We start from the raw sequence: 115,343 nt of genomic DNA, 5'->3' as shown, positions 1-115,343 counted from the left end.
CCGATCCAGGTGGCTCTGCGCCCAGAAAAAATCATGCTGTGCGAAGATCTGCCGGAAGATGGCTGTAACTTTGCCGTCGGTGAGGTGGTGAATATTGCTTACCTGGGCGACTTGTCGATCTACCATGTGAAATTGCTTAGCGGGCAGATGATCAGCGCTCAGTTGCAGAATGGTCATCGCTTCCGTAAAGGGATGCCAACCTGGGGTGACGAAGTGCGCCTATGCTGGGAAACCGACAGTTGTGTGGTCTTGACGGTGTAGTTGAGAAGGTAAGGAGTAAACTATTATGACATTGCTTTCTGAACGTACGCCGGAGCCCCCGGCACGCACGCCCGGTGCGCTAAAAGCCTTTATCCAGCGTTTGCAGATGGTTCATGGTCGCAAACTGGTGATCGCGTTACCGTACCTGTGGCTGGTGCTGCTGTTTATGCTGCCATTCCTGATCGTGTTCAAGATCAGCCTCTCGGAACTGGCGCTGGCAGTCCCGCCTTATACCGATCTGATGAGTTGGGCGGATAGTAAGCTTGATATCGCGCTGAACTTTGCCAACTATCTGCTGCTGGCCGAGGATCCGCTGTATATCGATGCTTATCTGCAATCCTTGCAGATTGCAGCTATTTCCACGCTATGCTGCCTGGCGATCGGCTACCCGCTGGCGTGGGCGGTGGCACACAGTAAGTCATCGACCCGTAATATTCTGCTGTTGCTGGTGATTTTACCGTCCTGGACGTCGTTTCTGATCCGCGTGTATGCCTGGATGGGGATCCTGAAAAATAACGGCGTGCTGAATAATTTCCTGATGTGGTTAGGGGTGATCGATCAGCCGTTGGTGATCCTCCATACCAATCTGGCGGTGTATATCGGCGTGGTTTATTCCTATCTGCCATTTATGGTGTTGCCGATTTATACCGCATTAACGCGTCTCGATTATTCGCTGGTGGAAGCTTCGTTGGATCTCGGTGCCAAGCCGCTGAAAACCTTTTTCAGCGTGATTGTGCCATTGACGCGCGGCGGCATTATTGCCGGTTCGATGCTGGTATTTATCCCGGCGGTGGGGGAGTTTGTGATCCCGGAACTGCTCGGTGGGCCGGATAGCATCATGATCGGCCGCGTGCTGTGGCAGGAGTTCTTCAACAACCGTGACTGGCCGGTAGCCTCGGCGGTTGCCACTATCATGCTGTTGCTGTTGATTGTACCGATTATCTGGTTCCACAAGCACCAGAACAAGGAAATGGGAGGGCAGGGATGAATAACTTGCCGGTCGTGCGTTCACCATGGCGTATCGCCATTCTGGTGATAGGTTTCACCTTCCTCTACGCACCGATGCTGATGCTGGTGATTTACTCGTTTAACAGCTCGAAGTTGGTCACCGTTTGGGCTGGGTGGTCAATCCGTTGGTATATCGAGTTGTTCAATGATTCGGCGATGATCAGCGCCGTTGGCCTGAGCCTGACCATCGCGGCGGCGTCGGCCACGGCGGCGGTGATCCTCGGTACCATTGCTGCAATGGTGATGGTGCGCTTTGGCCGTTTCCGTGGTTCAACCGGTTTTGCCTTTATGCTGACGGCACCGCTGGTAATGCCGGACGTGATTACCGGTCTTTCGTTGCTGCTGCTGTTTGTTGCCATGGGGCATGCGTTTGGCTGGCCATCAGAGCGCGGTATGTTCACTATCTGGCTGGCACACGTCACTTTCTGTACTGCCTATGTCTCGGTAGTGATCAGTTCGCGCTTGCGTGAGCTTGATCGTTCGATCGAAGAAGCCGCGATGGATCTGGGGGCAACGCCGCTGAAAGTGTTCTTTGTGATCACCTTGCCAATGATTGCTCCAGCCCTGATCTCTGGTTGGATGTTGGCGTTTACCCTGTCGCTGGATGATTTAGTGATTGCCAGCTTCGTTGCCGGGCCAGGCGCCACTACGCTGCCGATGCTGGTGTTCTCCAGCGTGCGTATGGGGGTCAACCCGGAAATTAACGCCTTGGCGACGCTGATCCTGCTGGTGGTTGGTGTGCTCGGTTTTATTGCCTGGTGGTTTATGGCGCGCGCAGAGAAACAGCGTGCGCGTGAGCTGCAAAGGGCCGCCCGTGGCTGATCGCCGTATTTAGCGATTAACCTGACTCAACGCGCCGCCTGACCAGGCGGCGCTTTTTCATCACCCACAAGTAAGTTTTTGTGGGTATACAGTGCTACAATCTGCGCCCTCATTAGTCATCCTGATTTCACGGTTAATATTCATGCATTGCGCTTTGTACTCGGCGGGCACCTGCCGTTCCTGTCAGTGGCTGGAAAAACCTTACCCGCAGCAACTGGCTGAAAAACAGTATCACCTGCAATCGCTGCTTGCTGGGCACCCGGTTGCGGAGTGGCTGGAGCCGATTGCCGGTGAGCAAAGTGCATTCCGCAACAAGGCGAAAATGGTGGTCAGCGGCAGCGTTGAACGCCCGCTGTTGGGGATGTTGCACCGTGATGGCTCACCGGTTGACTTATGCGCCTGCCCGCTCTATCCCGCCAGTTTTGCACCGGTATTTAGCCTATTAAAAAGCTTTATTGCCCGTGCTGGGTTAACGCCCTACAACGTGGCGCGTAAGCGCGGTGAGCTGAAATTCTTATTGTTGACTGAAAGCACCTGCAATGGCGGCATGATGCTGCGCTTTGTGCTGCGCTCAGAGAGCAAGCTGGCGCAGCTGCGTGCTGCTTTGCCTTGGTTACAGCAGCAGTTACCGCAGTTGCAGGTTATCTCCGCCAATATTCAGCCAGTGCATATGGCGATCATGGAGGGGGAATGCGAAATCCCGTTGACCGAACAGCAAACGTTGGAAGAGCAGTTCAATCAGATACCGCTATATATTCGCCCGCAGAGTTTTTTCCAGACTAACCCGCAGGTTGCCAGCCGCCTGTACGCGACCGCGCGCGATTGGGTGCATGCTTTGGGTATCAACAGCCTATGGGATCTGTTTTGCGGCGTGGGCGGCTTTGGTTTGCACTGCGCGCAGCCGCAAACTCGCCTGACCGGTATCGAGATCAGCGCCGAGGCCATCGCCTGTGCCAGATTGTCGGCACAAACGCTGGGTTTGCAGCAGGTTGATTTTCAGGCGCTGGATTCAACCCGTTTTGCTACCGCAGAAGGCAGCGTTCCTGAACTGGTGGTGGTTAACCCACCGCGCCGGGGGATCGGCAAAGACCTGTGCGATTATCTCAACCGCATGGCTCCGGGGTATATTCTCTATTCGAGCTGTAACGCAGAGACTATGGCGAAGGATATTGTGATGTTAGTGGATTACCGTATTGAGCGTGTGCAACTGTTCGATATGTTCCCACATACCGCACACTATGAAGTGTTGACGCTGCTGGTGCGCAAGTAACAAGGGCCCGACAAGCAGGCCCGTAAGACGTAAATGGTCAGCTTACTGTGGGAACCACTTATCGTTGATCGCTTTGTAGGTGCCGTCTGCTTTGATGGCTTCCAGAGCGGTATTCAGTTTGGCCAACAGCGCCTGATTATCTGGGCGTACGGCAATACCTAACCCGGTGCCAAAGTAAGCCGCGTCGGTGACATGCTCACCCACCGGTGCCAGAGTCGGGCTCGTCTTCAGCCATTGGTTGACCACCGCCGTATCACCGAATACGCCATCGATACGGCCGTTTTTCAGCTCCAGAACGGCATTCTGGTAGCTGTCATAAGAGACGGTATTGATATCAGGATGTCTATCCTGCATGTATTTCTGATGAGTAGTGCCGTTCTCCATCCCGACCTTTTTGCCTTTCAAATCCGCCAGCGAGTTGAACTTCCCTTTTTCGGCGATCACGATTGCTGAGTTGGCATAGTACGGCTGAGTGAAAGAAACCTGCTTGCTGCGCTCTGGCGTGATGTCCATTCCAGAAATTACCGCATCGTATTTTTTGAATTTCAGCGCGGCGATCAGGCTATCAAATGCATGATTGGTAAAGGTGCATTCAGCTTGCATCTGTTTACACAGCGCCTTGGCCAGATCGATATCAAAACCGACGATCTGGTTACTGGCATCGAGAGACTCGAACGGCGGATAGGTGGCCGAAGAGGCAAAACGGATGGTATCCGCAGCGCTGGCGTTAAAGGCGATCCCGGCCAGCATGGTGGCGGCAAGCAATAGCTTTTTCATGGGTAAAACTCCTGTCAGAAATGGTTTTTATCGCGCCATCATTGGTTTTTACCTAACGGTATTTTGGATGGCTATGCGGATTAATATGCCATTTAATGAATTTATATGCAATTTAAATGACTTAAAATTTAATTATGCGTATAAAAAAGCCCTGCATTGAGCAGGGCCGAATGGAGCAGGGTGCAATCAGTTGCGACGTTCAAATGCCAGCGCGCGGCGTTCAATCAGGCGCATCAGCAACGTCAGCAAGCCGTTGACGCACAGGTAAACGATACCGGCGGCACCGAACACCATCACATCATAAGTGCGGCCATACATCAGTTGGCTGTAGCCCATTACCTCCATCAGCGTAATGGTATAAGCCAGCGAGGTACTTTTGAATACCAGTACCACCTCGTTGGAATAGGACGACAGCGCACGCTTGAAGGCAAACGGCAGCAGAATCCGCAGCGTTTGCTTGCGCGACATGCCCAGCGCTTCGCAAGACTGCCATTGGCCTGCCGGGATAGCGCGCACCGCACCGTGGAACAGCAGGGTGGTATAGGCCGCACTGTTTAGCGCCAACGCGATCATCGCACACAGCCAGGGCTGCGAAAGCAGGCTCCACAGCCATGGATATTCGCGGATCGCCGGGAACTGGCCTGGGCCGTAGTAGATCAGGAAGATCTGCACCAGCAACGGAGTACCGGTGAACAACGTAATGTAGATCTTCACCAATGGGGTGAGCACTGGCGTTTTCAGCGTCAGGATCACCGTCAGCAGCAGCGACAACAGCAGCGAAACAAACAGCGCCACAATGGTCAGCGTCAGGCTGGTGTGCAGCCCTTTGAGGATCTCGGGTAAGAACTCAAGCATCAGGATGGCCCCCGTTCAAAACGCGTCGTACGGAGTTCGATCCGTTTGAGGATGTACTGGCTGAGCAGGGTGACGACCAAATAGATCGCCGCTGCGATCACATACCAGGTAAACGGCTCCTGAGTACGGGTGGCGATACTCTTGGTTTGCAGCATCAAATCGTTGACGCTGATCAGCGATACCAGCGCGGTATCCTTCAACAGCACTAACCATTGGTTGCCTAATCCAGGCAACGCGTGACGCCACATCTGCGGCATGATCAGGCGGAAGAAGATCGCCGCTTTCCCCAAGCCCAGCGCCTGGCCGGATTCCCATTGGCCCTGTGGTACGGCTTTCAGCGCGCCACGCAGCGTTTGTGAGGCATAGGCCGAATAGAGCAGGGCCAGGGCAATCACGCCGCACAGGAACGGGCTGACGTCGAAGTTATCGATAGCCAACTGTACCGGCAACTGGAACAGGCCAAAATTCAGGGTAAAGCCGTCCGACAGCATCAGTAACAGCTGCGATGAACCGAAATAGATGAACAGCACCACCAGAATTTCCGGCAGGCCGCGCAGCAGGGTCACCCAGGCGGTGCCGAGCCAACTGACCACTTTCCAGCGCGATGACTCCCAGACGGCAAACAGCATCGCCAGGATCAGCCCGAGGACCAGGGCACAAACGGCAAGGCCGACGGTCATCCCGGCGGCGCTTGCTAAAGGTTGGATTTCATTCATGGATGATGATTACTGCTGGAACCATTTTTTGTAGATGGTTTCGTAAGTCCCATCCTGTTTGATTTTATCCAGGGCGGCGTTGAACTTGCCCTGTAGTTCGGTATTTTGCAGGCGTACGGCGATGCCCAGCCCGGTACCGAAGTAACCTTTGTCCGTCACCTTGTCACCCAGGGTAGCCAACTCCGCGTTCTGCTTCAGCCAATCGTTGACCACGGCGCTATCACCGAATACGGCATCAACACGGCCATTTTTCAGATCCAGAATGGCGTTCTGATAGCTGTCGTAAGGCACGGTGGTGATTTCCGGGTGCTTGTCGGTCAGGTATTTCTGGTGAGTGGTGCCGTTCTGCACGCCAACGCGTTTACCTTTCAGCGCAGCCACGTCGGCCACTTTGCCTTTCTGGACGATGAACAACGCCGAGTTGGCATAGTAAGGTTGGGTGAACAGCACCTGTTTTTCACGCTCAGGAGTGATATCCATCCCAGATATTACCGCATCGAAACGCTTGAACTTCAGGCTGGGGATCAGGCTGTCAAAGGCCTGGTTGGTGAAGCTACAGTCGGCCTGGATCTCTTTACACAAGGCATTAGCCAGATCGATGTCAAAGCCCTGGATTTTATTGTCCGCACCGATAGATTCGAACGGAGGATAGGAGGCCTCCATAGCAAAACGGACGGTTTCAGCCGCAGAGGCGGAAACACTGATGCCAGCCAGAACGGCGGCAATGATGAATTTTTTCATCGCAAACTCCCCTAAAAACAGCAAATCAATTTATTAGTGTGATAAATAGTTGGCAAATTCAGCGGTTTGCGGCTGCGCAAAGTGGCTGGCATCGCCCTGTTCCACGATATGACCGTTTTCCATATACACCACACGGCTGGCGGTTTTACGCGCGACTTCAACTTCGTGGGTGACGATCACCTGAGTGATACCGGTACCGGCCAGTTCGCGAATGATGCTGACAATCTGGGCGGTGATTTCCGGATCCAGCGCGGCGGTTGGCTCATCGAACAGCAACACCTGGGGTTCCATCATCAGCGCACGGGCAATGGCCACGCGCTGTTGCTGACCACCGGAAAGATGCAGCGGGAAACGATCGGCAAAGTCGGTCAGGCGCAGGCGCTTGAGCAGCTTATCGGCACGCTCCATCGCCTGTGCCTTGGTCAAGCCAAGCACGCGGCAAGGAGCTTCGATCAGATTCTGCACCACGGTCAGGTGGGGCCAGAGATTATATTGCTGGAATACCATGCCGACGTTCTGGCGTAGCTCACGGATGGCTTTTTCACCCGGCGCGTGCTTGAAGTCGAACTGATTGCCCGCGATCTGCAGGTGGCCTGAACGTGGCATTTCGAGCAGGTTCAGTACCCGCAACAATGAACTTTTCCCCGCGCCGCTTGGACCAAGCAGCACTAAGGTTTCCCCTGCTGGGCAATCCAGGGTGATGTTAAACAGCGCCTGGTGTGCGCCGTAAAAGCAATTGATATCTTTTAGTTGAATACTCATGCGCCGGAATTGAATAGACATTGATGCCGCGAATGTTAACTTCCACAGAATACTTATGCAATCTTTGTGAGTTAAAATTTATTACTGTGCGTCATAACGATGAAACAATAGCACAAGATACCGCGACTTACGCACGAATGGCGGATTTGTCGCGCACTGTGTGATATTGGTAGCGAATTTTCTTAAATCGCTGGAAATTTGTGCGTAATCAAGGCGTGCTGCCGGTAATCGGCGTATAGCGTGCACCGGCTGAGGTGATATCCTTAATCAGGAAATCCGTGAAGAACACAGGAAGAAACAGGTGAACATCAGGTTAGGGATCGTTGCCATAGCGCTAATGCTGCTGGTGGGCTGCCAAAGTTCAGGGCACGACACGCTGGTGGATCGCGGCAGTTATCGGTTGGAAACCCAGCATCAGGCGCAGGGAGCCGATCAGCGTATCCGTTTCCTGGTGATGCACTACACCGCCGAGGATTTCCATTCTTCGCTGAAAACCCTGACCGATGAACACGTCAGCGCCCATTATCTGTTGCCTGAGCATCCGCCATTGCGCGAGGGCAAACCCGTCGCCTTTCAACTGGTTCCTGAAGAGATGCGCGCCTGGCATGCCGGAGCCAGCAGTTGGCGCGGGCGTAGCAGCCTGAATGACACCTCGATCGGGATTGAGATCGTCAATCCAGGTTTCAGTCGTACTTTGCTGGGCAAACAGTGGCAACCCTATACCGCCGAGCAAATCGATCTGCTGATTCGCCTCAGTAGCGATATTGTACAGCGTTATGCCATGCAACCGACGGATGTGGTGGGCCACAGCGATATTGCTCCGCAGCGTAAACAGGATCCGGGGCCGTTATTCCCTTGGCAGCAGCTGGCGCAGGCGGGCATCGGTGCCTGGCCGGATAAGCCGGTGGTAGAACGTTATCTGGCGGGGCGCGATAAACAGCTACCAGTGCCGATGGCTACGCTGTTGGAGAAGCTGGCACGCTATGGTTACGGCATCGATCCACTGTGGGATGCAAAGCAGCAGCGGAATGTGGTGGCGGCATTTCAGATGCATTTCCGGCCCAGCGATTATCGCGGTGAGCCGGATGCAGAAAGTGAGGCGATTATTGATGCGCTATTGGCAAAGTACGGCGCAGTTCGCTGATCATAAACCGTGCAGTTTGCCGTGATCCTTCAGCCAGCGGGCCGTGTGGCTGATGCCTTCTTCCAGCGAAATCAGCGGCTGATAGCCTAATTCCTGTTGTGCTCTAGAGGTATCCAGCGTCAAATCGAAGTTGAGTTTGGCTACGCCATAATGGGTCAGTACCGGCTCTTTCTCGCTTTTGTTGCTCAGCTTTTCCATGCCGCGCGCCAGCATATCCAGCATCGGATAAGGCACTGAGCGGATGCGGCACTTCATGCCCAGTTCGTCGATCAGTTGCTGCACCACCACACGCAATGGGCATACCTGCTGATTGGTGATGTTGTAAGCCCGGCCTGACGGGGTATTTTCTTTCTGGGTCGCCAGCCACATGGCGTGGACCGCGTTTTCCAGATAAGTCATATCCACCAACGCATTACCGCCGCGCGGCAGCAGCAGGCTGCCATAGTGCTTAATCATTTGCAGCAGGCGCGGCAGCATCACTTTGTCGTGCGGGCCAAACAGCCCTTGAGGGCGCAGAATGGTAAAGTGGGTTTGCGGGTTGGACAACGCCAGTTGCTGGATCACCTGTTCACCGGCGGCTTTGCTGCGGGCAAATTCATTAGCAAAACGCAGTGGGCGGAAATCCTCACCCACGTTGCGATGATGCCGGTAATCGAAGTAAATCGCCGGTGAAGAGATATGGATAAACTGCGAAACGCCGTAAGCCGCCGCCCATTCACCTAAGCGACGAGTGGCACGCACGTTGGCCAGTTCAAAGGCTTTTTCCGTGCCCCACGGGGAAGTAAAGCTGGAGCAATGCCATAACACGTCTACATCCGCTAGCATGGCCTTGGCCTGCGAGGAGATCAGATTAGTGAGATCGGCATGAATGAATTCGGCGCCTAATTTTTCCAGCAGGCTGCCCATTGCCTGGTTACGGCCGGTGGCACGCACTTTTATGCCCTGGCGGCGGAGATATTCAACGGCGTTACGGCCTAAACCACTGGTTGCACCGGTGACCAATACCTTCATAGCGAACTCGAGTTCTCACCAAAAAATCAGGATGCTGAGCGGGGAGTTGCTACTCCCCGGCAAATAGGGCGCCATTCTTTCGTGAATCTGTGCGCTATGCAATCGGAAAGCACCCAACCGCTGCGGCAAACTGTGCGGTTGATCGGTAAATAGGCACTCCGCCATGTTCAAGGGCGCCGGTGGTCGTATTCTTCGGCCAGTTTGGCGATGCGCTTAGCCATACCGCGGAAAATAAACAGGTGCGCAGGCATCATTACAAACCAGTACAACAGCCCGCTGAAACCCGCAGGGTGCCACCAGGCACGTACATCAAGCTGGCGGTGGTCGCCAAAATCTTTGATGCTGAATGTCAGCCTGCCAAGGCCCGGTGCTTTCATGCCGAACATCAGCGCCAACTGGCGCAGCGGCTTCATGGTGATCACCTTCCAGCCGTCCACCAGATCGCCAACCTCTAGCGTATCCCGCGCTGGTCGGCCATAAACGATGCCATTACCCGCCATATCATCCATGCGTGCGCGAATTTGCCACAGGATGTTGGCATAGAAGTAGCCTTCCTTGCCGCCCAGTTGCTGAACCACATGCCACAAGGCGGCACTAGAGGCTTGCGTATCCAGCGTGCAACCTGCGTGCTTCGGGTAAAATCCGTAGCCAGGCCGCCAGCGGGCGCGAGCTTCGGGATCGTAACCCCAGTCGGCGGAGTCGATCACTTCATCCTCGCGGCGCAGCGTTTCCTTTACCGCTTCATCAAAGGTTTGCAACCGTTGTGGGATCAAGGCTTGCAGCGGCTTGCCGTCGGCAGGGAGATCGTGATTCAGCCCCTGGATCAGCGCGCTGGCAATCGAGGTGGGAACCGAGGTAATCATGCTGATAAACCACACCGAAATAAAACGTGTTGGCAGCGGGATCGGGATCAGCCAGCGTTTTTTGCCACTGATGACGATAAAGCGCTCGAACAGGGTTTGATAGCTGATGTATTCCGGCCCGGCGACGTCAAAAATACGGTTTTCCTGTGCCGGGTGTTGCAGTAACTCGGTCATATAGACCAGCAGATTTTCCAGTGCAACCGGAGAAGACTTGGAACGCACCCAGCGCGGCGGGGTGAGGATCGGCAGGTTATAGACCATGTCGCGCATCACTTCGAATGCTGCGGAACCGGGGCCAACGACGATGCTGGCACGCAATTCGGTTACCGGGATACCGCTCTGGCGCAGGATCTCACCGGTCAACTTACGGGCGATCAGGTGCGGCGAGCTTTCGCCCTCCGGTTGCAACGCCCCGAGAAAAATCACCTGTTTGACTTTAGAACCACGCAGGGCGATGCGCAGGTTTTCTGCCGCCTGGCGTTCTTTTTCAATAAAACCATCGCCATCACCCATGCCATGAATCAGGTAGTAGACAGCATCAATCTGCCACAGGGCTGCGGTCAGCGTCTCTGGGCGATAGATATCCACGTAGCGGCAATTCACGCGTGGCCAGTTTTGCTCTTCCAGCCATTCTATGCGACGCGCTGCGGCGGTGATCTCATGGCCCTGTTCCACCAGGCGGGGGATTAGATGCTGGCCGATATAGCCGCTGGCTCCGAGAACCAGAATACGTTGGGGTATCATCAATGCTGCCTTGTGTCATTAACGTTGGTATAAGCGGAGTGACAGGATGCCAAATTTACTGATTAAATGCATTTTTTGTGTGGGTATTCAGCATTGCATTTGAACTGACGTCAGTCCACTATACGCAGCGTATCTTGCTATGAGTTCGTGAACTTCCATGAAAATCAATCATTTCTGTTATCTTTCCCTGGTGCTGGTATCCGTTGGCTGCCTGTACTTTTCAAACCCTCTGTGGGTCTGGTTGTTGCTGGTTAACCTGTTGACGCTGCTGGTTTATGGTGGCGATAAACTTGCTGCCTGCAAAGGATGGCGGCGCGTGCCGGAAATCACGCTACTACTGTTCGGGCTGATAGGGGGTTGGTTAGGTGCTATTTTAGGCCAACAGCTGTTCCGGCATAAAACGCAAAAACAACCCTTTAAGACTTATTTTATGCTCAGCGTGGTGCTGAATCTGCTGGTTATCCTGGGAGCCGGTTACTGGTTCTATGGCCGCATGGTGGTTTGAGATCTTGCATCGACAATCCCCTGAAAAGCGTCAGGGGATTGCGGTTAAACGGCTTCAGGCATGCTGATGCAGAAATGCCTGCCACAAATCGACCACTTTCTGCAGATCCTGACGGCTGACGTTGAGATGAGTCAGGATGCGCGTCAGCGGCCCTGAGCTGATCAACACGCCGTTTTCACGCATCCATGGGCCGAGTTTAGCCGCCATCTCTGGGGATTGACGCAGATACAGGACGTTGGTCTGTGCGCCCGGCTCGGCGATATCTACGCCGATGTTGCGCAACTGCTGTTCCAGCCATTTGGCGTTGTCATGATCGTCCTGCAAACGTTCCACGTTATGCTCGAGCGCATACAGGCCCGCTGCCGCCAGAATACCGGCCTGACGCATACCGCCGCCGGTCATTTTGCGCCAGCGGATGGCACGCTGGATAAACTCTTCACTGCCGCACAGCAGCGATCCTACCGGCGCACCCAAGCCTTTCGACAGGCAAATGGTGAAGGTATCGCAATATTGCACGATGGTTTGCAACGGAACGTTGAGCGCCACGGCGGCGTTGAAGATGCGTGCGCCGTCGATGTGCAGTGCCAGATGGTGCTCGCGGGTGAATTGCCAGGCCTGTTGCAGATAATCAAGCGGTAACACGCGGCCGCTGATGGTATTTTCCAGGCTCAGCAGACGGGTTTTGGCAAAATGGATATCGTCGGGTTTGATCGCTGCCGCTACTTTGTCCAATGGCAGAGTGCCGTCTGGGTTACCCTCGATCGGCTGCGGCTGAATGCTGCCCAGCACCGCGGCACCACCGGCTTCATATTTGTAGTTGTGCGCCTGCTGGCCAACGATGTATTCCTCACCGCGTTGACAGTGGCTTAACAGGGCTACCAGGTTCGCCTGGGTACCGGTGGGCAGGAACAGCGCCGCTTCTTTACCGGACAGCCTGACGGCCTCTGCTTGCAGTGCGTTCACCGTTGGGTCGTCACCATACACGTCGTCACCGACCTCGGCATTAGCCATGACGCTGCGCATGGCTGCGCTAGGTTGTGTAACGGTATCACTGCGTAAATCTATGAGCATACGAATCCTTATCGCCAATCAGAGAAATGGCTTCCATCATAACCGGATTACAGCGCTGAAAAAGCAGAAAATGCAGCGCGCGCTGGATACCCGATCAGGCGAGAGTCACATCGCCCTGTAACTGGCAACTGCAGGCCAAGACATAGCCTTGCTCGATTTCTGCTGGCGTCAGCGTCATGGTACTGCTGGTGGTGTAGTGCCCCTCCACAATGCGGGTTTTGCAGGAACCGCATACGCCAGCGCGACAGGCGGCAAGGACCGGCAGTTTATGGGCCTCTAGCGCCGCGAGCAGCGTACTGCCGACCGGCACGCGGAATTCGCGTAGCGGTTGGCCGATGCGCAGCGTCAGTTGCTCGCCTTGCTCGTTGTGCTGTTCCGCTGAGGTATGGAACTGCTCTTTGTGGAAGCGTGAAGCCGGGACGCCAAGCTGCTCACAGAGTTGCTCCACCTGCTGCATATAAAGCTCGGAACCACAGGCCATCACGATACGCTCAGTGATGTCTGGCGCTACCTGTTGTAAAAATTGTGCGCTGATACGGCCGTTCAGCAAACCAGAGTGCGCGCTTTGTTTGGCGATCAGCGTCAGTCGCAGCTGTGGGTGAGCGGTACACAGATCTTGCCATTCATCGGCAAAAATCACATCTGCCAGAGTACGCACGTTGTAGATCACCCGGATATCGCACTGCGGGCGGTTGGCCACCAGCCAGCGGCACATCGACATCACCGGCGTGATGCCACAACCGGCCGCCAGCATCAGATAGCGGTCGCCAGGGTGCTGGGCACAGCTGAAATCCCCTTGTGCGTCTGACAGCCACAGTACATCGCCGGGTTTAACTTCCTGCGTCAGCCAGCGCGAACCGGTGCCTTCGGGCAGGCGACGCACGCTGAGGCTGATAAAACGGCTTAGGCCGGGTGAAGAGGAAAGGGTATAGGCGCGCAGCGTATCTTCGCTGTTGCGAATGCTGACTAGCGCAAACTGACCAGGTTGGTAGAGGTAAATATCAGGGTTAATCAGGTTCAGCGTCCAGACGTCGGCGGTTTCCTGTTGGATGGAATGCACCTGCATTGGATTAGGGCAAAGTGGGCTGGGTGGGGTCATCGGGCACCTCAAAAATAAAAAACGGGGCTGCTATTGCAGCCCCGGAAAATGGCATTAGCCAAGAAGTGTTTGCATATCTTGCTCTACGGTAGTGATCGGGCGCAGGCCGAATTTATCATTCAGTACTGCCAGCAGGTTATCGGTCAGGAAGGCCGGTGCGCTTGGGCCGGTAACGATATTTTTCACCCCCAGTGACAGCAGCGTCAGCAGGATGACGATCGCTTTCTGTTCGAACCAGGACAGCACCAGGCTGAGTGGCAGATCGTTCACCGTGCAGCCGAGTTTCTCGGAGAGTTTTACCGCCAGCATCACGGCTGAGTAAGCATCGTTGCATTGGCCGACGTCCAGCAGGCGTGGCAGGCCTTCCAGAGTGCCGAAGTCCAGCTTGTTGAAACGGTACTTGCCGCATCCCAGCGTCATGATCAGGCAATCCTGCGGCACGCTGCGGGCAAAGTCGGTGAAGTAGCTGCGATCGTCACGGCTACCGTCACAGCCGCCAACCAAAAAGACGTGGCGCAGTTTTTTCTGTGTGACTAGGTCGATTACCGTATCGGCTGCGTTCAACAGCACCTGGCGGCCAAAGCCGATGGTGATCAGGTGCTCAAGCTCATTGTACGGGAAGCCGTTGAGCTGCTGCGCTTGGTTGATTACCGCACTGAAATCGTCCCCTTCCAAATGTTTGACGCCCGGCCAGCCAACCATGCTGCGCGTCCAGATGCGATCGCCATAATTGCCGACGTTCGGATCGATAATGCAGTTGGAGGTCATCACAATCGGGCCAGGGAATTTGGCGAATTCGGTCTGCTGGTTTTGCCAACCGCCGCCGTAGTTGCCCACCAGATGGGTGAACTTTCTCAGTTCTGGGTAAGCATGGGCTGGCAGCATTTCGCCGTGGGTATAAACGTTGATGCCGCTACCTTCGGTCTGTTCCAGCAACAGGCGCAGATCTTGCAGATCGTGGCCGGAAATCAGGATGGCCTTGCCCGCCACCGGGCGCACGTTGACCGAAGAGGGCTGAGGATCGCCATACGCCAAGGTTTCGCCATGATCAAGCATAGCCATGACGTTGAAGTTCATTTTGCCGATGCCCATAGCGTTATTCAGCAGGGTATCAACATCGCGCGGCGCAGTGCCAAGCCAGGCCATAAAGGCGTGGTAATCGGCGTAGATCTGGTTGTCGAACTGCCCCAGTACATGGGCGTGTTCCATATAGGCAGCGGCCCCTTTCAGGCCATACAGGCACAGCATGCGCAGGCCGTGAATATCGTCGCCTACGTCGGCTTTATCGGTATTGAGTGCAAACTGCGCAGACTGCTGCAACAGCGTTGGCATATCGTTGCCAGCCAGTTGCAAGGCCGCCAGCGGATGATCGACGCGTACGCTGGCGTCCAGCAGGCGGCAGCGTGCGGCCAGTGATTCGCGCAGGGCAATGGTTTCACGCGCGTAGCTGATAATGCGGTCGGAATCGAAATTCACGTTGGTCAGCGTTGAGAAGAAAGCGCGTGGAGAGAAACTGTCGATATCGTGATCGACAATGCCTAACGCCCGAGCCTGTAACGCCCAGGCGGAGAGGCCTTGCAGCGCAGCGACCAGAAGATCTTGCAGGTCGGAGGTTTCTGCCGTTTTGCCACACATCCCTTGAGCGTAAGAGCAGCCGTTACCTGCCGGTGTCCGGATAGTTTGTTCACATTGCACACAGAACATAATCGCTTCCTTTTCAAAGTTGCATTTGTAATGCCTGTTTTTGAGCATAGAACGGCAGGGTGAGCTTAAAAAGACTTTTTTATTAAAACCTTACCTAAACTTGATGTAGGACAAATTAGCACGCGGATGGGAATTATTACGCTTTGCGCCCCGTCATGTTTCAAGCCGCAGGTACGTGGTCTTTCCTGCAGTTCGAGTTATTCAGGGGCGGTGGGAACGCAAGGTGAAAAGGTCAGGAGAACAACGCCATCAGCACCGGCCCCAGCAGGCTCAGCAGGAAACCATGTACGATCGCTGGAGGCACCATTTCCAACCCGCCGCTGCGTTGCAGAACCGGCAGGGTGAAGTCCATCGAGGTGGCGCCGCACAAACCCAACGCCGAGGAGCGGCTGCGGCGCACCAGCGTTGGGATCAGCATAATGGCCACCAGTTCGCGCGCCAGATCGTTGAAGAAGGCTGCGCTGCCCAATACCGGGCCGTAAGCGTCGGTAATCAGGATGCCGGAAAGGGAATACCAGCCGAAGCCGGAAGCCATCGCTAACCCGGTTTTCAGAGGTAGGCCCAGCAACTGCGCCGCCAGCGCGCCGCCAGCCAGTGCGCTGACCGCAACCACCACCGCCACGATCATGCCACGGCGGTTGAGTACGATCTGGCGCAATGTCATACCGCTATTGCGCAACTGAATACCGACCAATAACAGCAGGAAGAGCAGAGCATACTCGCTGCCTTTGCTGGCGAATTGCAGCCACGACCACTGCGTCAGGCCCAGCACAAATCCCCCCAATACCACGAAGCACAGCTTCAGGGATTCCAGCGCCATATGCAGGCGCGAAGGCAGTTTTTCCTGCTTGTGGGTGTTTTTCCACGGCCTGCGGCGCTCCAGCACAAACAACATCAGCAGGTTAGCGCAGAAAATGCACAGGAAAAACACCCCGGTATACTGGAATATCAGCACCAGATTGCTGCTGAGGTTCTCCAGAAATGCCAGGCTGATGCCCATAAAGAACAAAATGACGTACACCATCCAACTCAGCAGACGGTTAATAGTCTGAATCAGGGGTTTGCTGCGCAAGGGAATAAGATAACCGGCGACCAGCGGTAACAGAATAATCAGCAGTCCTGAATACATGATGAAACGAGTGTCCTTTAATCAGGGAGAGGCCGGGAACCCGGCAAGCTCAACACGCTAACTAAAATGAACGCTGGAGTAAAGCAACAGATATGATGATGTCTGCTTGACCTGAAAAGGTTTTTTTGACCATCCTCAAGGGGGATGGTCTTCATATTGGTAGAGTGATTTACCCTTGGTACTTGAAGTTGCAAGGGGATTAGCGACGCTCACTCACTCTTGGGTAGAGTGCGCATGCGAGGTGGATGATGTTCTTAGAACGCGTTGAGATTGTAGGATTTCGTGGTATCAACCGGCTTTCATTGATGCTTGATGACAACACCGTATTGCTTGGTGAGAACGCCTGGGGTAAGTCCAGCCTGCTGGATGCGATGACCTTTCTTCTGGCACCGGAGCAAACGCTGTACCGCTTTGAAGCTCGGGACTTTCACTTTCCTCCGGGTGATGAAGCCGCCAAAGAGCGCCATCTGCAAATTATTTTCACGTTTTGCGAAAAAGATATCGGCCACGCACACCTGCCGCGCTATCGCCATCTGTCACCGCTTTGGTCGAAGGGCGAGGATAATCTGGGGCGTATTCACTATTGCTGTGAAGGTGAATTGGAAGATGATGGAACGGTGTGTACCTGGCGCCGTTTTCTTGATGCCGACGGCAATGCGCTGCACCTGCATCATATCGATCAACTGGTGCATGCGCTGATCCGCATTCATCCGGTGCTGCGCCTGCGGGATGCGCGTTTTATCCGCCGCTTGCGCTCCCGTTCGCTTAACGATCACCTTCCCGCCGACAACGAAGCCTTGGCACTGCAGTTGAATCAACTGACGCGTGAACTGGTGCATAACCCGCAAAAGTTGACCAACTCCGAACTGCGCCAAGGGCTGGCGGCGATGCAGCAACTGCTGGAACACTATTTTGCCGAACTGGGCTCGCAAGTGGCAGGGCCACGCCACCATCGCCAGACCGAAGAGCAGCAGGCGTGGCGTTCGCTAGACAGTCTCAACCGTATGATCGCCGAACCCAACAGCCGCAGTATGCGCCTGATCCTGCTGGGCATGTTTTCTACGCTGTTGCAGGCCAAGGGCAACGTTAAGCTCGATCCTCATGCTCGGCCCTTGTTGCTGGTGGAAGACCCGGAAACGCGCTTGCACCCCATTATGCTGTCGGTTGCCTGGAGTCTGTTTAACCTGATGCCGTTGCAACGGATCACCACCACCAATTCCAGCGCACTGGTTTCGCTGGTGCCAGTGGAGCATATTTGCCGTCTGGTGCGGGAATCCGCCCGCGTTGCAACCTATCGCCTTGGGCCGCGTGGCTTGAGCCCGGAAGATGGGCGGCGTATTGCGTTCCATATTCGCTTTAACCGTCCCTCTTCACTGTTTGCTCGTTGTTGGCTGTTGGTGGAAGGGGAAACCGAAGTCTGGCTGCTGAACGAACTGGCGCGTCAATGCGGTTACCATTTTGAGGCCGAAGGCGTACGGGTGATCGAGTTTGCTCAATGTGGCTTGAAGCCGCTGCTGAAGTTTGCCCGCCGGATGGGAATTGAATGGCATGCTTTGGTTGACGGGGACGAAGCCGGGAAAAAATACGCCAATGCCGTGCGCAGCCTGCTGGATAACCATGAGGACAATGAACGCGATCGCCTGACGGTGCTGCCAGCGCCGGACATGGAGCACTTTATGTACAAAGAGGGCTTCAGCTCGGTTTATCACCGGGTTGCGTCGGTGCCGCTCAAGGTGCAGATGCCAGTGCGGAAAGTGATCCTCAAGGCGGTGCATCACTCTTCCAAGCCCGATCTGGCGATTGAAGTTGCGGAGCAGGCGGGAACATGGGGCATCGATTCTGTGCCGCCGCTGCTGAAAAAAATGTTCTCGCGGGTGATTTGGCTGGCGCGCGGCCGGGCTGATTAGTGTTAAGGAAGACCGTGTTAAACGTGATAATTTATCTGCGTTACCACTTTTGGTAGCCAAAGACTGATAGGAATAGACATTGACGTGGTTGAAAGGACGTAAAAAACGCTGGGCGCTCATCCTGGCTGTTCTGGCGGTGATAGCTGCGCTGGTTTATTGGCGCTCCAGCCATCCTGTGGCGGCGGATTTTAAAACGGTCAAGGTTGCCCAGCGCGATCTGCAACAGAACGTATTGGCGACTGGTCAGTTGGATGCGGTACGTAAGGTTGACGTCGGCGCTCAGGTCAGCGGTCAACTGGAGAGCCTGAAGGTCGAGATTGGCGATAAGGTGAAAAAGGGCCAACTGCTGGCCATTATCGATCCGCAGCAGGCGCAAAACAGCATCCGTGAAGGCGAAGCGACCCTGCAACAACTGCATGCCCAATTGCAGCAGGCACAGGCGGAACAGCAGTTGGCGTCGGTGACTTTGCAGCGCAACCGCGAACTGGCCAAGGTGCTGGCGGTATCGCGTCAGGATCTGGATCAATATGCGACCGAACTGGCGGTGAAAAAAGCGCAGGTGGATACCATCAAAGCGCAGATCATGAAAAATCAGGCCAGCCTGGATACGGCAAAAATCAACCTGGCTTATACCCGCATCGAAGCGCCGATGGACGGCGATGTGGTGCAGATCACCACCTTGCAGGGCCAGACGGTGATTGCCGCGCAACAGGCACCCAACATTCTGACGCTGGCCGATCTGAGCACCATGCTGGTGAAAGCGCAGGTGTCTGAGGCTGATGTGATTAACCTGAAGCCGGGCCAGAAAGCCTGGTTTACCGTGCTGGGCGATCCGAACAAACGCTTCAACGGCGTGCTGAAAGATATTCAGCCGACGCCGGAAAAGGTCAACAACGCCATTTTCTACTATGCGCGCTTTGAAGTGCCGAACCCGGAAGGGGTATTACGCCTGCAAATGACGGCTCAGGTGCATATTCAGCTTTCTGGCGTCAGCGATGCGCTGGTGATCCCCTTGGCGGCATTGGGCGATCAGATTGCCGACAATCGTTATCACGTTGCGCTACTGAAACAGGGGAAAGAAGAACAGCGTGAAGTCACCATCGGCATACGCAATAACGTTGATGTACAGATCGTCAGTGGGCTGAAGTTGGGTGACGAAGTGATTATCAGCCGCGGCGGCTTAGGGGCCCAATGATGGCGGTGTTGTTGGAACTGAGCGGTATCCGGCGTAGCTATCTCTCTGGCGATCAGACGGTGGATGTGCTGAAGAACATCAGCCTGAGCATTGAGGCGGGTGAAATGGTGGCGATTATGGGGGCTTCCGGCTCCGGTAAATCGACGCTGATGAACCTTCTCGGCTGCCTGGATCAGCCCAGCGCCGGTACCTATCGGGTGGCCGGGCGGGATGTGGCCACTCTCAACGGTGATGCGCTGGCGCAACTGCGGCGTGAGCACTTTGGTTTTATCTTCCAGCGTTATCATCTGTTACCCCATCTGAGTGCAGCGCATAACGTCGAAGTGCCTGCGGTTTATGCCGGTTTAGGCAAAGCCGCCCGGCGGGAAAGGGCCGCCGCGTTGCTGCAACGCCTGGGACTGGGCGATCGTATCGCTTATCGGCCAAGCCAACTTTCTGGCGGCCAACAGCAGCGCGTCAGTATTGCGCGGGCGTTGATGAACGGCGGGCAGGTGATCCTGGCGGATGAACCGACCGGCGCACTCGACAGCCACTCCGGCGAAGAGGTCATGACCATCCTCAAGCAACTGCGCGAGCAGGGGCACACGGTAATTATTGTGACGCACGATCCGGCTGTGGCACGCCAAGCCGAACGGATTATTGAAATCCGCGATGGGGAAATCATTGCCGACTCTGGCTCGGCCGTGCGCGGCAATGTGCAGGCCAAAACCTTGGAATTGGCAACCCCAGCGCCTTCCTGGCAGCAGATGTTTGGCCGTTTCCGTGAAGCGCTGGTGATGGCGTGGCGGGCGATGGCGGCCAACAAAATGCGTACCGCGCTCACTATGCTGGGGATCATCATCGGTATTGCTTCCGTGGTCTCGATCCTGGTGATCGGCGATGCTGCTAAACAAATGGTGCTGGCAGATATCAAATCGATCGGTACCAATACCGTGGATGTCTATCCGGGCAAAGATTTTGGTGATGACGATCCGGCATACCGCCAGGCATTGAAATATGACGATTTGGAGGCGTTGCGTGAACAGCCCTACGTCAACGCGCTGTCACCCAAGATCGGCAGCAGTATGCGGCTGCGTTTTGGCAATATTGATGTAGCGGCTAACGTCACCGGCGTTAGCGAGCAGTTTTTCCGGGTTTACGGCATGGCATTTACTCAGGGTACCGGCATTGATCCTATGCAGGTGCAATCTCAGGCGCAGATTGTGGTGATCGACGCCAATACCCAGCGCCGCCTGTTCCCGTACCAGAAAAATGTGGTGGGTGAAGTGATTTTGGTCGGCAATATGCCCGCAACGGTGGTCGGGGTAGCAAAAGAGAAACCGTCGATGTTTGGCAGCAGCCAGGCGCTGAGCGTGTGGGTGCCTTACACCACCATGGCGAATCGATTGGTGGGAAAAGACAGTTTTGATTCAATCACGGTGCGCATTCGTGAGGATTACAACAGCCAGGAGGCGGAACAACAACTGACGCGCCTGCTGACGTTGCGCCACGGTAAGAAGGATTTCTTTACCTATAATATGGACAGCCTGGTACAAACTGCTGAAAAAACCACCCGCACGTTGCAGTTATTCTTGACGCTGGTGGCGGTGATCTCGCTGGTGGTTGGCGGCATCGGGGTGATGAATATCATGCTGGTCTCGGTCACGGAAAGGACGCGTGAAATCGGTATCCGTATGGCGGTGGGTGCGCGCTCTGGCGATGTATTGCAGCAGTTTCTGATCGAAGCGGTGCTGGTTTGCCTGGTGGGCGGCGCGCTGGGGATTACCTTGTCATTCGCCATCGGCCTGCTGGTTCAAGTGGTGTTGCCGGGCTGGCAGATCAGTTTCCCACCTGCTGCGTTGCTGAGTGCGTTTCTGTGTTCTACGGGGATCGGCGTGGTATTCGGTTATTTACCGGCACGCAGTGCGGCCAGGCTGAACCCGATCGATGCATTGGCGCGTGAGTAGCCTGAGTAGTAGACTAATAAAAAATGCCAGTCATAGGTTGGCTGGCATTTTTATGTGGCAGTGCAGAAGAGCTTTGAAGGGCGTCTAGGCCAGTGCCTCGCTTTCCAGCGGCATAATAAGGCTCGCATGATTCCCTTTCGGCCCTTGATGAACGTCAAATCTGACCTGCTGGCCAGCTTTTAGCGTTCGGTAGCCATCCATCTTGATTGTTGAATAATGAGCGAAAATATCTTCGCCGCCGCCTTCAGGGCAAATAAAACCAAAGCCTTTGGCGTTATTGAACCATTTAACAGTACCCGTCTCCATGCTTCTACATCCCTCGCAACGCAATATTTTAGGTGAGATGAATAACTGATTTTGGTGAGTGTAGGGTGGTCAAAAGACCAGCAGCTCACGAAATTACACTCTAGAGCAAATGATCATCACGTCAAGGGATCGGCTTTTGACAGCACCGGGCAGTTCACCAAAGTTTGAAGCAGTTAACGCTATTGACATTGTTTGGTAACAAATTGTGCAGGAAATCGGGTCTGTTTTATCTGGTTTAAGCTGCGGCGCGCTGGCCACGAAGATGGTAAAATAGTAGAGATATTCCCTTTGAATAACCCGAACGTGCCCCCATATCTGGGGTCATGGTTAGAGAAGATGAACCGCGATGGGTAAGAGCAATGATTGGCTAAATTTTGAACACTTGGCTGAAGAAAAACAAATCGATGCGGTAAAACCGCCATCTATGTATAAAGTTATACTTAACAACGATGATTACACACCGATGGAATTTGTGATTGACGTGCTGCAAAAGTTCTTTTCTTATGATATTGAACGTGCAACACAACTGATGCTTACGGTTCACTATCGAGGTAAGGCGATCTGCGGTGTGTTCACCGCCGAGGTGGCGGAAACCAAGGTCGTTCATGTGAACCGTTACGCGAGGGAGAATGAGCATCCGTTGCTTTGTACGTTGGAAAAGGCCTGAATGGAGTCCGATTCAATAGGCGCTATCAGCGTAGCCAGTTTGGGCGTAGGCAGCGCATCGTAGCCCGGAGCGTACATGCAGTACGTTACGTAAGGAGGCGAACACTGCCCTGGCGCAAAGTGGCAAGTAAAATAGTCTGGTAAACAGACTAAAAGGTAATCTATTTGGGAGGTGCCTATGCTCAATCAAGAACTGGAACTCAGTCTAAACATGGCTTTCGCCAGAGCGCGTGAGCACAGACACGAGTTTATGACCGTGGAGCACCTGTTGCTGGCACTGCTCAGCAACCCTGCCGCGCGAGAAGCGCTTGAGGCATGTACGGTGGATCTGGCGGCATTACGTCAGGAACTGGAAGCCTTTATCGAACAAACAACGCCTACGTTGCCCGTCAGCGAAGAAGAGCGCGACACTCAACCGACGCTCAGCTTCCAACGTGTGCTGCAACGTGCGGTATTCCACGTGCAATCTTCTGGTCGTAGCGAAGTCAGCGGCGCCAACGTGCTGGTGGCGATCTTCAGCGAGCAGGAGTCGCAGGCGGCTTACCTGCTGCGCAAACACGACGTCAGCCGTTTGGACGTGGTGAACTTCATTTCACATGGTACGCGTAAAGATGAGCCGGGCCAGGCCCCGAATGCGGAAAACCCGGTAAACGAAGAGCAGTCCGGAGGGGAAGACCGTATGGAAAACTTCACCACCAACCTGAATCAACTGGCCCGTGTGGGCGGCATCGATCCATTGATTGGCCGTGACCGTGAGCTAGAGCGTGCTATTCAAGTGCTGTGCCGCCGCCGTAAAAATAACCCGCTGCTGGTGGGTGAGTCCGGCGTGGGTAAAACCGCGATTGCCGAAGGGCTGGCCTGGCGTATCGTGCAAGGGGATGTGCCAGAAGTGATGGCAGACTGCACGCTGTACTCGCTGGATATCGGTTCGCTGCTGGCAGGGACCAAATATCGTGGTGACTTTGAGAAACGCTTCAAAGCGCTGCTGAAACAGCTGGAGCAGGATCAGAACAGTATCCTGTTTATTGACGAAATTCACACCATCATCGGTGCCGGTGCGGCTTCCGGTGGGCAGGTGGATGCCGCTAACCTGATTAAACCGCTGCTGTCGAGCGGCAAAATCCGGGTGATCGGTTCTACCACCTATCAGGAATTCAGCAATATTTTCGAAAAAGACCGTGCTTTGGCACGTCGCTTCCAGAAAATAGACATTACCGAACCGACGCCGGAAGAGACCATTCAGATCATCAATGGTCTGAAAACCAAGTACGAAGCGCACCATGACGTGCGTTATACCGCCAAGGCGATCCGCGCTGCGGTTGAGCTTTCGGTGAAATATATCAACGACCGTCATCTGCCGGATAAAGCGATTGACGTGATTGACGAAGCGGGCGCGCGTAGCCGGTTAATGCCGATCAGCAAACGCAAGAAAACCGTTAACGTGGCGGATATTGAATCTGTGGTGGCGCGTATTGCACGCATCCCGGAAAAAACCGTCTCTGCCAGCGATCGCGACGTGCTGAAGAGCCTGAGCGATCGTCTGAAAATGCTGGTGTTTGGCCAGGATCCGGCGATCGAAGCCTTGACCGAGGCGATCAAGATGAGCCGTGCTGGCTTGGGCCAGGATCGCAAACCGGTAGGTTCCTTCTTGTTTGCCGGGCCGACCGGCGTCGGGAAAACCGAAGTCACGGTGCAACTGGCAAAAGCGCTGGATATTGAGCTGCTGCGGTTTGATATGTCCGAGTATATGGAACGTCACACCGTCAGCCGCCTGATTGGCGCACCTCCAGGCTACGTGGGTTACGATCAGGGCGGTCTGCTGACCGATGCGGTCATCAAGCATCCGCATGCGGTGGTGCTGCTAGATGAGATCGAGAAGGCGCATCCGGACGTGTTCAACCTGCTGTTGCAGGTCATGGACAACGGTACCCTGACCGATAACAACGGCCGCAAGGCAGATTTCCGTAACGTTATCCTGGTGATGACCACCAACGCCGGTGTGCGTGAAACAGAGCGTAAATCGATTGGCCTGATCGAGCAGGACAACAGCATTGATGCGATGGAAGAGATCAAGAAAGTGTTCACGCCGGAATTCCGTAACCGTCTGGACAACGTTATCTGGTTCAACCATCTGTCTCCGGCGGTGATCCAGCAGGTTGTCGACAAGTTTATTGTCGAACTACAGGCGCAACTGGATGCAAAAGGCGTGTCGCTGGAAGTGAGTGACGAAGCGCGTGATTGGCTGTCAGTGAAAGGCTATGACCGTGCGATGGGGGCTCGCCCAATGGCGCGTGTGATGCAGGAAAGCCTGAAGAAACCACTGGCTAATGAACTGCTGTTCGGTTCGTTGGTGGACGGGGGTTCGGTGAAAGTTGAGTTGGATAAGGACAAAAAACAGCTGACTTATCACTTCCTCAGTGCTGCAATGCGTAAAGCCGACGAAGGTGCGGTGCACTAAGCGGTAAGCAGACAAAGAAAAGCGATGCTTCGGCATCGCTTTTTTTATACGTGAATTTCACGTGGAACAGAAATGAGTGAGCCCTCTCAGTTTACTCGCGCCGGTACAACTCGGTGGTGAACGTTGCTGCGGGGGTAAACGGAAAGGGCTCCTGAGGGATCACATCCTCAATGTTGCCAAATGCTGGCAACGGGTGAGCCGATTAACGGCTACGGAAGACAATGCGGCCTTTGCTCAGGTCGTACGGGGTCAGCTCTACAGTGACTTTGTCACCCGTCAGGATGCGGATATAGTTTTTACGCATTTTACCGGAGATATGAGCGGTTACCACGTGCCCGTTTTCCAACTCAACGCGGAACATGGTGTTCGGCAGCGTATCAAGAACGGTGCCCTGCATTTCAATATTGTCTTCTTTGGCCATCGAATCCTCTAGGTGTAACTACCTTAGTTTTTAACCGGCAAGATAATGCCGAAAAACCCACATTATGTAAAGATGTGTCGGTGAACAATGCACCGTTTCCGCAAAATTAGTCAGTTGGGGAGGGTGGTTCAACCTGCTGTGGGGGTATCACTTGTGGTTGCCAGCATTCCGGCGCTAAAACCCTGCGTTGAAGGTTGCTCAGCAACTGCAAAAATTGGCGGCGGGAAATCTCTTTTGCTCCCAGCGAGGCAGTGTGAGCGTTAAGCACCTGACAGTCAACCAATTCTCCGCCATAAGCAGCAAAATGACGGCAAAACGCCATCAGGGCATATTTTGACGCATTGGTTGTACGGCTGAACATCGACTCTCCGCAAAACAGCGCCCCTTGCGCGACACCATACAGGCCACCAACCAGTTCATCCCCTTGCCATACCTCAATGGAATGGGCTTTACCCTGCCGATGCAGTTGCCAATAGGCCTGCTGTACTTCTGGGCCGATCCAGGTCCCTTCGTCCGGGCGATAGGCACAGGCGGCAATCACCGCAGCGAAATCGTGATTAAGGGTGATATGGAACGGGTTGCTGCGTAGGAAGCGCTTAAGGCTGCGGCTGGCGTGGTATTCTGCCGGGAACAGCACGGCACGGGGATCGGGTGACCACCATAAAATCGCTTCCCCCGGTGAGTACCAGGGGAAAATACCGCGTTCATAGGCGGCCAGCAGGCGCGAAGGTGTCAGATCGCCGCCAATCGCCAACAGGCCGTTAGGATCGCGCAGGGCGCTCTCTGGTGAGGGAAACGCCAGTGACTGCGGTGACAGCTTAACAATACGCATAAATCCTCTTAGCGTTGCCTACAGGCCGTTTTACAGCGATATATTACTGATCCGCTGATGGAATTGGGCATAACGACCTTGTTGCTGCATTAGGGCAGCATGATGACCTTGTTCCACGATCTTGCCGCCATCCATCACACAGATACGATCGAAATGTTCCAGCCCATACAGACGATGGGTCACCAGAATTAGCGTTTTGCCACGGCAGTGCTGGCGTAACAGAGCCAAAATCTGCTGCTCGGTTTCGGCATCCAGCCCTTCGGTAGGTTCATCAAGCAGCAGCAGCGGGGCTTGATGCAGCAGCGCACGGGCGATCCCCAGGCGGCGCTGTTCGCCACCGGAAAGCTGACGGCCACCTTCACCCAACCAGGCATTCAGCCCTTCGTTTTCCAGTAGTTTGCCCAGCCCAACCTGTTGCAGGGCGTTGTTCAGTACCTCATCACTTGCCAGCGGAGCGGCGATGCGCAGGTTTTCACGCAGCGTGCTGCTGAAGATATGCACTCGCTGGCTGACGACCGCAGTCATGGCGCGCAGCGTAGCTTCATCATAGCTGTTCAAGGGTTGGCCATTGAGCTGAATCTCACCGCTGTCAGCATTCCAGGCACGCGTCAGCAGTTGCAGCAGGGTGGATTTGCCACAGCCGGTTCGCCCCAGCAGCGCGATGTGTTCACCGGCGGCAAGATTCAACGCGATGCTATGCAACACCGGGAGCGGTTGCCCTGGATAGGTGAAAGAGACGTCATGCAGGTTTAGCGTTGCGCCCGGCTGTGCCACAGGCCCACTCTCAGAGAAAATAACTTCCGGTTGCTGATCGATAATCTGTTTGACGCGCGTTGCGGAGGCGATGACCTGGCCTAGATGTTGGAAAGCGCCAGCAACCGGCATCATGGCCTCAAAGGAAGCCAGTGCGGCAAAGGCAAACAGTGCAATCAGCGCTCCTGGCTGAGTATCACCGCCGATACCGGCTGCCGCCAGCCACAGCATCAGCGTAACGGTGAGGCCGCTGGCAAGAATCGTTAATGCCTGAGCGATTCCGCCCAGCGAAGCCTGCTGCCATTGACGCTGTTGCCAGCGCTGTTCGGTGGCATTCAGTTTGGTACGGAAACTCTCTAGCGCGCCGAAAATCACCAGTTCTGCCTGCCCTTGCAGCCAAGCTGCCAACTCGGTGCGGTATTGGCTACGCAGTGCGGTTAATTCGCCCCCTATCGGCTTACCGGCGTGATAGAACACTGGGGGAAGCAACAGCAGCAACAGCAGTAAGATGCCACCCAAGGTGAAGGCTAGCGGGCCATCCAGCCAGCTAAGGCCGAAAGTCACCACCATAATCACCACAGCGGCGCTGACCAACGGGGAGATCACCCGCAGATACAGGTGATCGAGCGTATCGACATCGGCCACCAATCGGTTCAGCAATTCAGCCTGACGGAAGCGGGCAATACCACCGGGGGACAGCGGCAAGATCTTCTTGAAGGTAAACACTCGCAGATGCGACAGCACGCGGAAGGTTGCATCATGGCTGACCACGCGCTCTGCATAACGCCCTGCGGTGCGGAAGATCGCGGCTCCGCGTACGCCTGCCGCTGGCAACATGTAGTTGAAGGTCAATAAACCGGCCAACCCGGCCAGTGAAGAAGCCGCCAGAAACCAGCCGGAAAGCGCCAGCAAGCCGATACTGGCCAGCAGGGTGACGATCGCCAGAATAATTCCCAGGCAAATCAGAAAGCTGTGTCTGCGGTACAGCGCCAGAAATGGCAATAAAACGCGCATGATTATAGTTCCCCGCTGCGGTGGGCAATCAGATTGGCAAACAGGCCGGGTTGGGTACTGAGCGTGGCATAATCGCCCTGTTGAACGATTTTCCCGCTGTCCATCACCCAAATCTGGTCGTAATCTTCGATATCTTCCAACTGATGTGTCACCAGCAAGGTGGTCTGCTGATGTGAGGCGTTATTCAATGCCTGCATCACCCAGCGTTCACTGTGTGCATCCAGGCTGGCGGCCGGTTCATCCAGCAACAGCAAGCGGCGTGGGCTGATCAGCGCGCGTGCGACGGCTACCCGCTGCGCTTGGCCAACGGAAAGGCGTGCTGCGCCATCGCCCAGATCGGTTTCCAGCCCGTTGGGCAGATGCGGCAGGAATTCGCTGACGTAAGCCTGCTCAATCGCCTGCTGTAGTTGTTCTTCGCTGGCTTCGGGCGCGCCAAGCAGAATATTTTCTCTTAGCGTTGGTGCTGGCAGCTGCGGGTTTTGCCCCACCCAGCCGAGCTGTTGGCGCCAGCTTGCCGCCGCCAGTTCACGTAGTTCTGTACCGTTAACCTGCAATGACCCTCGATACGGCAGGAAGCCGAGCAGTAGATTTAGCAGTGAGCTTTTCCCAGCGCCGCTTAGCCCGACCAGCGCAATACGTTGGTTGGCCGGGAGCGTAAAGTTGAGTGGCCCGGCCAGCAATACGCCGTTAGGGGAGAGAATCTCCAGATCTTGTGCCTGCAACGTTAGCGCTGCTGCGGTATCGATAATTTGAGTCCCATTCCCCACCTGCTCACCTTCTGCGGCCAAGAAGGTTTCCAGCGCTTCGGCTGCGCCAACGGCCTGCGCCTTGGCATGGTAGAAAGCACCGAGATCGCGCAGCGGCTGGAAGAATTCCGGCGCGAGGATCAGCATCAGGAAGCCGGCAAACAGCGTAACGCCGGTGCCGTAGCTGCCGAAATTCAGTTCACCGAGATAGGAGAAACCAAAATAGACCGCTACCACGGCGATGGAAATAGAAGCAAAAAACTCCAACACCGCAGAGGAGAGGAAAGCCATACGCAGCACTTCCATGGTGCGTTGGCGGAAATCCTCCGAGGACTTGGCAATCTGTTCTGTTTCTGCCCGCCCACGGTTAAACAACCGCAGCGTATCCAACCCGCGTAGCCGATCGAGGAAATTGCCACTCAGGCGTGCCAGCGCCACAAAATTCCGGCGGTTGGCATCTGCGGCGCCCATACCGACCAGCGCCATAAACAGTGGGATCAGCGGAGCGGTGGCCAGCAGGATAAATCCGGCGGCCCAGTTAACTGGGAAAACGGTAACCAGGATCAGCAGCGGGATAAAGACCGCCAGATACATCTGTGGCAGGTAACGCGCATAGTAATCCTGCATATCTTCGATCTGTTCGACAATGATGCTGGCCCAGCTACCGGCGGGTTTCCCCTGGATCCAGGCAGGACCAAGCTGTTGCAGTTTATTCAGTACCTGCGCCCGCATGCGCTTGCGGATCACTTGCCCGCAGATAAAGCCGACGCGCTCGCGCAGCCAGCTTAACAGCGCTCGCAGCGCAAAGGCGGCAATCAACCCGATAAACGAGGAGACAAGTTCAGCGCGGGGTTGATGTTCGATAATCAGGGCATGAAGCAGGGAGGCTAACAGCCAGGACTGGGCGACGATCAAAATGCCGCTGAGCAGGCCTAACAGCATGGAAAGACGCAGCCAACGCTGCGCCAATGCACTCTGGGTTTTGAGCCAACGGGTTAATTGGTACTGTCTGGTTTTTTTCATCAGGTAGTCTGCGTCGCCGATGCCTGCCGTAACAGGTCAGGTTAACGTACTGTTAAAAAAGTGTTTGCCTCGACCTGAAGCGAAACAAGTGAACGCTAATGTTACCTCGTCACCATGCAGACTGAAAATAAATATCCCTATCCCCGTAATACTTCGAGCAGCAGGTGTGTTGGCTTTCCTGCAACTCGAATTATTTAGGGGATATGCTGCGGCCAGGTTTTCGGCAATTCAGGGGGATCTTTGAAATACGCTGGGGATAAATAAGGCGGAGGTTGATGACAAAGTGGTTTTTAAGCCAGAGATACTCGGGCCTAGCGCACCGAGGGGCGCTCCGGCGGCTTACGCCGCTACGACCCCTTCGGCACGCTCTCCCTAATATCTGGCTTTGTCAGCAGTCTGAGGCGGCTAAGAAGCCGCCTTGGAGTGAACGAAGGAAAGATTTACCGCACTTCAGCCTGGGCGATACCGTCGAGGTAACGCTCGGCATCCAGTGCCGCCATGCAACCGGTACCGGCAGAGGTAATTGCCTGACGATAGATATGGTCCATGACGTCGCCGGCTGCAAACACGCCAGGGATACTCGTCTGGGTCGCGTTGCCATGAATGCCGGACTGCACTTTGATGTAGCCATTTTCCAATGCAAGCTGCTCACCGAAGATAGCGGTATTCGGGCTGTGACCGATTGCGATAAACACGCCGGCAACGGCCAACTCTTCGGTTTCATTTTCAGCTTTGGTGCTGCGGATACGCACACCGGTGACACCCATTTGATCGCCCAGCACTTCATCCAGAGTACGGTCAGTGTGTAGGACGATGTTGCCGTTCTTCACTTTATCCATCAAACGGTTGATCAGGATTTTTTCCGAGCGAAAGCTGTCGCGGCGATGAATCAGATGCACTTCAGATGCAATGTTGGAGAGATACAGCGCTTCTTCTACAGCGGTGTTACCCCCACCCACTACCGCAACTTTCTGATTACGGTAGAAGAAACCGTCACAGGTCGCACAGGCGGAAACCCCTTTGCCCTTGAAGGCTTCTTCCGTTGGCAGCCCTAAGTAGCGGGCAGAAGCACCGGTAGCGATGATCAGCGCATCGCAGGTGTATTCGCCGCTGTCGCCAAACAGGCGGAAAGGACGGTTCTGCAAATCGGCACTGTTGATATGGTCAAAGACGATTTCAGTCTCGAATTTTTCAGCATGCTCGCGCATACGCTCCATCAACGCCGGGCCAGTCAGCCCTTCGGCGTCACCAGGCCAGTTTTCGACTTCGGTGGTGGTGGTCAACTGACCCCCTTGCTCCATACCGGTGATCAGCACCGGGTTCAGGTTTGCCCGCGCTGCATAAACAGCGGCGGTGTAGCCAGCCGGGCCTGAACCCAGAATCAGTAATTTGCTATGTTTAGCCGTGCCCATGAATAACCTCTTTTTCCACGATGGCGGACAGTGGTAGCGATTGTAGGGAAAATACTTCAGTAAAAAAAGCATCAGGGAATGTTGTTAACGATTTGTTTGATAGCAGGTGTCGATTAATGGCACTCCCTGAGCGCCAGACGTTGTAATTTAATTAATCCCAATGCAAGGATTATATCTGTTCATAAATGCGTGAAAAATGATATCTTTGTGGGTTTTATGTGGCTAATTTCCTGGCTTTTTAATGCGGAGATTCCTAACTGAAAATGAGGCGCTCCGTTTTCCTCACGGCACGTTCTTCTGATTTTACTTCTTTTACTTTGACAATCCGCTGCGCATTTGCGAAAACATCATAGGAAGAAGAAATTATCCCCGGACCAGCAGTAAACCGTTTGTATCTATGCCGATAAAGCAGCGTATTACATCGTTGCGGCAGGTGAGGGCGGATTTGGCTCTAGGGGAGTGAGTTCTCTTCTGCATGTGAGCATCATTTGAATTCGTTGTATGGGGTGGACAGACAGGCTGTACAACGGCGGAAGATGGTAGTGAAAAGGAGCAATACGGCGGTAAGTGTTACAGAAATATTCCCTGTCTCAGGGGAATGAGCCGCTTATCAAAGACATCGGGTCTTCGCTTGGAACAAGCCCTTGCACATTGACGTTGGCTAGGGTGTGGCAAGTGCAGGGAAGAACATAAGAGAGACAATAATAATGGCAGACAATAAAAAACGCCCGGGTAAAGATCTTGACCGTATCGACCGCAACATCCTGAATGAATTGCAAAAGGATGGGCGAATTTCGAACGTCGAGCTTTCGAAGCGCGTGGGGTTATCCCCAACGCCATGTTTAGAACGCGTGCGCCGTCTTGAGCGTCAGGGTTTTATCCATGGTTATACCGCATTGCTCAACCCACATTATCTGGACGCTTCCCTGCTGGTTTTCGTGGAAATCACGCTGAACCGCGGTGCGCCGGACGTGTTTGAACAATTCAACTCAGCCGTACAGAAACTTGAAGAAATTCAGGAGTGTCATCTGGTTTCCGGTGATTTCGACTATCTGTTGAAAACCCGTGTGCCCGATATGTCGGCTTACCGTAAATTGCTGGGCGAAACTCTGTTGCGTTTGCCGGGGGTTAATGACACCCGTACTTACGTGGTGATGGAAGAAGTGAAACAGAGTAACCGTCTGGTTATCAAAACACGGTAAGACGCAGGTGCAAAACCTGATTAAATTCGTTATACTCCTGTTTATCCATACAGTTTCGGCGCCGAGGAAGCCTCTCGGCGCTGTTACTATGCCAGCTAACAGGAACCTGGAGAGCCTTTCTTGAGCCAGGAATACACAGAAGATAAAGAAGTTACCCTGAAGAGGCTCAGCAGCGGGCAGCGTTTGCTTGAGGCTTTGTCGATCGTGGTAGCGATTTTTGCCGTTTACCTTATGGCTGCACTGGTCAGTTTCAATCCTTCTGACCCCAGTTGGTCGCAAACTGCATGGCACGAGCCGATCCATAATCTGGGCGGCGGTGTTGGCGCATGGTTGGCCGACACTCTGTTCTTCACCTTCGGAGTACTCGCCTACGCGATACCGCCGATCATGTTCATTCTATGCTGGGCTGGGTTCCGTCAGCGCGGCAATCATGATTATATTGACTATTTTGCGCTGTCGTTGCGCCTGATCGGTACGTTGGCGCTGGTGCTCACCTCTTGTGGTTTGGCAGCACTGAATGTCGACGATCTCTACTATTTCGCCTCCGGTGGTGTGATTGGCAGTTTGCTGAGCACTGCCATGCTGCCGTGGTTTAATGGCATTGGTGCCACCTTGGCGCTGTTGGGCATTTGGGCGGTGGGATTAACGCTGTTCACCGGCTGGTCCTGGTTGGTTATCGCTGAAAAAATCGGTGGAGTGGTACTGGGAACAGCTACTTTCATGACCAACCGTTCACGTCGTGACGATCATTATCACGATGATGACGACGGATTGATTGATGAGTCAGAGCCAGATGCTAAGAGCACCGCCGTAGCCGCTGTGGCGGACGATGATGACGTGCTGTTCTCTGCGCCTTCGGTCAGTGAAATGGCGCAACAAGATGATGTTGATCCACTTTTGAGTGGTTTGCGCGCCATTGATGACGAACTTCCTGCTGATGAGCCTGTACAAGCGGTGGTTGATATGCCGGTAACCACTCCGGCTCCGGTGACGGCTGCACCCGCAGCACCTGCTTCGATCAGTCAGCATCCGTTGAGCCCAGTGCAAGAGCAGAGCACACCACCGCTCTATTCGTTTGAGCTCCCGGAAGAAACACCCGCACCGAAAACGACGCGTACGGTAGACCCTTATCAGGACGAAGATGAGCCGCGCTTGGGGGATTGGCAGGCATCTGTTGCGCCGCCGCGTGAGCAGTCGCCGTTTGATTTTTCTGCCGCACAGCGCGATCACGTTGGTTTCAGTGGTTCAACCGGGTTTAGCGCCAGCGATAGCGACGATGCACCTTCCTTTGGTGCAGTAAAACCACCATCCGCTACGGCAAGCACCGTAGCCAGTGTGGTTAACCATACCTTTATGCCAGCATTTACTGCCACCAGCGACGGTAATTCCCAGATTAAGCAAGGTATTGGCCCTGAATTACCGCGTCCGAATCCGGTGCGTATCCCCACTCGGCGTGAACTGGCCTCCTATGGCATCAAATTGCCTTCGCAGCGCATGGCAGAGCAGGTGCAGCGTCATCGCAGCGAAGAACCTTTGCAACAGTCTGCCAGCGATTTGCAGGAAGACGAGGCTTTGCAGGAAGCTGCACTGGGCCAGGCATTTGCCGAGCAGCAGAACCAGCGCTATGGCGAAGAATATCAGCATGATGATGAAAGCGCTGTGCAGGAAGCGGCTCTTGGCCAGGCTTTTGCGCAGCAACAGCAGGCACGCTATGGTGAAGAGAATACGCTGTCTGAACCCGCGCCAGTCTCGCGCCTTGTTGACACCAGCAAGGCCTTCAGTTTCTCACCGATGGCAGACTTGGTTGATGATGGTCCAAAAGAGCCTTTATTCACCCTGTCGCCGCAGCTTGAAGAACGTATCGAACTGCAAAGCGAAAGAGAAGATGATGTGCCTTTCGGTCAGTTTGAGCCAGAAACGCCCGCTTATCAGGCTCCACGGCCTCAAACGCCATCTGTACCTGCTTATCAGCCGCAACAGCCTTATCAACCACCAGCACAGCAGCAGCCTGCCGCGCCCGCGATGGACAGCCTGATCCACCCGTTCCTGATGCGTAACGATCAGCCGCTGCAAAAGCCGACGACGCCATTGCCTACGCTGGATCTGCTGACTGAAGCCCCGAAAGAGGTGGAACCGGTTGATTCGTTTGAGCTGGAGCAGAAAGCCCGTCTGGTGGAAGCTAGCTTGGCAGATTATCGGGTTAAGGCTGACGTTGTGGATATTCTGCCTGGCCCAGTGATTACACGTTTCGAACTGGATCTGGCGCCAGGCGTCAAAGCCGCACGTATTTCCAATCTGTCGCGTGATTTGGCGCGTTCGCTGTCAACCTCCGCGGTGCGCGTGGTTGAGGTGATCCCAGGTAAACCTTACGTGGGTATCGAATTGCCAAACGCTAAGCGTCAAACCGTGTATCTGCGAGAAGTGTTGGATTGCCCGGCATTCCGTGATAATCCGTCGCCGTTGGCAATCGTGTTGGGCAAAGATATTTCCGGTCAGCCGGTGGTGGCCGATCTGGGTAAAATGCCGCACTTGCTAGTGGCCGGGACCACCGGTTCCGGTAAGTCGGTCGGGGTCAACGCCATGATCCTGAGTATCTTGTATAAAGCCACGCCAAAAGAAGTGCGCTTTATCATGATCGACCCGAAAATGCTGGAGCTGTCGGTCTATGAAGGTATTCCGCATCTGCTGACTGATGTGGTCACCGACATGAAAGATGCGGCCAACGCGTTGCGCTGGTGTGTCGCCGAGATGGAACGTCGCTATAAGCTGATGTCTGCTTTGGGTGTGCGCAATCTGGCGGGTTATAACGAGCGCGTCGATCAGGCCGAAGCGATGGGTAGACCGATTCCGGATCCGTTCTGGAAACCGACAGACAGCATGGGCACCGTGATGCCGATGTTGGAAAAAGAACCCTACATCGTGGTGATGGTGGATGAGTTTGCTGACCTGATTATGACGGTCGGTAAAAAAGTGGAAGAGCTGATCGCCCGTCTGGCACAGAAAGCGCGTGCTGCGGGTATCCATCTGGTATTGGCAACCCAGCGTCCGTCGGTAGATGTCATTACCGGGTTGATTAAAGCGAACATTCCAACGCGTATTGCGTTCACCGTTTCCAGCAAGATCGACTCCCGTACCATTCTCGATCAGAGTGGTGCTGAATCCTTGCTGGGGATGGGTGATATGCTGTACTTGGCACCTAACTCCTCCATTCCGGTACGTGTGCACGGCGCTTTTGTACGCGATCAGGAAGTGCATGCGGTAGTGAAAGATTGGAAAGCCCGTGAACGGCCGCAGTACAAAGAGGGGATCCTCAGCGGTGGTGACGAAGGCGAAGGTGGTGCGGCTGGCGGCTTGGACGGTGATGAAGAGCTGGATCCGCTGTTCGATCAGGCCGTGGAGTTTGTGGTGGACAAGCGCCGCGCTTCTATTTCTGGCGTACAACGTCAGTTCCGCATCGGTTATAACCGTGCTGCGCGTATCATCGAACAGATGGAAGCGCAGGGGATCGTCAGCGAGCAGGGGCATAACGGCAACCGCGAAGTGTTGGCTCCGCCGCGTCACGATTGATAGCTGATATCTACCCGTTGTAGCAATCATAAAGGGCCGCTTTAGCGGCCCTTGTGCAAAGAAGCGTAAACCCGTGAATTTCTCGGAGTATTGTTCTGGCAGCCCGTTCAGGGCTTCAGGTACAGTGGTGAACGTTAAAGGTTATTTGATCCGTGTGGCACTGCCCTGCGGTAAATGAATTTCATAAGGTATCTGGAATAATGAAAAAACTGTTAGTTGCCTGTTGCCTGCTTTCAGGCTTTGCGTCCACGTCAGTGCTGGCGGATGCCTCTCAGGATCTGCAAAACCGCCTGGCGAAAGTGAACAGTTTCCACGCCAGTTTCTCCCAATCGGTGACCAGCAGTGACGGTGCTGCGGTGCAACAAGGGGAAGGTGAGCTGTGGGTAAAACGCCCGAACCTGTTTAACTGGCATATGACTTCTCCGGATGAGAGCGTGCTGGTTTCTGATGGCGAAACCCTGTGGTTCTATAACCCGTTTGTTGAGCAGGTGACTGCTACCTGGCTGAAGGGTGCTACCGGCAACACGCCGTTTATGCTGATTACCCGTAATAATGCCAACGATTGGAAACAGTACCACGTTAAGCAAAAAGGCGATGATTTTGAGCTGACGCCAAAAGCTAGCAGTGGCAATCTGAAACAGTTTGCGATCACAGTCACCAACAGCGGTACGATCAAGAGTTTTACCGCAGTTGAACAAGACGGCCAACGCAGTGATTACCAGCTAAAAAGCCAGCAGAACAGCAGCGTTGATGCTGCCAAATTCAAATTTACCCCGCCGAAGGGGGTGACGCTGGATGACCAGCGCAAGTAGAGGTCTGCGTGAGTAATCTGTCACTCGATTTTTCCCACAATGAATTCCAACCCTTGGCCGCGCGTATGCGGCCAACAACGCTTGCGCAGTACATCGGCCAGCAGCATTTGCTGGCACCGGGTAAGCCTTTGCCACGGGCGATTGAAGCCGGGCAACTGCACTCGATGATCCTGTGGGGCCCACCGGGAACCGGGAAAACCACGCTGGCAGAACTGATTGGCCGTTATGGCCAGGCGGACGTTGAGCGGATCTCTGCGGTCACTTCCGGTATCAAGGAAATCCGCGAGGCGATCGAACGCGCGCGGCAAAACCGTGATGCTGGCCGCCGTACCATTCTGTTTGTCGATGAAGTGCACCGGTTCAATAAAAGCCAGCAGGATGCCTTCTTGCCGCATATTGAAGACGGGACTATCACTTTTATCGGTGCCACCACGGAAAACCCCTCTTTTGAGCTGAATTCGGCCTTGTTGTCTCGTGCTCGCGTCTACCTGTTGAAAGCGCTGACCGCCGAGGATATCTGCCAGGTGCTGGATCAGGCCATGAAGGATAACGGCCGTGGTTTTGGCGGCCAGAACGTGGTGCTGCCGGAAGACACCCAGCGCATGCTATCGGAACTGGTGGGCGGCGACGCGCGCCGTGCGTTGAACAGCCTGGAAATGATGGCCGATATGGCTGAAATCGATGCTCAGGGAATGCGGGTATTAACGCCGGAATTGCTGAAAGAGGTTTCTGGTGAACGCAGCGCGCGCTTCGACAATAAAGGCGATCGCTATTACGACCTGATCTCTGCGTTGCATAAATCGGTGCGTGGTTCAGCGCCGGATGCAGCGTTGTATTGGTATGCTCGTATTATCACCGCCGGGGGCGATCCGCTGTATGTGGCGCGCCGCTTGCTGGCTATCGCTTCCGAAGATGTCGGCAATGCCGATCCTCGCGGCATGCAGGTGGCGATTGCCGCCTGGGATTGTTTCACTCGCGTCGGGCCTGCGGAAGGGGAACGTGCGATCGCCCAAGCGATCGTTTACCTGGCCTGCGCGCCGAAAAGCAATGCGGTTTACACCGCCTTCAAAGCCGCAGTGCGTGATGCCAAAGAGATGGCGGATTACGACGTGCCGGAGCATTTGCGTAACGCGCCAACCAAGCTGATGAAGGAAATGGGGCTGGGTGCGGAATACCGCTATGCCCACGATGAACCCAATGCCTATGCGGCGGGTGAGAGCTATTTCCCACCGGAAATGGCGGCTACCCGCTACTATCATCCGAGCTCGCGCGGGCTGGAAGGCAAAATCGGTGAAAAGTTGGCATGGCTCGCTGAGCAGGATCAAAATAGCCAGACAAAACGCTACCGCTAGCGTTGCCGTTGCGGTAAGGTTAACGGGTATCACTCTTCTTTTTATGTGGCTTTAACGTCGCCGTATAAAACAACAATTTCTCTTTCAATAACAACAAGCACAGGATTAGCATGCTCGATCCCAATTTGCTGCGTAATGAGCTAGACGCAGTCGCCGTAAAACTGGCTCGCAGAGGCTTTAAACTCGATTTGGACCTGCTGCGTTCGCAAGAAGAACGCCGTAAAGTTCTGCAGGTAGAAACTGAAACACTGCAGGCAGAGCGTAACTCCCGATCGAAATCCATCGGCGCAGCCAAAGCGCGCGGTGAAGATATCGAGCCGCTGCGTCGCGAAGTGAACGAACTGGGTGAAAAGCTGGATGCCGCCAAGGCCGAGCTGGATAAGTTGCAGAACGAGATCCGTGATTACGCCCTGATCTTGCCAAACCTGCCGGACGACGCCGTGCCGAACGGTAAAGACGACAGCGAAAATCTGGAAGTTTTCCGCTGGGGTGAACCGCGTCAATATGATTTCACCGTGCGCGATCACGTTGAACTGGGTGAGATGGCCGGTGGCTTAGATTTTGCCGCTGCGGTAAAACTGACCGGCGCACGCTTTGTGGTGATGAAAGGGCAAATGGCCCGCATGCACCGTGCGCTGTCGCAGTTTATGCTGGATCTGCATACCGAAAAGCACGGTTATCTGGAAACCTACGTACCGTATCTGGTAAACCACGCGACCCTGTACGGTACCGGTCAGTTGCCTAAATTTGGTGAAGACCTGTTCCACACCAAGCCGCTGGAAGAAGAGTCAGAAAGCAGCAACTATGCGCTGATCCCAACGGCGGAAGTGCCGGTGACCAACCTGGTGCGTGACGAGATCCTCGACGAAGACGATCTGCCGCTGAAGATGACGGCGCATACGCCCTGCTTCCGTTCCGAAGCCGGTTCTTATGGCCGCGATACGCGCGGTCTGATCCGTATGCATCAGTTCGATAAAGTCGAAATGGTGCAGATTGTCCGCCCGGAAGATTCCATGGCGGCGTTGGAAGAACTGACCGGCCATGCTGAAAAAGTGCTGCAGTTGCTGAATCTGCCATACCGTAAAGTGCTGTTGTGTACCGGTGATATGGGCTTTGGCGCATGCAAGACTTACGATCTGGAAGTATGGCTGCCTGCGCAGAATACCTATCGTGAAATCTCTTCCTGCTCCAACATGTGGGATTTCCAGGCGCGCCGCATGCAGGCTCGTTGCCGCAGCAAAACCGAGAAAAAACCGCGCTTGGTGCATACGCTGAACGGTTCTGGTTTAGCCGTAGGCCGTACCTTGGTCGCCGTGCTGGAAAACTATCAGCAGGCCGATGGCCGCATTCAGGTGCCTGAAGTATTACGCCCTTACATGGGTGGCCTGGAATATATCGGCTAACAAACAGTTCTAAACCTGACTGAAAAGCGCCTTTGGGCGCTTTTTTTGTTAGGACAGCCAAAAAAGTCCGTCCTCGATAATACTCCCACCAAATTCAACACAATAAATTCTGAAATAAAAATCATTATCATTAAAGCCATTTATATCAACTAATTATTGATTGTGAACAAAGTGAAACTACCTCTTTAGGAGGATAGTTTCGCTGTTCGCAGGCCACTATAAAAACGCTTTTGCCTGCGTGTTTGAAGCCGATCTGCTTTCAGAATTCCGTAACCCTTTGATTGCAGATTTTCTTGTTGCCATACCACTGGCTAACTGAAGCAACCCAGAGCGAAACAAATATGAGTGAATCCGAAAAAAAACCATTGCCCGGCCTACGGTGCTCGCGGCGAAAACTGGTTAAGAACAGCGCCATCGGTGGCCTTGCCCTCGCCGTTGGCGGGGTCTCCCTGCCGTTCAGCCGCCAAGCGGGTGCTGAAACCTCTTCAACGACACCCGCCAGCATGCCACCCGATGAAAAAGTCGTGTGGAGCGCCTGTACGGTAAACTGCGGCAGCCGTTGCCCGCTGCGTATGCACGTTGTCGATGGCGAAATCAAATATGTCGAAACCGACAACACCGGCAACGATGCATACGCAGAACTGCATCAGGTACGCGCCTGCCTACGTGGGCGCTCGATGCGCCGCCGCGTGTACAACCCCGATCGTCTGAAATACCCGATGCTGCGGGTGGGCAAACGGGGTGAAGGCAAGTTCAAACGCATCAGTTGGGATGAAGCCTTCACGCTGATCGGCGATAACCTGCAACGCATCATCAAAGATTATGGCAACGAAGCCATCTACCTGAACTACGGCACCGGGACGCTGGGTGGCACCATGACCCGCTCCTGGCCGCCGGGCGCTACGCTGATTGCTCGCCTGATGAACTGCTGTGGCGGCTATCTGAACCACTATGGCGACTACAGCACGGCCCAGATTGCCATGGGCCTGAACTACACCTACGGTGGTTGGGCCGATGGCAACAGCCCGACCGATATCGAAAACAGCAAACTGGTGGTGATGTTCGGTAACAACCCCGGCGAAACCCGCATGAGCGGTGGCGGCGTCACCTATCTGCTGGAGCAGGCGCGTGAGCGTTCGAATGCGCGCATGATTGTTATTGATCCGCGTTATACCGATACCGCCGCCGGGCGCGAAGATGAATGGATACCAATCCGCCCCGGCACCGATGCGGCATTGGTGGCCGGGTTGGCGCATGTGCTGATTACTGAGAATCTGGTCGACCAACCTTTCCTGGATAAATATTGCGTCGGTTATGACGAAAAAACCTTGCCAACCGGCGCACCGGCTAACGGGCACTACAAGGCGTATATCCTGGGCCAAGGCGAAGACGGCGTGGCGAAAACGCCCGCCTGGGCCGAGCAGATTACCGGTATCCCCGCCGCTCGCATCATCCAGTTGGCGCGTGAAATCGGCAGTGTGAAACCGGCTTATATCTGCCAAGGGTGGGGGCCACAGCGCCAGTCCAACGGCGAACTGACCTCCCGCGCCATTGCTATGCTGCCGATCCTGACCGGTAACGTAGGGATTAATGGCGGTAACAGCGGGGCGCGTGAAGGGTCGTACGGGCTGCCGTTCGTGCGGATGCCAACCTTGGAAAACCCGGTGAAAACCAGCATCTCGATGTTCCTGTGGACCGATGCCATCCTGCGCGGCCAGGAAATGACCGCCAAGCGCGATGGGGTACGCGGCAAGGACAAACTGGATGTGCCGATCAAGTTTATCTGGAACTATGCCGGTAACTGCCTGGTTAATCAGCATTCGGAAATCAATCGGACACACGATATTTTGCAGGACGACAAGAAGTGCGAAATGATCGTGGTGATCGACAACCATATGACGTCGTCAGCAAAATACGCTGACCTAGTACTGCCGGATTGCACCGCTTCCGAACAGCGCGATTTTTGCCTGGATGCTTCAAGCGGCAATATGGGCTACGTTATTTTTGCCGATCAAGCTATCAAACCGCGTTTCGAGTGCAAAAATATTTATGACATGACCAGCGAGATCGCCCGCCGTATGGGGGTTGAGCAGGCGTTTACCGAAGGCCGCACTCAGGAAGAGTGGCTGCGCCATCTTTACCAGCAATCCCGCCAGAAAATCCCGGCGTTGCCTGACTATGAACAGTTCTTGCAGCAAGGGATCTTCAAACAGCGCGATCCCGATGGTCACCACGTGGCGTACAAAGCGTTCCGTGCCGATCCGCAGGCCAACCCGCTGACCACACCTTCCGGCAAGATCGAAATCTATTCCGCTGAGCTGGCGAAACTGGCGGCTACCTGGGAGCTGGCAAAAGACGACGTAATACATCCATTACCGATCTACGCGGCAGGTTTTGAAAGCCTCGACGACCCGTTGAGCAGCAAGTATCCGCTACAGATGACCGGTTTCCACTATAAAGCGCGCACTCACTCTACCTACGGCAATGTGGACGTGCTGAAAGCTGCTTGCCGCCAGGAAATGTGGATCAACCCGATTGATGCGAGAGTGCGAGGTATTGCTAACGGTGACCTGATCCGCATTTACAACGATCGCGGCGAGGTGCGCATTAACGCCAAGGTAACGCCACGTATGTTACCGGGCGTGGTCGCGCTGGGGGAAGGGGCCTGGTATTCGCCAGACGGCAGCCGTATCGATCATGCTGGCAGTATAAACGTACTGACCACTCAGCGTCCTTCGCCGCTTGCCAAAGGGAACCCTTCTCATACCAACCTGGTGCAGGTCGCCAAACTGTAAGGAGTAGCTGATGACTACGCAATATGGATTCTTTATCGATTCAAGTCGTTGCACCGGCTGCAAAACCTGCGAGCTGGCCTGTAAGGACTATAAAAACCTGACTCCGGACGTCAGCTTCCGCCGTATTTATGAATATGCCGGGGGGGACTGGCAGCAGGACGGCGATAGCTGGCACCAGAACGTGTTTGCCTATTATCTGTCGATCGCCTGTAACCACTGCGAAGATCCTGCCTGTACCAAGGTGTGTCCAAGCGGGGCGATGCATAAGCGCGAAGATGGTTTAGTGGTGGTGAATGAAGAGATTTGTATCGGTTGCCGCTACTGCCACATGGCCTGCCCGTATGGCGCACCGCAGTACAATGCGGCAAAAGGCCATATGACCAAGTGTGACGGTTGCTATGAGCGCGTTGCCGAAGGGAAAAAACCAGTGTGCGTGGAGTCTTGTCCGCTACGTGCGCTGGATTTTGGCCCAATCGACGAACTGCGCAAACAGTATGGCACGTTGGCTGAAGTGGCTCCGTTACCGGCAGCCCATTTCACCAAGCCTTGTATCGTGCTGAAACCGAACGCCAACAGCCGCCCAAGTGGTGACACTACTGGCCATCTGGCCAATCCGAAGGAGGTTTAAAATGGGTATGGGATGGCATGAATGGCCGCTGATGGTGTTCACCGTGTTAGGGCAGTTCGTGGTGGGCGGCGTGATAGTCATGGGGCTGGCGTTGATCACCGGGAATCTGACCGATCGTCAGAGCAAAGCGGTACATGGCACGATGTTTTTCCTGTGGCTGCTGATGGGCATTGCGTTTGTTGCTTCGGTGCTGCACTTGGGAACACCGTTGCGCGCTTTCAACTCGCTAAACCGCATTGGTGCTTCGGCGTTGAGCAACGAAATTGCCAGCGGTGCGCTGTTCTTTGCGGTAGGTGGCCTGTACTGGCTGTTGGCCGTGTTGAAAAAACTGCCGCAGTCGTTGGGGAAAATGTGGCTGGCAGTGACCATGATACTGGGCTTGCTGTTTGTCTATGCCATGACGCGCGTCTACCAGATCGATACGGTACCGACCTGGCATAACGGCTACACCACCCTTAACTTCTTCCTGTCGGTGCTGATCGGTGGGCCGATGTTGGGCGTGCTGCTGTTGCGCGCTGCTGGGCTGGAGGTTGCTGGGCGTTACCAATTGGTGATGCTGAGCGTGCTGGCGCTGTTGCTCAGCCTTTGTTCTGCGTTGTTGCAAGGCAGTGAACTGGCGACGATCAGCAGCTCGGTACAGCAGGCTTCGGCGCTGATCCCGCAATACGGCCAACTGATGGTTTGGCGGTTGGTATTGCTGGTGTTGGGGCTGGGTTGCTGGATTTGTCCGCTGTTGCGCCGTGGCAATGCGGGTGTAATGGGGCTGACCTTGGGCTTTGTGTTAGTCTTTGCCGGTGAGTTGATTGGCCGTGGTGTGTTCTACGGCCTGCATATGACCGTTGGCATGGCAGTTGCTGGCTGACGTTTAACCTGGGCGCAGCGTGCTGCGCCTCTGGAGAAGCCCTCGTTATGATGCTTGAGAAAATCGCGTTAACCGGCCGAGTGCTGGGTATTTTGCTGTATGCACCACCGGAGAGCAAAGAGAGCCAGCCATTACTGGCGACATTGCAGGATCCACAGTGGGCTGTGGAATGGCCGTATGAAGGCTGCGAGGAGGCCGCTGCCTTGATCGCAGAGGGAATGGCAGAAGATCAGCCGGAGACGCTGGCAGACGCTTATCAACGCCTGTTTGTTGGCCCTTATGCGTTACCTGCGCCACCTTGGGGTTCCGTATATCTGGATAAAGAAAGCGTGCTGTTTGGTGATTCGACGCTGCGTTTGCGCCAGTGGCTGCGCGCGAATGGCATCGAAGCACAGCGCGAGCATAATGAGCCGGAAGACCATATCGGGACGTTGCTGATGATGGCGGCCTGGCTGGCGGAAGAGCACCAGCAGGCTATGGTGAGTGGGCTACTGGCACAGCATCTGCTGCCGTGGGCACCACGTTATCTGGAGCTGTTACAGCAACACGCCGGGCATCCGTTCTACCAGGGGCTGGCACAGTTAGCGCAAGTCACGCTGGCTGCTTGGGCGGCCGATTGCCCTGTGCCAGTGGTTACGCGGGATCTGTATTTCTGATGAAAAATAATCAGCAACTGACACCGCAAGGCACTAGCCGGCGCAGGTTGCTGACGGGCTGGATGGATCGCAGCAAACGCCAGCCAGAACCTCTGACACTGCCTGCGGTAGCTCGTCCGCCGCAGGCAGTGCCTGAGCCGTTATTCAGCGCGCTGTGTGACGGCTGTGGTGCCTGTGTGAACCATTGCCCGTATGGTCTATTACATGTCGATCAGGGTAAGGCCGCGTTGAACATCGATTTCACTGAATGCGATGCTTGCCGGAAATGTACCTCAGCCTGCCAAACGGGAGCGCTGCGCGATCAAATGCCCTGCGATACCCTGTTGCGCCCGCAGATCAGCCTGAGCTGTCTAGGGCGGCAGGATAGCTGCCGGATGTGTACGATTAACTGCCCGCAGCAGGCGTTGGCTTTCGGCATTTCTGCCGCTGGCGATCGCCAATTGCAGTGCGACAGCGAGCTTTGCAACGGCTGTGGTTTATGCAAGTTATCCTGTTTCCACGGGCATATTTCACTTTCCCCGCTCGGTGAGAAGGCGTTACCCGAACAGGCGTAACCGCAGATTTCGCGCATGACCAAACATATTGTGCGGTTATCACTTAGCCACCGATTGACTTTTTTATCGCCAGTGGCATGATGCGCGCACTCTTAGCGCGTTCGGTTTCAAATTCACTATGTCCGCATATTCCCGCCCAGTGCTGTTATTGCTCTGCGGCCTGTTGTTGCTCACGGTTTCTATTGCCGTGTTGAATACCTTAGTCCCTCTTTGGTTAACTCATGCTCAGTTGTCAACCTGGCAAGTAGGGATGGTCAGTTCTTCTTACTTTACCGGTAACCTGGTCGGCACGCTGATTGCGGGCAAACTGATCAAACGCGTTGGTTTTACCCGTAGCTACCATTTTTCCTGCCTGATGTTTGCCGTAGCGACTGCCGGTATGGCACTGTCTCTCGACTTCTGGAGCTGGATGGGCTGGCGTTTTTTTGCCGGGGTAGGGTGCGCGTTGATCTGGGTGATCGTCGAAAGTGCCCTGTTGCGCAGCGGTAATCTGAGCAACCGTGGCCAACTGCTGGCAGCCTATATGATGGTTTATTATCTTGGAACGGTGGCCGGGCAACTGTTGCTGAGTATGGTGTCCACCGAACTGCTGAACGTGGTGCCTTGGGTGACGGCGATTGTGATCGCAGCAATGTTACCGATGCTGTTTGCCCGCGTGAATAATCAGGATGACGAACCGCAGCAGATTGCCGTTTGGCCAATGTTCAAGCGCCGCAGCGCGCGGCTGGGGATCAATGGCTGCATTATCTCTGGCATGTTGCTCGGTTCATTGTACGGTTTGATGCCACTTTATCTGGCTCATCAGGGCATGAGCGATGCCAACGTGGGATATTGGATGGCGCTGCTGGTCAGTTCGGGGATTGTCGGCCAATGGCCGGTAGGGCGGATGGCCGATCGCTATGGCCGCCTGCTGGTATTACGCATTCAGGTGTTCGTGGTGATCCTCGCCAGCATCGTGATGCTGGGTAACTATGCCATGGCACCTACGCTGTTTATCCTCGGTTGTGCCGGTTTTACCCTTTATCCGGTGGCCATGTCCTGGGCCTGTGAAAAAGTGATGTCGCACGAGTTGGTGGCGATGAATCAGGCGCTGCTGATGAGTTACACCATCGGCAGCCTGCTGGGGCCGTCAATGACCTCTCTGCTGATGCAGAATTATTCCGATCGGTTGCTGTTTGTGGCGATCGCCGCCGTGGCGTTGATTTACTTGCTGATGCTGCTGAGAAAGCCAGATCGTCATCAGACACCGCTGGCGGCCTGAAAATAAAAAACCGGCATGAGCGCCGGTTTTTTTGAACCAACCAATACCGCTCAATAAATCACTTTATGGCCGTAGCTTTCCAGGATCCCTTTAACGCGATCCATGGTGTCGGCTTTTGGTGGGCGGACGCCGTCCAGTTTGTATTCCTCGCCCATCGCCACCCATTTATGCTTGCCCAATTCGTGGTAAGGCAACAGCTCGATCTTCTCGATATTGGTCATGTCTTTGGTGAACTCACCGAGCAAGTGCGTCGATTGGTCGTCATCTGACCAGCCTGGCACCACCACATAACGGATCCAGGTGCGCTGATTGCGTTTGGCCAGATAGCGGGCAAACTCCAGCGTACGATGGTTGGAAACCCCCACCAGATTCTGGTGGATATCATCGTTCATCTGCTTCAGATCGAGCATCACCAGATCGGTAACGTCCAGCAGCTCATCAATCACCGGATCGTAACGGCGCACAAAGCCGTTGGTATCCAGGCAGGTGCTGATGCCTTCCTGATGACAGGCACGGAACCAGTCACGAACGAATTCCGCCTGCAGAATGGCTTCGCCGCCGGACGCGGTGACACCGCCGCCGGAAGCATTCATAAAATGACGATAAGCGACGGTGTCGGTCATCAGCTCTTCTACGGTGACTTCTTTCCCGCCGTGCGTGTCCCAGGTGTCGCGGTTATGGCAATACAGGCAGCGCATCAGGCAGCCCTGGAAAAAAACAATAAAGCGGATACCGGGGCCATCAACGGTGCCACAGGATTCGAATGAGTGGATGCGGCCTTTTAACGACATTGCGGGGTTCTCTCCAAAATTGACTGTTAAACGCAGTCTAAAATTAGGCTGGTAACCACCAGACAGGTATCAGCGATGCGGCAACAGAGCAGGCCCGGCGCCGGAGTGAAACGATTCCTGTTGGTCGGTTACTTGCCGGGTAACTGTTTTGCCGGATATCCATTCAGTATAACCCTTACCGTCAGCAAGCGGCATGCGCTTGAGGTTATGGTGGGAGATATCTGGCAAAACAGACTCGTGTAACGTTGAGTATTAAAAAGGCCGGAATATCCGGCCTTGGTGTTTTTCCAGTGGTCGGTGTGACCCGACCACTGGCAGCGTGAATTACATCGACTGAGTGAAAGTACGGGTAATCACGTCTTGTTGCTGTTCTTTAGTCAGCGAGTTGAAGCGCACCGCATAACCGGATACACGGATGGTCAACTGAGGGTATTTCTCAGGGTTTGCCATCGCATCCAGCAGCATTTCACGGTTCATCACGTTAACGTTCAGATGCTGACCGCCTTCGATGGAGGCTTCGTGGTGGAAGTAACCATCCATCAGGCCTGCCAGGTTGGCTTTACGCACGTCATCATCTTTACCCAGCGCGTTAGGCACGATGGAGAAGGTGTAAGAGATACCATCTTTCGCGTAGGCAAACGGCAGCTTGGCGACGGAGGTCAGAGAGGCAACTGCACCTTTCTGATCGCGGCCATGCATTGGGTTAGCCCCTGGGCCGAATGGAGCGCCTGCACGGCGGCCATCTGGGGTGTTACCGGTTTTCTTACCATACACCACGTTTGAGGTGATGGTCAGAACCGACTGAGTCGGCACCGCATTACGGTAGGTACGCAGTTTCTGAATTTTCTTCATGAAACGTTCTACCAGATCGCAAGCGATGTCATCGACGCGCGAATCGTTGTTACCGAACTGCGGATATTCACCTTCGATTTTGAAGTCAACGGCCAGGCCGTCTTCATCACGGATGGTGGACACTTTGGCGTACTTGATGGCAGACAGGGAGTCAGCGGCAACGGACAGGCCCGCGATACCACAAGCCATGGTGCGATAAACATCACGGTCGTGCAGTGCCATCAGCGCAGCTTCGTAGCTGTACTTGTCATGCATGTAGTGAATGATGTTCAGCGATGTCACGTACTGCATGGCCAGCCAATCCATAAAGTGGTCCATGCGCTCCATGACTTTGTCATAGTCCAGCACGGTATCCATCATTGGCGCTTCTTTCGGGCCAACCTGGATTTTCAGCTTCTCATCAACGCCGCCGTTGATTGCATACAACATGGTTTTTGCCAGGTTGGCACGCGCACCGAAGAACTGCATTTGCTTACCGACCACCATTGGGCTGACGCAACAGGCGATGGCATAGTCATCGTTGTTGAAGTCTGGGCGCATCAGATCGTCGTTTTCATACTGCAGGGAGGAGGTGTCGATAGACACTTTCGCTGCGTATTTTTTGAAGTTCAACGGCAGCTTTTCAGACCACAGAATGGTCATGTTCGGTTCTGGTGACGGCCCCATGGTGTACAGGGTGTTCAGGAAACGGAAGCTGTTTTTGGTCACCAGCGTACGGCCATCAACGCCCATACCGGCCAAAGACTCGGTTGCCCAGATTGGGTCGCCAGAGAACAGCTCATCGTATTCTGGGGTACGCAGGAAACGCACCATACGCAGCTTCATCACCAGGTGGTCGATCAGTTCCTGCGCCTGTGCTTCGCTCAGTTTACCAGCCTTGATGTCGCGCTCGATGAACACGTCAAGGAAGGTGGATACGCGGCCAAAGGACATGGCTGCACCGTTTTGGGATTTAACCGCGGCCAGGTAGCCGAAGTAGGTCCACTGCACGGCTTCTTGTGCGGTTTTAGCCGGAGCAGAAATGTCATAGCCATATTTGGCCGCCATTTCTTTCATCTGGGCCAGTGCGCGGTGCTGTTCAGCAATCTCTTCGCGCAACTGGATGGTCATTTCCAGATCTTCGCCTTTTTCCAGTCTGCTCTGCAGAGACTTGAACTGGCCCAGTTTGTCGGCCATCAGGAAGTCGATACCGTACAGCGCAACGCGGCGGTAGTCACCGATGATACGGCCACGGCCATAGGCATCTGGCAGGCCGGTCAGCACGCCGGATTTACGGCAGTTCAGGATGTCTTTGGTGTAAACATCGAATACGCCCTGGTTGTGGGTTTTACGGTATTCGGTGAACACTTTTTTAACTTGTGGATCCAGTTCACGACCATACACTTTGCATGAACCTTCAACCATCTTGATGCCGCCGAAGGGAATCAGCGCGCGTTTCAGAGGGGCATCGGTCTGCAAACCGACGATGGTTTCCAGATCTTTGTTGATGTAGCCCGCATCATGAGAAGTCACGGTAGAAACAACGTTGGTATCGAAATCAACTGGCGCATGGGTGCGGTTCTCCAGTTTGATCCCTTCCATCACCTTGTCCCACAGGGTGGTAGTAGCCTGACTTGCGCCAGCCAGGAAGGATTCATCACCCTCGTAAGGAGTGTAGTTTTTCTGGATGAAGTCACGCACGTTGACTTCTTTCTGCCAGTCACCTTCGCTGAAACCTTGCCAAGCGTTAGCTAACTTCTCGTTAAGTTCGGTCATTATACACCTACCTTCTAATGTGGATTTCTTTGTAAACCCGGCGCGTGCCAGCCGACAGATTAGTGCTTCTGTTCGCTATCACGCAGATAAATTACCCAATAAGTCAACCCAACCAGCAGACCGCCACCAATGATGTTGCCAATGGTAACGGGAATCAGGTTGTCGAGAATGAAGTTGCTTACGGTCAGATGAGCAAACTGCTCAGGTGCTGCCCCTACGGCTTGCCAAAACTCCGGCGTGGCGAAGTGCTTAACCACGATACCCATAGGGATCATAAACATATTGGCGATGCTGTGTTCGAAGCCGCTGGCCACAAACATGGCTACCGGCAGGATCATGGCGAACATTTTGTCCATCAGACTACGGCCAGAGTAGCTCATCCATACGGCCAGACAGACCATCAGGTTAGCCAGAATGCCAAGGCATACGGCTTCAATAAAGGTGTGATGCAGTTTATGGTCAGCGGTCTGCAAAACATTCAGGCCCCATAGGCCATTAGCTGCCATATATTGGCCAGAGAACCAGATCAGGGCGACAAAAATCAGTGCGCCGAACAGATTACCAATATAGACGTTCAGCCAGTTGATCGCTAATTGCCGCCAGGTGATGCGGCCACTGGCTTTAGCCACTACGGTCAGCACGGTGGAGGTGAACAGGTCTGCGCCGCAGACCACAACCAGCATTAACCCCATGGAGAAGCAAATCCCCCCCACCAGTTTGGCCAGGCCAAAGGGAATGCCTGCGGTGCCGGTGGTGGCGGTGATATAGAAAACAAAGGCGATAGAAATGAAGACACCGGCAGTGATCGCCAAATAAAACGTTTTTAGCGGATGCTTGGTGGCTTTATACACTCCCGCATCTTCGGCGATTTTCGCCATTGCGGCAGGTAACAGCATATCGAAGGGGTTGTCAGCTCTCACACTAACTCTCACTTTTAAGGGTTAAAACAATGCAATGAGATACTAGCAAAGCAGTATAGGGTAAAAATTGACTTGGATCATAACGGGGGGAAGTAAAACGGTGAAAAACCGCAAAATTAATGGGGGTAATGGGTTTAATATATTGATTTTTAAATAAAAAATAATTTTTAATCTTTGCAAATAATTTTGAAACCCTAGCGCTTTATCGCCGCTCCAGAGTTAATTTTTTGTACTTATTGTCGCTTTTTCATCAATAATGCTTAATTGATGGTTAATTATTATTTAACCCCTGCGCAACAATTATAGAATTATAGGCTAGGATCGTTGAAAAGTGCTTATTTAGCGAAATAAATGAAATATAATTTCGCGTAATTAACGACCAAAATAAACCAGGAAATGCAGAATGCTGAGAATAATCACGCTGGCAAGTTTCTGCCAGCGTGCCAGTAACACTTATGCCCAGTGGCGGCGTTTCGCTTTCTGCAACTTTTCGTAAGCGGCCAGCAGCGCCTGGTGAGCAGGCAACGCTTGCAAGTCGCTGTCGATAGCAAACAGGCCGTTGAAACGTTCTTCACCGCTCATTGCGGCCGAAGCGGCATCGACGGCGTCCTGGCCGTACATCTTCACAAACGCCGTGTGGTACTGAGCCGGATCGCGCTCTGGCTCCAGCGCCAACAGCAGCAGCGTTTGCAGACAACGATAGTAGTTGCTGCGTTCTGGAGTAAAGATTGATGCGTTAAACTCCTGCGTCCACTCCGCCCAGATCAGCGCCTGATCGAGATCGCCACCCGCCAATGCCAGCATCGATTTCAGTTCGCCCACGCGCAGCGTATACCAGGCGTTATCTTTACCTGAAGCGATACCCAGCAACTCGCGCACGCGGGTGAAATCGTCCAGACCTTCATCATCCAGCCGCTGGATCAGCGCCAGATACGCTTCTGGCTCCCATTCGCTGCCCGGCAGTTGCAGCAAGGTCTCGCGCAGGTGTGCGCCCATGCTGTTATTTGCCAGCAGCAGATCTTCTGCCGGGTAGATATCAGACATGCCTGGCACGATAATACGGCAAGCATAAACGTCCAGGTGCTCGTAATCCGCAATGTACACTTCGGCACCTTCTTTATCGAAGATGCTCATCAAGGTGGCGAACTCTTCTTGCGTGCTGCCGCTGAAGCTCCAGTCGACAAACGGATAGTCGGCATCCTGTTTGAACATATCCCAAGAAATCAGACCGCTGGAATCAATGAAGTGGGTTTCCAGGTTGGCATGCTCAGCCACTTCTTCATCATCGAAGGTGGGCGCGGTAAACACGTCCAGATCTTTCAGGCTGCGACCCTGCAGCAGTTCGGTCACGGTGCGCTCCAACGCCACGCCAAAATCAGGGTGCGCGCCAAAGGAGGCGAAACAGGTGCCGTTGGCCGGGTTGAACAGCACCACACAGATCACCGGATAGGTACCACCCAACGAGGCATCATAAGAGAGGATCGGGAAACCTTCCGCTTCCAGTTTGGCGATAGCTTCAACCACGCCAGGATAGCGGTTAAGCACGTCGGCCGGGATCTCCGGCAGACTGATGGATTCGGCGATAATACGGTTCTTCACATAACGCTCAAACACCTCAGAAAGGCCCTGAACCCGTGCTTCGTTAGCGGTATTACCGGCCGACATGCCGTTGGATACATACAGGTTGCCAATGATATTCATCGGAATATAAACGGTTTGCTGGTCAGACTGACGAGTGAACGGCAGGGCACAGATACCGCGATCGCCGTTACCTGATTGCAGATCGATCAGATCGCTAGCGCCCAGTTCCTGCTCCGGATCATAGAAGGCGTGCAGACGTTCATCGAGAATACCCTGCGGTAGCGCGTTATCCGCCGGGATTGGGAACCATTTCTCGTTCGGATAGTGTACAAAATCGCCTTCGGCAATCTGTTTACCCAGATAGAAATCAGCAAAGAAATAGTTAGTGGACAGGCGCTCGAAATATTCGCCTAGCGCAGAAGCCAGCGCCGCTTTTTTGCTGGCACCTTTACCGTTGGTGAAGCACAGCGGGCAATCGCGATCGCGGATATGCACCGACCAGACGTGCGGAACCGGATTCAGCCAGGAGGCCTCTTCGATGTTGAAACCCAGATCGGTTAATTTCTGCTGAAAACGGGCGATAGAGTCTTCCAGCGCAGCGTCTTTGCCAGGGATAAAAGTTTGCGTCATTGTCTTCACTTATTTGGGCGTACTAAAAACGTGCAATGATACGGGGTTTTCCCTTTAAGCTCCACGTATTCCTAAAGCTGTGCAAATATCACAGTTTTTATAAGAATAAAGTCCATAATTCAGCGAGTTATCAATCATGGAGAAACGTAATGAAATCAATGAAACTCAGCGTATTGGCACTTTTGCTGGCGGGGGCAAGTGGTTCCGCCCTAGCTTTACCTACGATCACGCTGTTGGCGACCGGTGGCACGATCGCGGGTGGGGGCGAGTCAGCGACGCAGTCTAATTATACTGCTGGGAAATTGGGCGTGGAAGCCTTGGTCAAAGCGGTGCCAGAGCTGAAAAACGTGGCCAATGTGCAGGGCGAACAGTTGGTGAATATCGGTTCGCAGGATATGAACGATGAAGTCTGGCTCAAGCTGGTCAAGAAAATTAATGCCGACTGCGGCAAAACCGATGGTTTTGTGATCACTCATGGTACCGATACGCTGGAAGAAACCGCCTATTTCCTCGATCTCACGGTCAAATGTGACAAACCGGTGGTGATCGTCGGGGCGATGCGCCCGGCAACGGCCATGAGCGCTGATGGCCCATTTAACCTGTATAATGCGGTGGTAGTGGCGGCAGATCCGCAATCCGCCAAACGCGGCGTGCTGGTGGCTATGAACGAGACCGTGCTTGATGGCCGCGACGTGACCAAAACCAGTACCACCGCAGTGCAAACCTTCCAGTCACCGAACTTTGGCCCGCTGGGGTACATCCATAACGGTAAAGTGGATTATCAGCGTTCACCGCAGCGTAAACACACCACCGAAACGCCGTTTGACGTCAGTAAAATGAACGAACTGCCAAAAGTGGGCATTATCTATAACTACGCCAATGCTTCCGACGCGCCAGCCAAAGCGTTGATCGCCGAGGGATATCAGGGGATCGTCAGCGCCGGTGTCGGTAATGGCAATCTGTATAAAACGGTGTTTGATACGCTGGCTACGGCCGCGCACCAAGGTGTGGCGATTGTGCGTTCTTCCCGCGTACCGACAGGTTCCACCACCGAAGATGCGGAAATAGATGATGTTAAATTCGGCTTTGTGGCCTCAGGTACGCTGAACCCGCAAAAAGCGAGAATTTTGCTACAGTTGGCACTAACACAAACCAAAGACGCCAAACAGATCCAGGCGATGTTTAATCAGTATTAATCGCCGTTTAATGCGGGGGCGCTCAGCCCCCGTAATTCAGCATAAACCCCCGTGCTAACCCACTGAATCAGCCCCTGTCACAGCGTTTTATCGCAGGAAAAAACGGTGGGACGGCAGAGCCTGTTACCGGCAGTCGGAACAGTTTCCCGCTCTCGGACGAATAAGCATTGCAGCGGCGTTACGTGAGTGATAAAACCGACATACCCGTCATACTTCAAGCTGCAGGTGTGTTGGCTTTCCTCGCTCACCCTAGTCACTTACTTGAGTAAGCTCCTAGGGATTCGCTGCGTTGCCGCCTTCCTGCAACTCGAATTATTTAGGGTATGGATTAGTTAACACTCGCGTTAACTTCGGGCGTATTACGACAGGCCGATCTCTGCGGCGAACAGTGAATGTGGTGAGGGGAAATGACTCAGGTTTATAATTTTAGCTCTGGCCCGGCAATGCTGCCGGTTGAAGTGCTGCGTCGTGCAGAACAGGAACTGTGTAATTGGCATGGTCTCGGTACCTCAGTGATGGAAATCAGCCATCGCAGTAAAGAGTTTATTGAGGTTGCCGAACAGTCCGAACAGGATCTGCGCGATCTGCTGAAAATCCCCGCCAACTATAAAGTGCTGTTTTGCCACGGTGGCGCGCGCGCGCAATTTGCGGCGTTGCCGCTGAATCTGCTGGGTGATAAAACGACTGCCGATTATATCGACGGTGGCTATTGGGCGCACAGCGCCGTTCTGGAAGCAGAGAAATACTGTAAGCCGAATGTAATTGATGTAAAAACCACCGTGGGTGGTTTAAACGGCATCAAGCCGATGAAAGAGTGGCAACTGAGCGATAATGCCGCTTATGTGCATTATTGCCCGAATGAAACCATCGATGGTGTAGCGATCGATGAAACGCCTGATTTCGGCGATAAAGTGGTGATTGGAGATTACTCTTCTACCATTCTTTCCCGTCCGTTGGATGTCAGCCGTTTTGGCATGATCTACGCCGGTGCGCAGAAAAATATCGGTCCGGCTGGCCTGACGCTGGTGATCGTGCGTGACGATTTGCTGGGTAAAGCACGCCGTGAAGTGCCTTCGATCCTTGATTACACCGTGTTGGCAGAGAACGGTTCGATGTTCAATACGCCGCCAACCTTTGCTTGGTATCTCTCTGGTCTGGTTTTCAAATGGCTGAAAGAACAAGGTGGCCTGGTAGAAATGCAAAAACGCAACCAGGCGAAAGCCGAACTGCTGTATGCCACTATCGATAAATCCGATTTTTACCGTAGTCAAGTCGCGCTCGCCAACCGTTCGTGGATGAATGTGCCGTTCCAGCTCGCCGACCCGGCGTTGGACAAAGTGTTCCTCAGTGAAGCAGAAGCCATTGGCCTGCAAGCGTTGAAAGGCCATCGCGTGGTCGGTGGTATGCGTGCTTCTATCTATAATGCAATGCCGCTGGTTGGTGTGAAAACCTTGACCGATTTTATGGTCGACTTTGAGCGTCGCCATGGTTGATTGCCGTTGCCTGCGCTAAGCAGGTAACATATTACTCAGTGGCTTAAAGCGGCTCCGGCATGATCCCCGGGGCCGTTTCGTTTATCAGATTCTGGAGAGCTTTATTCACATGGTGGATTCCCTGACGTTACAACCGGTGGCTTTGATCGACGGCACCGTCAATTTACCCGGTTCAAAGAGCGTTTCTAATCGTGCTCTGCTGCTGGCTGCGCTGGCCCAAGGGACGACCCGGCTTACCAACCTGCTGGACAGCGATGACGTGCGCTATATGTTGAACGCATTGCAGGCGTTAGGGGTGAGCTATCAACTTTCTGACGATCGTACAACCTGTTGTGTTGAGGGTGTTGCGGGGCCATTGGTGGCCAAGCAGCCACTGGAGTTGTTTCTCGGTAATGCGGGTACGGCGATGCGTCCGTTGGCAGCAGCGCTGTGTTTGGGCGCTGGCGATGTAGTCTTGACCGGTGAACCTCGCATGAAAGAACGGCCAATTGGCCACTTGGTGGATGCTTTGCGCCAAGGTGGGGCACAGATAGATTACCTTGAGCAGACCGACTACCCGCCAGTGCGCCTGCGCGGTGGTTTCTGCGGCGGTGACGTCAGCGTTGATGGCAGCGTTTCCAGCCAGTTCCTGACCGCATTGCTGATGATGGCGCCCTTGGCGCAACAGGATACCGCCATTCATATCAAAGGTGAGTTGGTTTCCAAGCCTTATATTGATATCACGCTGCATCTGATGAAAACCTTCGGTGTTGAAGTAACGCATGATAATTATCGCGTGTTCCATATTTGTGGCCAGCAGACCTATCGTTCACCTGGGGATTATCTGGTAGAAGGCGATGCCTCTTCTGCTTCTTACTTCCTGGCAGCGGCAGCGATTAAGGGTGGCAAGGTACGTGTAACCGGTATTGGTAAAAAAAGCGTGCAAGGTGATACCAAATTTGCCGACGTATTGGAAAAAATGGGCGCACGTATCACCTGGGGCGATGATTTTATCGAGTGCAGCCGTGGTGAACTGAAAGGTATTGATATGGATATGAACCATATCCCGGATGCGGCGATGACGATTGCCACCACTGCACTGTTTGCCACAGGGCCGACCACTATCCGCAATATCTACAATTGGCGCGTGAAAGAGACCGATCGTCTGGCGGCGATGGCCACCGAATTGCGCAAAGTCGGCGCCGAAGTGGAAGAGGGTGAGGATTACATTCACGTTGTGCCGCCGAGCAAGCTGCATTTCGCTGAAATCGGCACTTATAACGATCACCGGATGGCGATGTGTTTTTCACTGGTCGCGCTGTCTGATACGCCAGTGACGATCCTCGATCCGAAGTGTACCGCGAAAACGTTTCCAGATTATTTTGAACAGTTTGCGCGTATCAGTAAGCTGGCTTAAGTGTTGATAACTCTGTGATTCAAGGCCCTTGATTGGGCCTTTTTTGTACCCGATGGTTGAACTGCTGCCCTTTCGGCATTGATCTCAGGGGGGGCAGATGTTCAGCATGAATGTAAGCGTTACATAAGAAAGGTATTAGGTTTAAATTGATTTTTAACATACTAAAAATGAATTCATCATTAAAATTTATCATAAAATAAGTTATAAATATCATTTTTTAATTTTTATTAGATTATTATTCTTTTTTATTGGCTTATTTTTTCTTAATTCTCTTTGATTTTATTGTACCTTTTTGTTTTTATTGGTTTCATGCGGTTTTATCTTTTGAGGCTAATATTTAAATATTAATGTTATTAATGTTTACTATGGGGAGAGGGAGAATGTAAGGAGGTAAGTGATGGTGTTTATAGGGATGGTGGGCATATTGATGATTATCGTATATATATCCATCGCTTTTGAGGTCGATAGGAGAAGGAAGAATTATCTTAGTCCTAGCAGTAGGTATTTGTACAAAGGAAGGCGTGCCAACATAAAGAAAAGATGCTCAAGGTTAGTAAAAGTGCTGCTTTTCAGTACATGACTATTTCATTTCTCCAGACTCTTTCGATATTGCGGTCTAATGACTTCAGCCAATAAAGCCTGCTGGTGTAGACGAAGAAGTCCCGAAAAATCTCGGGGCTTTTTTTGTGCCTGAATTGAGTAATATCCCATTGGGAATATCTTTATTTTGGACGTTTTTGCTATAATAATGGACTTTTTTGAGATAATCTTTTGCATGATAGCCGTGTTGACGCCAAAGTAGAGGCGTAGTCAGGTGGAATGTGCGGCGTGCTGCACCCTCTCTATACCTTTCTGCACATCAGTGGCCTTATTTTCAACAACTAGACCGTTCTGGGGTAACAGTAAGCGGTCTAGACGCGTATAATATGCCACCGAATCCGCCCTTGACCGGGCAGATAGCAGGGATGTTTTACCCTTTGCCATTGCAGAGGTGCATCCCGGAGAGGTTTTCTACCTGAAGGAGAGATAAATGACGGCTACAGCCCCGGTGATAACCGTTGATGGGCCCAGTGGTGCAGGTAAAGGCACACTGTGTAAAGCACTGGCCGAGTCCCTTGGGTGGCGTTTGCTGGATTCGGGCGCGATTTACCGTGTTCTGGCTTTGGCGGCGCTGCATCACCAGGTGGATATCGCTTCTGAAGAGGCATTGGTCCCTCTGGCCGCACATCTCGACGTCCGCTTTGTTGCTCAGGACGGCAAGCTGCAGGTTATTTTGGAAGGTGAAGATGTCAGTAATGAGATCCGCACTGAAACGGTTGGCAACACCGCTTCGCAGGCGGCGGCATTTCCTCGGGTGCGTGAAGCCTTGCTGCGCCGCCAGCGTGCGTTTCGCGATATGCCTGGTCTGATTGCAGATGGCCGAGATATGGGCACCGTCGTGTTCCCTGACGCACCTGTGAAAATTTTCCTTGACGCCAGCGCTGAAGAGCGGGCGCATCGCCGTATGCTACAGTTGCAGGAAAAGGGCTTTAATGTTAACTTTGAACGTCTTTTAGCCGAGATAAAGGAACGGGATGACCGCGACCGTAATCGAGCTATTGCGCCACTGGTGCCGGCTCTTGATGCCCTCGTGCTGGATTCTACCAGCATGTCGATCGATGAAGTCATCCAGCGGGCGTTGGCATATGCACATGAAGTCTTGGCGTTGCCGCAGCAATAAGCGCGGCGGCGTTATTGGTTTTTTGTCATATTTGTCATTGTATTGCATGGTAGTATCTGAATATATCGGGTAAAATTTTACCCCTGTAACCTAAACCCTGTCGGCATGGAGCCTATGACGGGGTATGTGAAACAACCCCATTCGGCGGGATGCTAAATGGACGTTAAACTAAAGAACCCTGAAGATTAACAACATGACTGAATCTTTCGCTCAACTCTTTGAAGAATCCCTGAAAACAATCGAAACCCGTCCGGGTTCCATCGTTCGTGGCGTTGTTGTTGCTATCGATAAAGATGTCGTACTGGTTGACGCCGGTCTGAAATCTGAATCTGCCATTCCGGCTGAGCAATTCAAAAACGCACAGGGCGAACTGGAAATCCAGGTTGGTGACGAAGTTGATGTTGCGCTGGACGCTGTTGAAGATGGCTTCGGTGAAACTCTGCTGTCCCGTGAGAAAGCTAAGCGTCACGAAGCTTGGATCACGCTGGAAAAAGCTTACGAAGAAGCGGAAACTGTCGTCGGTATCATCAACGGCAAAGTGAAGGGTGGCTTCACTGTAGAGCTGAACGGTATTCGTGCGTTCCTGCCAGGTTCTCTGGTTGACGTGCGTCCGGTTCGCGACACTCTGCACCTGGAAGGCAAAGAGCTTGAGTTCAAAGTTATCAAGCTGGACCAGAAGCGCAACAACGTTGTTGTTTCTCGTCGTGCAGTCATCGAATCCGAGAACAGCGCAGAACGCGATCAACTGCTGGAAAACCTGCAGGAAGGCATGGAAGTTAAAGGTATCGTTAAGAACCTCACTGACTACGGTGCATTCGTTGATCTGGGCGGCGTTGACGGCCTGCTGCACATCACCGATATGGCTTGGAAACGCGTTAAGCATCCAAGCGAAATCGTCAACGTTGGCGACGAAATCACTGTTAAAGTGCTGAAGTTCGACCGCGAACGTACTCGTGTTTCTCTGGGCCTGAAGCAACTGGGCGAAGATCCATGGGTCGCTATCGCTAAACGTTACCCAGAAGGCACCAAGCTGACTGGTCGTGTAACCAACCTGACTGATTACGGCTGCTTCGTGGAAATCGAAGAAGGCGTTGAAGGCCTGGTACACGTTTCTGAAATGGATTGGACCAACAAAAACATCCATCCGTCCAAAGTTGTTAACGTGGGCGATGTAGTGGAAGTGATGGTTCTGGACATTGACGAAGAGCGTCGTCGTATTTCCCTGGGTCTGAAGCAGTGCAAAAACAACCCATGGCAGCAGTTCGCAGAAACCCACAACAAGGGCGACCGTGTTGAAGGTAAAATCAAGTCTATCACTGACTTCGGTATCTTCATCGGCCTGGACGGCGGCATCGACGGCCTGGTTCACCTGTCTGACATCTCCTGGAACGTTGCAGGCGAAGAAGCAGTTCGTGAATACAAGAAAGGCGACGAAATCGCAGCGGTTGTTCTGCAGGTTGACGCAGAGCGCGAGCGTATCTCCCTGGGTGTGAAGCAACTGGCTGAAGATCCATTCAATAACTACCTGTCTATGAACAAGAAAGGTACTATTGTTACGGGTAAAGTCACTGCAGTTGACGCCAAAGGTGCTACAGTTGAATTAGCAGGCGGGGTAGAAGGTTACCTGCGTGCATCTGAAGCCTCTCGCGACCGCATTGAAGATGCAACTCTGGTTCTGAATGTTGGTGATGAAGTTGAAGCTAAATTCACTGGCGTTGACCGTAAGAACCGCGTTGTAAGCCTGTCCGTACGTGCGAAGGACGAAGCTGACGAGAAAGATGCCATTGCTACGGTTAACAACAGCAAACCGGAAGAAAGCAACTTCTCTAACGCTATGGCTGAAGCCTTCAAAGCGGCTAAAGGCGAGTAATGACGGGGGGCGGTTTCTGGCCGCCCCGATACGGTAGTTTAGCTGCAAAGCTTGGAGGTACTATGACCAAGTCTGAACTTATTGAAAGACTTGCTGGCCAGCAATCTCATATTCCGGCGAAGGCCGTTGAGGATGCCGTGAAAGAGATGCTTGAGCACATGGCTGCAACGCTAGCCGAGGGTGAACGCATCGAGATCCGCGGATTCGGCAGTTTTTCTCTTCACTACCGTGCTCCGCGCGTTGGTCGTAACCCTAAGACGGGTGACAAAGTCGAGTTGGACGGCAAGTACGTTCCTCACTTCAAACCAGGTAAAGAGTTACGTGACCGCGCCAATATCTATGGCTAGTCTCTGACTATCCATAGCCTTGTTGCTTGTAAAGAATATGAAACGGTGCCTTCAGGGTGCCGTTTTTTTGCTTTTAGATCCCACGATTCCATCCCTTCCTGTTTCATCCGAGTTGCGAGCTAATACGTAATAAAGCTGCAAATGCAATGCTTGGAAGCAATAGCTTGCGTGCTGTTTCCATACATTGAAATCCGTTGCTGGCAGTTATTCCCCAGATAATTAATCTCTAGCCCAGCATAACGGGGTAGATAATGGTGATGGCTATCAGGATTTCAGTCGATATTGCAGCAATAGCGCTAGTATTGGGGATGCTACCCCTGCTTTTTTTACCGCAGTTACCGGCTTCGCAGTTGCTGATCGCACTCTCTATTCTGGCATTGCTGCTGTGGCGGCAAACGCAACAGAAATGGTGCCAATCGCTTTGTTGGTTATCGCTGGGTTTTGTCTTTGCCGCTTTAACTGCCAACAACGTGGTAAAGCAAATGACGTTACTGGCGAGTAGCAATGATGTTGAGGCTATCGTCTCGGTGAGTAGTGTAAAACTGGAAGGTATGGGGATGTCGAAAGTGCTTTTACGCATCGAACAGGCTAAAGGGCACCGATTGTTTCCTGCGATCTTTTTTACTGCCTACTGGCAGGGGAAAGCCTTGTGTGCAGGCCAGCGGTTAGCAATGAAAGTACGATTTCGGCCAATACATAGCAGCTTGAATGAGGGCGGCTTTGATGGTCAGCGTTGGGCTTTTGCTAACCGGCAGCCGCTCAGTGGCTATATTAAGTCGGCAAAGCACATCGACGAGCGTTGTGGCTGGCGGCAGTGGGTTATCAGCCGGGCAGATGAGCAAATGGGTGCCTTGCCTCACCGTGATATTTTGCTGGCTTTGGCGTTTGGTGAACGGGCATTAATTAGTAAGGAAACCCGCGATCTTTTTATTAAAACCGGGATCGCACATTTGATGGCGATTTCTGGCCTGCATATTTCGATGTCTGCAATCCTGCTGTGGGGATTGGTGCGTTTGGTGCAATATCCGCTGCCTGCCCGTTATATCGGCCACTGTTTACCTTTATTGATAAGCTGGTTTGCCATGTGGGTTTATGTCTGGTTAGCCGGTGCGCAACCTCCGGCACTGCGAACCGCTATCGCACTGTCTTTATGGCTAGTGCTGCGTTTGCGAGGGGTTACCTGTTCCTCTTGGCAAGTTTTGTTGTGGTGCGCTTGCCTTATTCTATTAAGCGATCCTCTGGCAGTGCTGTCAGACAGTTTCTGGCTTTCTGTACTGGCGGTTGCAGCGCTGATTTTTTGGTTCGAATGGGCACCTTTGCCTCAGCGCTTTAATTTATCCTGGTTCTGGGCACCGCTTCGCTGGTTGCATATTCAACTGGGTATGACGCTGTTGCTGTTGCCATTACAATTCGGCCTGTTCCATGGTGTCACCTGGACCTCGCTTCCGGCAAATCTGTGGGCCGTACCTATTATTTCACTGCTGTCTGTTCCACTGATTTTACTGGCCTTGATGCTCAGCTTTATCCCCGTAATGAGTGCCTTTTTATGGAGGCTGGCTGATATCACCGTTGACTGGGCGTTTTGGCCTTTACCATGGTTGGAGGTTGGTTGGGTGCAGATAGGGGTCACTTTGCTGCAATTCAGTGCTATTGGCTGGTTGATCGTAGCCTGCTGGCGTTTTTACTGGTGGTACAGTTTTCCCGTTGGTTGCCTGGCCGTATTGCTTTGTTGCCTGTTGTGGCGGGAACGGCAGCAGGACTACCGTTGGCGGGTAGATATGATTGACGTTGGCCATGGTTTAGCGGTGATTATCGAGCGCGAAGGGAAAGCGGTTATTTATGACAGCGGAGATGTGTGGGAGAGAACCAGCGCTGCTGAACGTTTTATTTTGCCTTATCTGCGTTGGCGGCAGGTTATTGTAGAACAGATTATTATTAGCCACAGCCATCAGGATCATAGTGGCGGGCTACCGGTCTTACAGGCTGCGTTCCCACAGGCCAGCGTCCGTTCACCATTAACTCATCAAGGCCATTTATCTTGTATCCAAGGGCAACGATGGTACTGGAGTGGGTTGCATTTTCAGGTACTGTGGCCACCACAGCAGAAAAAACATGCGAATAATGACGATTCTTGTATTGTTCGGATCGATGATGGCAAGCACAGCATTTTACTAACAGGCGATCTGGAACAACGTGGGGAGCAGGAATTGCTCAAGCAGCGTTCGGCTCTACCTGCCACTCTTTTACAAGTGCCACATCATGGTAGCAAGACTTCATCATCACCGCCGTTTTTGCGTGCGGTAGCACCGAAACTGGCTGTTGCATCGGCTTCTCGGTATAACACGTGGCGGTTACCAGCAGAAAAAATCATCAAGCGATACCGGGAGAATAATATTACCTGGCGAGATACTGCACACTCAGGACAGTTGAGTGTGCTATTTTTCGACAACGGCTGGCAGGTTAAAGGCTTTCGTGAGCAATTAATGCCCCGCTGGTACCATCAGCGGTTTGGCGTAGAGGACGATAATGAGTAGAATGGGCCGCTATTTCTTCCGATGCTGGTATCTGCATGATGAATGATAAAGATCTCTCCACTTGGCAGACGTTCCGTCGCCTCTGGCCGATGATCACTCCTTTTAAAACCGGGCTGATAGTGGCCGCTGTTGCGTTAATTTTAAACGCAGCAGGGGACACGCTAATGTTGTCCCTGCTTAAGCCGCTTTTAGATGATGGTTTTGGTAAAACGGATAGCCGTGTTTTGGTCTGGATGCCTCTGGTCGTTATTGGCCTGATGCTGATGCGTGGTGTGACCAGCTTTATTTCCAGTTATTGTATTTCCTGGGTGTCTGGCATGGTGGTGATGCATATGCGCCGCCGCTTATTCGGCCATATGATGAGAATGCCGGTGGCCTTTTTTGACCAACAATCCACCGGGACTTTATTGTCACGCATCACCTATGATTCTGAGCAGGTTGCTTCGTCATCTTCCAGCGCGCTGGTGACCGTCGTGCGTGAAGGGGCATCAATCATCGGCCTGTTCATCTTGATGTTCTATTACAGTTGGCAGCTTTCGCTCATTCTGATTGTGCTGGCGCCGATTGTCTCTTTTGCGATCCGGATGGTGTCTAAACGCTTCCGCAATATCAGCAAAAATATGCAAAACACCATGGGGCAGGTGACTACCAGCGCCGAGCAAATGCTGAAAGGGCACAAAGAGGTTTTGATCTTTGGTGGCCAGCAGGTGGAGACGGAGCGTTTCAACTCGGTCAGCAACCGCATGCGTCAGCAGGGGATGAAGCTGGTTTCTGCTTCTTCTATTTCTGATCCTATTATTCAGTTGATCGCCTCGTTGGCCTTGGCGTTTGTCCTGTTTGCGGCCAGCTTCCCGAGCGTAATGGAAACCTTGACCGCCGGTACGATTACCGTGGTGTTTTCTTCAATGATTGCCCTGATGCGCCCGCTGAAATCGCTGACTAACGTTAACGCCCAGTTCCAGCGCGGTATGGCCGCATGTCAGACTCTGTTCTCGATTCTGGATATGGAGCAGGAAAAGGATACCGGTACTCGCCAAGTGGAGCGTGCCAAAGGGGATATCGAATTCCGCAATGTGACGTTCTGTTATCCAGGGCGGGAAATCCCGGCGCTGCGTGATATCAATCTGAGTATCGCCGAGGGTAAAACAGTGGCGTTGGTTGGGCGTTCTGGTTCAGGCAAGTCAACCATTGCTAATCTATTGACGCGCTTTTATGACGTCCAGCAAGGCGAGATCCTGATGGATGGCCACGACTTGCGCGAATATACCCTAGCCTCATTGCGCGATCAGGTGGCGTTGGTCTCGCAGAATGTCCATCTGTTCAACGACACCATTGCCAACAATATTGCCTATGCTCGTGAGCAGCGTTACAGCCGTGAAGAGATAGAGAAAGCGGCACGTATGGCTTATGCCATGGACTTTATCGGCAAAATGGAGAATGGCCTGGATACGGTGATTGGTGAAAATGGTGTGATGCTTTCCGGTGGTCAGCGCCAGCGTATCGCGATTGCTCGTGCGTTACTGCGTGACTGCCCAATTCTGATCCTTGATGAAGCCACCTCTGCACTGGACACCGAATCCGAGCGTGCCATTCAGGCCGCACTGGATGAGTTGCAGAAAAACCGTACCTCGCTAGTTATTGCGCACCGTCTGTCTACCATTGAGAAAGCGGATGAAATCCTGGTAGTTGAGGATGGACAGATCGTTGAACGTGGTCAGCACGCGGCACTGATTGAGCAACGGGGTGTTTACGCACAGCTTCACCGTATGCAGTTTGGTCAGTAATGATAGAACGTATCTGGTCCGGTAGCTCACTGATTTATCTACTCTTGCTGCCGCTTTCCTGGCTGTATGGTCTGGTTAGCGGCGTCATTCGGTACAGTTATCGTGTGGGTTTACGTAAAAGTTGGCGTGCGCCCGTGCCGGTGGTGGTAGTGGGGAACTTGACGGCCGGCGGCAACGGCAAAACCCCTATGGTGATCTGGTTGGTGGAGCATCTTCAGCAGCGAGGTTATCGTGTGGGGGTTGTTTCCAGAGGATATGGCGGAAAATCAGCGGTGTACCCTCTGGTGCTGAATGCACAAACTACAACGCAGCAGGCCGGTGATGAGCCAGTGCTGATCTATCAGCGTACCGGAGCGCCGGTGGCGATTTCCCCTAAGCGTACTGAGGCTGTTCAAGCATTGCTACAACAGGGTGAACTTGATGTGGTGATTACTGACGACGGCCTTCAGCATTATGCTTTGCAGCGTGATTTTGAATTAGTGGTTATTGACGGCGTACGCCGCTTTGGCAATGGCTGGTGGTTACCGGCGGGGCCAATGCGTGAGCGCGCTGCACGTTTGAAGACGGTGGATGCCTGCGTCGCTAATGGTGGTGTTGCGCAACCGGGTGAAATTGCCATGAAACTCCAAGCGCTGGATGCGGTGAATCTGGCGAGTGGTGAACGATGCCCGGCAACCGAACTGCCACATGTAGTCGCAATGGCCGGAATCGGTCATCCGCCGCGCTTTTTCGCCACGCTGGAAAAACTGGGTGTTGAGGTTGAAGGTGAAATCCCGTTTGCCGATCACCAGGATTACACTCATGCGCAGTTGGTTACGTTGACGAAAGCAGGGCAGACGCTGCTGATGACTGAAAAAGATGCGGTGAAATGCCGTAATTTCGCCCAGCCTGACTGGTGGTTTTTACCGGTTGATGCGGTACTTCCTGCCGATCAGGCTGAGCGGCTATTACAAGATATCGAGAAACTGCTCAAATAAATCAGGCCTCCAGCGCGCATATCCCTAATGCTTGCGCGCAGGCCTGCAATGAACGCTGTTGCGTCTGTTGATACAGCTCCAACTCATCAATCACTTCTGCTCCTAATGCCTGTTCAAATGCGGTACGGCTTGACGCTGTGCCGTATTGTGTATGGCGGCTATCGCCGAGATTGGACTGAAAAATCCCTGCGGCGCTGACTGGTAGAAAATCCTCATACACCAAGGGCTGGAAGCGGATGTAATCAAGCGCGATAAGCTGCTCCAGAGAGCGGTGTTTATCTATAGTCTCTTTAGCGGCCAGACCGCATTCTGTTGGGAAATAGCGGAACCAGGCCAATCGTTGCTCGCGCAGCGTGGCGTAATCATCTGGAAATGCCTGGAAATTTTCGGCCAGTAATTGATTGTACTGCGCAGCATTTTTTTCAGTGGCCGGAGTTTGCAATGCGTCATTGGTAGCCTGTAACAGACGATCGTAAAGTGCACGCCCTTTGGGAGTAAGCGCAACTCCTCGCTGCTCGATTTCACCGAAACGCGCGGTATGGTGTCCGGCAACTTCATGGCCATCATGCTCGATAAAGGCGACATCTTCTTCTAACGCCTTAAAACTGGTCTGGCGCAGCAGGATCGGGCAGTTGCGCGGTGGCGGGCCTTCAATCACCGCTTTAGGCGTAATGCCGCGTCCTGGCATCGCCAGCTGTACCCGATCGATATCCAACGTGCGCGGTGTCAGATGATTAATATGCGGGCCTTTGAAAGCGACCACATCGGCAATCAAGCGGTGTTGATCGTGCAACTGTTGATATTCACTGGCGCTCACCGTGGCCTGACTGTGCCAACGGAATGTTTCTAGCGCCTGTGCAATGAATTCTTGTGCCTGCTCTTCATCCAATCCACCTTGCGCATCATGTAGCGTAATTAACTCCAACGCTCGCTCGGTAAAGATACGGCGACGGGCTAACAGCTGTTGGGCCAACTCACGCAACGGCACATTTTCAATCAGTTCGAGCCGCAGCAAAGAAGTAAATACCCGGAACGGGCTGAGCTGCAGCGCGCTTTCATGCACGGCACGAAATGCGGTGGAGTGAACAGGCACACCGGCAACGGCCAAGTCATAGTAACCCACGGGAGACATGCCCATCACAGCAAACAGACGCCGTAATGTCTTCAATTCCTCAGCGGTGCCTACGCGGATAGCGCCATGACGCTCCATGGTCAGCCGGTTAATTTCGCCGGTAATTTGCAACTGGTTGGCCAAGACGGCGTCTTCACTCAGAACTTGCCGATTAGTCTCCGCCACGAGTTCGACCAGCGCGCCATATAACGGCACCTCTTTCTGATACATGATCGACATTGCCTTGGAAAATCGGGCACGAATTTCATTCGGTGAGACGAACTGCTGGGCAGTCATGCGCATAGCTCCTTGGGTTAATTAAAGTCTGAGTAATGTGGTTTATACACTTCATATTTTAAGTTGCCTGGGTGTTGGCTGTGCCCTGTCGCCCCAGTCACATAGCGGGTTATGCGCTTGGAATCTCCAGTGTTTGCCGCTACAAGCAACTCGAATTATTTTGTGTATAGTGCTGGCCAGAAAGTCACTCACCTTGTTTTCACCTGAAGTTTAGCCAGCTCGTTTGGGATTTGTTATAGATTGGCTAACGATATTAGAGTTTTATGCGTTAGCTCTCATTTGGTTTTGCTGATGAGGTAGGCGGATGCTAATAACATCTGCTAACAGGGAGAAAATATTGTGATAAACCTCTTGTGTTGGTGGGGGTTTTATGAGTTAATACCACTCGGCCTGTGATACAGACCTATTTATGTTTGAGTTTAGAGTTAAGTAGTTCCTCCCAAAACGTTATCATCTGATTCCGCTTCAAAGACGAACCTTCTAAGTACCTCCCATAAGTAATGATTCTGAAAACGGCCAAATCGCCTCGTGGTAGGTTGTGTAAATATATTTAAAAGGTAATAGTAATGTCTAAGAAAATGGGTCAGGTTAAGTGGTTCAACGAAAGCAAAGGTTTTGGTTTCATTGAACAACAAGACGGTGGTAAAGATGTGTTCGTACACTTCTCTGCAATCATGACCGACGGTTTCAAGACCCTGGCAGAAGGTCAGCGTGTTGAGTATACCATCCAGGACAGCCCGCGCGGGCCGGCTGCCGCCAACGTTGTTGCTCTGTAAATCCACAGGGAATAACGTATAGAGAACTTGATACAACCATAATGACGCATTTATGCTGAGTTATTGCGGAAGATATTAAGTTCAACAAGCCCGCCAAAGTGCGGGTTTTTTATTTTTTGCTCACGAGAGGTTTGTTACGAGAAACTTTAGGATGGGCTGGTAGCATCCAAACAATAATAAAAATGATGTTGTTAAGGATGCACAAGTGAAAGGAATTAAATTATGTTTAAAAATACTGTGTTAAAAATGGGCCGTGTGAAGTGGTTTGATCAGAGCGAAGGCTATGGTGTTATTTCTCCGGTTGATGGTAGTGACGAAATTTATGTTAGCCGCCGCGCTATCGCCAATACCAAGAATAAATCGTTAAATGAAGGTCAGAACGTCGAGTTCTCGATCTATCGTAGCTCTCACGGGCTGTCTGCGGCAGACGTTATCGCGTTCTGACCCACCCCTTCCTCGCCAGTGCCGGTGCCGCCACCCCATGCACTGGCGAAGAAAAATTCTTCGATATCCTTTATGATCAGGCGATTGTTCAATCACCTGGGATATCAAGATGCCAACCCCTGTTATTTCGCTTTCTTCTGCCCGCGCGCTTCATCTTGCCGCTCAAGGGCTGCTGTCCCCCGTTAAACGCAAAGCCAAACCAGCAGATGTGATCGATGCCATAGAACGCATGGGGTTGCTGCAAATCGATACGATCAGCGTGGTCGCGCGTAGCCCTTATCTGGTGCTGTTCAGCCGCCTGGGTGACTATCAGCCGGCATGGTTGGAGCAGGCTTTGGCCGATCGCAAACTGTTTGAGTATTGGGCGCATGAAGCCTGTTTCCTCCCTATTGATGATTTCGGATTGCTACGCCACCGTATGCTGGATCCGCAGGGAATGGGCTGGAAACACTCACAAGCGTGGGTGGAAAAACACCATGTAGCCATTGATGCACTCTTGCAGCATGTTGCTACCCAAGGGCCGGTGCGTTCGGCAGACTTCACCGCCGAAAAGAAAGGCGCTAATGGCTGGTGGGATTGGAAACCGGAAAAACGTCATCTTGAGATTCTGTTTACCACCGGTAAGTTGATGGTGGCCGAGCGCCGTAACTTTCATCGCGTCTACGATCTTACTGAGCGATTACTGCCTGATTGGGATGACAGTATCCATGCTTTGCCGCAGGCTGAGGCCCAGCAGGAAATGCTGCGCCGTAGTTGCCGCTATCTAGGAGTTTTCAAAGCGGAATGGCTGGCGGATTACTATCGCTTAAAGCGAGTGGCTCCCAAAAAATTGTTAGCAACGCTGCTACAACAGGGGGAGATTCTGCCTGTTGAAATCAGCGGGCTGGAAGGTGAATTCTATGTGCATCAGTCGTTGGCCGCCGAGTTGGCATTGGCTGAACAAGGGAAACTGAAATCCAGCGTGACCAGTTTGCTCTCTCCCTTTGACCCGGTGGTATGGGATCGCCGCCGTGCATTAGAGCTGTTCAACTTCGATTACCGGCTGGAATGTTACACGCCGAAGGAAAAACGCCAGTACGGCTACTTCACGTTGCCGCTATTGCAGCGGGGTGAACTGATCGGCCGAGTTGATGCAAAAATGCATCGTAAGCTTGGCATTTTTGAAATCATCAGTTTTCATCTGGAGCCGAAAACCAAGTTGAACAAGCAGCGTTGCCAGGATATCCAGCAGGCGATAACCCGCACGGCGAAGTGGCACGGTGCGCAACAGGTCACTCTCGGAGACATACCGGCTCAGTTGGCAATGGCGTGGGCGGCAGGGTGGCATGTGGAATAACGGATTTCGCGAGTAAATCAGGCGGTGATTAACCTGCCTTATAGCGTTATGCTATCCTCACGCACTTTCCCTGATGCCTATATCCCTTGGAGGAAGCATGGATCACCGTTTACTCGAAATCGTTGCCTGCCCGGTCTGCAACGGTAAGCTCTATTTCAATAAAGAAAACCAGGAACTGGTCTGTAAAGTGGACGGCCTGGCCTACCCACTGCGCGATGGTATTCCGGTGTTGCTGGAAAACGAAGCGCGTTCACTGTCACTGGATGAGAAACACGCATGAGTTTTATCGCTATTATTCCTGCTCGTTATGCGTCCACCCGTTTGCCGGGTAAACCGCTGGCCGATATCCACGGTAAACCGATGGTGGTTCACGTGATGGAGCGCGCCCGGGAATCCGGTGCTTCCCGCGTGATTGTTGCCACCGATCATCCCGAAGTGGCCAAAGCGGTGGAGGCGGCCGGCGGCGAGGTTTGTATGACCAGCCCCGACCACCACTCAGGTACCGAGCGTTTGGCGGAGGTGATCGAGAAATGCGGCTTTACTGACGATCAAATCATCGTCAACGTGCAGGGTGATGAGCCTCTGATTCCGCCGATAATCGTCCGCCAGGTAGCCGAGAATCTCGCGTCTTGCGAGGCTGGAATGGCGACGTTGGCCGTGCCAATCGAAACCGCCGAAGAGGCGTTTAACCCGAATGCCGTCAAGGTGGTGATGGATGCACAGGGCTATGCGCTCTATTTCTCGCGCGCCACCATCCCGTGGGATCGCGAACGCTTTGCCCAATCGAAAGAGAGCATCGGTGACAGCCTGCTGCGCCATATCGGCATTTATGCCTACCGTGCCGGTTTTGTGCGCCGCTACGTGAGCTGGCAGCCCAGTCAGCTTGAGCAGATCGAACTGCTGGAACAGCTCCGCGTGCTGTGGTACGGCGAAAAAATTCACGTTGCGGTGGCAAAAGCCATTCCGAGCGTGGGCGTTGATACGCCAGAAGATTTGCAGCGCGTGCGGGACAGCATTAAAAACTGATTATTCTGTCGGCCAGATCACTCTGGCCGCTTCATTTCTTGCTCCTTTATCTCCATTTTATTGATCTGCGTTGAAGAATTTCGTTGTCTACCGTTCAATGATGTAGGGCGCTTTTCCTTAACCTAGAGGGTTTTGCCCAATGGAGCAGTTGCGTGCCGAATTGAGTGTGGTGCTGGGTGAATCAATCGGTCGCCTTGAGCGTGTCAGCGAGCAGCCTTATGCACATATGTATTCGCTGTATGATCAACAGGATCACGCGATTCCGTTGATGGCGAAAAGCTTTGTTTGTGAGGGGATCGCGCAGCAGGAGGCTTATAAGCTCTCTATGTTGGCACGTGAAGGGGACATTCGTCTGCCGACGGTTTATGGCATGGTGTACAGCCACCAATCCCCCTATAAAGAGATTTTGCTGATCGAGCGCCTGCGCGGCGTCTCGGTTGAAGCACCCACGCGCACCCCCGATCGCTGGGACATGCTGATGGACCAGATTATCGATGGTGTATTGGCTTGGCACCGTATCGATAGCCACGGCTGCGTCGGTACGGTAGACAGCACCCAGGAAAATGATTGGTTCTGCTGGTATCAGCAGCGTGTTGAAGTACTGTGGTCAACGCTCAGTAATCTCAACTCGCCGCTGTTCACCATGGCCGATCGCCGTCTGCTTTATCGCACGCGAGAAGCGCTGCCCAATTTTTTTGCCGGTTTTGACGATCCTTGCGTGTTGGTGCATGGCAATCTTTCGTTGCGCAGCATGCTGAAAGATGCCAAAACCGATCAGCTATTGGCGATGCTCAATCCTGGGATGATGCTGTGGGCTCCGCGGGAGTATGAGCTGTTCAGGCTGTGTGAGGCGGGGATGCCGGATCAGTTGCTGTTTCGCTATCTGCAACGCGCACCAGTGGCAGAGTTGTTCCTGGTGCGTCGCTGGCTGTATGCGGTGTGGGAAGCAGTGGGCCGGATGATTCACACCGGCAAACTGGATCGTATGTTGTTCGATCAGGCGGCAAAACAGTTGCTGCCCTGGCTGGCCGATTAATTACTGCGAGTCTGACATTGTTTCGTGATCCCCTTTCAATTGCTGCCACAGGCTGCCAAGGGTTTCATACACCGCGCGCTCACTGTGGCCGAGGAATATCGATGATGGCATGACCCGATCCCAAATATTGAGCGGTGAACTGATCGCCATTTGGTTGGCCGGAGCCGGGATCGGGTGTAACCCTTGGGCTTGGAAAAAACGCATCGCGCGCGGCAGATGGTTGGCAGAAGTCACTAAAATAAAGGGTTTCTCTCCCACTAACTTAGCCACTTGCGCGGCTTCTTGTTCCGTATCCAACGGGCGATCCAGAATCACGATATCGTCGTGTGGCACCCCTAGGCTTTCAGCCACGCGCGCTGCGGTGGCGGCATTGCTCAAGGTATTGGCCCCGCGAGCGCCGGTAAACACCATCTTGCTACCGGGATGAGAGAGGTATAGCCTGACACCTTCCGTGACCCGCGGCAGACTGTTGCCGATCAGGTTGGAACTCGGAGCCCAGTCTGGGTTGAAAGTGTAACCGCCGCCCAGTACCACGATATAATCAACCCGATCGTCGCCCCGGTAAGTGACATAGTGGGATTCGAGCGGCCGCAGTAAACGATCGGCTACCGGTTGCAGGCTTAAAAGCAGTAAAAACAGCCAACTCAGGCTCAAAATCGCTTTGCCACTTTTTTGCCAACGGGTGAACCACAGCAGCAGTAGCGCCAACCCCATCAGCAAAAGCAGGGCGGGTAACGGCATAAACAGGTTGCCGATGAACTTTTTCAGATTAAACAGCATCAAAAATCAGGTCCTTTTGGGCGAAAAAACGACATCTGGGCGTAATCACGCCGCAAGAAGATTCATTCTAAGCCAGTCTGTGCCAAAATAGCAGGTTTGAATGGGCTGGTGCTTTGCCTCAAGCCAAGATGAAATCAGCGGAGCCGTTGTCCATGCAGGATCGCAATTTTGACGATATTGCGGAGAAGTTTGCGCGTAATATTTACGGCACGACCAAGGGGAAAATCCGCCAGGCGGTGGTTTGGCAGGATCTGACCACGCTGTTGGCGCAATTGCCGCAGCGCCGGCTGCGCATTCTGGACGCTGGCGGTGGCGAAGGCCATATGGCCTGCCAGTTGGCAGAATTAGGACATCAGGTGTTGTTGTGCGATCTTTCTGGTGAGATGATCCAACGCGCCGCACTGCTGGCAGAGCAGAAAGGTGTGAGCCAGAACATGCAATTTATACAAAGTTCGGCGCAAGACATCGGGCAGCACTTGGAACAGCCGGTTGATCTGATATTGTTCCATGCGGTTTTGGAGTGGATCGCCGAGCCACAGGCGGCATTGGCGGCGCTGTTCGACTGCCTGTTACCGGGAGGGGCGCTGTCGCTGATGTTCTTCAATGCCAATGGCCTGTTGATGCGCAACGTGGTGCTGGGGAATTTCCAACTGGTGGATCCCGAGGTCCGCAGGCGCCGCAAGCGCTCTTTGTCGCCACAGTACCCACATAGTCCGCCGCAGGTGTACACGTGGCTGGAACAGTTGGGGATGCAGATTTCAGGGAAAACCGGCGTGAGGGTTTTCCATGACTATCTGCAAAGCAGACAATTACAGACACAGAAATTTGAAGAGCTACTGGCGCTTGAACAGCTTTATTGCCGGCAGGAGCCGTATGTGAGTTTGGGTCGCTATATTCACGTCATGGCGCATAAACCAAACCTGAAGGACGAACTATGAGTGAATTTTCCCAGACAGTACCCGAACTGGTCGCCTGGGCACGGAAAAATGATTTCTCTATTTCGCTCCCCACTGAGCGTCTTGCGTTCCTGCTGGCTATCGCCACGTTAAATGGCGAACGGCTGGACGGTGAGATGAGTGAAGGTGAGCTGGTTGATGCATTTCGCCATGTCAGTAAAGGTTTTGAACAGACGCATGAAACGGTGGCCATTCGCGCCAACAATGCGATCAACGATATGGTGCGCCAGCGCCTGTTGAACCGTTTTATCAGCGAACTGGCGGATGGTAATGCCATCTACCGTCTCACGCCGCTGGGTATCGGCATTACCGATTATTACATCCGCCAGCGTGAGTTTTCGACCCTGCGCCTTTCCATGCAACTGTCTATCGTGGCGGAAGAGCTCAAGCGCGCCGCCGACGCTGCCGAAGAGGGCGGTGATGATTTCCACTGGCACCGTAACGTTTTTGCACCGTTGAAGTATTCGGTGGCCGAGATCTTTGACAGCATCGATCTGACGCAGCGCCTGATGGACGAACAGCAGCAGAGCGTAAAAGAAGATATTGCCGCCCTGCTGAACCAGGATTGGCGCGCAGCGATCTCCAGCTGTGAGATGCTGCTGTCGGAAACTTCCGGCACCTTGCGTGAGTTGCAGGATACGCTGGAGGCCGCAGGTGATAAGCTGCAGGCCAATCTGCTGCGGATCCAGGACGCCACGCTGGGTGGCATGGAACTGGGCTTTGTCGATAAGCTGGTGTTTGACCTGCAAAGCAAGCTGGATCGCATCATCAGTTGGGGCCAACAGGCGATCGACCTGTGGATTGGCTACGATCGCCACGTTCACAAATTTATCCGCACCGCGATCGATATGGATAAAAACCGCGTGTTTGCACAACGCTTGCGGCAGTCGGTGCAAAACTACTTCGACAACCCTTGGACGCTGACCCACGCCAATGCCGAGCGTCTGTTCGATATGCGCGATGAAGAATTGGCGTTGCGTAGTGAAGAAGTGACCGGGGAACTGCCGCCCGATCTGGAATATGAAGAGTTCAGCGAAATTCGCGAACAGTTGGCAGCGATGATCGAACAGGCATTGCAGGTCTATAAAGAACAGAAAATGCCGCTCAATTTAGGGGCGGTAATGCGCGATTATCTGGCGCAATATCCGCGTGCACGTCACTTCGACGTTGCTCGCATAGTGGTCGACCAGGCAGTGCGCCTTGGTGTGGCTGAAGCTGATTTTTCAGGGTTGCCGGCACAGTGGCAGGCAATCAATGATTACGGAGCCAAGGTACAGGCCCATGTCATCGACAAATATTGAACAAGTAATGCCAGTCAAGCTGGCCAAGGCACTGTCGAACACGCTATTTCCGGCGCTCGATAGCCAACTGCGCGCGGGGCGCCACATCGGTATCGATGAGCTGGACAACCACGCTTTCTTAATGGATTTTCAGGACGAACTGGAAGAGTTTTACGCCCGTTACAGTGTTGAACTGATCCGCGCGCCGGAGGGTTTTTTCTACCTGCGCCCGCGTTCTACCACGCTGATCCCGCGTTCGGTGCTTTCCGAGCTGGATATGATGGTCGGCAAGATCCTGTGTTATCTCTACCTCAGCCCGGAGCGCCTGGCGCATGAAGGCATCTTCAGCCAGCAAGAGCTGTACGAAGAGCTGCTGAGCCTGGCGGATGAGAACAAACTGCTGAAGTTTGTTAACCAGCGCTCTACCGGTTCGGATCTGGATCGGCAAAAGCTGCATGAAAAAGTGCGCTCATCGTTGAACCGCCTGCGCCGCTTGGGCATGGTCTATTTCATGGGCAACGACAGCAGTAAATTCCGTATTACCGAAGCGGTGTTCCGCTTCGGTGCCGACGTGCGCAGCGGTGACGATCCGCGTGAAGCCCAGTTGCGGATGATTCGTGACGGTGAAGCGATGCCGGTTGAAAACAGCCTGTCGCTGAATGATGAAAGCGAGGCTGAAGATGTGCAGGCCGATAACGCCATAGACAGTGCAGAGGATGAACAGGAATGATTGAACGCGGTAAATTTCGCTCACTGACGCTGGTTAACTGGAACGGTTTCTTCGCTCGAACCTTTGATCTGGACGAGTTGGTCACCACGCTGTCCGGGGGCAACGGGGCGGGTAAATCCACCACCATGGCGGCGTTCGTTACCGCGCTGATCCCCGATCTGACGTTGCTGCACTTCCGTAACACCACCGAAGCGGGAGCCACCAGTGGTTCACGTGATAAAGGGTTGCACGGCAAGCTGCGCGCCGGTGTCTGCTACTCTACGCTGGACGTGGTGAACTCACGCCATCAGCGAGTGGTGGTAGGCGTGCGTCTGCAACAGGTGGCGGGGCGCGATCGCAAAGTCGATATTAAACCCTTCACCATTCAAGGGCTGCCGACAGCGGTACAACCCACCGAATTGCTGACCCAGACCGTGGGCGATCGCCAAGCGCGCGTGTTGTCGTTGCAGGAGCTGAAAGAGCGCGTCGAAGAGATGGAAGGGGTGCAGTTCAAGCAGTTCAACTCCATCACCGATTACCACTCATTAATGTTTGACCTCGGGGTGATCCCGAAACGTCTGCGTTCCTCATCCGATCGCAGCAAGTTTTATCGCCTGATCGAAGCCTCGCTCTACGGTGGGATCTCCAGCGCCATTACCCGCTCACTGCGTGACTACCTGTTGCCAGAAAACAGCGGGGTGCGTAAAGCGTTTCAGGATATGGAAGCGGCGCTGCGCGAAAACCGCATGACGCTGGAGGCGATCCGCGTTACCCAGTCAGATCGCGATTTGTTCAAGCATTTGATCTCCGAAGCCACCTCTTACGTGGCGGCGGACTACATGCGCCACGCCAATGAGCGCCGTATCCACCTGGATGGCGCGTTGGTGTTGCGCAGCGATTTGCTGGGCAGCCGCAAGCAACTAGCTAGCGAACAGTTCCGCCATGTTGAAATGGCGCGCGAACTGGCCGAGCAAAGCGGTGCCGAATCCGATCTGGAAACCGATTACCAGGCCGCCAGCGATCACCTTAATCTGGTGCAGACGGCGATGCGTCAGCAGGAAAAGATCGAGCGTTATGAAGGCGATCTGGAAGAACTGACCTACCGCTTGGAAGAGCAGAATGAAGTGGTGGCAGAAGCGGGTGAGCAGCAGGCAGAAAATGAAGCACGTGCCGAAGCCGCTGAGCTGGAAGTGGATGAACTGAAAAGCCAGCTTGCCGATTACCAGCAGGCGTTGGACGTGCAGCAGACCCGTGCCATCCAGTATCAGCAGGCACTTCAGGCTCTCGAACGTGCCCGTGCGCTGTGTCAGGTGCCGGAGCTGACCGCCGACAACGCTGAAGAGTGGCTGGAGACCTTCCAGGCGCGTGAGCAAGAGGCTACCGAAGCCCTGTTGCTGCTGGAACAGAAACTGAGCGTGGCGGATGCCGCCCATAGCCAGTTTGAACAGGCTTATCAGCTGGTGCGTAAAATTGCTGGTGAGGTGAGCCGCAGTGAAGCCTGGCAAACCGCGCGCGAACTGTTGCGTGACTGGCCTTCACAGCAGCATCAGGCCGAACGTGTACAGCCGTTGCGTATGCGCCTAAATGAGCTGGAGCAACGCCTGCGTTCACAACAGGATGCCGAGCGTTTGTTGCAGGAATTCTGTAAACGCCATGGGCAGGAATATCAGCCGGACGAACTCGATACTTTGCAGCAAGAGCTGGAAGAGCGTCTGGAGTCGCTGTCGCAAAGCGTTAGCGAAGCCGGTGAGCGGCGTATGGAAATGCGTCAGGAACTGGAGCAAATCCAACAACGCATTAAAGAACTGACCGCGCGTGCGCCAATTTGGTTAGGTGCGCAGGACGCGCTGAGCCAACTCAGCGAGCAAAGCGGCGAAACCTTCGAAGACGGCCAGCAAGTCACCGAGTACATGCAGCAATTGCTGGAACGCGAACGTGAAACTACCGTTGAGCGCGACGAAGTGGCTGCGCGCAAGCGCGAGATTGAAGCGCAAATTGAGCGTCTCAGCCAGCCAAGCGGGGCCGAAGATCAACGGCTGGTAACACTGGCTGAGCGTTTCGGCGGCGTACTGCTGTCAGAGATTTATGACGATGTGACCATTGACGACGCGCCGTATTTCTCTGCGTTGTATGGCCCATCACGCCATGCGATCGTGGTGCCGGATCTGTCGCTGGTGCGCGAGATGCTGCAAGGGTTGGACGATTGCCCGGAAGATCTCTACCTGATCGAAGGGGATCCGCAGTCGTTCGATGACAGCGTATTCGCCGTTGAAGAACATGAAAAAGCGGTGGTGGTGAAGACTGCCGATCGCCAATGGCGTTATTCGCGTTACCCGGAAGTGCCACTGTTTGGCCGTGCGGCGCGTGAGAATCGCCTGGAAGTGCTGTATGCCGAACGCGATAGCTTGGCAGAACGTTACGCCACTTTGTCGTTTGACGTGCAGAAAACTCAGCGTTCCCACCAGGCCTTCAGCCGCTTTATTGGTTCCCATCTGGCAGTCGCGTTTGACGCCGATCCTGAGGCGGAAATCCGCGCCATGAACAGCCGCCGTGGTGAGGTTGAGCGTTCGCTCAACAACCACGAAGCGCAGAATCAGCAGCAACGTCAGCAATACGAACAGGCGAAAGAGGGTATCTCTGCGCTGAACCGCCTGATGCCGCTGGTTTCGCTGCTGAATGACGATACGCTGCAAGATCGCGTTGAAGAGATCCGCGAAGAGTTGGAAGAAGCCCAAGATGCTGCGCGCTATATTCAGCAGCATGGGGTTGCGCTGACCAAGCTGGAGCCGTTGTTATCGGTGCTGCAAAGCGATCCGGAACAGCACGAGCAACTGCAACTGGATTACACCCAGGCGCAGGCAACGCAACGTCAGGCCAAACAACAGGCCTTTGCGCTCACCGAAGTGGTGCAACGCCGTGCGCACTTCAGCTATACCGACTCTGCCGGTATGCAGAATGCTGACAACGATCTCAATGAGAAGCTGCGTCAACGGCTGGAACATGCGGAAGCAGAGCGGACTCGCGCCCGTGAGCAACTGCGCCAGTACCAGACCCAGTTTACCCAGTACAGCCAAGTGCTGGCATCGCTGAAAAGCTCTTTTGATGCCAAACGCGACATGCTGAAAGAGCTGAGTCAGGAATTGGTGGATATTGGTGTGCAGGCGGATGCCAATGCTGAAGCTCGTGCGCGGCAGCGCCGTGATGAACTGCATGCGGCACTGAGTACCAATCGTACGCGCCGTAATCAGTTGGAAAAGCAACTGACCTTCTGCGAAGCGGAAATGGACGGTTTGCAGAAAAAACTGCGCAAGCTGGAGCGTGATTACTACCAACTGCGTGAGCAGGTGGTTACCGCCAAAGCGGGCTGGTGTGCGGTGATGCGCTTGGTGAAAGACAACGGTGTTGAACGCCGTCTGCATCGCCGTGAGTTGGCCTATATGGACGGTGATGAATTGCGCTCCATGTCGGATAAGGCGCTGGGTGCGCTGCGCCTGGCGGTGGCAGATAACGAGCACTTGCGCGATGTGTTGCGCCTGTCGGAAGACCCTAAACGGCCCGAGCGTAAAATCCAGTTCTACATTGCGGTTTATCAGCACCTGCGCGAGCGTATCCGCCAGGATATCATCCGTACTGACGATCCGGTTGAAGCCATCGAACAGATGGAGATCGAACTTGGCCGCCTGACGGAAGAACTGACCGCCCGTGAGCAGAAGCTGGCCATCAGCTCGAAGAGCGTGGCGAATATCATCCGTAAGACCATTCAGCGTGAACAGAACCGCATCCGCATGCTCAACCAGGGCCTGCAGGCGGTCTCCTTCGGTCAGGTGAAGAGCGTGCGTTTGAACGTCAACGTACGGGAAGCTCATGCTACCTTACTGACCGTGCTCTCTGAGCAGCAGGAACAGCATCAGGATCTGTTTAACAGTAACCGCCTGACCTTCTCGGAAGCCTTGGCGAAGCTCTATCAACGCCTGAACCCGCAGATCGATATGGGCCAGCGTACGCCGCAGACCATTGGTGAAGAACTGCTGGATTACCGTAATTATCTGGAGCTGGAAGTTGAAGTATTCCGCGGTTCCGACGGTTGGCTACGGGCGGAAAGTGGCGCTTTGTCCACCGGGGAAGCGATTGGTACCGGTATGTCGATTCTGGTGATGGTAGTGCAGAGCTGGGAAGAGGAATCACGCCGCTTGCGTGGTAAAGATATCTCGCCTTGCCGCTTGCTGTTCCTGGATGAAGCGGCGCGTTTGGATGCCAAATCCATCGCCACGCTGTTTGAGCTGTGCGATCGCCTGGAAATGCAGTTGATTATTGCGGCACCAGAAAATATCAGCCCGGAAAAGGGCACCACTTATAAGCTGGTGCGTAAAGTATTCCAAAATCATGAGCATGTACACGTGGTTGGTTTGCGTGGTTTTGCCCCGGAACAGGCCGCATTGGCACCAACGGTAGCAGAAACGCCTTAAACTTGAATAAAATTACCCTAAAAGTCTGAAAATAGTCACCTTCAGGTGGCTATTTTTTTACGCTGCGAGGATGATAGGTAAGTTTTTTTATCACTGAAACTAAGTAGCGTAATGAGAGTAAAACAGTAATTCGACGGCGCTGGGAGCAAAAGGGTCGTTCTGTTTGTATACTGAAACGAGTAGATAATCTTTGTTGTATTTTTGTGAGCATACAGGGGGCAAGGGATGTTGCTAAAAAAAGGAAACTCAGTACGATGTCTGGCATTGAGTTGCGCAATTGCGTGTAGTTTTGCCGTATCGTTACCCGCATGGGCTGCCGTGCAGGCGTTTCCACCGGTGTCATCATCCGGCATGTCTGCTGTACAAAGCCATACTCAAATATTGGCGGTATTGCCTAAAGGCGTGGTGCCATATTATCTCCCTACTTTGGCTCAACTATATGCATCCAACCAAATGCAGCCAATGTGGCAGGATCGGGAAACCGTATTGCAGTTCCAGCAGCAACTTGCTGAACTCGCTATTTCCGGCATACAGCCACAATTCACCCAATGGGTAAAATTACTCACCGATCCGGCAATCACTGATATGGCACGCGATATTGTGCTGTCTGATGCCATGCTGGGTTATCTGCAGTTTGTTTCGTCAATCGGGTTAAACGGTAATAGTTGGTTGTACAGCAATGTTCCTTACAAGCTGGCGCTGCCGGCGAATACCGTGATCAATCAGTGGCAGCTTGCGCTACAGCAGGGCAAAACCCTGGCGTATGTCAACTCGCTGGCACCCCAACATCCGCAGTATGAAAAAATGCATCAGGCGCTGCGTGAGCTGTTAGCCGATGGGCGTCCGTGGCCGCAGGTGAGCAATGGTGCAAGCTTGCGCCCTGGTCAACTCAGTGATGACATACCGGCGTTACGAGAAATTCTTGCGCGTACTGGAATGTTAACCGTGGTACCTGTAGCCACGCCGCATTCGCAAGAGCCAGCAGCGACGCCGACAGCCGCAAGAGCACCGGTGGTGGAGGATGACCTGTCGGTGGATGAAGAGAAAAATCGCAATCCTGCCGGGGCAGTAGTCAGCCCAGCGGCGGCACCGATTAAGGATCTTGCTCCTTCTCCCGAAGCTCCGTTGGTGCAGCAAGCGGCTAGCCCGGTTTCGGTGACGGACAACCGTTATACCGACGATTTAGTGGAAGGAATTAAGCGTTTCCAGACATGGCAAGGATTGACACCAGACGGCGTCATCGGTGCCCGAACCCGCGAGTGGCTGAACGTTTCACCCCAAATGCGCGCCTCTTTGCTGGCGTTGAATATTCAGCGTCTGCGTATTTTGCCTGGCCATGTTGATACCGGCATTATGGTCAACATTCCGAATTACTCACTGATCTATTATCTCAATGGTAATGAGGTTCTCTCGTCGCGGGTGATCGTTGGCCGTCCAAGCCGTAAAACGCCACTGATGAGCAGTGCATTGAACAATGTGGTGGTCAACCCGCCGTGGAACGTGCCGACTAAGCTGATACGTGAAGATATCGTGCCTAAGGCGATGCATGACTCGGGTTACTTCCAGAAGCATGGTTACAGAGTGTTCTCGGGTTGGAGCAATGAATCTGAGGCGATCGATCCGTCAATGATTGATTGGAACGTGACTTCGCCACGCAATTTCCCTTACCGCATCCAGCAAGCACCTGGGGCCAGCAATTCGTTGGGGCGCTTCAAGTTCAATATGCCAAGTTCCGATGCGATCTACCTGCACGATACCCCTAACCACGGTTTGTTCCAGAAAGATATCCGTGCGTTAAGTTCCGGCTGCGTGCGTGTGAACAAAGCTTCTGACTTGGCTAATATGCTGCTGCAGGATGCTGGCTGGAATAATGCTCGAGTCTCCTCCACGCTGAAAGCGGGCAATACCACTTACGTGAATATTCGCCAGCACATCCCGGTGCAACTTTATTATCTGACGGCTTGGGTTGCCGATGACGGCAAACCACAGTTCCGTACAGATATTTACAATTATGATGCTACCGTGAGATCGGGTGCACAAATTTTGGCTCAGGCTGAAAAATTGATGCAATAAATGCAGTAATTCTAGGTAAATAGCGGTCTGAATGTCTGGTTAGCCACAAGCACTCTTTTTGTGAGTGCTTGTAAACCTAAGCCTATCTCGGGTTGACTCCGCATAGGCTGGCGGTTATGGTTCGGGCTGTGCGCAGTTTTGTGCATTTATTTTGACATTCTTGCCGAGTTTAAAAAGAGTCATGGACAAAATTGATCATCATCGCCGTAAATGGCTAACGCTAGGTAGCGCAGCCATGGGTATCGCTCTGCTCCCTGGGCAGGCGTTCGCCAGTCTTTCTACTGCTCGTCCACGTATTCTGGTACTCAATAATCTGAATACTGGCGAATCCATTAAGGCCGAGTTTTTCAACGGTAAAGGTTACAACCGGGAAGAGTTAGTGCGGTTGAATCATATTTTCCGTGATTATCGTGCCAATAAGACCAAGACGATCGATCCTCATCTGTTTGATCATCTCTATCGTCTGCAAGTCTTACTGGGAACGACCAAGCCGATTCAGTTGATTTCGGGTTACCGTTCTTCAGCAACCAACAATGAAATGCGTGAGCACAGCCGTGGTGTGGCTAAACAGAGTTATCACACCAAGGGGCAGGCAATGGATTTCCACATTGAAGGTATCCAACTGAGTAATATCCGCAAAGCGGCGTTAAAAATGCGCGCTGGCGGTGTAGGATATTATCCACGTAGCAACTTTGTGCACATCGATACCGGCCCGGTGCGGACCTGGTAATCACTGTGCACCATGAGTGAATAGCGCCAGCCTGTCGGGTATGGCGCTTTTTTCGTTGGAGCTTTATGAAATATCATATTATTCCCGTAACGGCGTTCAGCCAAAACTGTACTCTGATCTGGTGTGACGAAACGCAACAGGCCGCTTTGGTTGATCCTGGCGGTGAGCCAGAAAAGTTGAAAGCAGAAGTGGCGAGAAAAGGCGTGAAGATTAGCCAGATTCTGCTTACGCATGGTCATCTTGATCACGTTGGTGCGGCGGCTGAATTGGCTGAGTATTATCAGGTGCCGATCTTGGGGCCAAATAAAGAAGATGCCTTCTGGCTCGAAGGTTTGCCAGCCCAGAGCCGCATGTTCGGCTTGGCAGAATGCGCAGCCTTTACGCCGACGCAATGGTTGGAGGAAGGGGATACTGTGCAGGTGGGGGAATTATCGCTGGATGTTCTGCATTGCCCCGGACATACACCGGGTCATGTCGTTTTTATTAACGGCAAGGCGCGTCTGGCACTGGTGGGCGACGTATTGTTTAGCGGTGGCGTAGGTCGAAGTGATTTCCCGCGTGGTGACCATCAGACGCTGATTAACTCGATTCGCACCAAGCTATTGCCGCAGGGTGATGATATCGCGTTTATTCCCGGGCATGGGCCGATGTCCACCTTTGGGCAAGAGCGCCAAACCAATCCTTTCCTGCGCGAAGAGCCTGCTGTCTGGTAAGCGGGTATTCCCGGCAGCAATATAATAGCAAAGGGGCGCAGTACGCCCCTTTTTAATGCTGATTTTTCAGCTTAAAGTACGGCGACAATGGCTTCGCACAGCGGTGCCATATTGTCTGGCGTCATGCCCGCAACGTTAACGCGGCCAGAGTTAACGGCATAAACACCGAACTCATCACGCAAGCGCAGAACCTGCTCTTTGGTTAATCCACTGAAAGAGAACATGCCATTTTGGTTGATGATAAAGCTGAAGTCTTGCTTCGCGCCTTTCTCTTGCAGGGTATTCACGAACAGCTGACGCATACGGTGAATGCGCTGGCGCATGTCGGTCAGTTCCTGTTCCCAAGTGGCACGCAATGCTTCGTTACCCAAAATAGTGGCAACCACGGCTGCGCCGTGTGACGGTGGGTTGGAGTAGTTAGCGCGGATCGCTGCTTTAACCTGACTGAATGCGCGCTCGGCAGTTTCAGCGTCGGCTGCGACTACGGTACAGGCACCAACACGTTCGTTGTAAAGACCGAAGTTCTTCGAGTAAGAACTGGCAACAATCAGTTCCTTATGCTTGGCCGCAAAAATACGCAGACCCTGCGCGTCTTCTTCCAGACCTTTGGCAAAACCTTGGTAGGCGAAGTCGAACAGCGGCAACCAACCGTTGGCGACGGAAAGTTCCGCCAGCTGTGCCCATTGCGCTTCGGTTGGATCGATGCCGGTTGGGTTATGGCAGCAACCGTGGAACAGCACCACATCACCAGCCTCTGCACGTTTCAGGCTATTGAGCAGGCCATCAAAGTCCAGCGCGTGGTTGGCGGCGTCATAATAGTCATATTCCAATACTTCCAAGCCAACAGCGCCGAACACATTTTTATGGTTAGGCCAAGTTGGGTTGCTGATCCAGATACGTTTGGCGTTGGTTTGGTTGGCAATAAAATCTGCTGCGACACGCAGGGCACCGGTACCACCTGGTGTTTGCGCGGTGCGCGCACGCTTGCTGGCAATGATCGGGCTTTGTTTGCCGAATAATAACTCTTGTGTACAGCTGGCAAACTCAGGGATACCTTCGATACCCAAGTAGTTTTTGGTGATTTCATTTTCCAGCAGGTATTGTTCAGCTTTCTTCACGCTGGCCAGTACCGGTGTTTTACCGGTTTCGTCTTTATAGACGCCAATCCCTAAGTTGATTTTGTTCGGACGGGCGTCCGCGCGGAAAATATCGGTCAGACCCAGAATCGGGTCGGCAGGTGCAGCGGTGATTTTTTCAAACATGTCAGATTGCTTCCATGGCCTAGAGTTAAGCAGACAGAAGCATCAGGGTAGCGCCAGTTATCGGCTTTGCCAACCGTTTGCGAGAAAAACACATCGATCTTGTGATGGCGGCAGATTCAGCACAAAAAATGACGGAGAAGGGAGCATTAACAGGATAAAAAGCGGCAGGACAACGTAAACAAAAACAGGGCCGAAGCCCTGTTTTTAACTCATCTGGCAAGAGACTGCCATTAAGCGCAACAACTTAGAACTGGTAAACCAGACCGGTAGCTACGATGTTGTCGGTAGCAATGCCGTTAGCGTTGTAGAACCCTGAGTCGTTTTCATTCAGCAGGTTGATTTTGTAATCAACATAGGTAGACATGTTTTTGTTGAAGTAGTAAGTAGCACCGACATCAACATACTTAACCAGGTCTTTGTTGTTGCCGTATGAGGTGTTCAGGTCTTTGCCTTTAGACTGCAGGTAAGCGATAGAAGGACGCAGACCGAAATCGAACTGGTATTGTGCAACCACTTCATAGTTACGGGCTTTGTTAGCGAATTTACCGCTGCCGTATGGGGTCATGTTGTGAGTTTCAGAATACATGGTCGCAAAGTAGACGTTGTTCGCGTCGTACTTGGCACCCAGAACCCAAATTTCAGCTTTGTCGCCACCAGCATTAGACAGAGCTGCATCTTTCTGCTTAAGAGTACGGTTAGAAGAAGTGTAGGCTGCACCAACGCTGACGCCGGTATCCATGATTGCATAGGTGGTAGAAACGCCTACGCCATCGCCGTTAGCTCTTTTGAGTTCGCCTTCGCGATCATTTTTACCCTGATACTGCAGCGCGAAGTCCCAACCATCAACCGTACCGAAGAAGTTCTTGTTACGATAGGTCGCTACACCTGTAGCACGTGCGTTCATGAAGTTATCAGTGAAGGTGTAGGTATCGCCACCTTGCTCAGGCAGCATATCGGTCCAACCACCAATGTCATACGCTACGCCGTAGTTACGGCCGTAGTCGAATGAACCGTAATCAGCAAATTTCAGACCAGCAAAGCCCAGACGGGTTTTGTTGCCATCTTGGGCATCTTTACCTTCGCTGTTGCTAGCTGAGAAGTTGTATTCCCACTGGCCATAACCGGTCAGTTCGCTATTGATCTGGGTTTCACCTTTGAAGCCAAGACGCGCGTAAGATTTGTCACCGTCATCACCTTCATTACTAGAGAAATAGTGCAGGCCAACAGCTTTACCATACAAATCCAGCTTGTTGCCGTCTTTGTTGTAGATTTCTGCTGCGTTTGCTGCACCAGCTGCTAACAGAGCTGGGATTACTACTGCAAGAATGTTGCGTTTCATCATTATTACCCTCATTAGTGTTATTCGGACACCTTGCCACTGCCGTCAATAATTCTTTTGGAACTATTGTTGATAGTTTGGTGTCGTCCTGTGTCTGAACGCAGTGTTCCATTCACGGGCGGGTTAATCTAGAACGAAAATGCTACTAATGTCGCAATCGGGTTTCAAAAAGAAAGTATTTGTTACAAAATGTAAATTTAAGGGAACTTTGTGACTTGGATCAAGAATAAAAAACACGAAAGGCCAGCAATGCCGGCCTTAAAAGTGTACAGAAATAGATTAAAAAACGTCTGATCGGATTAACTAGAAACTTGCGTTACGTGGTGTACGAGGGAATGGGATCACATCACGTACGTTTTGTACGCCGGTCACATAAGCGATTAAACGCTCAAAACCCAAACCAAAACCGGAGTGCGGTACGGTGCCGTAGCGACGCAGATCGCGATACCACCAGTAATCTTCTTTATTCAGCCCCATTTCCTCCAGGCGCTGATCCAGCACATCAAGGCGTTCTTCACGTTGTGAACCACCAATGATTTCGCCGATGCCCGGTGCCAAGACGTCCATCGCGGCCACGGTTTTGCCATCTTCGTTCATACGCATATAGAAGGCTTTGATATCTTTCGGGTAGTTCTTCACTACTACTGGTGCCTTAAAGTGCTTCTCGGCCAGATAGCGTTCGTGCTCGGAAGAAAGGTCGATCCCCCAGGAAACCGGGTTCTCGAAGGTTTGGCCGGAAGCGATCAGAATTTCAACCGCTTCGGTGTAGTCCACCTGGGCGAAATCAGAAGAAACAAAACGCTTCAGGCGCTCAACTGCGTCTTTATCTACACGCTCGGCAAAGAACTGCATATCGTCAGCACGTTCATTGAGTACGGCTTGGAAGACATACTTCAGCATACTCTCGGCCAAGCCCGCAACGTCATCCAGGGTGGCGAAAGCCACTTCAGGTTCGATCATCCAGAATTCAGCCAGGTGGCGGCTGGTATTGGAGTTTTCTGCGCGGAAGGTTGGGCCAAAGGTGTACACTTTTGATAGCGCACAGGCGTAGGTTTCGCCGTTCAACTGGCCAGATACGGTCAGGAACGCTTCTTTGCCGAAGAAATCCTGGCTGAAGTCGATTTCGCCTTTGTCGGTGCGCGGCAGGTTTTCCATATCCAGCGTAGAAACGCGGAACATTTCACCGGCACCTTCGGTATCAGAAGCGGTAATCAGTGGGGTAGACACCCAGAAATAGCCGTTTTCATGGAAGAAACGGTGAATAGCCTGCGCCAGAGTGTGGCGTACGCGGGCAACGGCACCGATCAGGTTGGTACGCGGGCGCAGGTGGGCCACTTCTCGCAGGTATTCAATGCTGTGGCGCTTGGCCGCCATCGGATAGGTATCTGGATCGTCAACCCAGCCAACCACCTTAATCGCCGTTGCTTGCAGCTCGAAGCTCTGGCCTTCACCCGGGGAAGCAACCACCTTCCCGGTGATCTCAACAGAACAACCGGTAGTCAGATGCAGAACTTCATCCTGATAATTCGGCAGAGAATTATTAACGACGGCCTGTAACGGATCAAAGCAGGAGCCGTCATAAACGGCGAGGAAGGAGATACCAGCTTTAGAATCTCTCCGGGTACGTACCCAACCGCGTACGGTGACTTCACTGTCAACCGCAGCACGACCTTGCAGTACGTCGACTACAGGCACTACGCTCATAGATTTCTCTCTTTATAAGTTTTGGTTCAGAAATAGCGAACAACCCAAGAATTTGGGGATGATGCTATGTTACTTGCCGCGTTGCAGAGCACAAGTAGAAATCACCAGAATGTCGCAACATTTCTTGCGGGCAGCTAAAAAAGGAGGGCAGGATATTGCAGGTATATAAAGGAAAGAAAGATAAGCCGGCATCAAAGATTCAGCCGGCTCGTGTTTCAACTGGCTTTTTTCACCAGTGGCAGGTCGAAAGCTTTGCGCAAGGCTTTTACAAACGCTTGATCCTGGCAGATGGTTTTGCCTGGGCTATCGGAAAGTTTCGCCACCGGCCTGCCGTTGCACTCAACCAGCTTGATCACAATATTTAGCGGTTTGACACCGGGAATATCGCAGGTCAGGCGTGTGCCGATGCCGAACACCAGATTGATACGCCGATCGAAGTGGCGATAGAGCGCCAAGGCTTTATCCAGATCCAGATTGTCTGAAAACACCAACGTCTTGCTCAGCGGATTTATGCCCAACGCCTGATAATGAGCGATGGCTTTCTCCCCCCATTCGAAGGGATCGCCAGAGTCATGGCGCAATCCTTGGTAAGGCTGGGCAAACTGCGGGTCAAAATCGCGCAGGAAGGCATCCATGGTGATGCAGTCGGTGAGCGCAATGCCTAACTGATCGGGATATTCATCCAACCAGGCCTGTAACGCTGCGCGTTGGCTATTGGCAAGCTCCGGGCTGATCTGCTGGTGCGCCTGGAACCATTCATGGGCCTGTGTGCCTACCGGCGCTAAAGCTAACTGATGAGCCAGATCGTAGTTACTGGTACCGACCAGATAAGGGAATTCACTTTTCAGCGTGCTGACGATCGCGTGCTGCACATCATGAGAAAAACGGCGGCGGGTACCGAAGTCCATCAGCTTGAAGCGAGAGATATCGATATCTCTCGCCATATGCTTGAACTGCGCCAACTTACTGCGCAACTGGTTCACGGCCATCTCTGGCGTCGCCTCTGGTGAACGATGGCGATGTACTACCTCGCTGATCACGGCGAGCAGAGGCACTTCCCACATAATCACTTCGAGCCATGGCCCGGCGATACGGATCTGTAGCTGGCCATTGTGATTATCGATGGTGACCTGTTGGGGGTCATAACAGAAGTTACGCAGCCAGTTCAGGTAATCTTGCTGGAAGAAGGGTAAACTGGAAAGATACTGAAATTCATCCTCTGTCAGCGCCAGTTTGCTCATCAAGGCAACCTGAGTGCGGATCTCGTCGGCATAATCGCCCAGCATTTCATCGCCACGGCAACGAAACTCTGCTGCCACGGTAATTGCCGGGTAGCGGTGGAACACTGCTTGCTGCATATGAAGCTTGTAGGCATCGGTATCAAGCAATGAGGTTAAAATCGGGGAAGCGTATAGAGTCATATCGCGTAACAGCATCCTCGTCAGGCGCGTATCTAAATCCGGAACACCATAAAAGTGCGGGGAGTATACCCGGATTATCCTGTTATTGAAGCCTCATCACACCACAAATGGCGGGAACGGGTCGAGGATTAAACGTGCCTTTATCAGGTTGAGGTTTCGTGACCGGCCAGAAAAGCCAGGGAATCCAATAAGCTGGGCGACTTAGTCTATTTAATGATAAAAATTATAATGTTAATTATTTTAAACACAGATTCAGATAAACCCACTTGGCGTATAGATACTGACCTTGTTCTTGCCGCTTTTTTTACAGAAATACAGCGCTTCGTCAGCCTGTTTTATCGCCGGGTGCAGTTCCTGGAGGTGGCTGACCGGTGCGATGCCACAGCTGATGGTAAAACGTACTCTCTTGCTATTGGGCAGTTCCAGGCTGAGTTCGCTGGTTTCATCCCGAACTTTTTCCATGATGCTGCGGGCATTTTCCAACGTACAGTGGTTGAGCAGTACGGCGAATTCTTCCCCGCCGTAACGGCAGAAGATATCACTGGAGCGGAAGGTGTTGCGCAGCAATTGTGCGAACATCACCAGCACCCGATCGCCGATGTCGTGGCCATAAGTATCATTAAGCCGTTTAAAGTTATCGATATCGATCAGGCAAAAGGCGTGCGGGTAACTGCTGGCAGCCAACAATTCGCATTCGAGGAAGAATTTGCGGCGGTTATAAATATTGGTCAATGGGTCGAGGAACGATGTGGCTTCAAGCTCTTTTATGAGTTGATGTTTCTCATTCTCCAGCGCAATTTTTTCCTGGTGATATTGTTTGAGTTGCGTAATGGCATCGCTGATAGCGATCAGCTCTTTGCTGTAAAACGCCTCGTTGTTATCGATATTCATCTCACCCCGTGACAGGCGCAGAATATTATTATGCGTTTTGGTCAGCCAGCGGCTGATATTTGAACAAAATATCAGCGAGGGCAACAGAATGAACAAAGCGATCAGCCAGCCGAGCGAAATCATGCCGTAAATAGCGGTTTGACTATCGTATATTTTGGCTTCAGAGGCAGCAATTTCCAGTTCAAAACTGAGCTGATATAACTGTTGCGAAAGTTGGCTCAGCGCATCGACATACTGATAAATAAAATCTGAGTTATAGCCAGTGTTATGGGCCATCGCCTGATACAAGTCTTCCGAGATACTGTTGATTTTATCGCTGGAGATGTTTTGTAGTATGCGATCCACCAGCTCTGCGATTTGTGGATCGCCATAGGCCAACTTCATAAACACCAAGCGGGTGTCGAGGGCTCTAAGGGCTCCTGTCAGCTGGATCGCCTTCAGATAGGGTTTTTTCTGTTCCCGGCCATCCAGGTTGATATCAATGATTTGGTCCATCAATTCGGCCAGGGTCATATTCAGGCGGTTATTGAGACGAATAGCTTCCAGAAACAGAAATGAATCGGCGGTGATCATCCGAGTATCATAGGTATAGCGGTAAAAGGTCTTAGTGGTCTGGCCGATATAGTAGGCGCTGTTGATATTGAACAGATTGGTGTTGGCTTCATTGATCAGGGAAATCTGGCGGGAGTCGTTGTCCAACAATTTTTCCATCAGGTCGACGATAGAAAGCAGGGCAAATTTCTGCTGGATCCCCAGCCGTTGAGAATGCTCACTGCCGATATGTGATTTGACAATCGCTATTTTTTTACGCGCCTGAGCATCATCATCTTGCCATTGTGCTTCGCTAATCTCTTTATTCACCAGGCTTAATCTTTTTGAGCGGTGCGCACGCAATGTGGCCTGAAACGCGGCTGAAACTTCTTTGGCTCTATGGATTTTATACAGATTCTCCTGGCTTTGGAGATAACTGTGATGCGCTTCCATCAGCCCATTGGAAATAAACATGGCAAAGGAAAACGTTAAAGCAAAAGTGAAGAAATAGATCAGATATTTTACTTTCATGCCAATCCGTTTCTCCTGCAAGACGAGAGTAGAATTATAACATCGAGCTGACTGTCTCGCCGCAGTAATATTGTGGTAGGCCAGTGGGCCGCGCTTGGCCAAAGCGGCCATCTCTGGGCTTTTTTCGTGGCTGTGGTACAGTTTATTTACACTCGGGCCGTACGAAGAACAACGCCATCCAACGGACTAAGAGCAGTATGACGGGATGACGGCCAATACCTGCAACTTACTGAAACGTCGAAGGGTTTCTATGACACAACAGCCACAGGCGAAGTTTCGCCACGATTATCGCGCACCTGATTACACTATTACCGATATCGATTTGGATTTCGAGCTGGACGCGGAGAACACGCGCGTCACCGCCATCAGCCAGGTCAAGCGCCAAGGGGCAGCAGGAGCACCTTTAATCCTCAACGGTGAAGATCTGACGCTGGTAAGTATCCAGATTGATGGCCAGCCATGGAGCAGCTATCACCAACAGGATAACCAACTGGTTATCGAACAGCTGCCAGCACAATTTACCCTGACCATTGTCAACGATATCCACCCGGCAAAAAACACCGCGCTGGAAGGGTTATACCTGTCCGGTGAGGCGCTGTGTACCCAGTGTGAAGCGGAAGGGTTCCGCCACATCACCTATTATCTTGATCGCCCAGACGTTCTGGCCCGCTTCACCACCCGTATTGTGGCAGATAAAGCGCGCTATCCTTTCTTGCTCTCCAACGGTAACCGCATGGGCGAGGGCGAGCTTGCAGATGGCCGCCACTGGGTACAATGGCAGGATCCGTTCCCTAAACCTAGTTATCTGTTTGCTCTGGTCGCGGGGGATTTCGATGTGCTGCGCGATAGTTTCACCACGCGCTCCGGGCGCAAAGTTGCGCTGGAGCTGTTTGTGGATCGCGGCAATCTGGATCGCGCCGATTGGGCGATGACCTCGCTGAAAAACTCGATGAAGTGGGACGAAACCCGTTTTGGCCTGGAATACGATCTGGACATCTATATGATCGTGGCCGTGGATTTCTTCAACATGGGTGCGATGGAAAACAAAGGGTTAAATATCTTTAACTCGAAGTATGTGCTGGCGAAGGCGGAAACGGCCACCGACAAAGATTACCTGAATATTGAAGCGGTGATCGGCCACGAATATTTCCATAACTGGACGGGTAACCGCGTGACCTGCCGCGACTGGTTCCAGCTCAGCCTGAAAGAGGGGTTGACGGTGTTCCGCGATCAGGAGTTCAGTTCAGATCTCGGCTCCCGCTCGGTTAACCGCATCGACAACGTGCGGGTGATGCGCGGCGCACAGTTTGCCGAGGATGCCAGCCCGATGGCGCACGCCATTCGGCCGGACAAAGTGATCGAAATGAACAACTTCTACACACTGACGGTGTATGAAAAAGGTTCTGAAGTGATCCGCATGATGCACACCCTGCTGGGTGAACAGCAGTTCCAGGCGGGGATGCAACTGTACTTTGAGCGTCACGACGGCAGTGCGGCAACCTGCGATGACTTTGTGCAGGCGATGGAAGATGCCTCTAACGTCGATCTTTCCCTGTTCCGCCGCTGGTACAGCCAATCGGGCACGCCATTGCTGACGGTGCGCGATGAGTATGACGCTGAACATCAACAATACCGTCTGCACGTCAGCCAGAAAACCGCGCCAACGGCGGATCAGCCAGAAAAGCTGCCGCTGCATATTCCGCTCGATATTGAACTGTACGATGGTGAAGGCAACGTTATCGCCTTGCAGAAAGGCGGTGCGCCAGTAAACAACGTGCTGAATGTGACCGAAGCGGAACAGACCTTTGTGTTTGATGGTGTCGCGCATCAGCCGGTGCCTTCGCTGCTGCGTGAATTCTCTGCCCCGGTGAAGCTGGACTATCCGTATAGCGATCAACAACTGACCTTCCTGATGCAACACGCACGCAATGAGTTTGCCCGCTGGGATGCCGCACAAAGCCTGCTGGCTACCTATATCAAACTCAACGTGGCCAAGTATCAGCAGAAACAGCCGTTGACCTTGCCGCTGCACGTTGCCGACGCGTTCCGGGCGGTGCTGTTGGATGAAAAACTGGATCCGGCCTTGGCGGCGCAGATCCTGACGCTGCCTTCAGAAAACGAGATTGCCGAACTGTTCTCGACGATCGATCCAGAAGCGATCGCGGCGGTGCATGACGCGATCACTCGCTGCTTGGCACAGGAAATGGCCGATGAATGGCTGGCGGTGTATCGCGCTAACAAAACCGACGGTTACCGCGTTGAGCACCGCGACATTGCCAAGCGTTCGTTGCGTAATGTTTGCCTCAGCTATCTGGCCTTTGGTGATGCAGAGCAGGCTAATCAACTGGTGCTGAAGCAGTTCCAGCAGGCGGACAATATGACCGACTCGCTGGCGGCCCTTTCCGCTGCGGTGGGTGCGCAGTTACCGTGCCGCGATGCGTTGATGGCCGAGTTTGATGAGCGCTGGCATCAGGATGGCCTGGTGATGGACAAATGGTTTGTGCTACAGGCCACCAGCCCGGCGGCCGATGTGCTGACCAAGGTGCGCGGTCTGCTGCAACATCGCTCATTCAGCCTCGGTAACCCGAACCGTACCCGTTCACTGATTGGGGGTTTTGCTTCTGCCAATCCGGCGGCATTCCACGCCGCAGATGGCAGCGGGTATCAGTTCCTGGTTGAGATCCTCAGCGATCTCAACCAGCGTAACCCGCAGGTGGCTGCCCGGTTGATCGAACCCCTGATTCGGCTGAAACGTTATGACGCTTCCCGTCAGGCGTTGATGCGCAGCGCGCTGGAGCAGTTGAAAGGGTTGGAAAACCTGTCCGGCGATCTGTATGAGAAGATCACCAAGGCGTTAGCCGCCTAAAAGAGGCAGGGACGGTCTATGCCGTCCCTGCGATTTAATGTGTTGCCACCCGGCGCACTGTTTCCAGCGCTTGCGGTGGCGACAACACCCTGTCCAGCACTTCGGCTTCCAATTCAGCCAGCCTTGCCGAACCTTTACGGCGCGGCCGTGGCAAATCGATGGCCAAATCCAACCCGATCCGACCTTCCTCGATCAGCAGCACCCGATCGGCCAACGCAATGGCTTCACTGACGTCATGCGTTACCAGCAGCACGGTGAAACCCTGTTGTTGCCACAGGCGTTCGATCAACCCCTGCATCTCAATACGGGTTAACGCGTCCAGCGCTCCCAGCGGTTCATCCAGCAGCAATAGGCGAGGGCGATGAATCAACGCCCGCGCCAACGCGACACGCTGTTTTTGCCCGCCGGATAGCGCCGCTGGCCAGTCGTTAGCGCGATCGGCCAGCCCGACGGTGGTTAACGCTTGCAATGCGTCATCACGCCAGTTACCGCGCAGACCAAGCCCGACGTTATCGATGACCTTTTTCCACGGCAGCAAGCGGGCGTCCTGAAACATCAAACGCGTATCGTCTTTGGCACTGCTGAGCGGCGAACTACCGGCCAGCAATGCGCCATCACTGGCGGTTTCTAGCCCGGCCAGCAGGCGCAATAGGGTGCTTTTGCCACAGCCGCTGCGGCCCACCACGGCAACAAACTGACCCGCGGTGATGCGCAGTTGCAGATCATCCAGCACGGTACGGTTGCCATAGTGTTTGGCGATGGATTCCAGGGTGACCGGAATGCCTGGCGGAATGCGAGTGGGAGCTGTCATTACGCTTCTCCTGATTTCAGTTGATAGGCCGGGTGCCAGCGTAGCCAGATACGTTCGAGCCCTTGTGCGCTGGCATCGGCCAGCTTGCCAAGCAGGGCATACAGCACGATCGCCACCACCACGACATCGGTTTGCAGGAATTCACGTGCGTTCATCGCCAGATAACCGATGCCGGAGTTGGCTGAAATGGTTTCAGCGACGATCAGCGTCAGCCACATAAAGCCAAGGGCGAAGCGCACGCCGACCATGATCGAAGGCAATGCACCGGGCAGCACCACTTGGCTGAACAAGCGAAAACCGCTCAGGCCGTAGCTGCGCGCCATCTCCAGCAGGCCGCGATCGAGATTCTTGATGCCGTGGTAAGTATTCAGGTAGATCGGGAACAAAGTCCCCAAGGCCACCAGGAAGATCTTGGCCGATTCATCAATGCCAAACCACAGGATCACCAGCGGGATCAACGCCAGATGAGGCACGTTGCGGATCATCTGAACCGAGCTGTCGAGCAGGCGTTCGCCCCAGCGCGATAAACCGGTGATAAACCCTAGCACCAGCCCGATGCTGCCGCCGATACTGAAGCCAATCAGCGCGCGCCAACTGCTGATCGTCAGGTGCTGCCACAGTTCACCGCTTTTGGTCAGAGTCCAAAAAGCGGTGATAACTGCGCTGGGGGCGGGTAGGATACGGTTTGACAGCCAACCGGCTTCAACGGCTGCCTGCCAGATCACTACCAGTACTACCGGCAAAACCCAAGGAGCCAGCCGTTGCAGGAAACGCTGTGTGCCGATTGCCATCATGATGCTCCTTAGCTTTGAGCCACTTTTTGTGGTGAATAAATATTGGCGACCGTTTCCCCCTGCGGTTTGATCGCCCGCAGCTGTGCAGGTGGTTCGTTTTTCACCAAGTCCAGATGCGGGAACAGCAGTTCGCCAACCCGATAGGCTTCTTCAAGGTGCGGATAGCCGGAGAGCACAAAGGTATCGATACCCAGATCGGCGTATTCCTGTATACGCTGCGCCACCGTTGGGCCATCGCCCACCAAAGCAGTACCCGCACCGCCGCGCACCAGCCCGACACCGGCCCACAGGTTCGGGCTGATTTCCAGATTGTCTTTCCTGCCGCCGTGCAGTGCTGCCATCCGCTGTTGGCCCACAGAATCGAAGCGTGCAAAAGCCTTTTGCGCATCGGCAATAGTTTGGTCATCCAGATGAGAGATCAGACGATCGGCCGCGCGCCAGGCTTCTTCGGTGGTTTCGCGCACGATCACGTGCAGACGAATGCCAAAGCGGACTTTGCGCCCGACAGCGGCGGCTTTGGCACGCACTTCCTCGATTTTTTCCTTAACCTGTTCCGGTGTTTCCCCCCAGGTCAGATACAGTTCGACCTGTTCAGCGGCCAGATCTTGCGCGGCTGCGGAAGAGCCGCCGAAGTAAAGGGGAGGGCGTGGCTGTTGTACCGGCGGGAACAGCAGCTTGGCCCCTTTCACGTTAATGTGCTTACCGGCGAAATCAACCGTTTCACCCTCCAGCACTTTGCGCCACACGTGGGTAAATTCGGTAGAGGCTTCGTAACGTTCCGCGTGATTCAGGTGCAACCCCTCTGCGGCCAGCTCTTCTGGATCACCACCGGTAACCAGATTGAACAGCGTGCGGCCATTGGAAAGCCGGTCCAGCGTTGCGGCCTGTCGTGCTGCCACGGTCGGCGAAATGATACCTGGGCGCAGCGCCACCAGGAACTTCAAGCGCTGCGTGATCGGGATTAACGAAGCGGCCACCAGCCAGGAATCCTCACAGGAACGACCGGTGGGGATCAGCACCCCGCCAAATCCAAGCCGATCGGCCGCCTGGGCAATTTGTTGCAGATAACTGTAATCCACCGTGCGGGCGCCTTCTGCACTGCCCAGATAGTGGCCATCTCCATGGGTAGGTAAAAACCAGAATACGTTGATACTCATAATGATGTGCTCCTGCTTATTGTGAGTTTGGGTGCCAAACGCGTTGAGAAATGTCCACCTTGACCGGCACCAGCCGGTTGGCGAAAAACAGATCGGCGGTCTGCTGCTGGGCGGCAATAGTTTTCGCATCCAGCGGTTTGATCGCGGTAATAGGGCGATGATCCAGATAAGAAGCAATCACCGGTTCCGGTAAACCCATTGCATTCGCCAAAAGCGTGACGCTTTTTGCCCGATCGCTACGGGTTAACGCATCGGCCTGCGTCAGGGTATCCAGCACCTGCTGGATGAATGGACCACTGGCTTCGGTATAGGGGCGAGCGGCCAGATAGAACGAACCGGTTTGGTTCAATTGGCTGCCATCGGTCAGCACCCGGACGCCACCTTGCAGCAAGGCAGCAGAATAGTAGGGATCCCAGATCGCCCAGGCATCGACGTTACCCTGCTGGAAGGCCGCGCGAGCGTCGGCAGGCGTCAGGTAAATTGGTTTGATATCGGTAAACGTCAGGCCAGCCCGCTGCAAGGCACGTAGCAGCAGGTTGTGAGAACTGGACCCTTTTTGAAAGGCGACCTTATGCCCTTTTAGCTCGGCGACGCTGTGAATCGGGCTGTTTTCTGGCACCAGGATCACCTCCGCTTGCGGCTTTGGCGGTTCTACGCCGACATACAGCAGATCGGCCCCGGCAGCCTGAGCAAAAATAGGTGGGATATCGCCGGTGCTGCCTAAATCGATACTGCCGACATTCAGCGCTTCAAGCATTTGCGGGCCTGCCGGGAATTCGATCCAACTGATTTTGGTGCTGGGGAACCGTTGTTCCAGCAGTTGGTGAGTTTTTGCCAGCACCAGGCTGACGGAACCCTTCTGATAGCCAATGCGGAACTGGGCTGGGGCATTCTCCTGCGCGCTGGCGGTATTGGCGATCGCCAGAGCAAACATGGCAGACAGCGCGCCCGTATTGAACCAGCGGCGGAGAGTTGAGAATTGCTTCATCATGATTTCCTATTTTTCTTCAGGCAGATTGCTGGGCTAACAGAGAAGAAGCGAGCCTCAGCGCAGGCGGTTTGCGGCGGCCCAGCGCCAGATAGAAGCTTTCCAGCGCCTCTTCCAAACGCGCAGAGACCGTGTCAGACAGGGTGACCTGCTCACCGTTAAGCAGGATCTGGCTGTCATCGGCAAAAACGCCGTGCAGCACTTCTTGGGCTTTCAGCGCTGCCAGTACCGGTTTTAAGGCGTAATCCACCGCCAGCATGTGGCCAACGGAACCGCCGGTGGCCAGCGGTAAAACCACTTTGTGGTCCAGCGCGCGCTCTGGCAGCAGATCGAGTAAGGTTTTCAGTGCGCCAGAAAATGAGGCTTTATACACCGGTGTGGCAATCAGCAAGCCGTCAGCCAGCGCGAGCTGGGCGGCAAAGGCTTTGATATCGGGACTGTTGAAGTTGGCATACAGCAGATCGTCCGCCTTGAAGTCGTGCAAGGTGTAAGCGATCACTTCCACGCCCTGTTGTTGCAGCCACTGTTGGCTCAGGTTGAGAAGTGCTGCCGAACGTGACGGAATTCGTGGGCTACCTGCCAGTGATATAACGCGCATTGCCGCTCCTTATAGCTATACCCTTCATACTTCAAGTTGCATGTGCGTTGGCTTTCCTCGCTCACCCCAGTCACTTACTTGAGTAAGCTCCTGGGGATTCTCTGCGTCGCCGCCTTCCTGCAACTCGAATTATTTTGGGTACAAAAGTTATCAACGTTAAAATAATGTTTATTTAGTGTTTTAAAGCTAACAGCAAAAGGGGGCGTTTTTTAAATCTCAATTTTTGATTTGGATATGCGCAGAAGGGGAAAGGCGGGCTTTAGGGGGGGAATCAGCAAAACGATGAGGTTAAAAACCGTTTTTTTGCCTTTAATCAATTCCAATTAACGGCAGGATACCGGAGAATATGCCCCCGGCTTGCAACTATGCCCAAAGTACTTGGAGTTGCAGGTAGGCAGCAAGCGAATGAACCCGATGAGCTTACTCAAGTAAGTGATTCGGGTGAGTGAGCGCCGCTAACAACCCTGCAGCTTCAAGTAGTAAGGGTATAACCGGGAAATCAGGAGAGTACATGTACTACCCCCTCATCAGGAAAGCGTTGTTTCAGCTCGATCCCGAGCGTGCGCATGAATTGACTTTCAGTCAGCTCCGCCGGATCACCGGCACCCCGCTAGAGTTTCTTATCCGTCAGTCCGTGCCGACCAAGCCGGTGAACTGCATGGGGCTCTCTTTTAAAAATCCGCTAGGTTTGGCTGCCGGTCTGGATAAAGACGGTGAGTGCATCGACGCCTTTGGTGCCATGGGTTTTGGCTTTGTTGAGGTGGGCACCGTTACTCCACGCCCGCAACCTGGTAATGATAAACCGCGTTTATTCCGCATTGTTGAAGCCGAAGGGCTGATTAACCGCATGGGATTTAATAACCATGGCGTGGATAATCTGGTTGAAAACGTTAAGAAATCTCATTTTGGCGGTATTCTGGGGATTAATATCGGCAAGAATAAAGATACGCCGGTAGAACAAGGTAAAGATGATTATCTGACCTGCATGGATAAAATTTATCCGTATGCCGGTTATATCGCGATTAATATTTCTTCACCCAATACGCCGGGATTACGATCGTTGCAGTATGGCGAAGCATTGGACGATCTGTTAGCGGCAATTAAGAATAAGCAGAGTGAGTTGCACGCGCGCCATCACAAATATGTGCCGGTGGCGGTAAAGATCGCGCCGGATCTTTCCGAAGAAGAATTGATCCAAATAGCCGACAGTTTGGTTCGACATAATATCGATGGGGTGATCGCTACCAATACCACGCTCGATCGTAAACTGATCCAGGGATTAAATTATTGCGAACAAACCGGTGGGCTCAGCGGTCGCCCGGTACAATTACGCAGTACTGAAGTGATCCGTCGTTTGTCGCAGGAATTGCAAGGGCGCCTGCCGATTATCGGCGTGGGGGGAATTGATTCCCTGACCGCTGCGCGAGAAAAAATGGCGGCAGGGGCAACGCTGGTGCAAATTTATTCCGGCTTTATCTTTCATGGGCCGCGTTTGATTAAAGATATCGTTACTCATATCTAATATTTTCCCTTCATTTCTAGCCGGGGGTTTATTTCTGCTCCCGGCTCGTCTATATTTTGTTCGGTAGTTTAAATATCATTCGTGGAATTAGCCGATGTCGGGGTGATAAAATCACCTTTCAGGTATCGCGTTGTTGTGCAGCAAATTGGCAAGAAGGATGGGTAATGAAGATAAAACCTGACGACAATTGGCGTTGGTATTTTGACGCTGAACACGATCGAGTGATGCTCGATCTCGCCAATGGGACTCTCTTCCGCTCGCGCTTTCCGGCAAAAATGCTCACTCCGGATGCGTTCAAAGAGTGTGCTTTCTGCGTTGATGATGCTGCGCTGTATTTTGATTATGAAGAGCAGTGCAAACAGCTCCAACTCAGCCATGAACAACGCGCCGAGCTGGTATTGAATGCCCTGGTCGCTTTCCGCTTCCTGAAACCGCTGATGCCGAAAAGCTGGCATTTTGCTCAGCAACATTATCCATTGCACCCGAAGAACGGCACATTGGCGGCGGTGAAGGTAATGGAGAGCGGCGAAGATGCCCGTTTGCTGGTGGTGGAAGCCGGTGATAACGCCAGCCTGTGCCTGCTGGCGCAAAACCAATTGGCGTTAGCTGGCCGCACTATGGTGCTGGGCGATGCCATCAAAGTGATGCACGATCGCCTGAAGCCTTGTATTTGGGATGATCTCTCCGCTCCGGCGTATGACAGAGCGGTTTAGCGTTAAGCCAACTTCACATCGCTTTTTGGAATACAGCTGCAACACAGCACCGTGCCATCGTTGCCGATAGCGCTCTGCTTTAGCGGTGCCACTTCCCCATCGACCAACTGGATCCGGCAACTGCCGCAAATGCCCGCCCGGCAGGAATAAGGAATACGAATTCCTTGCTGTTCTAACTGCTCCAGCAAGATCTGCTGATTGTTACCGGTGAACACGTTACCGGCATATTCGATCGTCACGCTGTGTGTGCTGTCCTGCGGGGCTTGCAGGCTGGCCACCACGTTGCCTGCACCATAAGGCCGCGGCGGTTTGCTCGACAGCACTTCAACCGCATCCCCCACGCGGATAATACCGCTGTTGCGGGCAATCATATTCTGGCCAAAGTCGACATCACCGTTCTCGGCGGTGCGGAATTTTTGCAGCGTGCTGAGTGGCTCACCGCTCGGGTGTTTGCGGCCACGCTCAGGGCTGACGGTGGTCAGAACACAGCGGCTGCAAGGTTTCACCAGATCAAACATCACCTCGCCGACGCGAATGACTTGCCAACCATCTTCGGCCCAGGCACTGGCTCCGGTCACCACCAGATTCGGGCGAAACTGTTCCAGCTTGATGCTGCCGGGACAACGTTGTTGCAGATCCTGGAATGAGGCTTCGTTGATCAACAAATAGGGGTAACCGTCGGCGAACGATAACGGAATTTCCGGGTGTTTTTTCACTCTGCGGGTTAATTGTGGCCCAACCCAGCGTAGCTGTACGTCACGCTGAAAATAACCGCTCAGCCAACTGTTGATGGCCTGTGGCGCAATCAGGGCGGTGAAATGGTTGCCCCACACTTCGGTCGGGTGCTCATCGGCGGCAAAATCATGGAAGCGGATCGTAGCGCTTTCGCCATCCGGGGCGGTCAGGTACAGGCCATCTGGCAGCAACGCTGGGGTAAACAGCACCATCTGCGGATATTGGCGAGCTGTAATAAAGGTGCCATCGGGTTCGGTGATCATAAAACTACGATCAAAAGCCAGCCCGTGGTTGGCTACCTGGGCGTGAGAAAGTTGTAAACCGCGCAGTGATTTGACCGGATGAACGTAAAGTCGGGAAAGCGTGATCACCGCTGCCTCCATACGATGATTAAATAGAAGGGAGCAACTTTATGACAAGCGGCCTGGATTAGCTATAATGCGCAACAATTTTCTTTTTGGTGATAAGCACGATATGAACTCTCTGTTTGCCAGCACGGCGCGTGGACTGGAAGAACTGTTAAAAAGCGAACTGGAAGCGCTGGGTGCTCACGCCTGTAAGGTGGTACAGGGCGGGGTACATTTTCAGGGTGACGATCGTCTGCTGTACCAAAGCCTGCTGTGGAGCCGCCTGGCTTCGCGCATTCTGTTGCCGCTGAATGAATTCCGCGTGCACAGCGATCTGGATCTGTACCTTGGCGTTCAGGCGATTGACTGGCCGAGCATCTTCGGCGTGGATAAAACCTTTGCCGTTCACTTCAGCGGCGTCAACGAAGAGATCCGTAACAGCCAATATGGTGCGCTGAAGGTTAAGGATGCGATTGTCGACAGCTTTACCCGCAAGATTGAGCAGCGGCCAACCGTGGCTAAACAGCAGCCGGATATCCGCGTCAACGTGTTTTTGCAGCGTGATATGGCCTACGTGGCGCTCGATCTGAGCGGCGAAGGCCTGCATCAGCGTGGCTACCGCGATCTCACCGGTCAGGCACCGCTGAAGGAAAGCCTGGCAGCCGCTATCGTTCAGCGCTCCGGCTGGCAGCCGGGTACGCCAATGCTCGATCCGATGTGTGGCTCCGGCACGCTGTTGATTGAAGCGGCGATGATCGCTTCCGATCGCGCGCCCGGCCTGCATCGCCAGCATTGGGGGTTTACCGCCTGGAATGGCCATAATGCCGATCTGTGGCGCGAAGTGATCACCGAAGCACAGGTGCGTGCGCGCCGTGGTTTGCAGGAAACAACCTCCCGTTTCTTCGGTTCAGATATCGATCGCCGGGTGATCGAGATGGCGCGCGGCAACGCCCGCCGTGCCGGTGTGGCCGAATTGATCACCTTTAACGTCAATGACGTCAGCAAACTGACCAATCCAGTGCCGGAAGGCCCGGCGGGAACCGTGGTCAGCAACCCGCCTTACGGCGAACGTCTTGAGAGCGAACCGGCGCTGATCGCTTTGCATAATATGCTGGGCCGCATCATGAAGAGTGCGTTTGGTGGCTGGCAGCTTTCGCTGTTCAGCGCTTCACCGGAACTGCTGAGCTGCCTGCAACTGCGCGCCGAGCGCCAGTTCAAGGCGAAAAACGGCCCGCTGGACTGCGTGCAGAAAAACTATCAGTTGGCAGAAAATCCGCAGGGTTCTGCTGGCGTGCAAGTAGCGGAAGATTTTGCTAACCGCCTGCGTAAAAACCTGAAGAAACTGGAAAAATGGGCGAAGCAGCAGGGGATCGAATGTTATCGCCTGTATGATGCCGATTTGCCAGAATACAATGTGGCGGTGGATCGCTACGGCAGCAAAGTGGTGGTGCAGGAGTATGCTCCGCCAAAAACCATTGATGCGCAGAAAGCACGTCAGCGTCTGTTTGACGTGATTAACGCGACTTTGTCGGTGCTGGATCTGCCTTCTAATCAGTTAGTGCTGAAAACCCGCGAGCGGCAGAAAGGCAAAAACCAGTATGAGAAGCTGGCACAAAAGGGCGAGTTTTTGCTGGTGGAAGAGTTTAACGCCAAGCTGTGGGTCAACCTGACGGATTATCTGGATACCGGCCTGTTCCTCGATCACCGCATTGCGCGCCGGATGCTGGGTGAAATGAGCAAGGGTAAAGACTTCCTTAACCTGTTTGCCTATACCGGCACCGCCAGCGTACATGCCGGGCTCGGCGGTGCGCGCAGCACTACTACGGTGGATATGTCGCGTACTTACTTGGAATGGGCAGAGAAAAACCTGCGGGTTAACGGCCTGACCGGCAAGCAGCACCGCCTGATCCAGGCAGATTGCCTGTCGTGGCTGCGCAATACCAGCACATCTGCCGACGAACAGTTCGATGTGATCTTTATCGATCCGCCAACCTTCTCCAACTCCAAACGGATGGAGAACACCTTTGATGTACAGCGCGATCACCTTGACCTGATGAAAGATTTGAAACGGTTACTGCGCCGTAACGGGAGCATTATGTTCTCCAACAACAAACGCGGTTTCCAGATGGATATGGCTGGCCTGAACGCGTTAGGTCTGGAAGCGAAAGAAATTACTGCCCAGACGTTGTCACAGGATTTTGCCCGTAACCGTCAGATTCACAACTGCTGGCTGCTCACCCACGCTGGCGAAGGAAAATAATTACTATGTCGTTAATCAGCATGTCTGGTGCCTGGCTGTCTTTCAGCGACGCACCTTTGTTAGACAACACCGAAATTCATATTGAAGACAACGAACGCGTGTGTCTGGTCGGGCGCAACGGCGCGGGTAAATCCACGCTGTTAAAGATCCTCGGCAAAGAGATCCCGTTGGATGATGGCCGGATTATCTACGAGCAAGATTTGATTGTGGCGCGGTTGCAGCAGGATCCTCCGCGTAACATTGGCGGTACGGTGTTTGATTTTGTCGCCGAAGGCGTGGCCGAACAGGCAGAGCACCTGAAGGCTTACCATGCGATTTCACATCAGGTGGAATTGGATCCCAGCGAAAAAAACCTGTCGCGCATGGCGCAGATTATGGAGATCCTCGATCACCAGGGCCTGTGGCAGCTCGACAGCCGCATCAGCGAAGTGCTGTTGCAGCTTGGCTTGAATGGCGATGCCGAACTGTCTTCGCTTTCCGGCGGCTGGCTGCGTAAAGCTGCGCTTGGCCGTGCGCTGGTCAGTTCACCGCGCGTGCTGTTGCTCGATGAACCGACCAACCACCTGGATATCACCACTATCGACTGGCTGGAAGGCTTCTTGAAAGAGTTCCAGGGCAGCATCGTGTTCATTTCGCACGACCGTTCATTTATCCGCAATATGGCAACGCGCATTGTCGATCTCGATCGTGGCAAGCTGGTGTCTTGGCCGGGTAATTACGATCTGTATCTGGAAAGCAAAGAAGAAGCGCTGCGGGTGGAAGAACTGCAAAACGCTGAGTTTGACCGCAAGCTGGCGCAAGAAGAGGTGTGGATCCGGCAGGGCATCAAGGCACGCCGTACCCGTAACGAAGGCCGTGTGCGTGCGCTGAAAGCGCTGCGTAACGAACGTTCGCAACGGCGCGAAGTGATGGGCACCGCCAAGATGCAGGTCGAAGAATCCGTGCGCTCCGGCAAGATTGTGTTTGAAATGGAAGACGTCAATTATCAGATTGGCGACAAAGTGCTAGTGCGCAACTTCAGCGCGCAGGTTCAGCGCGGCGATAAGATTGCCTTGGTGGGTGCGAATGGTTGTGGTAAAACCACGCTACTGAAATTGATGCTCGGTCAACTGAAAGCCGACAGCGGCCGCGTGCACTGTGGCACCAAGCTGGAAGTGGCTTACTTTGACCAGCACCGTGCCGAGCTGGATCCAGAACGCACGGTGATGGACAACCTGGCAGAAGGCAAGCAGGAAGTGATGGTCAATGGCCGTTCACGCCATGTATTGGGCTATCTGCAAGACTTCCTGTTCCATCCGAAGCGCGCAATGACGCCGGTGAAAGCGTTGTCCGGTGGTGAGCGTAACCGCCTGTTGCTGGCCAAGCTGTTCCTCAAGCCAAGCAATTTACTGATCCTCGATGAGCCCACCAACGATCTGGACGTAGAAACGCTGGAATTGCTGGAAGAGATGATCGACAGCTATCAGGGCACAGTGCTGCTGGTGAGCCACGATCGTCAGTTCGTGGATAACTCGGTGACCGAATGCTGGATTTTTGAAGGCAACGGCGTGATCGACACCTATGTCGGTGGCTATTACGATGCCCATCACCAGCGGGCCACGGCGAAGCCGATCCGTCAGGTTGCTGCTCCTCAGGCCAAACCCGTTGCGGAAAAAAAGGCCGAACAGCCGAAGAAACAGAGTACCAAGCTGAGTTATAACCTGATGCGTGAACTGGAACAGTTGCCGCAGCGCCTCGAACAGCTGGAAGCGGATATTGAAGCGTTGCAGGCGCAGGTCAGTGATGGTGGATTTTTCTCCCGTCCACACAGTGAAACGCAGCAGGTGCTGATCGAACTCGCCTCGGCTGAACAGGCGCTCGAAGAGGCTTTTGCCCGCTGGGAAGAGCTGGAGGCGATGAAGAACGGCTGATCGGTTTACCCAATGGATTTCAAGATGCAGACAGCCAAGGCTCCTGCATCTTGAAAGATGATGGGTATAAATGCTGACCCGCACGCTGCTGCGCACCAGCATTGCAGTTCCGGTGAACGACGTTGTTAAGGAAGAATATGGTGTGTTCCCACGAAGATAATAAGCAGCATACCCATGCGGCCAAGGGAGAACGGCAGCAGGGTAACCTGATGCTGTGCCCACAATGCGACATACTGGTGGAATTACCACCGTTGGCATTCGGCTCCAAGGCGGTTTGCCCCCGTTGTAAAACCACGCTCAGTTCCCGCTGGGCTGAGCCGCGTAAACAACCTATTGGCTATGCCATTAGCGCCTTGATCATGCTGGTACTCGCCAATCTATTCCCGTTTGTCAATATGCGGGTCGCCGGTATTGCCAACGAAATCAAACTGATCCAGATCCCGCAGGTGATGGTGGCAGAGGATTACGCCAGCATGGCCACGCTGTTTATGGTGCTGGTTCAGTTTATCCCGGCGTTTTGCATGCTGGCGATTATTCTGCTGTGTGCCAGAGCGCGTATCCCGCAAGGGCTGAAAGTCTGGATGGCCAAGATGCTATTCCAGTTCAAAACCTGGTGCATGGTGGAGATCTTTCTCGCCGGTGTGCTGGTCAGCTTTGTCAAACTGATGGCCTATGGCGATATTGGCATTGGCACCAGTTTTATCCCTTACTGCCTGTTCTGCCTGTTGCAGGTGCGCGCATTCCAGTGTGTGGATCGCCGCTGGCTGTGGCAGGATATTGAACCGGCTCCGCGGCTTGAACACCCGGTGCAGGTTGGCCGTACCGGCTTGCGGCAGGGATTGCGATCCTGCCAGTGCTGTACCGCGATCCTGCCTGTCGATCAGGCCCGCTGCCCGCGTTGCCATACTACCGGGTATGCGCGCCGCCGCCACAGCCTGCAGTGGACGATGTCGCTGCTGGTGACGTCGATCATGCTGTATATCCCCTCAATGGCGATGCCGATTATGATCACTGAGGCGTTAGGCAACAAGATGCCCTCAACCGTAATGGCCGGCGTGATCCTGCTGTGGGGAGAGGGTTCCTACCCGGTGGCCATGGTGATTTTTATCGCCAGCGTCATGGTGCCTTCACTCAAAATGTTGGCGATCGGCTGGCTATGCCTGGACGCCAATGGCAAAGGTAAAGACCGGGCCGACAGTGAGCGCATGCATCTTATTTATGAAATTGTGGAGTTTGTTGGCCGTTGGTCAATGATTGACGTGTTTGTGATCGCCGTATTATCGGCGTTGGTACGTATGGGACAATTGATGAGTATTTATCCTGCCACGGGTGCGCTACTGTTCGCCGGGGTGGTTATCCTCACTATGTTTGCTGCCATGACGTTTGATCCCCGTCTGACTTGGGATCGCGTAAATGAAACAATAAAAAAGGAGCCGCAAGGTGACGGAAAGTAATCATAGCGTCGCGGACGTTGAAAAGATCAAACGTTGGTCACCGGTGTGGATCATTCCCATCGTCACCGCGTTGATCGGCGCATGGATCCTGTTTTACCACTTCAGCCACCAGGGGCCTGAGGTGATGTTGACGACCACCAGCGCCGAAGGGCTTGAAGCGGGTAAAACCAAGATCAAGAGCCGCAGCGTCGATGTGGGCGTAGTGGAAAGCGTGACGCTGAGTGAAGATCTGAGCAAAGTGCTGGTGCAGGCGCGCCTGAATTCCGGCATGGAAGCGCTATTACGTGAAGACTCGGCCTTCTGGGTAGTGAAGCCGCAGATTGGCCGTGAAGGGATCTCGGGTTTGGGCACCTTGCTGTCCGGTGCTTATATCGAGTTGCAACCCGGCAATAAAGGCAAAGAAGGCAAAGACGATTTCCAATTGCTGGATGCTCCCCCGCTGGCACCACCCGATGCCAAAGGGCTGCGCGTGCTGCTGGACAGTGAAAAATCCGGTCAGTTGAATGCGGGCGATCCGGTGTTGTTCCGTGGCTACCGCGTCGGTTCGGTAGAAACCAGCTATTTTGATGCCAAAGAACGCGTGATGCGTTATCAGCTCTTTATTTCGGCACCTTATGATCAACTGGTCACCAGTAACGTACGTTTCTGGAAAGACAGCGGTGTGGCGTTCGACATGTCTGCGCAAGGCATGCGCGTGGAGATGGGCTCACTGACGACGCTGTTCAGCGGGGGCGTCAGCTTTGACGTGCCGGAAGGTTGGGATCGTGGTGAGGCGATCAAAGAGAAATCGGAATTCCAGCTGTTTGATAACGAACGTAATATCCAGGACTCTCTGTATACCGAACATACTGATTACCTGATGTTCTTCTCTGACTCAATACGTGGCCTGCAAGCCGGGGCACCGGTGGAATTCCGGGGGATCCGTCTGGGTACGGTGGCGCAGGTGCCATTCTATAAAGAGGGGATGGAGCAACGTCTGGATTCCGATTACCGTATTCCGGTGCTGATCCGTATTGAGCCCGATCGTTTCCAGCAGCAGTTGGGCAAGGGCTTCAACTTCCAGCAGCATTTGAAAGATGCCGAAGGCCGTGGCATGCGTGCCGCCCTGAAATCTGCCAACCTGTTGACCGGTGCGCTGTATATCGATTTGGACTTCTATCCGCAGGAAAAACCGTGGAAAGGCCCGCGCGAGATGTTCGGCTATCCGCTGTTGCCAACCACCAGCGCTGGCTTGGCGCAGATCCAGCAGAAACTGATGCAGACCCTGGATAAGATCAATGCGATGCCGTTGACGCCGATGGTCAACGAAGCGACCAAAACGCTGGCCGAAAGCCAGAAAACTATGCAGGAAACGCAAAAAACCATGCAGTCGCTGAACGACATCATCTCAAGCAAAGAGATGAAGGCGCTGCCTGCGGACATGCAGAAAACGCTGCAGGAACTCAATCGCAGCATGAAAGGGGTTCAGCCTGGTTCACCGGCCTACAACAAGATGGTAGGTGATATGCAACGCCTCGATCAGGTGCTGCGTGAACTGCAACCGGTGCTGCGTACCCTGAATGAAAAGAGCAACGCCCTGGTGTTTGAAGCCGCGGGTAGTGATGATCCTCAGCCGAAGAAGGCCAAAAAATGATGAAATGGATTCCGGTAGCTCTGGCGCTGTTGCTCAGCGCCTGTAGCAGCACGCCAAGCAAGACCTATTACCAGTTGCCTGCCTTGGGGGAGCCAACTCAGGTGAGCGACGCTCCGGCATCACGCCAACTTTGGTTGGAGCATGTCAACGTGGCGGATTTTCTGGCACAGAGCGGCGTGGTCTATCAAACCAACGACGTGCAATATGTGATCGCGCAAAATAACCTGTGGGCCAGCCCGTTGGATCAGCAATTGCAGCAGACCCTGGTGACCAATCTTAGCGGTGCGCTGCCGGGGTGGGTGGTGTCATCGCAGCCGATGAGCAGCGATCAGGATGTGCTTAACGTGACGGTGAGTGGCTTCCATGGCCGCTATGATGGCAAAGCGATCATTCGTGGTGAATGGGTGCTGAATCATCAAGGTCAGCTGATTAAGCGTCCATTCAGCCTGGAGTTGAAGCAAGGGGAAGATGGCTATGATGCGCTGATCCGCACCTTGGCACAGGGATGGTCGCAGGAAGCGCAGGTTATCGCGGCCCAGGCCGCACGCCTTTAATTATAATTTTTTACTAAAATCGTCTAAGCCTATCCCGGCAAGGTGTATGAAAACGCTTTGTCGGGATTTTTTATTGTTTTTCATGTGGTTATTGTCAATCTCGGCTTATCAGCCACTTAGCGGATTCTCCGTGCGTAGCTCACAAATATGACATTGGTGTGAAATTGGCACATTGATCTTCCCGCCATTTGGAGCTATTCATTAAAGGTGGCTGCGCAAAAAGTGGCCATTGTTTTCTTTCCACCAGACAACGATGAGGGAAACGAGGCATGAAGAGACAGAAACGAGATCGTCTGGAGCGGGCTCAATCGCGTGGTTATCAAGCAGGTATTGCGGGGCGTTCAAGAGAACTTTGCCCTTACCAATCTTTAGATGCACGGGCTAACTGGCTGGGAGGGTGGCGACAAGCCATGGAGGACAGGGCTGTGACCGCTTAAGCGGCTCCCTGTTGTGAAGAAGGAACAACCTCCGCCAAGGCGGAGGTTTTCGTTTCTGGTATAAAATTATTCCTGCCAGCGTTTCAGCAAAATACTCGCATTTACCCCGCCAAAGCCAAAGCCGTTAGACAACGCATAGGTCATCGCCATCGGTTCTGCCTGGTTAGCAACCAAATGCAGGCCAGCAGCGGCAGGATCTGGGTTATCCAGATTCAACGTCGCTGGAGCGATTTGATCGCGCAGCGCCAAAGCGGTAAAGATGGTTTCCAAACCACCGGCCGCTCCCAGCAAATGGCCAGTAGCCGATTTGGTGGAGGTGATAGCAATACCACCATCAGTGCCAAACAGGTGCTTAATGGCGTTGATTTCACCCAGATCGCCAACCGGTGTCGAGGTGGCATGGGCATTCAGATGCTGTACCTGCCCCGGTGTGACATTTGCCTGCTTCAAGGCGATCTTCATTGCCCGGTAAGCTCCGTCGCCATCTTCGGCACCGGAGGTCATGTGATAGGCATCCGCACTGGTGCCATAGCCAACAATTTCAGCCAGCGGTTTGGCTCCGCGCGCCAGAGCATGTTCTAGCGTTTCGATCACCAGCATCCCTGCACCTTCACCCATCACGAACCCATTGCGGGCACTGTCGAATGGCCGTGAAGCTTGAGTAGCCTCTTCTGCTGCTGCCGTGGACATGGCGCGCGCGGCGGCAAAACCCCCCAGGCTGACGGTATCAATGGCGGCTTCGGCACCGCCGCACAGCGCGATATCTGCCTCGCCATTACGCAGCAGGCGTACCGCATCGCCAATGGCTTGTACACCAGCGGCACAGGCGGTGACCGGTGCGCCGATCGGCCCTTTGAAGTGATGTTTGATGGATACATGCCCGGCTGCCAGATTGACCAGAAATGAGGGGATGGTAAAGGGCGAAAGGCGCTTTGCCCCACGGCTGTCGGTAGTACGCACCGCGTGGGCGATAGCCGGGAATCCGCCAATACCGGAGGCAATCACCGTAGCGGTACGCTCTTGTTTATCGTCGGTGTCGGCCACCCATCCAGCCTGATGAATGGCTTCGTCAGCGGCCGCCATGGCCAGCAGAATAAAGCGATCCATTTTCTTTTGGTCTTTCGGTGCAACGGAGAGATCTGGATTGAAGCCAGCTTCGACATCCTGTGCCAAAGTGGGAATCTGACCACCGATTTTAACCTGTAGATCCGCTACCATCTGCTCTGGCAATGGGCTGATACCCGATTGGCCAGCCAGCAAGCGCCGCCAGATGGTTTCTACGCCGCAGCCCAGAGGAGAGACCGCCCCCATTCCGGTGATAACGATACGATGACTGCTCATAATGACTCCTTGGACGATTCGGTGAGTAAAGCGTAGTGTTGTTGCATCCGTGAAGCACGTAAACCCATGCCTTCTCCGGCTGCCGGGCCCGGTGCCAGCGTGACGTGCTGTAAAGTGACGGGTTGTTGCGTCATGGTATCAATCAGCTGTGGCTGTATCGGCTTGCCGCTGCGGCGATCCACCAGTTCTGCGGCGATACCATCATCCGCCAGATGCGTGTTGCCCCAGTGAAACAACGTAACCAGCACCGGGAAAAAGTCTTTGCCGCGTTCGGTCAACAGATACTCATAACGTACCGGGCGCGCTTGATACTGCTGCTTGTGCAAAATGCCGCTTTCCACCAGAAACTTAAGCCGGCGGGTTAGCAGAGTAGGGGATAGCCCCAGGCTTTGCTGAAATTCATCAAATTTAGATAAGCCGTGAAAAGCGTCCCGCAGTATCAGGATGCTCCACCATTCCCCCACGCGGCCTAAAGAACGAGCTATTGGGCACGGGGTACTATCGAAACTGATTTTTTTCATCACATTCCCTTTTTAATTACTACATTTATTGTAGTCACTAATTAATCGTTAACCAAGCCAGCCTTGCAGCATGAAATCACGTAACAACAGGGAAAAGAGACGGCGACCGGTAAAGGCCGCCGTAATGGTACTTAGAATGCAGCGGCGTCCTTGAACAGGCCCACTTTCAGATCGCTGGCGGTGTAGATCACTTCGCCATCAACCAGAACTTCACCATCGGCAACGCCCATAATCAGTTTGCGGGTGATGACGCGTTTGAAGTTGATTCGATAGGTGACTTTTTTGGCGGTCGGCAAGATCTGACCGGAGAATTTCACTTCGCCCACACCGAGCGCGCGGCCTTTACCTTCGCCACCCAACCAGCCGAGGTAGAAACCGACCAACTGCCACATAGCGTCAAGGCCCAGGCAACCTGGCATCACCGGATCGCCGATAAAGTGGCAGCCAAAGAACCATAAATCCGGGTTGATATCGAGTTCGGCTTCTACATAGCCTTTATTGTGGCTACCGCCGTCTTCGGTCATTTTGACCACGCGGTCCATCATCAACATGTTACCTGCTGGCAATGGTGGGCCACCGGCGCCAAATAGCTCGCCGCGGCCAGAGGCCTCGAGGTCTTCTTTCGTATAGGATTCGCGTTTATCTACCATGTTTCAGTAAGCCTTATTTTAATGAAGAACGCAGATTAGCTAACACGTGTACGCTGAACAAGTCCGATCAGCCGTGGTTGAACCAGTTGAGCCAACGTAATGGCCATGGCCATTGGCGACGTTCCTGTTGATTTACCTGCGCAATCCGCTCCTGAATTGCAGCCAGTAAACTTGGCTGCTGCTCATCGGCGTAGGGATATCCAGTTAATAATGGCAGGGCTTCCGCGACGCTGTCCACTGCCCACAGATGGAATTGTTCCTCGCGCACGGCGTCGATAACATCTTGGCGCAGACAAAGATTGCGCACGTTGCTTGCGGGCAGAATAACACCTTGTTTACCCGTCAGGCCACGACGCAGACAGACTTCAAAGAAGCCTTCGATCTTTTCATTGACTCCGCCGATCGGCTGCACGTTACCAAATTGGTCAACAGAGCCGGTTACGGCGATTTGCTGAGTGATCGGCTGTTGTGACAAGGCACTGACTAATGCGCAGAGTTCTGCCAGCGAAGCACTGTCGCCATCCACTTCGCCATAGGACTGTTCGAATACAATCGACGCGGAGAAGGGCTGTTGCTGATCAAGATCCAGTTCGGAGATCAGGAATGCCTGCATGATCATCATGCCCTTGGCATGGAGATTGCCCCCCAGTTCGGCTTTACGCTCAACGTCGGTGAACTCACCATCGCCGAGGTGCACCACGCAGCTGATGCGTGAAGGCTCACCAAAGCTGCGTGGATGGCCAGGATAATCCAACACCGACAGGCCGTTGATCTGGCCGATAACCTCGCCTTCGGTTTCGATCATGATTTGGCCAAGTTCGATCTCATCCTGCATGCGTTCTGCGAGATAGCTTTCACGCCATTCGCGAGAATTTAGCGCTGCTTCCAACGCTTTTGCGCTGATCTGTTCTTCTTCGGCATACAGGGCCGCTTCAGAGAGTTGCTGGCTGACCCACGACGGTGATATTGGTAGGTTGCCCTGATCGCCGGTATAACGCACCGCCTGGACCATCAGAGGCTGCCAGGCGTCTGCTGCCAGCGAAGGCAACTGCTGTTCAGCAATGACCGCGTTGATGTAGCTGCACCACTGCACCATATCATCGGCTTCGGTAAGTTGAAGATCGTCTTCGTACTCACCGTAGATGGCCTGTTCGCACAGTTCGGGCTCAATGTCATGGAAATCAGCCAAGCCGTGGCGATCGCCAAGCACGATCAGACGCAACTCCAGCGGCATCGGGGGAATAGAAACGGGCAGCGGCCGGGTTTCATCCGGGGTAAACCATTGGAATTGGCGTTGGATGATCATCTGCTTCAAACGCAGCCACAGCAAGGGTTGCGCCAGCAGTGAACGCACCGAAAGAATCAGTACACCGCCATTGGCCTGATGGATAAGACCGGGCTGCAAGGTGATTTCACCGTTGTGCATTCTGACACAGCCAAACAGTTGTTCGGGCTCGATCCATTCCTGATAAACACAGGCTCCGCCAGCCGCAAAGGGCTCATCACCACGAACAGCAGGCTCCACAGTGATCTTGTTAGCATCGATCACATAGTGACTGCCTTTGACAGTATTCTGTGGCTGCAACTTTTCTGCCGCTTGCGCAATCAACGCCAGATACTCACGCGTTTCTTGTGCTTTCAGCAGCATAAAGCGCGGTTGCGACAGCGGGTGCAGGAACAGCGTCAACGCATTATCCAAACGAGGCTGGATGGCAGAAAAGGTTGCGGGTGCCAGTTGAGCGGCGGAATCAAATATCGCCTGATAAGGCGTGGCAACAGGCAACAAGGATTGCCATTCAAGTCGGTTATTGGTCAAAGTGTTAGATGCAATCATTAAAAAGGGAAAGGGCGATTATACAAGAATAACGCCAGCTTGATAGATGCAGAGTGGTGGTTGATGTCTGGGAGTTTGACATCACACGATTACTGTGTAAAAAACAGTCTAAAAGTGGTTCTAATAGCCGAGGAAAATCAGCATAAAGCTGTTATGCTTAATAGAAGTTACACGGTCACAGAAGAGTTCATGATGAAATATCAGCAACTGGAAAATCTGGAGAGCGGTTGGAAATGGAAGTACCTGGTTAAAAAGCACCGGGAAGGTGAGCTAATTACCCGCCACATTGAAACCAGCGTTGCTCTGGAAGCGATTGATGAGCTGTTGAAGCTGGAAAATGAACCGGTAAAAGTACTGGCGTGGATTGATATGCATATGAACCCGGCGTTGGATAACCGGATGAAGCAAACCATCCGCGCTCGGCGCAAACGACATTTTAACGCAGAACATCAGCATACGCGCAAGAAATCTATCGATCTGGAGTTTTTGGTTTGGCAACGGTTGGCCGCGTTGGCCCGCAGGCGTGGGGTGACGCTGTCGGAAACCGTCGTTCAATTAATTGAAGATGCGGAGCGAAAAGAAAAATATGCCAGCCAGATGTCATCGCTGAAACAGGATTTGAAAGCCATTCTTGGTAAAGACGACGCTTAACGAGTTCTTTGTCAGGCAAAATGTCGAAAAAAAACCCCGCAATGCGGGGTTTTTTA

The 115,343-nt window shown here is 53.5% G+C and carries 92 protein-coding genes (1 of these 92 running past the window's edge); 54 read left to right on the top strand and 38 right to left on the bottom strand.

What is annotated here, in order from left to right; translation table 11 throughout:
- The 4 genes from potG to rlmC form a co-directional block, all read left to right on the top strand.
- Positions 1-261, top strand: partial view of a putrescine ABC transporter ATP-binding subunit PotG gene (gene potG, locus AC2A1E_RS08075; protein ID WP_459402133.1) — the final stretch only. 873 nt of this gene lie to the left of the window's left edge; only the last 261 of its 1,134 coding nucleotides appear in the window; its start codon lies off the left edge, out of view; it ends in the stop codon at positions 259-261.
- Positions 262-286: 25 nt separating this feature from the next.
- A complete protein-coding gene (potH, locus tag AC2A1E_RS08070) occupies positions 287-1,249 on the top strand; it encodes a putrescine ABC transporter permease PotH (RefSeq protein ID WP_484383308.1) in 963 nt (320 codons plus the stop codon).
- Positions 1,246-2,091, top strand: a complete 846-nt coding sequence (gene potI, locus AC2A1E_RS08065) for a putrescine ABC transporter permease PotI (protein ID WP_459402135.1) — start codon at positions 1,246-1,248, stop codon at positions 2,089-2,091. Before potH ends, potI begins: the two co-directional genes overlap by 4 nt.
- Positions 2,092-2,233: 142 nt before the next feature.
- Complete coding sequence (rlmC, locus tag AC2A1E_RS08060) at positions 2,234-3,361, top strand: 23S rRNA (uracil(747)-C(5))-methyltransferase RlmC (protein ID WP_484383307.1); 1,128 nt, start codon at positions 2,234-2,236, stop codon at positions 3,359-3,361.
- A gap of 42 nt (positions 3,362-3,403) precedes the next feature.
- Here the strand turns inward: rlmC and AC2A1E_RS08055 are convergent, their stop codons facing one another.
- The 5 genes from AC2A1E_RS08055 to artP form a co-directional block, all read right to left on the bottom strand.
- Positions 3,404-4,138, bottom strand: coding sequence for an arginine ABC transporter substrate-binding protein (locus AC2A1E_RS08055; protein WP_459402137.1), 735 nt, complete (start codon positions 4,136-4,138; stop codon positions 3,404-3,406).
- Between the two features lie 186 nt (positions 4,139-4,324).
- Positions 4,325-4,993 (bottom strand): arginine ABC transporter permease ArtM, encoded by a 669-nt coding sequence (gene artM / locus AC2A1E_RS08050; protein ID WP_459402138.1) that lies wholly within the window; start codon positions 4,991-4,993, stop codon positions 4,325-4,327.
- Positions 4,993-5,709 carry an arginine ABC transporter permease ArtQ gene (gene artQ, locus AC2A1E_RS08045; RefSeq protein ID WP_473187704.1) on the bottom strand — a complete coding sequence of 239 codons (717 nt, stop codon included), beginning with the start codon at positions 5,707-5,709 and terminating at the stop codon, positions 4,993-4,995. Before artQ ends, artM begins: the two co-directional genes overlap by 1 nt.
- 9 nt (positions 5,710-5,718) lie before the next feature.
- On the bottom strand, positions 5,719-6,450 hold the full coding sequence (gene artJ / locus AC2A1E_RS08040; protein ID WP_484383306.1) for an arginine ABC transporter substrate-binding protein: 732 nt from the start codon (positions 6,448-6,450) through the stop codon (positions 5,719-5,721).
- Between the two features lie 33 nt (positions 6,451-6,483).
- The gene (artP, locus tag AC2A1E_RS08035) at positions 6,484-7,212 is read right to left on the bottom strand and encodes an arginine ABC transporter ATP-binding protein ArtP (protein WP_473187702.1); all 729 of its coding nucleotides are present in this window, start codon (positions 7,210-7,212) and stop codon (positions 6,484-6,486) included.
- A gap of 337 nt (positions 7,213-7,549) precedes the next feature.
- Here artP and AC2A1E_RS08030 point away from each other — a divergent pair, with 337 nt between their 5' ends.
- Positions 7,550-8,356 carry an N-acetylmuramoyl-L-alanine amidase gene (locus AC2A1E_RS08030; protein WP_484383347.1) on the top strand — a complete coding sequence of 269 codons (807 nt, stop codon included), beginning with the start codon at positions 7,550-7,552 and terminating at the stop codon, positions 8,354-8,356.
- Here the strand turns inward: AC2A1E_RS08030 and AC2A1E_RS08025 are convergent, their stop codons facing one another.
- Positions 8,357-9,367: an NAD-dependent epimerase/dehydratase family protein gene (locus AC2A1E_RS08025; RefSeq protein ID WP_484383305.1), complete on the bottom strand. Its 1,011-nt coding sequence runs from the start codon at positions 9,365-9,367 to the stop codon at positions 8,357-8,359. It abuts the gene before it with no gap.
- A 167-nt stretch (positions 9,368-9,534) separates the two neighbouring features.
- The gene (locus AC2A1E_RS08020) at positions 9,535-10,974 is read right to left on the bottom strand and encodes a DUF2867 domain-containing protein (RefSeq protein WP_484383304.1); all 1,440 of its coding nucleotides are present in this window, start codon (positions 10,972-10,974) and stop codon (positions 9,535-9,537) included.
- A 157-nt stretch (positions 10,975-11,131) separates the two neighbouring features.
- Between AC2A1E_RS08020 and AC2A1E_RS08015 the strand changes: the two genes are divergently transcribed.
- Entirely contained in the window at positions 11,132-11,479 is a 348-nt protein-coding gene (locus tag AC2A1E_RS08015; RefSeq protein WP_484383303.1) for a DUF1294 domain-containing protein, read from the top strand.
- 54 nt (positions 11,480-11,533) lie between these two features.
- Here the strand turns inward: AC2A1E_RS08015 and ltaE are convergent, their stop codons facing one another.
- The 4 genes from ltaE to AC2A1E_RS07995 form a co-directional block, all read right to left on the bottom strand.
- Positions 11,534-12,550: a low-specificity L-threonine aldolase gene (ltaE, locus tag AC2A1E_RS08010; RefSeq protein ID WP_484383302.1), complete on the bottom strand. Its 1,017-nt coding sequence runs from the start codon at positions 12,548-12,550 to the stop codon at positions 11,534-11,536.
- A 94-nt stretch (positions 12,551-12,644) separates the two neighbouring features.
- Positions 12,645-13,649, bottom strand: coding sequence for an NADH oxidoreductase (hcr, locus tag AC2A1E_RS08005; protein WP_484383301.1), 1,005 nt, complete (start codon positions 13,647-13,649; stop codon positions 12,645-12,647).
- Between the two features lie 54 nt (positions 13,650-13,703).
- The gene (gene hcp / locus AC2A1E_RS08000; RefSeq protein WP_484383300.1) at positions 13,704-15,353 is read right to left on the bottom strand and encodes a hydroxylamine reductase; all 1,650 of its coding nucleotides are present in this window, start codon (positions 15,351-15,353) and stop codon (positions 13,704-13,706) included.
- Between the two features lie 232 nt (positions 15,354-15,585).
- The gene (locus tag AC2A1E_RS07995; protein ID WP_459402148.1) at positions 15,586-16,482 is read right to left on the bottom strand and encodes a LysO family transporter; all 897 of its coding nucleotides are present in this window, start codon (positions 16,480-16,482) and stop codon (positions 15,586-15,588) included.
- A 248-nt stretch (positions 16,483-16,730) separates the two neighbouring features.
- On the opposite strand from AC2A1E_RS07995, the gene AC2A1E_RS07990 reads away from it, so the two are divergent.
- The 3 genes from AC2A1E_RS07990 to macB all read left to right on the top strand — a co-directional run bounded on the left by AC2A1E_RS07990 (position 16,731) and on the right by macB (position 21,530).
- Entirely contained in the window at positions 16,731-18,389 is a 1,659-nt protein-coding gene (locus AC2A1E_RS07990) for an ATP-dependent endonuclease (protein ID WP_484383346.1), read from the top strand.
- Positions 18,390-18,468: 79 nt separating this feature from the next.
- Positions 18,469-19,584: a macrolide transporter subunit MacA gene (gene macA / locus AC2A1E_RS07985; protein WP_484383299.1), complete on the top strand. Its 1,116-nt coding sequence runs from the start codon at positions 18,469-18,471 to the stop codon at positions 19,582-19,584.
- Positions 19,584-21,530 (top strand): macrolide ABC transporter ATP-binding protein/permease MacB, encoded by a 1,947-nt coding sequence (gene macB, locus AC2A1E_RS07980; protein WP_484383345.1) that lies wholly within the window; start codon positions 19,584-19,586, stop codon positions 21,528-21,530. The genes macA and macB overlap by 1 nt, the downstream gene beginning before the upstream one ends.
- 84 nt (positions 21,531-21,614) lie before the next feature.
- Here the strand turns inward: macB and cspD are convergent, their stop codons facing one another.
- Positions 21,615-21,836, bottom strand: coding sequence for a cold shock-like protein CspD (cspD, locus tag AC2A1E_RS07975; protein WP_037393863.1), 222 nt, complete (start codon positions 21,834-21,836; stop codon positions 21,615-21,617).
- A 346-nt stretch (positions 21,837-22,182) separates the two neighbouring features.
- Between cspD and clpS the strand changes: the two genes are divergently transcribed.
- Positions 22,183-22,503 (top strand): ATP-dependent Clp protease adapter ClpS, encoded by a 321-nt coding sequence (gene clpS / locus AC2A1E_RS07970; RefSeq protein ID WP_459402151.1) that lies wholly within the window; start codon positions 22,183-22,185, stop codon positions 22,501-22,503.
- A 177-nt stretch (positions 22,504-22,680) separates the two neighbouring features.
- Positions 22,681-24,960: an ATP-dependent Clp protease ATP-binding subunit ClpA gene (clpA, locus tag AC2A1E_RS07965; RefSeq protein ID WP_459402152.1), complete on the top strand. Its 2,280-nt coding sequence runs from the start codon at positions 22,681-22,683 to the stop codon at positions 24,958-24,960.
- 202 nt (positions 24,961-25,162) lie between these two features.
- Here the strand turns inward: clpA and infA are convergent, their stop codons facing one another.
- The 5 genes from infA to trxB form a co-directional block, all read right to left on the bottom strand.
- Positions 25,163-25,381 (bottom strand): translation initiation factor IF-1, encoded by a 219-nt coding sequence (gene infA, locus AC2A1E_RS07960; RefSeq protein ID WP_002211347.1) that lies wholly within the window; start codon positions 25,379-25,381, stop codon positions 25,163-25,165.
- Between the two features lie 106 nt (positions 25,382-25,487).
- A complete protein-coding gene (gene aat, locus AC2A1E_RS07955; protein WP_473187691.1) occupies positions 25,488-26,213 on the bottom strand; it encodes a leucyl/phenylalanyl-tRNA--protein transferase in 726 nt (241 codons plus the stop codon).
- Positions 26,214-26,243: 30 nt separating this feature from the next.
- Positions 26,244-27,980 carry a heme ABC transporter ATP-binding protein/permease CydC gene (gene cydC, locus AC2A1E_RS07950; RefSeq protein WP_484383298.1) on the bottom strand — a complete coding sequence of 579 codons (1,737 nt, stop codon included), beginning with the start codon at positions 27,978-27,980 and terminating at the stop codon, positions 26,244-26,246.
- Between the two features lie 2 nt (positions 27,981-27,982).
- Positions 27,983-29,749 (bottom strand): heme ABC transporter permease/ATP-binding protein CydD, encoded by a 1,767-nt coding sequence (gene cydD / locus AC2A1E_RS07945; RefSeq protein ID WP_484383297.1) that lies wholly within the window; start codon positions 29,747-29,749, stop codon positions 27,983-27,985.
- A 440-nt stretch (positions 29,750-30,189) separates the two neighbouring features.
- The gene (gene trxB / locus AC2A1E_RS07940; protein ID WP_484383296.1) at positions 30,190-31,161 is read right to left on the bottom strand and encodes a thioredoxin-disulfide reductase; all 972 of its coding nucleotides are present in this window, start codon (positions 31,159-31,161) and stop codon (positions 30,190-30,192) included.
- A 707-nt stretch (positions 31,162-31,868) separates the two neighbouring features.
- Between trxB and lrp the strand changes: the two genes are divergently transcribed.
- The 11 genes from lrp to AC2A1E_RS07885 all read left to right on the top strand — a co-directional run bounded on the left by lrp (position 31,869) and on the right by AC2A1E_RS07885 (position 46,253).
- Positions 31,869-32,363 (top strand): leucine-responsive transcriptional regulator Lrp, encoded by a 495-nt coding sequence (gene lrp / locus AC2A1E_RS07935; protein ID WP_004928318.1) that lies wholly within the window; start codon positions 31,869-31,871, stop codon positions 32,361-32,363.
- A 120-nt stretch (positions 32,364-32,483) separates the two neighbouring features.
- The gene (locus AC2A1E_RS07930) at positions 32,484-35,930 is read left to right on the top strand and encodes a DNA translocase FtsK 4TM domain-containing protein (RefSeq protein ID WP_484383295.1); all 3,447 of its coding nucleotides are present in this window, start codon (positions 32,484-32,486) and stop codon (positions 35,928-35,930) included.
- Between the two features lie 200 nt (positions 35,931-36,130).
- Positions 36,131-36,742 (top strand): outer membrane lipoprotein periplasmic chaperone LolA, encoded by a 612-nt coding sequence (gene lolA, locus AC2A1E_RS07925; protein WP_484383294.1) that lies wholly within the window; start codon positions 36,131-36,133, stop codon positions 36,740-36,742.
- 8 nt (positions 36,743-36,750) lie between these two features.
- Complete coding sequence (locus AC2A1E_RS07920) at positions 36,751-38,094, top strand: replication-associated recombination protein A (protein ID WP_473187685.1); 1,344 nt, start codon at positions 36,751-36,753, stop codon at positions 38,092-38,094.
- 110 nt (positions 38,095-38,204) lie between these two features.
- Entirely contained in the window at positions 38,205-39,497 is a 1,293-nt protein-coding gene (gene serS / locus AC2A1E_RS07915) for a serine--tRNA ligase (RefSeq protein ID WP_459402160.1), read from the top strand.
- A 341-nt stretch (positions 39,498-39,838) separates the two neighbouring features.
- Positions 39,839-42,292 (top strand): dimethylsulfoxide reductase subunit A, encoded by a 2,454-nt coding sequence (dmsA, locus tag AC2A1E_RS07910; RefSeq protein WP_484383293.1) that lies wholly within the window; start codon positions 39,839-39,841, stop codon positions 42,290-42,292.
- A 10-nt stretch (positions 42,293-42,302) separates the two neighbouring features.
- Entirely contained in the window at positions 42,303-42,920 is a 618-nt protein-coding gene (locus tag AC2A1E_RS07905; protein WP_484383292.1) for a DMSO/selenate family reductase complex B subunit, read from the top strand.
- Position 42,921: 1 nt separating this feature from the next.
- The gene (locus tag AC2A1E_RS07900) at positions 42,922-43,782 is read left to right on the top strand and encodes a DmsC/YnfH family molybdoenzyme membrane anchor subunit (RefSeq protein WP_484383291.1); all 861 of its coding nucleotides are present in this window, start codon (positions 42,922-42,924) and stop codon (positions 43,780-43,782) included.
- A 47-nt stretch (positions 43,783-43,829) separates the two neighbouring features.
- Positions 43,830-44,438: a Tat proofreading chaperone DmsD gene (gene dmsD / locus AC2A1E_RS07895; protein ID WP_484383290.1), complete on the top strand. Its 609-nt coding sequence runs from the start codon at positions 43,830-43,832 to the stop codon at positions 44,436-44,438.
- Positions 44,438-44,992 (top strand): ferredoxin-type protein NapF, encoded by a 555-nt coding sequence (gene napF, locus AC2A1E_RS07890; RefSeq protein WP_484383289.1) that lies wholly within the window; start codon positions 44,438-44,440, stop codon positions 44,990-44,992. Before dmsD ends, napF begins: the two co-directional genes overlap by 1 nt.
- A 118-nt stretch (positions 44,993-45,110) precedes the next feature.
- The gene (locus tag AC2A1E_RS07885) at positions 45,111-46,253 is read left to right on the top strand and encodes an MFS transporter (RefSeq protein WP_484383288.1); all 1,143 of its coding nucleotides are present in this window, start codon (positions 45,111-45,113) and stop codon (positions 46,251-46,253) included.
- Positions 46,254-46,303: 50 nt separating this feature from the next.
- Here AC2A1E_RS07885 and pflA read toward each other — a convergent pair whose 3' ends face one another.
- The 4 genes from pflA to ycaO all read right to left on the bottom strand — a co-directional run bounded on the left by pflA (position 46,304) and on the right by ycaO (position 52,782).
- Positions 46,304-47,044, bottom strand: coding sequence for a pyruvate formate lyase 1-activating protein (gene pflA / locus AC2A1E_RS07880; protein WP_484383287.1), 741 nt, complete (start codon positions 47,042-47,044; stop codon positions 46,304-46,306).
- Positions 47,045-47,368: 324 nt separating this feature from the next.
- Positions 47,369-49,651 carry a formate C-acetyltransferase gene (gene pflB, locus AC2A1E_RS07875; RefSeq protein ID WP_484383286.1) on the bottom strand — a complete coding sequence of 761 codons (2,283 nt, stop codon included), beginning with the start codon at positions 49,649-49,651 and terminating at the stop codon, positions 47,369-47,371.
- A gap of 59 nt (positions 49,652-49,710) precedes the next feature.
- Positions 49,711-50,571 carry a formate transporter FocA gene (gene focA / locus AC2A1E_RS07870; protein ID WP_484383285.1) on the bottom strand — a complete coding sequence of 287 codons (861 nt, stop codon included), beginning with the start codon at positions 50,569-50,571 and terminating at the stop codon, positions 49,711-49,713.
- A 453-nt stretch (positions 50,572-51,024) separates the two neighbouring features.
- The gene (gene ycaO, locus AC2A1E_RS07865) at positions 51,025-52,782 is read right to left on the bottom strand and encodes a 30S ribosomal protein S12 methylthiotransferase accessory factor YcaO (protein WP_484383284.1); all 1,758 of its coding nucleotides are present in this window, start codon (positions 52,780-52,782) and stop codon (positions 51,025-51,027) included.
- A gap of 149 nt (positions 52,783-52,931) precedes the next feature.
- Here ycaO and ansB point away from each other — a divergent pair, with 149 nt between their 5' ends.
- From ansB to lpxK, 9 genes are all read left to right on the top strand, one after another.
- A complete protein-coding gene (gene ansB / locus AC2A1E_RS07860) occupies positions 52,932-53,978 on the top strand; it encodes an L-asparaginase 2 (protein ID WP_484383283.1) in 1,047 nt (348 codons plus the stop codon).
- Positions 53,979-54,385: 407 nt separating this feature from the next.
- Positions 54,386-55,471: a 3-phosphoserine/phosphohydroxythreonine transaminase gene (serC, locus tag AC2A1E_RS07855; RefSeq protein WP_484383282.1), complete on the top strand. Its 1,086-nt coding sequence runs from the start codon at positions 54,386-54,388 to the stop codon at positions 55,469-55,471.
- A 109-nt stretch (positions 55,472-55,580) separates the two neighbouring features.
- Positions 55,581-56,867, top strand: coding sequence for a 3-phosphoshikimate 1-carboxyvinyltransferase (aroA, locus tag AC2A1E_RS07850; RefSeq protein ID WP_484383281.1), 1,287 nt, complete (start codon positions 55,581-55,583; stop codon positions 56,865-56,867).
- A 1,030-nt stretch (positions 56,868-57,897) separates the two neighbouring features.
- Positions 57,898-58,587 (top strand): (d)CMP kinase, encoded by a 690-nt coding sequence (cmk, locus tag AC2A1E_RS07845; RefSeq protein ID WP_459402174.1) that lies wholly within the window; start codon positions 57,898-57,900, stop codon positions 58,585-58,587.
- A gap of 193 nt (positions 58,588-58,780) precedes the next feature.
- On the top strand, positions 58,781-60,457 hold the full coding sequence (rpsA, locus tag AC2A1E_RS07840; protein WP_076942236.1) for a 30S ribosomal protein S1: 1,677 nt from the start codon (positions 58,781-58,783) through the stop codon (positions 60,455-60,457).
- Between the two features lie 62 nt (positions 60,458-60,519).
- On the top strand, positions 60,520-60,804 hold the full coding sequence (ihfB, locus tag AC2A1E_RS07835; RefSeq protein WP_004928264.1) for an integration host factor subunit beta: 285 nt from the start codon (positions 60,520-60,522) through the stop codon (positions 60,802-60,804).
- A 257-nt stretch (positions 60,805-61,061) separates the two neighbouring features.
- Entirely contained in the window at positions 61,062-63,338 is a 2,277-nt protein-coding gene (locus AC2A1E_RS07830) for a ComEC family protein (protein ID WP_484383344.1), read from the top strand.
- 35 nt (positions 63,339-63,373) lie between these two features.
- Complete coding sequence (gene msbA, locus AC2A1E_RS07825) at positions 63,374-65,122, top strand: lipid A ABC transporter ATP-binding protein/permease MsbA (RefSeq protein WP_484383280.1); 1,749 nt, start codon at positions 63,374-63,376, stop codon at positions 65,120-65,122.
- Entirely contained in the window at positions 65,122-66,099 is a 978-nt protein-coding gene (gene lpxK, locus AC2A1E_RS07820) for a tetraacyldisaccharide 4'-kinase (protein ID WP_484383279.1), read from the top strand. Before msbA ends, lpxK begins: the two co-directional genes overlap by 1 nt.
- A gap of 1 nt (position 66,100) precedes the next feature.
- Here lpxK and hglS read toward each other — a convergent pair whose 3' ends face one another.
- A complete protein-coding gene (hglS, locus tag AC2A1E_RS07815; protein ID WP_484383278.1) occupies positions 66,101-67,507 on the bottom strand; it encodes a 2-oxoadipate dioxygenase/decarboxylase HglS in 1,407 nt (468 codons plus the stop codon).
- A gap of 566 nt (positions 67,508-68,073) precedes the next feature.
- Here hglS and cspE point away from each other — a divergent pair.
- From cspE to AC2A1E_RS07785, 6 genes are all read left to right on the top strand, one after another.
- A complete protein-coding gene (gene cspE / locus AC2A1E_RS07810; protein ID WP_037393997.1) occupies positions 68,074-68,283 on the top strand; it encodes a transcription antiterminator/RNA stability regulator CspE in 210 nt (69 codons plus the stop codon).
- 222 nt (positions 68,284-68,505) lie between these two features.
- Entirely contained in the window at positions 68,506-68,727 is a 222-nt protein-coding gene (locus tag AC2A1E_RS07805) for a cold-shock protein (RefSeq protein WP_459402178.1), read from the top strand.
- A gap of 109 nt (positions 68,728-68,836) precedes the next feature.
- Positions 68,837-70,063 (top strand): winged helix-turn-helix domain-containing protein, encoded by a 1,227-nt coding sequence (locus tag AC2A1E_RS07800; RefSeq protein ID WP_484383277.1) that lies wholly within the window; start codon positions 68,837-68,839, stop codon positions 70,061-70,063.
- Between the two features lie 97 nt (positions 70,064-70,160).
- The gene (locus tag AC2A1E_RS07795) at positions 70,161-70,343 is read left to right on the top strand and encodes a Trm112 family protein (RefSeq protein WP_004942667.1); all 183 of its coding nucleotides are present in this window, start codon (positions 70,161-70,163) and stop codon (positions 70,341-70,343) included.
- Complete coding sequence (kdsB, locus tag AC2A1E_RS07790) at positions 70,340-71,089, top strand: 3-deoxy-manno-octulosonate cytidylyltransferase (protein ID WP_484383276.1); 750 nt, start codon at positions 70,340-70,342, stop codon at positions 71,087-71,089. Before AC2A1E_RS07795 ends, kdsB begins: the two co-directional genes overlap by 4 nt.
- Positions 71,090-71,228: 139 nt before the next feature.
- The gene (locus tag AC2A1E_RS07785) at positions 71,229-72,125 is read left to right on the top strand and encodes a YcbJ family phosphotransferase (protein WP_484383275.1); all 897 of its coding nucleotides are present in this window, start codon (positions 71,229-71,231) and stop codon (positions 72,123-72,125) included.
- Here AC2A1E_RS07785 and elyC read toward each other — a convergent pair whose 3' ends face one another.
- A complete protein-coding gene (gene elyC, locus AC2A1E_RS07780) occupies positions 72,126-72,905 on the bottom strand; it encodes an envelope biogenesis factor ElyC (RefSeq protein WP_484383343.1) in 780 nt (259 codons plus the stop codon). It lies immediately after the preceding gene.
- Positions 72,906-73,057: 152 nt separating this feature from the next.
- Here elyC and cmoM point away from each other — a divergent pair, with 152 nt between their 5' ends.
- The 7 genes from cmoM (at position 73,058) to AC2A1E_RS07745 (ending at position 83,832) form a co-directional block, all read left to right on the top strand.
- Positions 73,058-73,843 (top strand): tRNA uridine 5-oxyacetic acid(34) methyltransferase CmoM, encoded by a 786-nt coding sequence (cmoM, locus tag AC2A1E_RS07775; protein WP_484383274.1) that lies wholly within the window; start codon positions 73,058-73,060, stop codon positions 73,841-73,843.
- Entirely contained in the window at positions 73,840-75,162 is a 1,323-nt protein-coding gene (gene mukF, locus AC2A1E_RS07770; RefSeq protein WP_459402183.1) for a chromosome partition protein MukF, read from the top strand. The genes cmoM and mukF overlap by 4 nt, the downstream gene beginning before the upstream one ends.
- Positions 75,143-75,871 (top strand): chromosome partition protein MukE, encoded by a 729-nt coding sequence (mukE, locus tag AC2A1E_RS07765; RefSeq protein ID WP_459402184.1) that lies wholly within the window; start codon positions 75,143-75,145, stop codon positions 75,869-75,871. Before mukF ends, mukE begins: the two co-directional genes overlap by 20 nt.
- Positions 75,868-80,316, top strand: a complete 4,449-nt coding sequence (gene mukB, locus AC2A1E_RS07760) for a chromosome partition protein MukB (RefSeq protein WP_484383273.1) — start codon at positions 75,868-75,870, stop codon at positions 80,314-80,316. The genes mukE and mukB overlap by 4 nt, the downstream gene beginning before the upstream one ends.
- Before the next feature lie 225 nt (positions 80,317-80,541).
- Positions 80,542-82,389 (top strand): L,D-transpeptidase, encoded by a 1,848-nt coding sequence (ldtD, locus tag AC2A1E_RS07755; protein ID WP_484383272.1) that lies wholly within the window; start codon positions 80,542-80,544, stop codon positions 82,387-82,389.
- A 181-nt stretch (positions 82,390-82,570) separates the two neighbouring features.
- Positions 82,571-83,119 (top strand): peptidoglycan L,D-endopeptidase MepK, encoded by a 549-nt coding sequence (gene mepK, locus AC2A1E_RS07750; protein ID WP_459402187.1) that lies wholly within the window; start codon positions 82,571-82,573, stop codon positions 83,117-83,119.
- Positions 83,120-83,184: 65 nt separating this feature from the next.
- A complete protein-coding gene (locus AC2A1E_RS07745; RefSeq protein WP_484383271.1) occupies positions 83,185-83,832 on the top strand; it encodes an MBL fold metallo-hydrolase in 648 nt (215 codons plus the stop codon).
- Positions 83,833-83,903: 71 nt separating this feature from the next.
- On the opposite strand, the gene AC2A1E_RS07740 is transcribed toward AC2A1E_RS07745, so the two are convergent.
- The 5 genes from AC2A1E_RS07740 to AC2A1E_RS07720 all read right to left on the bottom strand — a co-directional run bounded on the left by AC2A1E_RS07740 (position 83,904) and on the right by AC2A1E_RS07720 (position 91,511).
- A complete protein-coding gene (locus AC2A1E_RS07740) occupies positions 83,904-85,094 on the bottom strand; it encodes an amino acid aminotransferase (protein ID WP_484383270.1) in 1,191 nt (396 codons plus the stop codon).
- 244 nt (positions 85,095-85,338) lie between these two features.
- Positions 85,339-86,436 (bottom strand): porin OmpC, encoded by a 1,098-nt coding sequence (gene ompC / locus AC2A1E_RS07735; RefSeq protein ID WP_484383269.1) that lies wholly within the window; start codon positions 86,434-86,436, stop codon positions 85,339-85,341.
- Positions 86,437-86,736: 300 nt separating this feature from the next.
- Entirely contained in the window at positions 86,737-88,137 is a 1,401-nt protein-coding gene (gene asnS / locus AC2A1E_RS07730; RefSeq protein WP_484383268.1) for an asparagine--tRNA ligase, read from the bottom strand.
- Positions 88,138-88,352: 215 nt separating this feature from the next.
- Entirely contained in the window at positions 88,353-89,558 is a 1,206-nt protein-coding gene (pncB, locus tag AC2A1E_RS07725; protein WP_484383267.1) for a nicotinate phosphoribosyltransferase, read from the bottom strand.
- Positions 89,559-89,810: 252 nt separating this feature from the next.
- Entirely contained in the window at positions 89,811-91,511 is a 1,701-nt protein-coding gene (locus tag AC2A1E_RS07720; protein ID WP_484383266.1) for a GGDEF domain-containing protein, read from the bottom strand.
- 250 nt (positions 91,512-91,761) lie between these two features.
- Between AC2A1E_RS07720 and pepN the strand changes: the two genes are divergently transcribed.
- Positions 91,762-94,377: an aminopeptidase N gene (pepN, locus tag AC2A1E_RS07715; protein ID WP_484383265.1), complete on the top strand. Its 2,616-nt coding sequence runs from the start codon at positions 91,762-91,764 to the stop codon at positions 94,375-94,377.
- Positions 94,378-94,411: 34 nt separating this feature from the next.
- On the opposite strand, the gene ssuB is transcribed toward pepN, so the two are convergent.
- The 5 genes from ssuB to ssuE are packed head-to-tail and all read right to left on the bottom strand — an operon-like array spanning position 94,412 to position 98,725.
- Complete coding sequence (ssuB, locus tag AC2A1E_RS07710) at positions 94,412-95,188, bottom strand: aliphatic sulfonates ABC transporter ATP-binding protein (RefSeq protein WP_484383264.1); 777 nt, start codon at positions 95,186-95,188, stop codon at positions 94,412-94,414.
- On the bottom strand, positions 95,188-95,979 hold the full coding sequence (gene ssuC / locus AC2A1E_RS07705; protein ID WP_484383342.1) for an aliphatic sulfonate ABC transporter permease SsuC: 792 nt from the start codon (positions 95,977-95,979) through the stop codon (positions 95,188-95,190). Before ssuC ends, ssuB begins: the two co-directional genes overlap by 1 nt.
- A gap of 11 nt (positions 95,980-95,990) precedes the next feature.
- Positions 95,991-97,139, bottom strand: a complete 1,149-nt coding sequence (gene ssuD, locus AC2A1E_RS07700) for an FMNH2-dependent alkanesulfonate monooxygenase (protein WP_484383263.1) — start codon at positions 97,137-97,139, stop codon at positions 95,991-95,993.
- 16 nt (positions 97,140-97,155) lie between these two features.
- Complete coding sequence (locus AC2A1E_RS07695; protein WP_484383341.1) at positions 97,156-98,127, bottom strand: aliphatic sulfonate ABC transporter substrate-binding protein; 972 nt, start codon at positions 98,125-98,127, stop codon at positions 97,156-97,158.
- Positions 98,128-98,146: 19 nt separating this feature from the next.
- Complete coding sequence (ssuE, locus tag AC2A1E_RS07690; RefSeq protein ID WP_484383262.1) at positions 98,147-98,725, bottom strand: NADPH-dependent FMN reductase; 579 nt, start codon at positions 98,723-98,725, stop codon at positions 98,147-98,149.
- Positions 98,726-99,236: 511 nt separating this feature from the next.
- Between ssuE and pyrD the strand changes: the two genes are divergently transcribed.
- Together pyrD and AC2A1E_RS07680 are read left to right on the top strand one after the other, a co-directional pair.
- Complete coding sequence (pyrD, locus tag AC2A1E_RS07685) at positions 99,237-100,247, top strand: quinone-dependent dihydroorotate dehydrogenase (RefSeq protein WP_484383261.1); 1,011 nt, start codon at positions 99,237-99,239, stop codon at positions 100,245-100,247.
- A gap of 164 nt (positions 100,248-100,411) precedes the next feature.
- The gene (locus AC2A1E_RS07680) at positions 100,412-100,960 is read left to right on the top strand and encodes a cell division protein ZapC (RefSeq protein ID WP_459402198.1); all 549 of its coding nucleotides are present in this window, start codon (positions 100,412-100,414) and stop codon (positions 100,958-100,960) included.
- Positions 100,961-100,962: 2 nt separating this feature from the next.
- Here the strand turns inward: AC2A1E_RS07680 and AC2A1E_RS07675 are convergent, their stop codons facing one another.
- Positions 100,963-102,066 (bottom strand): YcbX family protein, encoded by a 1,104-nt coding sequence (locus AC2A1E_RS07675; protein ID WP_484383260.1) that lies wholly within the window; start codon positions 102,064-102,066, stop codon positions 100,963-100,965.
- Between the two features lie 103 nt (positions 102,067-102,169).
- On the opposite strand from AC2A1E_RS07675, the gene rlmKL reads away from it, so the two are divergent.
- From rlmKL to rmf, 6 genes are all read left to right on the top strand, one after another.
- Complete coding sequence (rlmKL, locus tag AC2A1E_RS07670; protein ID WP_484383340.1) at positions 102,170-104,302, top strand: bifunctional 23S rRNA (guanine(2069)-N(7))-methyltransferase RlmK/23S rRNA (guanine(2445)-N(2))-methyltransferase RlmL; 2,133 nt, start codon at positions 102,170-102,172, stop codon at positions 104,300-104,302.
- A gap of 5 nt (positions 104,303-104,307) precedes the next feature.
- A complete protein-coding gene (locus tag AC2A1E_RS07665; RefSeq protein WP_484383259.1) occupies positions 104,308-106,212 on the top strand; it encodes an ABC transporter ATP-binding protein in 1,905 nt (634 codons plus the stop codon).
- Positions 106,213-106,349: 137 nt separating this feature from the next.
- Positions 106,350-107,666 carry a membrane integrity-associated transporter subunit PqiA gene (pqiA, locus tag AC2A1E_RS07660; protein ID WP_484383258.1) on the top strand — a complete coding sequence of 439 codons (1,317 nt, stop codon included), beginning with the start codon at positions 106,350-106,352 and terminating at the stop codon, positions 107,664-107,666.
- Positions 107,653-109,299: an intermembrane transport protein PqiB gene (gene pqiB, locus AC2A1E_RS07655; protein WP_484383257.1), complete on the top strand. Its 1,647-nt coding sequence runs from the start codon at positions 107,653-107,655 to the stop codon at positions 109,297-109,299. The genes pqiA and pqiB overlap by 14 nt, the downstream gene beginning before the upstream one ends.
- Positions 109,296-109,853: a membrane integrity-associated transporter subunit PqiC gene (gene pqiC / locus AC2A1E_RS07650; protein WP_459402203.1), complete on the top strand. Its 558-nt coding sequence runs from the start codon at positions 109,296-109,298 to the stop codon at positions 109,851-109,853. Before pqiB ends, pqiC begins: the two co-directional genes overlap by 4 nt.
- 269 nt (positions 109,854-110,122) lie before the next feature.
- Positions 110,123-110,290: a ribosome modulation factor gene (rmf, locus tag AC2A1E_RS07645; RefSeq protein ID WP_072010836.1), complete on the top strand. Its 168-nt coding sequence runs from the start codon at positions 110,123-110,125 to the stop codon at positions 110,288-110,290.
- Between the two features lie 66 nt (positions 110,291-110,356).
- Here the strand turns inward: rmf and fabF are convergent, their stop codons facing one another.
- From fabF to AC2A1E_RS07625, 4 genes are all read right to left on the bottom strand, one after another.
- Positions 110,357-111,631, bottom strand: a complete 1,275-nt coding sequence (gene fabF / locus AC2A1E_RS07640; protein WP_484383256.1) for a beta-ketoacyl-ACP synthase II — start codon at positions 111,629-111,631, stop codon at positions 110,357-110,359.
- Positions 111,628-112,152, bottom strand: coding sequence for a winged helix-turn-helix transcriptional regulator (locus AC2A1E_RS07635; protein ID WP_484383255.1), 525 nt, complete (start codon positions 112,150-112,152; stop codon positions 111,628-111,630). Before AC2A1E_RS07635 ends, fabF begins: the two co-directional genes overlap by 4 nt.
- A gap of 131 nt (positions 112,153-112,283) precedes the next feature.
- Positions 112,284-112,802 (bottom strand): bifunctional 3-hydroxydecanoyl-ACP dehydratase/trans-2-decenoyl-ACP isomerase, encoded by a 519-nt coding sequence (gene fabA / locus AC2A1E_RS07630; protein ID WP_459402206.1) that lies wholly within the window; start codon positions 112,800-112,802, stop codon positions 112,284-112,286.
- Between the two features lie 67 nt (positions 112,803-112,869).
- Positions 112,870-114,618, bottom strand: coding sequence for an AAA family ATPase (locus tag AC2A1E_RS07625; protein WP_484383254.1), 1,749 nt, complete (start codon positions 114,616-114,618; stop codon positions 112,870-112,872).
- A gap of 210 nt (positions 114,619-114,828) precedes the next feature.
- Between AC2A1E_RS07625 and matP the strand changes: the two genes are divergently transcribed.
- Positions 114,829-115,287 carry a macrodomain Ter protein MatP gene (gene matP, locus AC2A1E_RS07620; protein ID WP_484383339.1) on the top strand — a complete coding sequence of 153 codons (459 nt, stop codon included), beginning with the start codon at positions 114,829-114,831 and terminating at the stop codon, positions 115,285-115,287.
- Positions 115,288-115,343: the final 56 nt, after the last annotated feature.

Source organism: Serratia sp. HNCC26DJ206 (genome assembly GCF_057180605.1).
This window is presented reverse-complemented; position numbering and strand designations above follow the sequence as displayed.

Bases quoted from the DNA above. Each gene is read 5' to 3' on its own strand.
- potH (WP_484383308.1), top strand. From the start codon at position 287: ATGACATTGCTTTCTGAACGTACGCCGGAGCCCCCGGCACGCACGCCC.
- potI (WP_459402135.1), top strand. From the start codon at position 1,246: ATGAATAACTTGCCGGTCGTGCGTTCACCATGGCGTATCGCCATTCTG.
- rlmC (WP_484383307.1), top strand. From the start codon at position 2,234: ATGCATTGCGCTTTGTACTCGGCGGGCACCTGCCGTTCCTGTCAGTGG.
- AC2A1E_RS08055 (WP_459402137.1), bottom strand. From the start codon at position 4,138: ATGAAAAAGCTATTGCTTGCCGCCACCATGCTGGCCGGGATCGCCTTT.
- artM (WP_459402138.1), bottom strand. From the start codon at position 4,993: ATGCTTGAGTTCTTACCCGAGATCCTCAAAGGGCTGCACACCAGCCTG.
- artQ (WP_473187704.1), bottom strand. From the start codon at position 5,709: ATGAATGAAATCCAACCTTTAGCAAGCGCCGCCGGGATGACCGTCGGC.
- artJ (WP_484383306.1), bottom strand. From the start codon at position 6,450: ATGAAAAAATTCATCATTGCCGCCGTTCTGGCTGGCATCAGTGTTTCC.
- artP (WP_473187702.1), bottom strand. From the start codon at position 7,212: ATGAGTATTCAACTAAAAGATATCAATTGCTTTTACGGCGCACACCAG.
- AC2A1E_RS08030 (WP_484383347.1), top strand. From the start codon at position 7,550: ATGCTGCTGGTGGGCTGCCAAAGTTCAGGGCACGACACGCTGGTGGAT.
- AC2A1E_RS08025 (WP_484383305.1), bottom strand. From the start codon at position 9,367: ATGAAGGTATTGGTCACCGGTGCAACCAGTGGTTTAGGCCGTAACGCC.
- AC2A1E_RS08020 (WP_484383304.1), bottom strand. From the start codon at position 10,974: ATGATACCCCAACGTATTCTGGTTCTCGGAGCCAGCGGCTATATCGGC.
- AC2A1E_RS08015 (WP_484383303.1), top strand. From the start codon at position 11,132: ATGAAAATCAATCATTTCTGTTATCTTTCCCTGGTGCTGGTATCCGTT.
- ltaE (WP_484383302.1), bottom strand. From the start codon at position 12,550: ATGCTCATAGATTTACGCAGTGATACCGTTACACAACCTAGCGCAGCC.
- hcr (WP_484383301.1), bottom strand. From the start codon at position 13,649: ATGACCCCACCCAGCCCACTTTGCCCTAATCCAATGCAGGTGCATTCC.
- hcp (WP_484383300.1), bottom strand. From the start codon at position 15,353: ATGTTCTGTGTGCAATGTGAACAAACTATCCGGACACCGGCAGGTAAC.
- AC2A1E_RS07995 (WP_459402148.1), bottom strand. From the start codon at position 16,482: ATGTATTCAGGACTGCTGATTATTCTGTTACCGCTGGTCGCCGGTTAT.
- AC2A1E_RS07990 (WP_484383346.1), top strand. From the start codon at position 16,731: ATGTTCTTAGAACGCGTTGAGATTGTAGGATTTCGTGGTATCAACCGG.
- macB (WP_484383345.1), top strand. From the start codon at position 19,584: ATGGCGGTGTTGTTGGAACTGAGCGGTATCCGGCGTAGCTATCTCTCT.
- cspD (WP_037393863.1), bottom strand. From the start codon at position 21,836: ATGGAGACGGGTACTGTTAAATGGTTCAATAACGCCAAAGGCTTTGGT.
- clpS (WP_459402151.1), top strand. From the start codon at position 22,183: ATGGGTAAGAGCAATGATTGGCTAAATTTTGAACACTTGGCTGAAGAA.
- clpA (WP_459402152.1), top strand. From the start codon at position 22,681: ATGCTCAATCAAGAACTGGAACTCAGTCTAAACATGGCTTTCGCCAGA.
- infA (WP_002211347.1), bottom strand. From the start codon at position 25,381: ATGGCCAAAGAAGACAATATTGAAATGCAGGGCACCGTTCTTGATACG.
- aat (WP_473187691.1), bottom strand. From the start codon at position 26,213: ATGCGTATTGTTAAGCTGTCACCGCAGTCACTGGCGTTTCCCTCACCA.
- cydC (WP_484383298.1), bottom strand. From the start codon at position 27,980: ATGCGCGTTTTATTGCCATTTCTGGCGCTGTACCGCAGACACAGCTTT.
- cydD (WP_484383297.1), bottom strand. From the start codon at position 29,749: ATGAAAAAAACCAGACAGTACCAATTAACCCGTTGGCTCAAAACCCAG.
- trxB (WP_484383296.1), bottom strand. From the start codon at position 31,161: ATGGGCACGGCTAAACATAGCAAATTACTGATTCTGGGTTCAGGCCCG.
- lrp (WP_004928318.1), top strand. From the start codon at position 31,869: ATGGCAGACAATAAAAAACGCCCGGGTAAAGATCTTGACCGTATCGAC.
- lolA (WP_484383294.1), top strand. From the start codon at position 36,131: ATGAAAAAACTGTTAGTTGCCTGTTGCCTGCTTTCAGGCTTTGCGTCC.
- serS (WP_459402160.1), top strand. From the start codon at position 38,205: ATGCTCGATCCCAATTTGCTGCGTAATGAGCTAGACGCAGTCGCCGTA.
- dmsA (WP_484383293.1), top strand. From the start codon at position 39,839: ATGAGTGAATCCGAAAAAAAACCATTGCCCGGCCTACGGTGCTCGCGG.
- AC2A1E_RS07905 (WP_484383292.1), top strand. From the start codon at position 42,303: ATGACTACGCAATATGGATTCTTTATCGATTCAAGTCGTTGCACCGGC.
- AC2A1E_RS07900 (WP_484383291.1), top strand. From the start codon at position 42,922: ATGGGTATGGGATGGCATGAATGGCCGCTGATGGTGTTCACCGTGTTA.
- dmsD (WP_484383290.1), top strand. From the start codon at position 43,830: ATGATGCTTGAGAAAATCGCGTTAACCGGCCGAGTGCTGGGTATTTTG.
- napF (WP_484383289.1), top strand. From the start codon at position 44,438: ATGAAAAATAATCAGCAACTGACACCGCAAGGCACTAGCCGGCGCAGG.
- AC2A1E_RS07885 (WP_484383288.1), top strand. From the start codon at position 45,111: ATGTCCGCATATTCCCGCCCAGTGCTGTTATTGCTCTGCGGCCTGTTG.
- pflA (WP_484383287.1), bottom strand. From the start codon at position 47,044: ATGTCGTTAAAAGGCCGCATCCACTCATTCGAATCCTGTGGCACCGTT.
- pflB (WP_484383286.1), bottom strand. From the start codon at position 49,651: ATGACCGAACTTAACGAGAAGTTAGCTAACGCTTGGCAAGGTTTCAGC.
- ycaO (WP_484383284.1), bottom strand. From the start codon at position 52,782: ATGACGCAAACTTTTATCCCTGGCAAAGACGCTGCGCTGGAAGACTCT.
- ansB (WP_484383283.1), top strand. From the start codon at position 52,932: ATGAAATCAATGAAACTCAGCGTATTGGCACTTTTGCTGGCGGGGGCA.
- serC (WP_484383282.1), top strand. From the start codon at position 54,386: ATGACTCAGGTTTATAATTTTAGCTCTGGCCCGGCAATGCTGCCGGTT.
- aroA (WP_484383281.1), top strand. From the start codon at position 55,581: ATGGTGGATTCCCTGACGTTACAACCGGTGGCTTTGATCGACGGCACC.
- cmk (WP_459402174.1), top strand. From the start codon at position 57,898: ATGACGGCTACAGCCCCGGTGATAACCGTTGATGGGCCCAGTGGTGCA.
- rpsA (WP_076942236.1), top strand. From the start codon at position 58,781: ATGACTGAATCTTTCGCTCAACTCTTTGAAGAATCCCTGAAAACAATC.
- ihfB (WP_004928264.1), top strand. From the start codon at position 60,520: ATGACCAAGTCTGAACTTATTGAAAGACTTGCTGGCCAGCAATCTCAT.
- AC2A1E_RS07830 (WP_484383344.1), top strand. From the start codon at position 61,062: ATGGCTATCAGGATTTCAGTCGATATTGCAGCAATAGCGCTAGTATTG.
- msbA (WP_484383280.1), top strand. From the start codon at position 63,374: ATGATGAATGATAAAGATCTCTCCACTTGGCAGACGTTCCGTCGCCTC.
- lpxK (WP_484383279.1), top strand. From the start codon at position 65,122: ATGATAGAACGTATCTGGTCCGGTAGCTCACTGATTTATCTACTCTTG.
- hglS (WP_484383278.1), bottom strand. From the start codon at position 67,507: ATGACTGCCCAGCAGTTCGTCTCACCGAATGAAATTCGTGCCCGATTT.
- cspE (WP_037393997.1), top strand. From the start codon at position 68,074: ATGTCTAAGAAAATGGGTCAGGTTAAGTGGTTCAACGAAAGCAAAGGT.
- AC2A1E_RS07805 (WP_459402178.1), top strand. From the start codon at position 68,506: ATGTTTAAAAATACTGTGTTAAAAATGGGCCGTGTGAAGTGGTTTGAT.
- AC2A1E_RS07800 (WP_484383277.1), top strand. From the start codon at position 68,837: ATGCCAACCCCTGTTATTTCGCTTTCTTCTGCCCGCGCGCTTCATCTT.
- AC2A1E_RS07795 (WP_004942667.1), top strand. From the start codon at position 70,161: ATGGATCACCGTTTACTCGAAATCGTTGCCTGCCCGGTCTGCAACGGT.
- kdsB (WP_484383276.1), top strand. From the start codon at position 70,340: ATGAGTTTTATCGCTATTATTCCTGCTCGTTATGCGTCCACCCGTTTG.
- AC2A1E_RS07785 (WP_484383275.1), top strand. From the start codon at position 71,229: ATGGAGCAGTTGCGTGCCGAATTGAGTGTGGTGCTGGGTGAATCAATC.
- elyC (WP_484383343.1), bottom strand. From the start codon at position 72,905: ATGCTGTTTAATCTGAAAAAGTTCATCGGCAACCTGTTTATGCCGTTA.
- cmoM (WP_484383274.1), top strand. From the start codon at position 73,058: ATGCAGGATCGCAATTTTGACGATATTGCGGAGAAGTTTGCGCGTAAT.
- mukF (WP_459402183.1), top strand. From the start codon at position 73,840: ATGAGTGAATTTTCCCAGACAGTACCCGAACTGGTCGCCTGGGCACGG.
- mukE (WP_459402184.1), top strand. From the start codon at position 75,143: ATGTCATCGACAAATATTGAACAAGTAATGCCAGTCAAGCTGGCCAAG.
- mukB (WP_484383273.1), top strand. From the start codon at position 75,868: ATGATTGAACGCGGTAAATTTCGCTCACTGACGCTGGTTAACTGGAAC.
- ldtD (WP_484383272.1), top strand. From the start codon at position 80,542: ATGTTGCTAAAAAAAGGAAACTCAGTACGATGTCTGGCATTGAGTTGC.
- mepK (WP_459402187.1), top strand. From the start codon at position 82,571: ATGGACAAAATTGATCATCATCGCCGTAAATGGCTAACGCTAGGTAGC.
- AC2A1E_RS07745 (WP_484383271.1), top strand. From the start codon at position 83,185: ATGAAATATCATATTATTCCCGTAACGGCGTTCAGCCAAAACTGTACT.
- AC2A1E_RS07740 (WP_484383270.1), bottom strand. From the start codon at position 85,094: ATGTTTGAAAAAATCACCGCTGCACCTGCCGACCCGATTCTGGGTCTG.
- ompC (WP_484383269.1), bottom strand. From the start codon at position 86,436: ATGATGAAACGCAACATTCTTGCAGTAGTAATCCCAGCTCTGTTAGCA.
- asnS (WP_484383268.1), bottom strand. From the start codon at position 88,137: ATGAGCGTAGTGCCTGTAGTCGACGTACTGCAAGGTCGTGCTGCGGTT.
- pncB (WP_484383267.1), bottom strand. From the start codon at position 89,558: ATGACTCTATACGCTTCCCCGATTTTAACCTCATTGCTTGATACCGAT.
- AC2A1E_RS07720 (WP_484383266.1), bottom strand. From the start codon at position 91,511: ATGAAAGTAAAATATCTGATCTATTTCTTCACTTTTGCTTTAACGTTT.
- pepN (WP_484383265.1), top strand. From the start codon at position 91,762: ATGACACAACAGCCACAGGCGAAGTTTCGCCACGATTATCGCGCACCT.
- ssuB (WP_484383264.1), bottom strand. From the start codon at position 95,188: ATGACAGCTCCCACTCGCATTCCGCCAGGCATTCCGGTCACCCTGGAA.
- ssuC (WP_484383342.1), bottom strand. From the start codon at position 95,979: ATGGCAATCGGCACACAGCGTTTCCTGCAACGGCTGGCTCCTTGGGTT.
- ssuD (WP_484383263.1), bottom strand. From the start codon at position 97,139: ATGAGTATCAACGTATTCTGGTTTTTACCTACCCATGGAGATGGCCAC.
- AC2A1E_RS07695 (WP_484383341.1), bottom strand. From the start codon at position 98,127: ATGAAGCAATTCTCAACTCTCCGCCGCTGGTTCAATACGGGCGCGCTG.
- ssuE (WP_484383262.1), bottom strand. From the start codon at position 98,725: ATGCGCGTTATATCACTGGCAGGTAGCCCACGAATTCCGTCACGTTCG.
- pyrD (WP_484383261.1), top strand. From the start codon at position 99,237: ATGTACTACCCCCTCATCAGGAAAGCGTTGTTTCAGCTCGATCCCGAG.
- AC2A1E_RS07680 (WP_459402198.1), top strand. From the start codon at position 100,412: ATGAAGATAAAACCTGACGACAATTGGCGTTGGTATTTTGACGCTGAA.
- rlmKL (WP_484383340.1), top strand. From the start codon at position 102,170: ATGAACTCTCTGTTTGCCAGCACGGCGCGTGGACTGGAAGAACTGTTA.
- AC2A1E_RS07665 (WP_484383259.1), top strand. From the start codon at position 104,308: ATGTCGTTAATCAGCATGTCTGGTGCCTGGCTGTCTTTCAGCGACGCA.
- pqiA (WP_484383258.1), top strand. From the start codon at position 106,350: ATGGTGTGTTCCCACGAAGATAATAAGCAGCATACCCATGCGGCCAAG.
- pqiC (WP_459402203.1), top strand. From the start codon at position 109,296: ATGATGAAATGGATTCCGGTAGCTCTGGCGCTGTTGCTCAGCGCCTGT.
- rmf (WP_072010836.1), top strand. From the start codon at position 110,123: ATGAAGAGACAGAAACGAGATCGTCTGGAGCGGGCTCAATCGCGTGGT.
- fabF (WP_484383256.1), bottom strand. From the start codon at position 111,631: ATGAGCAGTCATCGTATCGTTATCACCGGAATGGGGGCGGTCTCTCCT.
- AC2A1E_RS07635 (WP_484383255.1), bottom strand. From the start codon at position 112,152: ATGAAAAAAATCAGTTTCGATAGTACCCCGTGCCCAATAGCTCGTTCT.
- fabA (WP_459402206.1), bottom strand. From the start codon at position 112,802: ATGGTAGATAAACGCGAATCCTATACGAAAGAAGACCTCGAGGCCTCT.
- matP (WP_484383339.1), top strand. From the start codon at position 114,829: ATGAAATATCAGCAACTGGAAAATCTGGAGAGCGGTTGGAAATGGAAG.